Genomic DNA, 115,343 nt, shown 5'->3' with positions numbered 1-115,343 from the left:
GATCTTATATCTCTTATTGGGGAGAGGCTGGATGAGATGAAGGTTAGGCTGGGTCAGGATCTTATGTTGGCCGTCAGGAGCAGTGCACAGGAAGAAGACATGGATTTTTCCTTTGCCGGGCAATTCCACACGGTCTTGAACGTGCCTGCAGATCCGTTGGCGGTATTTGACGCATATCGTTCAGTCGCGGCCAGCCTCTTTGGAAGGAGGGCTATTCGTTATAGGCTTCGCGTCTTCCCGGGTGAAGGACACATGTCTATAGCCGCAGGTTGTTACCGCATGGTGGATTCCAAGATAAGCGGCATAGTATATACGGTTGATCCCTCTGAACCTGGCGGGGATACCATGATGATCGTTTCCGTGTGGGGCCAGGGGGAGGCGGTGGTGGAAGGCAGGGCGTCGGCGGATACCTTTTACGTTAAAAAGGGCGCCAATCCCTTGCTCGTCAGGCAGAAGATAGCTGTCAAAGAAACAGGTCTTTACCTCAAGCAGGGCGGTGGCCTTGAGACAAGGCCTGTTCCCGATGCATTGAAAGACGCCCCGAGCCTTACCGTCGAACAGCTTGAGAAGCTTTCTATCCAGGCCATGCAGCTTGAAAATTACTATAGACGGCCGCAGGATATAGAGTGGGCCATTGATGGAAAAGGGGATATCTGCATACTCCAGTCAAGACCGCTTGTTGTGGCTGATACGATGGCCCAACAGGGATCGCTTGCAAAGGCGCTTCAGAAATATGAACTGATCGTGGCGGATACGGGCGCCGTAGCCCAGCAAGGCATAGGAGCTGGTCTAGTCTATATTGTAGAGACCGTTTCAGACCTCGACAGGTTTCCCGAGGGTGCTGTATTGGTGAGCAGGCGTGATTCTTCACAGTTTATCAGGGTGATGCACAAGACAGCTGCCATAGTGACCGAGGTTGGGACCCCTGTGAGTCATATGTCAACGCTATGCCGCGAGCTCCAGATACCTTGCCTTGTCAATGTGAATGGGATACTTTCTCTGGTACAAAATGGGATGGAGGTTACTGTAGACGCCGAAGATAGGCGTATATACAAGGGCCGCGTCCCTGAACTTTTGGCTTTTAAAACCTCAACCAACCTGAATATCGCGGCGGCGAAAGAATTTCGCATCCTTAAGCGCCTGTTGAACACGGTCTCATCCCTCAATCTAGTGGATCCATTGATGGATAATTTTGTGCCTGAGGCCTGTGAGACATATCATGATATATTGCGCTTTGTACATGAAAAGGCGGTAGGCGAGCTGGTCGAGATGGGCAGGGATGAGCGGCGTCTCTTGAAGGATTATTGGGCGCGGCCGCTGGATTTCCCAATCCCGGTGGGTATCCTTGTTATAGATATGGGGGGCGGCGTAAGTGCAGATGTGACCGGCGATAAGGTTCCGTTTTCAGCTATTACGTCTATACCATTTAAGACTATACTTGAAGGTCTTATGTTTCCCGGCGTATGGCATACCAGGGCGGCGAACATAGGATTCGGCGACCTCGTCACAAGTATCGTAAACGTACCTACCGATGCGCTTTGCGGTCAGTATTCCGGGCATAATATAGCCATTATAACGAACGACTATCTAAATCTAAGCCTGAGATTTGGCTATCATTTCAACATAATCGACGTCTATTGCAGCGATAGGGCGCGTGATAATCATATATATTTCCGTTTTCTTGGCGGTGCCACCGATATAACCAAGCGTTCCAGACGTGCCCGCCTGATCGCAATCATACTTGAGGCCTTTGGTTTTAATGTCGAGAGTAAGGGAGATATTGTGATCGCCCGTTCCGGCAATATGCCAAAGGTGGAGATCGTCAGGACGCTTAATATCTTGGGAAGGCTTGTCGGTTTTACCAGACAGTTGGATGTTCAGATGGACAGCGACGAGCAGGTGGACAGATATGCCGAGGCGTTTTTGATGGGAGACTATGAGATCGTCAATAGGAGATAAGAGGTTGAGTTGATGGTGCGGACAGACGATGACAACAAGCGCCTCAGGCTACTCGTGATCGATGACGAGCCCATAGTGGGCAGGCGCCTTCAGCAGGTGTTTACAAAGATGGGGTTTGATGTAGAGACATATACCAATCCTGTTGCCGCAATGGAAACGATGGATAGGCATCCATTCGATATAGTTGTGACAGACCTCAAGATGGAAGGCCTAGATGGAATGGCGGTCCTGGAAAGGGTAAAGAAAAAAAATCCTGACACCAAGGTCGTTATCATTACCGGATACGCACAATTGGATACCGCTTCAGAGGCGTTTAGACGAGGAGTCTTCGATTTTATTGCAAAACCTTTCCGCCTGGATGAGCTCAAGAGGGTTATAATAAGGGCCATGGAGGACGCCAGGCTGTCCAAAGAAGAACGGTCCTGATTTTTAGAGGTAACATACCATTGTCTTTCTTAAGGCCTCCAAAGACCATCAAGGGTAAGCTGATCTTAAGTTTTTTCGTCATCTTTGTCCTGAGTGGCTTTGCTGCCGCCGCTGCGATTTATGCCCTTTACAGGGTGGAAGACAAGATGCGCATCATAGAGTCATTTTATGAGTTGAATCAGAAGATATTTGAGGTTCGTTCGCACGAAAAAAATTTTTTGCTCTATGAAAATACGGCAAATCTCATGTTGGCCCTTGATGAACTTGATGAGGTAAGGTCAGCCCTTGCGTCCATGGAATCTTTCGGCCTCATCCCATATCCGTCTGGCCGGTTTGCAGGCAGCGCATGCCAGGTTGAGATTGAGGCCTATTCAAATCTGATGCGGCAGTTTATTAGTCCCAACCTTGCACAGCATGATGTCGACAATTTGAAGAATAGACTCAGGCAGCACGGCCACGCCTTAATGAAGTGTGTCATGGGTATAGACGGTCTGGCCAAAAAGCGCGTAGAAAGAGACGCCCTGCACTATAAGGCCGTGGCATTGGCGCTATTGGTCACCGCCTTTCCAGTCTGCATTGGGCTCGGTATATTTCTTACCAATTGGATCATGGCACCGCTTCTGCATATAAGGAGCTCCGTGGCCAAGGTGATGAAGGGGGAGATTGCAACCATACCCGCCGAATCGACTGGTGCATGCATTGAATGTACCGAGCTCATTAATGTCCTGAATGGTATGATAAAGGCGCTTTCAGATAAACATCAGCAGCTTATCCAGGCCGAGAAGCTTGCCGCGCTCGGCAAGGTGACAGCCGGTATTGCGCATGAAATAAACAACCCGTTGAACAATATCTCGCTTACCGCCGAGGTGTTGATGGAAGATCTTGCCAACATGGATTGTGACGAGAGGCGCGGTATGATCCGTGATATAATCGTACAGGTGGACCGCGCTCGCGAGATCGTCAGGAATCTCTTGGATTTTTCAAGATCAAGGAGGCCTATGGCATGGATCAAGGTCGATCTAGTCGGTCTTCTCAACAATACGCTTGCTTTGCTTAAGAATCAGGTGAAGTTGAGCGGGATCGAGACCAAGATCGATATGCCCGAGACGTCTGTGCCGATAATGGGGAATCCCGGTCAATTGCAGCAGGTTTTTGTAAATATAATATTAAATGCCCTCCAGGCCATGAAGAACGGCGGCGTCTTGGGTGTCAAAGTCTCTTCGCTTGATAAAAAAGGTAAGGCAGTAGTAGAGATATCGGATACGGGCCCTGGTATACCACAAGATGTGAAAGAGCACATGTTCGAGCCGTTTTTTACCACGAAGGCCGACGGAACCGGCTTGGGTTTGTCTGTAAGTTATGGCATCATAAAAGAACACAAGGGAGAGATAGTGGTAAAGAGTGAACCTGGGCATGGGTCTGTCTTCGAAGTCGAACTCCCGCTCTGGTCGTGAAACGTGTCGCTATGGATGAATATAATAACAGATGTATGGATATCTTTATTATAGACGATGAGCCTATAACTGTGCAGCGCCTGATCCAGGCCCTCAGGAAAGACGGATATCTGGTTGAGGGTTTTGTATCGGCCAAAGATGCTATGGCCTCGATGCCAAAGGCGCTTCCAAAGGTCGTTATTGTTGATGTCAGGCTAAAGGATGCCGATGGGATAGAGCTTATGAGACAGATCAAGGCGATCTGCCCCGAGGCGGCCATCATAATCATTACTGGCTATGCCTCCATTGATCATGCAGTTGAGGCGACAAAGAAAGGGGCATTTCATTACCTTGCCAAGCCATTGCATCTTGAGAACCTACGAGCTGTCGTAAAAGATGCCTTGGAGCATGTCCGCGAGAACATCAGGAGGAGCCAGATCGACAAAGAGCTCAAGAAATGCGGCAGTTACGGCGGCATAATCGGGGTTTCGCCTGCGATGCGTCAGATATTCAGGACCATCGCGCAGGTGGCCGCCGTGGATTGCAACGTGTTTATCCAGGGAGAGAGCGGCACGGGTAAGGAGCTGGTGGCAAGGGCCATTCACGCAAACAGCCTTAGGGCGGGTTTTCCATTTGTCTCTTTCAATTGTGGTGCGTTCACGGAAGACTTGGTGGCCAACGAACTCTTTGGCCACGAAAAAGGGGCGTTTACCGGTGCCGCCACGACAAAATTGGGTCTTCTTGAAACAGCTAACGGCGGTACAGTATTTTTGGATGAGGTTGGGGAGATGCCGCTCTCCATGCAGGTCAAATTTTTGAGGGTGCTGCAAGAAAGGGCATTTCTCAGGGTGGGCGGGGTGCGGCTCATAGACCTCGATGTCCGTTTCATCTCCGCAACCAACAGAGATATTGTAAAGATGATAGATGCGGGCGCATTCAGACAGGATCTATTTTACAGGCTGAAGGTGGTTATGATTGAGATACCTCCCTTAAGGGAACGTCCGGAGGATATCAGGCCTTTGGTGAATCATTTTGTGGACAAGGCCGGGCGTAAGTTTAACAAGACCATAACCAGCGTCTCGTCAGAATTTTTGGCCCCTCTTGAGGTCTATCCATTCCCAGGAAACGTCAGAGAGCTTGAGAATATAGTGGAGAGGGCAGTGGCCCTGAGCCGTGGGAAGATACTTGGGCCGAACGACCTACCCCCTGATATTTTCTGTGTAGCCAAAGATCCGGGTGTATTGAGGGCTGAAGGGTACACATTGAAGCACCTTGAGCAGGATCATATTTTAAGTATATATCAGAGGACGGGCTATAATCAGAGCGAGACGGCGAAGATACTCGGTATTTCGAGGACGACGCTTTGGCGGAGGCTGCGTGAACTCAATCTGCTTGACAAGCCTGATCACAAGGCCTGAGTTTTATGACATCAGAAACCAGGCAGCATGATGATTTGACGCAAAAAAACCCCCAAGATCTGTTTTTATCAAGTGCTTTTTGGCGTTTTAGGCGTATCCTTGAATTAAACAACAAGGCCCTGGAAAAAATAGGGTGGATGGAAGAGACGCTCGGCGGCGGCTATCTCTTCGATCAGGCCTTCCTCTCGGCGTCTATAGCCGAATTGAGTGAAATCATAAGAGAGATCATTCATAACCTGAATTCCATTTCAAACCATATCTACATAGATCTTTATGACAGTTTCGAGTCAATAAGAAACAACCTGGAAGACATTATGGCGGGCGGCTCAGGTCCTTATCGCGATCAGATCGTAATGCCTTACACCTGCCTGGACAGAGATCTCGACCAGATAGTCGGGTCCAAAAACGCCAATTTAGGTGAAATTAGCAATCATTTGGGGCTGAAAACGCCTAAGGGTTTTGCCCTTACAATCGCTGCATACAGGTTGTTTATGGACGAAAACGACCTCTTTCGACGGATTGAGAGGGTTATAGAAGATGAGAGGCGTTCGGAAAGGGCCTGGGAAGTGATCAGGGGGCTTTTTAAAAAGGCCGTTGTGCCAAAAGCCATTAAATTAGCTGTTGAAGAGGGGCTTGAAAGACTCTATGCGGGTCTTGATCGCAAGGCGCTTCTTGCTGTAAGGAGCAGCGCCATAGGAGAAGACAGGGAGAGGACCTTCGCCGGCCAGTTCAAGACCGTCTTGAACGTTCATCCCGACGATGTTTTTAACGCCTGCAAAGATGTCATGGCTGCTCGTTTTTCGCCGCAAGTATTAGAATATCTGGGCGATGAGGCCCTTGATGAAGAAAAGGCCCCTGTGGCCGTCGGCATACAGGTGATGGTGGCGGCTCGGATTTCCGGGATCGTATACACCAGGGATCCGTCTCGGCCTTTTATTGATGCCATGCCCGTATCAGCGGTCAATGGACTTGGTGAGCGACTTGTAAGTGGTGAGGTTGACCCTGATTGGCACCTGATCTCACGAACCCATCCGTTTCAACCGTTGGAAAGCAGGATCATGGGTGGCCCTGTTTTCGATGTGCACCCTGACGGATATTTGCCGCTTTCAGTCATGCCTTCCGGTTTAAGGCGCGGTTCTTCAGTGGCTTCAGGTGGGCTTCTAAAGATGATTGCAGAGGCTGCGCTGACACTTGAAAAGGCCTTTGGAGCACCTCAGGATATTGAATGGGCCGTGGACGATTCGAATTCGTTAGTGATACTCCAGAGCAGGCCGTTACATTTGAAGGCGGTGTCATCGGTACAGCCAGCCGATGTCATGGCGAGGCTCAGGAGGTTGCCTGTGCTTATGGAGGGCAAGGGACAGGTGGCCCAGATCGGGATAGCCGCTGGTCGGGTGGTGCATGTAAGTCCGGATGATGACCCTGCAAGTTTCCCTGCAGGAGCCATAGCCGTATGTAAAAGCGCCAGCCCTAGGCTCAGCCCGATCATACGCAAGGCCTCGGCAATCGTCACAGATGTGGGCAGCCCTACTGGGCATCTTGCAACCATAGCCAGAGAGTACAGGACCCCGGCGCTCTTAGGCACTGGAGACGCGACCATTGTCTTGAAAGAAGGCATGGATGTCACTGTGGATGTTGAAGACAGGCGCATATATGCCGGTATGGTCCAAGGCATTGTAGACGTGCGGGCTGCAACAGAGGAGGTCTTTCTGGAGTCTGGAGAGGCGTGTACGCTCAGGAGGCTTCTTAGATGGATCGCCCCCCTGAACCTGGTCGATCCCCTCTCGCCTGATTTTACGCCTGAAAATTGCAAGACCTATCATGACATCCTTCGTTTTGCTCATGAAAAGGCGGTGGATTCCTTGATCCATCTTCAATCTTCCACGTCGTTCATTGCAAAGTCGCCAGCCTTTCCGCTTTTGGTATCCATACCTATCACGATCAATGTCATAGATCTGGGTGGCGGGATTGAGCCCAAGGCCGGTGACAAGGGCATAGAACTCTCGATGATACGGAGCAGACCGTTCAGGGCCATACTTGATGGACTGCTTGCTGAAGGGGCATGGGATAGGACGCCTGTGCCGTTGGGCATAAAAGATATCCTTTCAAGCTTTTCCAGACCGATCTCAGCCCTTGCCAACCTGCCTGAATACAGCGGCCAGAATCTTGCGATCATAGCGGATAGTTATTGCAATCTAAGCCTCAGGCTCGGCTATCACTTTAATGTTATAGATTCCTATATCTCACCGGACCTTGAGAATAATTATATATACTTTCGGTTTGTGGGCGGTTTTGCAGAGGCGGAGAGGCGCAGGAGGAGGGCGGTCCTCATAGAGTCTGTTCTTCAGGCCTTGTTTTTCAGGGTCGAGCGCCGCGGCGATCTTGTAGTGGGCAAGGCTAAGGTGCTTGAAGCGGACCAGATGGAGTACATATTGGCCCGTCTTGGTGAGCTTGTCGCATTCACAAGGCAGCTTGATGTACGTATGGCTACAGATGAATCCATTGATCGCTTTTTTGACAAGTTCCTGGAACAAACGATGTTGCATATGCTATGAGGTATGATGTTTCGCTGGTTCCAAAATCAGATTGATAGATGGCGCGAGGCCAGAAAGAAGGACGCAGAGGAGAGGCTTCGTTCCTTAAAGATCAGATACCACATATTTAGAGCTATACTTGAGGCAAATGGTCGGGCCGTGGGGCTGATCACCGAACTGGACATGGGACTGAGGAGGGATTTGGTTTCGCAAGAAGGGCTTTTGAAAAAAATCGATGAACTATTGTCCGTAACCTATGAGTTGGTGGAAAAATTAAATAAACTTGATTATGCCAGACATAAAGTCTTGTTCACAAAACACAGGAAGATAGCCAAGGAGATCAAAGATGCCATTGCGTTGATCCCAAGAGAGGACGGCATACCCCTTTGCATGCCCCTTGAGCAGGTATACCGCGGATCAATGGACAGGCTAGTTGGAAATAAGGCGTCTGTGCTCGCGGGGCTTGCTGCGTCAGGTCTTTTTCATGTGCCCCAAGGGTTTGTGATCCCTGTTCATGCCTGCCGCCTCTTTCTCGAAAAGAGCGCCCTGACATTTAAGATCATCAGGTCTCTGGGCAGATATTTGGATGTCAGACAGGGAGAGGTCTTGAAGCTCCCAGAACAGGTGGTAGACGATGTAAAAAGCGAGATCATTTCAACACCGCTTCCTAGCGTCTTAGAGGATGCCGTGGTATCGCAGGCCCTTCCATTTTTAGCTACCCCCCCAGGTCTTGCCGTAAGAAGCAGCGCAATAGGAGAAGATGGGCTTAAGTATTCTTTCGCTGGGCAGTTTACTACGGTTTTAAACGTAACAAATCAGGCGGATTTGATCCTGGCGGTCAAGGAGGTGATTGCAAGCAATTTCAATGCAAGGAGCCTTATTTACCGTTTGAATGCAGGGATGAGCCCTCTTGATTTCAATATGGCGGTTTTGTGCCTCAAGATGATAGATGCAGTTTCTGCAGGGATACTTTTTACACAGGACCCAAACAATACCAATTCAGGGCGTATGATCATAAGCGCCGTCTTCGGCCTCGGCGAGCTTGCTGTGGCCGGGGAGTCAAGTGCAGATATCTATAGGCCGTCCCGTACGGATGCATATGATACCCTGCCCTTGATAGCCAAAAAGGACAAAAGGTTGATTTTAAACAAGAACGGCGGCGTCAGACTCGAAGATGTACCTGAGATGGACAGGCAGAGACCGGTGCTTACCCCTGAACTCATCAAGGCGCTTGTCGATCTTGGGCTTAAGATTGAAAGCCTGAGCGGCGGTCCCCAGGATATCGAGTGGGCTGTTGACCAGAGTGGCGTTATATTCATCCTTCAGGCTAGACCCCTGCGCATCTCAGCTATACAGGCCGCAGACCATGGACAAGGCGATAATGTTCTATTTGACAAGGCCGTTGTGGCCTCACGGGGGGTGGCGACCGGCAGGGTCAACATCATAAGACGTAGGCAGGATCTTGAAAGGCCCATGGAAGGGGCTGTGATATTGGTTCTGCATCAGAGCCTGGTTGATGCTGCAAGGGTCGTTAAAGACGTAAATGGGGTACTTGTAGATATAGGGAATCCGGCAGATCATCTGTCTTGTGTGGCCAGGGAACACGCCGTACCCATGCTGACCGGTCTTGCAACCGCTACCAAAGATCTTAAGGACGGCGAATGGATCACCGTTGATGCCGTTTCGGGTCGAGTCACCGCGGCCAGCAGAGGCGAGATAGAGAGTGCCCTAAAGAAAAAAGAGGACGGCGGCAAAAGGGGTGGCGCGCCGATGGATGTCGGTGTGGACCGGGGCGATATTGCCAGATCGTTTCAAGAGACGCTGCATCAACTCATAGTCAAGTTGAATCTGACTGATGCATACGGCCCTACGTTCTCCATCATGGAGTGCAGGTCTATCCATGACATAGTACGGTTTGTGCATGAAAAGGCAGTCATAGCCATGTTCGATATGGGGGACGAGCTCCTTTCGGATGCAAAGGGCCTGGTTTATAAATTGGAGTCAGATATACCCTTTCTTTTGAGCGTGATCGATCTCGGCGGCGGGCTTGTCCCGAAAGAGGACAGGGGTTTGAAGATAACCCCTGAAGAGGTTATTTCCGCACCGTTTAGGGCCCTGTGGAAGGGGATGACGACGCCTGGGCTCCGCTGGTCTGGCCCGCCAGGGCAGGTTGACCTTGGACAGACCTATTCACATTGGATCGCCGACCAACAATCAGAACGGCCTATAGGTTGCCCGAATTATGTAATCTTAAGCAGGGATTACATAAATTTGAATGCAAGGATGGATTTTCACTTTGTAATGATTGACTCCGTATGCGGAATGAATCCGAAGGCCAATTATTTGAGGTTTCGTTTCAAAGGTGGCGGAACCGATCTGGTCAGGCGCAGACGCAGGGCCAGTCTTATCGCCGAGTTGCTTGAGCGGCATAATTTCTTTGTGGATCTTAAAGACGACCTGGTAAATGGCGAATTGAGCGGAGTCATGCAGCAGGTGATTGAGGAGCGGCTCGTTTTTCTTGGACGTCTTTTGGGTTTTACCCGACTCCTTGATATGGCAATGATCAATGAACACACAGCGCATAGGATGGTCGAGGCCTTTATGCAGGGAGATTATCAATTCAAGGGTCTTGAGTCTGTGAGACCAGCGGGTCCTGCCGGGCATCTGGATGCCTAGGCATGATAGAACTTGATATCGGGGAGCTCCACGGCGGTCAACATATTTCCGTAGACAGCCCCTGTATCTATGCCGATCTTGGTCGGTGTGACGAGCGGCATCTCGAACGGCGTATGCCCGAAGACTACGAATTTCCCAAAATTGAAGTCAGAAGATAGAAACATCTCCCTTATCTCATAAATTTCGGGTGGGGTTTGGTCTTTGAGGGGTATATTTGGCATTAGGCCGCCATGGACGAATATAAACCCTGCCTTTTCCCACAAAGGCATGAGCCCGTTTAAGAATTCTTTGTGGTCCTGGGGCATAAAGGCAAGGCCTGCGACCTTGCCCATGTCCTTTGCCCCATAGCTCTCCAGGGTGGCTTCTGCACCTATTTCCCTTAGCGCTGCAAGGAATATATCATCGTTTGTATTGGCAAATTTGAGTAGGTAATATTCGTGGTTGCCCATAAGCGGAACCAGGTTGTGTCCGCTATCTCGAAGGTCTAGGATGAATTCGATGACCTCCTTGGAGCTTGGTCCCCTGTCTATATAGTCACCCAGAAACACTAGCGTGTCTCTGTTTTTTACATAAGGCAGGCGCTCAAATAGCCTTTGAAGGTTGGCGATGCAACCGTGTATGTCACCGATTGCAAATATCTTGCCCTGTTCAAATGCGCCTGCCTTGATCCCTTGGCTCACCTCTGCCATTGTACCTGTATGGTCTTTTCGCCATCTCCGTATTGAAATGTAAGGTCGCCCTGGTATGCACTCGCCAGTGCCTCACCTAGACGTCTTGCGATATGTATCCCGGTGGTTGTTATGACCGCCTGTTCTTTTTCGTCGGTTACGAGCATAATCCTCTCCATCGGGTGTTCGTTTTTCTCGATCTTCTCTTCATTTTTAAAGAGATTTAATATCTCATTCCTGTGGTCTTTATAAAAATCCCCACGGATATACATCACGCCTGCGGGATAGTTGTCTTTGATGCGTTGGCATGCCGGGCAGATCGTCTTGTTTGCATCGGCTGGGGCCTCTTTCCATGTCCATCGTCCACCGATGAAAAGAGCGCCGCACTTGGTGCATACAGTAGGCTCAGGCCATTTTCCCCACTCCTTATAAGTATCGTGGCGCTTTTCTTGAATCAGCCTGTCGCGTCTTCCATATTGGCCCTTGTCCATCCTTACCTCCTGATTTTGTTTTGGAGACTGAATATCTTAGATTTTAAGATAGTTATGGCTTTGCCACAGTCAAGGCGCATGCAGGTCTTCTGTATCTGTAAAGGTTGCAATTTCCGGAATATTGGTTTATGTGAATGTTATCTGGGTTTGGTACGGCCATCAGTCCTTTTTTGTCGCAAGATATATTTTTTTATTTTCGCAGCACTGCTACGCCTTAAATTTAAAGATCGTTTTAATGGAGTCCTTATGAAGATGTTTATAAAAAAATTAGCATCATTATTATTTTACTGTTTTTTAATTTCTGGCTGTGCCGCATCTGTCCAGGAAAAGGCGCCTGATTATGCGACCCCCGCCATAAATCCAGTAAATCCTGGTCCGGCGTTTGAGACCCCCAAGGAGACTGCGGTGGCCATGCAGAAAGGACCTGATTTGACTGAGAAAGGATATTCCAAGATCCAAGGGCGTGCGGTAGAGGATCCCAAGGAACTCCTTGATTCATCCATGCATTTTTTTAGGGAGGCACAAGAAAAATGGAAACAGGGGGGGTCAGAAGAGGCGTTGGACCTGCTCGATAAGGCATATATCGCTGCCGCCAAGGTAGATACAGGCGGAGACAAGGGACTTGAAAAGAAAAAGGAAGACATGAGGCTTATGATCTCGAAAAAGATACAGGAGATAAACGCCTCGAAATGCAAAACCATAAACGGCTCGAATTGCGCCATCCCTATCACAATGAATGAAGATGTGCAGCGTGAGATAAATTTGTTGCTCGGTCCTCAGAGGAAATGGTTTATAAGGGCCTATAAGCGCTCAGGAAAGTTTCGTGAAGAGATCGTCAAGGCCTGCAAGGAAGCCGGTCTCCCTGAGGAGTTATCGTGGTTACCTTTGATAGAGAGCGGGTTCAATGCGAGGGCGGTTTCAAGGGCCCATGCCGCTGGTTTGTGGCAGCTCATCCCTTCAACCGGCACTAAATTCGGTCTCAAGAGGGATGAATGGATAGATGAACGCATGGATCCCGAAAAATCCACACAGGCGGCCATAACCTATTTGAAGAGCCTGCACGACATGTTCGGTGATTGGACAACCGCCCTTGCGGCCTATAATTGCGGCGAAGGAACGGTTGCAAAGACCATTAGAGAGCAAAAGATCAGTTATCTCGATAACTTCTGGGACTTGTACAAGCGTTTGCCAAAGGAGAGTGCAAGTTTTGTCCCGAGGTTTCTTGCAGTTTTAGAGCTGGTAAAACATCCTGAAAAATACAATCTCGATCTAAACGAACCGGATGAACCGCTGCCAACCGAGGAGGTCTTACTCGACAAGCAGGTGCATCTAAAGTCGCTTGCAGAGAAGTTAGGGGTGTACTACAAGGAACTTGTAGAACTAAATCCGGAATTGAGACGGGATGTTACTCCAGATACCACATTTAAGCTTAAGGTGCCGTATGGCAAGGCGGATGAGCTCTTGGCCGAGATCAGCGATATACAGAGGTGGTCGCCGCCCCCTGACCCTCCAAGACCGTCTCATGCAAAGAAGACCAAGGGGAGGCGCCTTGAACGCGGCAGAAAGGGCGAGAAGAAGGCCGGCGCGGGATTGAAGGTGTATTATGCCTCTTCTAAATATAAGAAAAACAAGGCTGCCGCAGTTAAGCATGAAAGGAGGCGTGAAGCGGCGGTCGTCCGGAAGCACATGCAGAGAAGGGGCCATAAAGCCGGCACAGCCGTCGTTGAGAGGGTCCATCATGAAGGCGTAAAATCCTTAAAAGAGGCCAAAGTCGTAAAAAGGGAAAAAATATCGGCGCGCGGCAATAGACAGGATAAAGGACATGCCCAAGGATATAGACATGTATATAAAAATCCGAGGGGCGATCGAAATGAAAAAAAATCTTCCCATGCCCTGGATAACAAGGGGCGCCATGCAACAAAAAAAGACTCTTAACGCCTATCCTCTGCGGAAAAAATCCAGCCATCCAATATCTCTTTCGGTCTTTGCCCTCGTGTTCTTGCTGAATTCATGTACGCCCCAGCCTGTCTTCAATTCCTTTGGGACAACAAGATCCCTTGCGCCGCATATCGAGGTATATCTAAAGCCGGCCGGGCATATCTGCATGGCAACTAAACGGATACTCATGGCCAAGATTAAGCCGCCATCAAATCAAGGCGAGGCCTCTTATCTTGCAATGACCAGGCTTTTAGAGGACGTTTTTTTGAAATCGCGCCTGTTTGCAGAGATGGAGCTGGCCGACGATCCCAATCTGCCGATTGAAAGGCTGATAGACCTTGGCGCTGCTAAGAGATTTGATTATATAATGCTTGCCAACGCCTCTGTCTTTTATCCATCAGGCGACTCGAGGGGCAAGGTCGGTCTGGACGTTAAATTTATAGATACCAGCACCAGTTTTGTCGTTTGGCACCTCTATGGAGAGGTCGATCTCCTGCCAAGGCCGGCTGATCAGGGCATATTTTCCATTTTTTATCAGCGGCCATTCAAAAAGGCCCAGGATCCTGCCCAAGGGCTTGTGGTGATAGCAAAGGCCATGACAGATGAGATGATGAAGATGGAGCCGTCTGCCCAGGCGGTTGTCAATTTCAAGCCTTGATTTCCACGCATTGTCGAATTCCTAATATACATCCAACAGCCGCTGCTTGCATGGTGCAGCTGGCTCTATACCAATAGGCCGGTATAGGAATACAGGCCAATCAGCCCTCGCCTTCAGTTCTAATATGGCACGTCGCAGCCTCCTGGGATCATGCCTCTCACCGATGAGTGGAGAGACATAGACGGTCCCCTTTGGGGCCTTTCGGTGTGCATTCCTGAGATGTCGAGACATTTTTTCATAGTGTCCTGGAGGTAGATTATCTCCAAATATAAAATTGAGGTCTATCTCTATCTTTCTCGATGTTCGGTTTATGTAGGCAGCCGTTTCGATTGCCGCCATGGCATCTTTTGTGTCGATTGGTTTTCCGATCATATCCAAGGTCTCCTGATCAATTGATTCAATACCAACATTGATATGTATATGAGAATATGGTAGGGAGTCTATCTGTCTCCAAAAGACATTGGTTGCGTTCAAAAAGGCCTTTACGTCTCCAAAGAGAAAGATATGTGTGGCGTCATGGTATGTGCCTGCTAGATTGAGTTCTTTGTAAACGATTTCCGCTGCGTCGATAACCAAGTCTCCGGCCAGGAGGGCGTCGTTTTGGCCTAGGAATACCGAGCTGTAATTGATGATGTCCCTGTTGTAAAAGTCTCTCAACCGTTTTGCCTGAACCTTTATATCCTCAATCTTTCTGATCTTGTATGTTTTGGCGGTCTTGAAGCGGCAAAAGGCGCATCTATACAGGCAGCCGTCTGATATCAGGATCGGGATTACATCATAATCTACAAGCATTGTTTCGGGGGGTAGTACAGGCACTGTCCCACCGAGTATCTCAAAGAAGGTCTTTGACCTTTCGCGAAGCGCATCCATGCCATTCCGTGCGACTGCACCCAGCAGATCTCTTGCCCCATCATCGGCATGCCTGATACATTTTGAAGCATATTCTGTAAGTTCATCCCAGGCGGTTATTGCCATCGAGATCCATGGAAAATTGAATGGATCTTCCATGGTAAATGGTGTTGATGGGTCAGTGGATGAGATTGGAAGATAGTAGCGCCCCGTCAGTGCATAGATGTCATCATATGTGGATGGATGATAAAAGATCCAGTTGTTGCACTCCAGCCTTTTGATGCGTGCAAAAGGTTCCGGCCATAGCCTATGGTCTTCTGAATAGATGTACCTTACGCGTCCGTTTAGGTCACAGTCGAATCGATATCCCTTGAAGATCAGTCTTGAAGAGACGCCATAGCGGACCGGATAGGATAAGGCTGCATAGTCCTTTCTGCCTCGTTCTTCAAGAAAGATGGAGATTTCTTTGAATGCGAAATCATCCCTCATGACATTTCATAATGATGCCTGATGCCAGCCTGCCACATGATTCTTTGAACCGATTCGGATCAAAACACCATCTGCCATACCAAGGCCTAGATCGTCATCCAGCGGAGATTTAGAACCGCCGTTTCATGAAGTCTTCTATACGGTCATATGCCTTATGGAGTATCTCCTCTTGCGGCAGGAATACCAGCCGAAAATGAGGCGATTTCGGCAGGGGGCCAAAGCCGCTTCCATGAACCACGACTACGCCTGTCTCACGGATTAGATCTTTTACAAATTCGGCGTCGTTTACATCTACTTCAAGCCTTGGAAAGGCATAAAAGGCGCCGTTCGGTCTCTGACAGGAGATGCCGGGTATGGAATTTAATCTTTCTATAGTGATATCGCGGCGTCTTTTCAATTTTTCTATGGTGGAGTCGATATGGAAAAGTGTTCCATTCAAGGCCACAGGTATTGCAAACTGCTTTGGATGGGAGGCGCAGAGCCTGGCCCTCGCCAGTTTTTTCATGCCCTCCGTGTAATCGCGGATCAGATCCGGGACGCCGCTTATGATCGCCCAGCCTACTCGAAAGCCAGGGGCGAGATATGATTTTGAGAGCCCGTTGAAGGTTACAATCGGTACCTCGTGATCAAGGGCGGCCATGTTTACATGGGACTGACCGTTCAAGATGAGTTTGTCATAGATCTCATCGTTCAATATCACGAGATTGTGACGCCTGGCGATCTCTATAATGGCCTGCAATATCTCTTTGCTGTAAACTGCTCCTGTCGGGTTGTTGGGGTTTATGACCACTATGGCCTTTGTCTTTTTGTCTATCTGGCTTTCGATGTGATCGATGTCAGGTTCCCAGCCGTTTTTTTCGTCAAGGCTGTAGGCCCTAGGTTCTCCCATTAGTCTGGCGAGCAGGGCATTATAGAGCGGATAGCCAGGGGACGGGACAAGGACGTTTTCACCTCTGTTTACAAGGGCCGACAGTGCAAAGTCTATGGCCTCACTAGCCCCTGTCGTTATCAATATTTCATACGGCTTGATGCCTTTTTTTATGGTGTCTTCCCTTATGGCCTCTATCGCTTCCGGCACACCCTCCGATGCCGAATATCCAGTGTAACCATCCTTCATGGCCTTGTAGGCCGCTTCTATTAGATGGTCAGGGGTTTTAAAGTCAAAGAGTACCGGATCTCCTATGTTTAAATATATCAAGTCGCCGCCGGCCCTTTTTCTCTCTTCAGCTGTACACAATATGTCCCTTATGGCATATGCGATCTTTTTTGTGCGCCTTGATGGGGCGATCTTTTTTAGGTTGTACATATATTGTCGTTCCTTAAAAATATTTAGCTGAACCCTCTGGATAATAGATGGTTCAATTTGATGAATTCACCTTTTGGATCCTGTTGTCAATGGGGATGAGCTGTGTGTTTGTTATTTATGAGGTCCCGGCACGGCCATGATGATCCTTATTTAGATAAAAATTGAGCCATGACGAGGTTTTATGCAAAGACCAGTCCCTTGGGGGCAATATCCAGTCGTTGCGCCCCTTCGGTGTCTTTGCCTTTTGACCAAGGCCGCTTGTCAGTCGCTCATGGATTCTTACGTAAAGGCAGCGTTTCTTGCCCGGCCAGACCTCACACCATCCGTTCCGACTGCCGCCGCACGGACCATTCGTCAGAAATTTGGCGCATTGGGACTGTGGACATATAAATGCCATTTCGTCAAGGGTGCAGTCGCCGCATTCCTGGCACTCGTATACCGCGGATTTTATGGTATACTCTAGGTGGCTAAGCAGCTCTTTGAGCCCTGCGTTTTTATCTATATGCCCCATCAGCCTTTTAATTGGTTCAAAGAGAGCACCATGTGGGTCAAAGGCCAACTTGTGGACGATGCCACTGAACCAGAAGGATATGGCATCTTTTAAGGTGATCCTTTGGCCTTCAGCATATTCGTTTGGTTCAAGGGAGTTGAGGCCAGTTTCTCGGTCTTCTTTAAAATACCACCACTCCCATTCCTCAGGGAAGAGGAATTCGGCTACAAACTCGGTCCATCGGTTGGAGATTTCCTCCGCCCTTTTTATCAACCAGGCTATGTGTTCATATCTTAGCTGCGGTCCGCTTAAATGGACCCCATCGTAGCCGATCCCCTTCAGCACGGCTGTAAGTCTCGCCCCGCGTTCGAGTCTGGCCTGAAGGCCGTGGTCATGGGCCTCTGCCTCAACCTCGATCCTGTCGAGGAGGCGTTTAGGCATGGTGCAGCCTGGCACGTCACCGTTATAAAAGATGCGCGAAAGCCTCACCGTCGGGATGAAGACGGTGCCTAAAAGGAGTGGCGGCCTTTCAGGTCTTATTTTTTGCACAGCCATATCCATGAATTTTTTCAATTCGTCGTATTTTCTTGCGTCGAAACCCATCTGACTTACGACGAAGTCGGGGCCGAGCGAGAGTTTTTTTACAAGTTTTTGATACTGCGGTATGATCTCCGCGTTCAGGCGTTTGAAGGGCGATACAACGCAGCCTGTCTTAAAACCCGTCGGCGGCAGCCTTATCCCGCCACCTGGCACCCGCTGGTCAAGGAACATCCCCGAATTCATCTCGTTTATCATCATGAGCGTCTGGACGGAGTCCATATCAAAGACTGGCTTGGCGTTTCCATCGAAACCGAATCTCGGATAGTCACCCGTCACGACCAATAGATTCCTGAGCCCGAGCCGGTCGAGCTCAAAGAGTTCGCTCTCCATGAGGTTTCTATTCTTATCCTTGCACGAGAAGTGTATGATGGGTTCGATCCCGAGGGCCTTGACCTCCTGTCCCAGGACCTTGGGAGACAGGGCCGGGTGCCCGCCTGCGTTGTCTGTGATGGATAAGGCCGAGATCCTGCCGTCCGCCGCCGCCTCTTTTGCAAAAAGGAGTATATCGTCCACAGCCTTTCCGCTGGATGCCCTGGCCGGGACGAGCTCGAATGTGATCTTGAAATCCCGCTTCATCTCCTTAATTTCCGTTTGTCTCCAACCCTAATTGTGATCTTCTGATTATCCAGGTATTCAAGGAGCGGGATAATGAATTTTCTGGAGAGCCCATGTGTCATGTCACGGAAGTCGCCAACAGCCATCTCGCCGTTTTTTTTCAGAAAGGACGTGACCAGATCTACCACCTTATTAAGCGCATCCCTGTGATAATAAAGGTCTTCCTTGATGCGTACCAGCACGCCTTCTGCTACGAGGAGGTCGAAGATGTTCGATGCGGTTTTTTTGTCAGGCGAGACTATCGTTACCGCATCTTCCCTTGACGGTGGTTCAAGGCCTGATTTTCTAAACAATTCTTCGAGGTTTCGTCTAGTCGATATCTCCTCTTCGCCGAGTGACACCTTGTGTGTTGAAAGCCGCAGCAGATCTTTTTCTTGTATGAGATCGCCGGAATTTACAAGATCGGTGAGTAGTTTTTGAAACAGCCGCCCACCGCTGGGACTATGCAGGAAGATGCGAGACCTCACCTCTTCTTTGGCTATCCCCTTGCTCAGTGGATTTTCTTTGTGATACTCGGTTGCAAAGTCTAAGATCTTTTTCTTTAATGTCCTGTATATATTGCCATCTATCGCCCTTTTTTCATCAGTGTCGATGCGCACAGCCTTGCCCTTGGAAAAGAGGCTGTCGAGCGTCTGCTCAAGTATTTCCCCATATACGCCGCTCCTCATGGCCAGTTCGGCCTGCGTAAGCCCCCTCTGGCCTGCTTGTTCGAGGTGATAAATGATCAGGTCGTTCGGGTCCAGCCTGCTCAATATTTCAAGCCCTTTCCACAGTTCAGGTCGTGATCTCTTTCTTCTCCTCGGCATTGGGTTTAAGATTATACCGCCTCCTATGGTCCTGATAGGTGAATAGCTCCTTATCACATAACGGTCTCCAGGCAGTACGGCCGCGGGTTTGTCTAACTTGATCTGGATGAAGGTCTCGCGACCGGGTTCTATCTCGTCTTCCTGCATGATCACCCTGCCTGTAATCTCTACAGTCCCTGTATGGAATCTTACAGGGCTTCGATATTTAAGCGGGCGTCCAGCGCTTGACAGATACAGAAATTTCAGGTCCAGAAGATAGCTTGGATGGAGACTCCCTGCGGTTGCAACGACGTCACCCCGTTCGACCGCCTCCCTCTCTATTCCCTGCAGATTCAAGGCGGTTCTCATCCCTGCCGCGGCCTCGTCGCAAGGCGCATTGTGGATCTGGATACCCCTTATCTTCGTCTTAAGACCTTGGGGATAGATCACGGCCTCGTCCCCAACCCTTATCTTGCCTGAGATGGATGTCCCTGTCACCACTGTTCCAAAGCCTTTTATACTGAATACCCTGTCCACGGGCAGTCTGTACGGGCCCGACGGCGTCCTAGGCGGTATATCTGCTACGAGATCGCTGATGACAGTTATTAGTTCATGAATACCGTTATCCTTGGCATCGGATATAGATGAGACAGAAACTATGGGGGCTCCTTCAAGGAACGTTCCGACCAGAAACTCCCTTATATCTTCTTTTACAAGCTCAAGCCACTCCGGGTCCACCATGTCCTTCTTTGTGAGTACAACTAGACCCTTTTTGACCTCCAGAAGCTGACATATCTCCAGATGCTCCCTTGTCTGGGGCATTACACCCTCGTCGGCGGCAATGACCAGGGCTACGAGATCCATACCCATGGCCCCAGCCACCATGTTTTTTACGAAGCGTTCGTGCCCTGGGACATCAACCACACCAATCCTTTGGCCATTCGGCAGGTCAAGATAGGCAAAGCCGAGCTCTATGGTGATGCCTCGCCTCTTTTCTTCCTTGAGTCTGTCCGTGTCAATACCAGTCAGGGCCTTTACGAGCGTGGTCTTACCGTGGTCTATGTGCCCGGCGGTACCTAGTATTAAGGTCTTTTGCTGCATCCTGATCAGCTGATCTTCGCCCCCGGCGTAATAGATTGATCCGCTGGCGCGGTCAGATGGAGGCCTGCATCGTCTTTGGCCACAAGAAGCATGCCTTCTGACGTGATACCTTTAAGTTTTACTGGTTTGAGATTTGCAACTATAATAACCTTGCGCCCAATAAGCTCTTCAGGTTTGAAATGTCCTGCTATGCCGGCTACTATCGTTCGTTCTTCAGGGCAACGTACGACCAGCTTCAAGAGTTTGTCAGCCCCTGGAACTGCCTCTGCACCTGTTATCTCGGCGATCCTCAGATCGATCTTTTTGAAGAGATCGATCTCGATCAACTCGTCTCCTTCTTTTTTATTTGTCCAATCTGGTCCAGAAGACACGATCTTTCTCCTTTTATGCTCTTTTTCTTCTTCCAAATTTTTCTTTTTTGTCTCAAGCCTCGGGAACAGGGGGGCTATGTGTGATACTGCACGGCCCGGCGTCAGAACCCCCCATTTCTTTGCGTCTTCAAACCTGAGACCCGCCTTTGGATCCAGGCCGAGGCCTTTATGTATCTTTGCTGCCGATGACGGCATGACAGGGTATATCAGGATAGAAATTATGCGGATTGATTCGAGCAGTGCATATAGTATACCCTCGAGTTCTGTATGTCTGGAATGGTCCTTGGCAAGCTCCCATGGCGCGGCTGAGTCGATAGCCTTGTTTGCTGCGTTGACCATCCCCCAGGTCTTTTGAAGGGCCTTGTGCATCTCGAAGGCCTCCATTGCGGCTTCAAATTCCTGGACAAGACGCAACATAGCCTCTTTAAGTAGTGCGGCCTGACCGCCCACAAAAGATGGACAAGGGACCAGGCCATCTGTATATTTCAAGACCATGGCGAGGCTGCGGCTGACGAGATTGCCAAGATCGTTTGCAAGGTCTGCGTTTATCCTCGTTCTGATAGAATCTTCATTGAATGAGGCATCGAGCCCGAAGTTCATTTCCCTGATGAGCGTATAGCGCGTGGCGTCAGTTCCGAAATTTTTGACCATATCCCTTGGATTTATTACGTTTCCAAGGCTCTTGGACATCTTTCGATCCTTTATCTGCCAGTAGCCATGTACATGGAGGTGTTTATAGGGGGGAAGCCCTATCGCCTTCAATATGATGGGCCAGTAGATGGCGTGGGGTTTTAATATATCTTTTGCGATTATATGTTCGGCTGCTGGCCAGAATTTTAAAAAATTTTCATCGTCAGGGTATCCAAGCCCGGAAAGATAGTTAGCCAAGGCGTCAAACCAGACATAGGTGACGAAATTTTCATCAAACGGGAGCGGGATGCCCCATGTAAGACGGCTGGTCGGTCTGGAGATGCAGAGGTCTTCAAGCGGTTCATTAAGAAACGACAGGACCTCATTTCTGTAGCGTTCAGGCGTTATAAAATCTGGATGTCGCTTTATATAGTCTAACAGCCAATCCTGGTAGTGGCTCATCAGAAAGAAATAGTTTTTTTCTTTTGTTTTTATGGGAACGACACCGTGGTCTGGGCATCTTCCGTCTATAAGTTCCCTTTCCATATAAAAGCGTTCACAACCTACACAGTAAAGCCCTTCATATTCTTTGAAGACTATCTCGCCTTTTTCAAAGATCTTTTTAAGTATGTCCTGGACGGTTGCGATGTGCGACCGATCTGTTGTTCGGATGAATTTGTCATATTCTATGCCGAGAAGTGGCCATAAGGCTTGGAATTCGGCGCTTATCTTATCTGCATATTCCTTTGGTTCCATACCGTTTTTTTTTGCCGCTTGTACAATCTTATCACCGTGCTCGTCGGTGCCGGTAAGAAAAAATGTCTCATCTCCCTTAAGCCTGTGAAAGCGATTTTGCACGTCGGCGACGAGAGTGGAATAAGCGTGCCCGATATGGGGATGGGCATTTACGTAATATATAGGCGTAGTTATAAAGAAACGATCTTTCATTTCACTTGTCCTTTGACCTTTGCCTTTTTCTTTTGGTCGGCATATCTCCTTTATGCAGTTTTTTGTGATTGCCGTTCCTGTCGACATTTTGCCCTTGCAATGCCGCCACGCCATTGTCTTCATTGGGCGGCCAGTCTCGGGCTCCTTCTTCATCATCCATGTCGCTTGCCAGGTCAGACATATCGTCTTCGTCTTCTACGGTAATATTTTTTTCTATGTCATGTTCTATATCATGGCCGTCTATGCCCATCTCCATCGCCTGATTTTCTTGCCTGATGCCAAGATAAGTCTCATATTCATAAGTCAGACAACATAGGAGCCTTCCACATAGCCCTGATATCTTGCTCGGATTAAGGGGCATACGTTGCACTTTGGCCATCTTTATAGAGATCGGGTCAAAATTTTTAAGAAAGGTAGCGCAGCAGAGTTCGCGTCCGCAGCCCCCTATGCCGCCGAGTATCTTTGACTCGTACCTTATACCTATTTGGCGCATCTCTATACGTGTTTTAAGGACCTTGACTAGCTCCTTTACCAGTTCACGGAAATCGACCCTACCTTCGGAGGAATAATAGAATATGATCTTGTTCCCCTCAAAGAAGCGTTCAACTCGTATGAGTTTCATCTTGAGATCCAGGCCTTTGATGAAACCGAGACAAATCTCCCGCGCCTCCTTTTCCTTCTCAAGATTTTGATAGTAGAGTTCTATCTCATGGGTGCTTGCAAGGCCTTCAAGTCTTGGCAGGTCCATCTTGTTTTGGAGTGTTATCTTTAAAGGCGCCCCTGACACCTGTCCGACTTCCTTGCCATGTTCAGTGGGCGCCACAACCCATTCTCCGTCTTTTACAGGGACATCGCCTGCATCAAAATGGATCGTCGGCTGGTCCTGTCTCAGCCTAACCCCTACGATGGTCATATTAAATGGGCCCTTATTCTGGTCGTATGCGTCTTGTATGTCAGCTGTAAATGATTTCTGCACGTGCTGCACCGAGGTAGAACCAGCTGGTTTGTGTTTATTGTCATTTTCCATACCAAATGGACTCTAACAAATTTTGTCTCATCATAAAAGGGTCAATAACCTCTTCTTATCCAGAAGACCAGCAATGCCTCAATGATAAGTTCCCTGTTTATATTCCGTTCGATCATTGCTTCGGCACTATCCAGGAGGTTTTTATATTGACAGAGCCTTTCCCGGTCGATTTTATCTCTTATTATCTGGAGGGCCTGAAACCTGTCCGGGTTAATCAGATGGCGATGCAGGATGTCTTTGGTCAAGGGTTTAGACCAAGCACCCCCTCGGCCTGGGCGGCTTGTCTCAAAAATCAAGACCAAATCCCTGACTATCGATCTCATTATCTGTATGGTTAGGAGCGCAGAGTCAATATCCTGCGAAAGCTTCTTGGAGAGGTTAAAAAATGCAGGGACAGCCTCCGGCCTGTCTTTGTCGATGAAGCTAAATATCTCATTTCTGATCTCCAGTACCCTGCGTTCAAGCAGGTAAGCAGCCCTCATGATGCTGCCTTGCGACATGTTGGATATGAATACTGCCGCCTCTTCTGGGCATGAAGGATGGATTTCTTTTATAATCCTTTCGATCTCATTGCGGCGCAGGGCATCGCATCTCAAGACTTGACAGCGCGAGACCACTGTCGGAACAAGCCTTTCGAGGGATGTTGCTGTAAGAAAGAGATGATTTTTATTGGGTGGCTCTTCAAGGGTCTTGAGAAGTGCATTTGCGGCCTCATTGTTCATTTTGTGTGCGTTGACGAGGATTGAGACCCTTCGTTTCGCTTCAAGAGGCGCAAGAGAGATCATCTGCTGCAGACTTCTTATCTGATCAACCTTTATTGTCGCCCCGTCTGGTTTTAGGATGGACAGATCAGGGTGGACGCCCCGGCCTGTCTTTTTGCAATTCCGGCATGCGCCGCATGGCATGGGGTGGTCTCCTAGATCCGGTATATCGCAGAGAATCAACCTCGCCAAGTCGATTGCAGCAGCCTCCTTGCCGATTCCATCTGGACCTATCAGGATGTAGGCATGGGCCAGGCGTCCACGGTCTAATATGCGCCCCATGATCTTGATAACGCGGGCCTGGCTTGATGATGCGGAAAAGAGGTCTTTTTTCACCACACCTGGTCTTCGGTGGAAAGCAAATCCATTTGTCGCACAAATGACATATTGCTGTCTTTTTTATCACCTTTATCGTTCAGCCCCTCTTGCTTTGCGATCCCTTCCGATCCGGCGGCCTCCACAGCCCTTGACCCCTTGAGATAAAAATATCTCTCGAGCAGTCTTTGATATTCTGTCCAGCCGTAGTCATCGCCATCAATTTCGTTCTTTAGACTTTTTAAATAATTGAGCTTGGCATCCAGGTCGTCAATCAGATGCAGCGCCACGGCCTCTTCGGTCATCGGCAGGATAGGGGTGCCGAATTCCTTTTGCCCGTGATGGCTCAGGATAAGGTGTTTCAAGAGCACAAGATCGCTGGCCTCTTTATTGAGGCCGGCACCGGTTGCGATTTCATCTATCATCCCGGCGCCGAGCACAAGGTGTCCGACAAGCCTCCCTTCATTGGAATAATCTATGGGCGGTCGCTTAAACGATAATTCTTTTATCTTGCCGATGTCGTGGAGTATGGCTGCCGCAATCAGCAGATCACTGTCGAGTTGCGGATAAAGTCTTGATATGGCGTCGGCAAGCCTTGCCACAGAGACGCTGTGTTCAAGAAGGCCGCCCAGATAGGCATGGTGCATACGTTTTGCGGCAGGTGCCTTCAAAAATTCATCCTTGATTTTTTTATCATTGAATGTCTCTTGAAGAAGCCTTTTGAAATTTTGATTTTTTATCTTTTTTATATAGAGCTGCAGTTCCTCCCAGAGTTCTTTTGTACCGATCGGGCACAATGGCATAAAAAGCCCGGCGTCCACATCGCAGTCATCTAGCCTTTTAATGTCTGAGATCTTGATCTGGGTCGCCCCCTGCCACGAGACAGCGTCGCCCTTGACGAAGACAAAATCCCTCTGTCCGAATGTATTGTCCACTGCCTGGGCATTTTCCCAGATACGCCCTTCAATCTCTCCGGTCCTGTCCGTTATGGTCAGAGCAATATATGGCACTCCGTTTTTGCTGGAGTAGAGGTGTTTGGATTTTACCAAAAACACACCTTCAACCCGGTCGTTTTCCATGATGTCTGCTATAAATTTACCTTTTTCCATAAAAAGCTGCCTGGCTTTGATAGCCATATAATTTTTAGTGATTGAAATATCGCGGTTACTTGTATTGTATATAAAATAGATTTAAAAATATAATCCAGAAAGGTTGTCGTGGCAAATAGACACAAACAGACAGGGATTGTCTCGAACGTAGATTATGCTTTCACTCTTCCCTGGTAAATTTCAAGACCGCCTTGTCGCGGTTACCTTTAACCGCTGGGGAGGCGTAAGCAGTGCCCCGTATCATGAATTGAACGTTGGATTTCGTGTGGGCGATGACCCACAGGCGGTTACGGAAAACAGAGGGAAGATCGCGGGCGCCATAGGATGTTTATCGTTGGTGAGTTCGGTCCAGGTGCATGGGGATCGGATAGATCTCATCACAGATCATATGGGTGGGTCGATCAGCAGGGATGCAATAAAAGGGGCCGACGGCCTTTTAACTAAAAAACGTGGGGTTGCCTTGATGATCCAGCACGCAGATTGTCAGTCGGTTGTGCTCTTTGATCCTGTCAGGGGCGCGATAGGCAATATCCATTGTGGCTGGCGCGGGAGTGTTTTAAATATCATTGGGAAGGCGGTGGCTGCGATGGCAAGACATTTCGGTTCAAGACCTGGGGATATCTGGGCCGGTATAAGCCCTTCGATTGGGCCTTGTTGTGCGGAGTTTAAGGGCTGGCGGGGTGTCTTGCCGGATGAATTCTTGTCATTTAAGACCGTTGGTGATCGTTTTGATTTTTGGGCCATAACAAAGGCGCAGTTGATGGCCGCTGGGGTGCATGCTGAAAAGATCTTTATGTCAAAAATTTGTAATTTTTGTAAAAATGATTATTATTCTTATAGACGAGAAAAGAAAACAGGCAGGTGTGCAACGGTCGCCGTGCTCGTTTGATGCCCGTTTGATTTGAAGATTGATAATCATGATGCGCAGATCGGCAGATCGGCGGAGCTAAACTAAAAGAAAGGAAAAATTATTAGATGCTCGAGATAAAAGATCTCTATTTTTCTGTTGAAGAGCAGGATGAGTACTCAGGTCCGCATCAGCGGATGATCGTTAAGGGTGTAAGTTATAGATTTGAAAAAGGTAAATTTTATGCGATAACCGGCCCCAACGGAAGCGGTAAAACAACGATCGCAAAGTTGATAATGGGTATAAATCCTCTCACGTCAGGTCAGATATTCCTGGAGGGCAGGGATATCACCTCCCTGGGGGTCACAGAAAGGGCAAGGGCAGGGATCGCTTACAGCTTTCAGAATCCTGCCCGTTTCAAGGGGCTTACCTTTGGAGATCTGCTTTCCATCGCAGCCGGCACCACCGACGAGGCTGAACTTGTAAAGATACTCATAAGGGTCGGCATATGTTCGACTGACTTTCTCGACAAAGAGGTTGGAAATGCACTTTCCGGCGGCGAGATCAAGAAGATAGAACTCGCGACGACCATTGCAAGAAACCCCAAGATCGCCATATATGACGAGCCAGATACCGGGATAGATCTCTGGACGATCGGACCGATGATCGATCTTTTAAAGAGGGAACGAGATAAATACGGCACTACAACGATCGTTGTCAGTCATAATGAAAAATTTCTTCAAGCAGCCGATGAGATACTGCTGGTAAAAGACGGACAGATCGTCCATACCGGAGATCTTGATACCACATTGCCGCTCCTTAAAGACCTTGATTTCTGCAACTGGAAGACGATTTGTGAAGGAGAAAACTATGCTAGATGTCATAGATAGAGAACTGTTAAAGGGGGTGGCGGATCTGGAGGACATCCCAAAAGGGGCTTATAATATAAGAAAAAACGGAAAGCTTCTCGGCCGCCAGGTATCCGCCAATATCATGATCGAGACCAATGAAGACAATACAGGTATAAATATCATAGTAAAGCCAGGGACTGTAAACGAATCCGTTCACATCCCTGTGATATTGAGTCAGGCCGATCTCTTTGACGTCGTGAAGAACAATTTTATAATAGGAGACGGCTGTGACGTGACGATTATAGCGGGTTGCGGCATACATTGCGGATCGGACAGGCCGGAAGGGCATGCAGGCATCCATGAGTTCAGGATAGGCAAGGGCTCCAAAGTAAAATATGTGGAAAAGCACCTTGGGATTGGGTCAGGCACCGGTAAGCGAACGCTTAATCCGGTTACAAGGGTCTTCTTAGAAGAAGGTGCCCATGCCGAGTTAGAGCTCACCCAAATCGGCGGCGTGGACGAGGCCCAACGTGCGAACGAGGCCGAGCTTGGGCCAAGGAGTTCGATCCTCGTAACAGAACGCGTCATGACAGAAGGGCGGCAGAGGGCGGTTTCAAAAAATACTATAATCCTGAAGGGCGAAGACAGCAGGGCGGAGTTGATATCCAGGTCCGTCATAAAAGGGGATTCGAAGCAGGATTTTTACGCGGTGCTTGAGGCAAGGGCACGTTCTTACGGCCACCTCGAGTGTGACGCCATAGTAATGGACAACGGCACAAATGAGACGATACCCTCCTTAAGAAGTCTTCATCCAGACGCCGAGCTCACCCATGAGGCGGCTATCGGCAAGATCGCAAATAGTCAGCTTATGAAGCTTATGAGTCTTGGGCTTACATATGACGAGGCCGTCAATAGGATTATACGTGGGTTCTTAAGATAATCCATTTTTTTGTTGGATTCTCTTGACACTAGAGCAGAAGACCTATAATCTTGCACCCATTGCTGAAAATGCGGTCCCATCGTCTAGTGGCCTAGGACGTTGGCCTCTCACGCCGAAAACAGGGGTTCGAGTCCCCTTGGGACCGCCAAATAAAATCAAGTAGTTAGCCTATCTATTAAGTTTAAGGATCCTTTTCAAAAAGGATAAAATGATCCCCTCAAGCCGGCATCTTGAACAGCCAGTCAGTGGGCATAAATCTATATTGACAGTTTATATCTTTGTTTTATTTTGTATTTAACATATATAAACATATAATCTTGTATTTTTGTACTTGCTTGTTTACCAGCCCCTGAATAGAGGAAGTTATGGTCAATACAGATTATAGTTACCTCAGCAATTATCTATACATTAATTATCTGAACAACAATCAAGGCACGGGGGCAAACAGCCCTGACGCCTTATTGGGTTTGGTAGAAAATGCGGCCGCCCAAGCCTTCTCCCTAGGTCAGACGTATCAGCAGCAGTTTAGTTTATTGAGTCAGGCCTTAAATAAGCTGAGTACGTATGCAGGGCAACTATATCAAGCTTCTTATCCCCTTGTACCTGACAGCTACCCAGGGGCTAATACAAGTGTCTTTGATAAGGTTGTTGCTAACTCCTCAAACCCCAACCAGGTGTCTGCGTCTGCACAACCTGGGGCCACTATCACGACCTACAATATATATGTCAATCAGTTGGCATCCGCCCAAGTTAATCAGGGCGCCCTCCTTGTCAGCAGCAATACAACTACGGCCTCTGCAGGTATAAATACTTTTAATTTAACGATAAATGGTATCACAACACCTATTTCGGTAAACGTCAATGCTACAGATACCAACCAGACTTTTTTAAATAATATGGCCCAAGCCATCAACAATGCAAACGTCGGTGTTACAGCAAGCGTCATAACAGATACTCAAAATAATACGAGTCAGTTACAAATAATTGCAAATAATACAGGAACCATTGGTGCTTTTAATCTAAGCGATGTAACAGGCAATGCTGTTATAACAAGTGGAGCTAATAAAATTATTAGCTATGCAAATAATGCAAGCTATACGATTAATAACCAAGCTTATACATCGACAAGTAATAATATAAGCATTGATAATAATAATTTACAGATAAATCTTCTAAATCCAACAAATGGCATGGTGACAATTACAGTTACAGCTGATAGTAATGCCATAAGCAATGCTATTAACAATTTTCAATAATATGGTTAATTTTCTACAACAGAATAGCGCTTATATCGATCAAAATGTACTTAATGAAATAATAAATCCTGTTAATGCTCAGGCTGCAAATTTACAATCAATAGGAATAACTATAAATAATGATAATACACTATCAGTCAATCAAGGGCAATTAATCGGTATATTAAATAATAATCAAAATCAAGCACAAGGCATCATAAGTGGATTAGCGACAAATATAATCTCAGTAGTACAGCAAATACAGTCATCATCAGCAACAAATTATATAAATACTCAAACAAATAGTTTTCTTAACAATTTAAACAGTAATATAAAACAATATAGTTATGGTTTATATAATTATCTTGCACTCATAGAGAATAATATTTTGATATCCAATCTTCTCCCAAGCGGAAGCCTAGTGAATACAATATTGTAAGCCGTGATCATTTATACCTTTATACCTTTCACTCTCTCATGTAGAGCTGTCTAATGATTTCATTGGCTATTTCTTTTATTTCATAGCTATTCTAAATTTAGAAAGGAAGATATTTTTGTTCTTAAGTCATTTATTGGAGATTGTATGAAAAATGCAGATGTTTGGGCGGATTCAGCCTATTGTTCAGAAGAAACTTTTTTTAAAAGACAATACTTATAATGAATACATTTAGAAAAGGTTATAGGAACAATCATTTATTATATATAGAAAAAGGAAATAACAAATTAAAATCGAAAAATAGGGCAAGGCTAGAGCATATTTTTGGAGTTCAACTTAAGAAAGCAGATAATCTTTTGTTACGCACTATAGGCGCAGCTCGCGCCTATGCAAAGATAGGTCTTAGAAATCTTGCATATAATATGGATAGATATAGAATATTAGAAACTATAGCATCTTAAGAGATAATAATCATATATAAAGCATAAAAACAAATAAATTGCGCATATAAATACCATATATAAATAATATTGTTGATGCATCTTTAAAAATACAGACGATGTATGAGAAAACTGGTATAGAAAGTGAATTTTTGGGGGTTTCCCTATGGTTATTAAGATGCATGTTTCCAAAAAGTTTTTTCTCATCCTGATAATAGTCATGATGTTGGCCTTTATGGGGACTGCGGGGGCCGAGGAAGTAGTCCGGGCGGAACTGGAAAACGGCCTCCGGGTGGTGATGATCAGGGATCCTCTGGCCCCTGTCGTAACCACTGTGGTCAACTACTTGGTGGGTTCTGATGAGGCCCCTGAAGGGTTCCCAGGCATGGCCCATGCCCAGGAACATATGATGTTCCGTGGAAGCCCTGGGCTTACCGCTGCCCAACTTGCACGTATAGCTGCGGAAATGGGTGGAGATTTCGGCGCCGACACGCAGCAGAACGTGACCCAGTACTTTTTTACTGTGCCTGCGGAAGACCTGGATGTGGCCCTGCATATAGAGGCGTTACGGATGGAAGACGTCCTGGACAGTGAGAGACTCTGGTCCGAAGAGCGCGGGGCGATAGAGCAGGAGGTGGCGCAGGACCTCTCAAATCCCGAATACATCTTTTACACCCGGCTCCTAAAGGATTTTTTTGCCGGGACCCCATATGAACATGATGCGCTGGGAACCCGCGCCTCTTTTGACAAGACTACAGGGGCCATGCTCAAGCAATTCTATGACAAGTGGTATGCCCCTAACAACGCCATCCTTGTTATATGCGGCGACATAGATCCGTCTGAGACACTACAAAAGGTGAAAAAACTATTTGGCGGGATTCAGACCAAAAGGCTTCCGGCCCGCAAGGAGGTGAGTCTCCAACCGGTCAAGCCAGCTGTGCTCAACATGACGACAGACCGGCCTTATGGCATGGTGTCTTTTGCGTTCAGGATGCCTGGGTATGACAGTCCGGACTATGCGGCGTCTGTGATCCTTGCCGACATCCTGAACAGCCAGCGCTCAGAGCTCTATTCTTTGGTTTCAAACGGCAAGGCGCTTTTCACAGGGTTTGAACTGGATCCTCTGCCCAGGTCAGGGCTCGGTTACGTTGTGGCGGCCTTTCCGTCAGGAGCTGACAGCAGGGCCCTTATGGCCGATGTGAGAGACATTCTGCTTGCCGTAATAAAAAACGGTGTCCCTGCGGATCTGGTGGCCGCCGCTAAATTGCATGAGGTAACTGAGGCCGAGTTTGAAAAAAATTCGATATCGGGTCTTGCCATGAGCTGGTCTCAGGCGCTAGCCGTGGAGGGCAGGAATTCCCCGGACGATGACATAGAGGCCATACAGAAGGTCACCGCGGAGGACGTGAACCGCGTAGCCGCAAAATATCTTGATGTGGATCATTCTATCCAGGCCGTTCTTACCCCAGAGGTCTCAGGTAAGCCCGTTTCATCGAAAGGGTTTGGCGGCAGTGAGAAGCTGATCACAGGGCATTCGGCAAGGGTTGAACTTCCAGAATGGGCCAAGGAGGCCTTGAGCCGTCCTGCTACGCTACACCCTGTTGTACATCCAGTGGTAAGCACCTTGAAAAACGGGCTTGTCCTTATCGTGCAACCCATATCCATAAGCAACACTGTGAGCGTTTTTGGTCATATAAAGAATAATCCTGACATGCAGGTACCCAAAGGACAGGAGGGGGTCGATGCCATCTTATCCCAATTGTTTTCTTACGGGAGTTTGTCCCTTGATAGGGTTGCCTTTCAGAAGGCCCTTGATGACATAGGGGCGAGCGAGTCCGCTGGCACTGACTTCTTTATAAGGGTGACACCCGATCATTTTGATCGGGGCGTTCAACTGCTTGCAGAAAATGAACTCCATCCGGCCCTGCCCAAAAATGCCTTTGACATCGTTCAGAAACAGGCCGCGGCTTCTGCGGCTGGGGAGCTCAAGAGCCCGGGTTATCTGGCCGAACATGCCGTCAAGGCCAGCCTTTTCCCCAAGAATGACCCCAGTCTGCGCCATCCCACCCCGCAGACAATCTCCGCCCTTACCTTAGATGACGTAAAAAGGTATTATTCAAGTGTATTTAGACCGGACATGACCACTATTGTGGTCATAGGAAAGGTTACTCCAGAAGAGGTATTTGGGGTGATTAACAAGTATTTTGGTTCTTGGACGGCAAAAGGCCCTAGGCCGATCATTGATTTCCCTGCGGTTCCAAATAACAAGCCGTTTTTTGTGAGCGTGCCGGATTCGAGCCGCGTACAGGATGTGGTCACTATGGCCCAGACCCTTGGTTTAAGGCGCACAGACCCTGACTTCTATGCCTTGGAATTGGGAAATAACGTACTAGGCGGGGGTTTCTATGCTACAAAACTCTATCAGGACCTGCGTGAGACTACAGGTCTTGTATACTTTGTGGACTCGCAGCTTGATGCAGGCAAGACCAGGTCAGTCTATTCGGTAGTTTTTGCATGTGACCCTGACAAGGTTTCCAAAGCGGCTGGAATTGTCCGCCGTGACCTTGTCGATATGCAGAAGGTAGCGGTTTCAGATGATCAATTGAATCAGGCCAAGGCGCTCATGTTGCGTAAAATTTCTTTGTCTGAATCGAGCGTGGATCAAATAGCAAAGGATTTTATCTATTGCACGGCCAATGATCTGCCACTCGACGAACCTGTAAGGGCTGCAAAAAAATATATGGGACTTACGGCCACTGATATTAGAAAGGCATTTTCAAAATGGATACGCCCTAACGACATGGTTCAGGTCGTCAGGGGTCCTGTCCCACAATAAGGTTTCGCTAGGAGTCGAATCCATATTTGGAACCCGCCAGACCGGCTGAGAAATTCCAGACCCGACACCCGCTGTGGGCGGTCCTCTATAAATATTCCCTGTTCGAGGCCGCTGACTCCGCATGGTCGATGATAGTGGTCTCCACCTATTTTGGCGTCTTCCTGCAAAAGGTCATCGGCAGATCTGGGGCCGATTTCGGATGGGCGGTGACTGTCGGGGCGCTGATCGTAGCCATCATATCGCCTCTCTTGGGTGCCAGCGCGGACAACAGCAGACGGCGTCAACCATATCTTCGTGTCTTTGTCTTCGGCCTGGTTATCTGTACAGCCTCTCTAGGATGGGCCAGGTCAGAGCCGGTGGCCATATCGCTATTCATCCTGGCATATATATGCGCCAATGCGGCATTTACATTTTTTATAGCCATGATTCCGGCGGTAGCCGACAAAAAAAATGTGACCGCAGTGATAAGCATGACGGTGGGCATCGGCTATGCCGGAAGTCTCATCTGCTTGGTTGGCTTGAGCAGACTGGTACCAACCGACGAACTGGCAGGCCGGGTCTTTTTGCCCATGTCCTTGATATATCTGATTCTTGCGTATCCGGCTATGTACCTTGCCCCTGATTTTAAAGCTGGTTCGCACAGCCGGGTGGACATATATGCCGCCTACGGGCGTATTCGAGATACATTCAGACATGCAAGGAGATACAGATATTTTTTTATCTTTCTTGTCGGGGATTTTCTGTATGAAAACGCGGTTGCATCCGTAATCACCCTGATGGGCCTCTATTCCCGCAATGTAATGGGTTTCAATGCCAGCGAACTGGCCTCACTTTTTGGGCCGGCCATTATCGTAGCTATGCTTTCCGCCTGGATTATCTTCGGGCCCCTTGTCAAGGCCGTCGGCCCCAAAAAGGCCGTGCTCATTGATCTCATGATCTGGTTTCTTCTCTTCGTCATGATCTTGATCATCAGGCCTGGGATGGCGCTCAATCTAGGGCCGTTTCATATGGACGCCAAGCTGTTGTTCAGGTTTACGGTAGCCCCGTTGGCAGGGATGGGGCTTGCCGGGGTATGGTCATCAAGCCGCGTACTTCTGACAGCCCTGACCCCGGCAGACAAATCCGGCGAGTTCTGGGGGCTTTACACCCTCTCCGGCCGCACAGCTAGCGTGCTGGGTGACGCCACATGGTCCCTGATTCTGACGATCTTTGGTGAACAGATATTTGGCTACAAATTAGCTGCTGCGGCGCTGATGGCATATGTGATCCTTGGCGCCTTTTTGATCAGCCTCATCCCTGGCATACGCCCTTCATCCGGCAACTTCCTTGAGAAAGGCCGCATTCAGGCCGCTTAGCAGATTATAATCCTCTGTTGCGCTGAACAGGCACACGAATGAGTTACTACTCCAATTTGACAAAGCAAAGATGTTTCACTTATATGTTGGCACAGAGGAATTGTGCAATGAGAAGGGCATCAATGGCTTGATTTGTGTGGGGAGAAGAGATGAAAGCAACAATAAAGTCCAAACAGCGCGTGAGAGATCACGGTGAAGTTTTGACTCCTCAACACATTGTCAATGCCATGCTTGATCTGGTGAAGCAGGAGACGGAGCGGATTGACTCGCGTTTTCTTGAGCCTGCTTGTGGGACGGGGAATTTTCTCATCAAGATACTGGAGCGAAAACTGCGAGTCGTGGAGGCACGCTATGCCAAAAATCAGTTGGAATATGAGCGCTATGCGATCCTTGCCGTCTCATGTATTTACGGGATTGACATTCTGGCAGATAACACAGAAGAATGCCGTAAACGGCTGTTTGATGCGTTTGATGCGTCTTATACCCGCTTCTTTAAGGAAAAGGCAAAAGAGCAGTGCAGGGAAGCGGCGCGCTATATTCTCAAGCGCAATGTCGTGCACGGCGATGCCCTTTCCCTGAAAACCGTGGGGGATAATCCGCAGCCGATTATTTTTTCCGAATGGTCGCTGATCAACGGCAGTCTGCTCAAACGGCGCGATTTTGCCTTCCATGAATTGGTGAGCCACGGTTCCATGCGGGAGCTGCCGCTCTTTTCGGACCAAGGCGAGGAGGTGTTCATCCCTGAGCCGGTGAAGGAATACCCGCCGGTGCATTTCCTGGAGGTGGCCCATGCCTACGATGATTAGCTACAACCCCGATGTGCTCTCTTGCCTGGCCAACCTCTCCAGCGACGAGGTCTTTACCCCGCCGCAACTGGCAAACCGGATGCTTGACCTTTTGCCGCAGAAACTATGGAGCGATCCCGAGGCCCGCTTTCTCGACCCGGCCTGCAAATCCGGTGTGTTCCTGCGCGAGATTGCCAAACGGCTGGACAGGGGGTTGGAGAACAAAATCCACGACCAGCAGGAGCGCATCAATCACATCATGAAAAACCAGCTCTTCGGCATTGCCATCACGGAACTGACTGGCCTGATTAGCCGGCGTTCGCTCTACTGCACCAAGACCGCCAACGGCAAGTATTCGGTGTGCACCGTCTTTGATGACCGGGATGGCAACATCCGTTTCAAACGAACGGAGCACACATGGGAGAACGGTCGGTGCGTCTTTTGCGGGGCAAACGAAGCCAATTACGCGCGTGGTGAAGAACTCGAAACCCATGCCTATGAATTTATTCACACTGATAACCCACTCTGTCTTTTCGACAAACAGAGTGAGGGTTGTCATTTCGACGAACGAAGTGAGGGTTGTCATTTCGACAAACAGAGTGAGCGTTGTCATTTCGACGAACGAAGTGAGGGTTGTCTTTTCGACAAACAGAGTGAGCGTTGTCATTTCGACGAACGAAGTGAGTGTTGTCATTTCGACGAACGAAGTGAGGAGAAATCTATGAAATTCGATGTCATCATTGGCAATCCGCCATACCAGTTGAGCGATGCAGGATTTGGTAGGAGTGCTTCTCCTATCTATGCAGCTATTCGTCCAACAGGCAAAGAAACTAAATCCTCGATATTTGATAATGATCATTCCTTCACGCTGGTTTGCGGCAGGGAAAGGGTTGGATGATTTTCGGAATGAAATGTTAAAAGACCGTCGGATAAGAAAACTTGTGGACTTTGAGAATAGTGCGGATGTCTTTCCAGGTGTAGATATTGCAGGTGGCGTGTGTTATTTCCTCTGGGAAAGAGATTCAAAAGGGCTATGTGAGGTAACCAATTTCTATAACGGACAACCGGTTGTTTCAATGAGACGGCTTGACGAGTTTCCTGTTTTCATTCGGCATGGTCGTGCTATACCTATCATCAGAAAAGTTCTTGCTAAAAATGAAAATGGTGGAAAAAGACTGAGTGATGTTGTTTCTCCAAGGAAGCCTTTTGGTTTACCGACAAATTACCAGCCCAAAAACGCAGGCATCCCCTGCTGGTTCAAACAAAAAATAGGACTGAAATTTGCAGATCCAGCAGATATTAAGGACGAAAAGGGCATTCTTAGTAAATGGAAACTGCTCATTCCACCCTATCCTATTGCAGGCCAAACAGATTTTTCAAAGCCCATCGCCTTTTACTACGAAGCAAATACTCGTATAGCAAAACCGGGTCAATGTTGCACAGAGTCCTGGCTGGTTGCTGGCGCTTTTGATACAAAAAAAGAAATTCTATCATTCAAATCATATCTTTTCACGAAAATTGTCAGATTCCTTTTGCTTCAAACAGTAATGTCACAACACGTAACAAGAGAATATTTCTATTTCGTTCCTGACTTGGGCAAGTATGAAGGTGTTTACACCGATGAGATGCTAATGAAGCGATGGGCTATTACAAAAGAAGAGTTTAAGTTCATCGAATCAAGAATACGCGATATAGGTGAAGAAAATGGGGTAGGAAATGAAGAGACGGAGTCCCCCGATGAGTAATGACCTCTTCCTCTTACAGTTAAGAGGCTCCTTTGTCATTTCGAGGGAGCGCCAGCGACCGAGAAATCTTGGAGTGGGGAAGATTTCTCGCTGCGCTCGAAATGACAGCGCTGCGCTCGAAATGACAGCGCTGCGCTCGAAATGACAGTGACAATGGATGCGCGCAATGACAGTGCTGGGCTCGAAATGACAATGAATGCTCAAAATGAGAAGAGGAGTAAAATGACGGTGCAATGTAATAACTGACTGTCAGTTGGACGAGCGCAGTGAGCAGAAATCTTATGAGAAACTACAACTTCTACGTTTACATCCTCACTAACTGGAACAACAAAGTCATGTATATCGGCATGACGAACAACCTTGAACGCAGGATATATGAACACAAAAACAAAATGATAGATGGTTTTACTAAGAAATATAACGTAAACAAACTAGTTTACTACGAGCACACGATAGACGTCCATGCGGCAATTGCCAGGGAAAAGGAAATTAAAAAATGGCGACGGGAGAAGAAGGACAAATTGGTAATGAGTATGAATCCTGAATGGAAAGATTTGAGTTTGGAGTGGGAGAAAGATTTCTCGCCGCCTGCGGCGGCTCGAAATGACAATGGATGCTCGAAATGACAATGGATGCTCGAAATGACAAGACTATACTCGGAATGACAATGGTTGCTCGAAAAGACAGGAATTCGCTGAAATGATAAGATAAAGAGGAAATGAAAACAATGACTAACGATCTTTTTTCCTCGGTTCCCTACCAGCAGCTCAAAGCCCAAATCGGAGAACTGCTTCGTCAGGGACGGGCGCAAGCCGGCCAGGCGGTCAACACCATTTTGGTGCAGACCTACTGGCAGATCGGCCGGCACATCGTGGAGTTCGAGCAAAAGGGGAATATCAAGGCCGAATACGGCAGCGAACTGCTCGACCGGCTTTCCAAGGACCTCGCGGCGGAATTTGGTAAGGGATTCAGCCGTTCCAATCTGGTTTATATGCGCAAGTTTTATCTTGCCTTCCCAAAAAGTGAGACACTGTCTCACAAATTGACCTGGAGCCACTACTTTGAAATCCTAAAAGCTGATAATGATCTAGAAATCAGTTTCTATGTCAAGCAGTGCGAGAAGGAAAACTGGAGCGTACGCGAGCTGAAACGCCAGATGAAAAGCATGCTCTTTCACCGGCTGGCACTGAGCAGGGACAAGGCGGGAGTGCTGGAGATTGCCCAAAAGGGCAGTGAGGTGCAGCAAGCCGAAGACCTGCTAAAAGACCCCTATGTGTTTGAGTTTCTCGGCATTCCGTCTAAACAACAATACCTAGAAGGCGAATTGGAGCAACGGCTCATTCAAAACTTGGAGTTATTCCTAATTAGAATTGGGCAAGGGATTTGCCTTTGTGGGCAGGCAATACAAGATAACGTTGGCCAATCGCCATTTCTATGTAGACCTGGTGTTTTATCACCGCATCTTGAAATGTTTTGTGCTTATAGACCTCAAGCGCGGCGAGATTGATCATACTGACATCGGGCAGATGAATCTGTATCTGAATTATTTTGCCAAAGAAGAAAATGTGGAGGGCGATAATCCGCCCATCGGCATCGTGCTGGGCGCTTACAAAGACCATATTTTGGTGGAATATGCAACGCAGAACATCACCAATCAGTTATTTGTGAGCAAATATCAGTTGTATCTGCCGGATAAAAAGCAGTTGCAAACAGAACTAGAGAGGCTGTTGAGCGATGGCTAATCAAGAATTCTTTCCGCAACGACCCAAAATCGAGCCCAAGATCTACGCATATGAGGACACCAATCCGCAGTATGCTGGTTTGCTCAAGATCGGCTATACCACCAAGAGCGTGCAGGAGCGGGTGGCACAACAGTATCCCACCCTACGGCCTGGCGGCAATCTGCCGTATCGTATCGTGCTCGAAGAGCCGGCCATCCGCAATGATGGAACGGGTTTTACTGACCGCGACGTGCACCGCATGCTGCGCATCAATGGCATCCGCAACGAGGGCGGTGAATGGTACCGCTCTACGGTTAAACAGGTGAAGGCAGCTATCAACGCCGTCCGTGAAGGTCAGCTCTTCGAAGAACAGCGCTCATTGAATTTCAAGTTGCGGCCTGAGCAGGAAGCTGCAGTTCAAAAGACAATAGCCTACTTCAAGAGCTACCGGCGCGAAAACCACAAGCCGCCGCATTTCCTCTGGAACTGCAAGATGCGCTTCGGCAAGACCTTCGCTGCCTATCAACTCGCCAAACGCATGGGGTGGAAAAAGATTTTGGTGCTCACCTTCAAACCGGCGGTGCAGAGCGCCTGGGAGGAGGATTTGCGCTGCCACGTGGATTTTCAGGGCTGGCAGTTCATCAAGCCCGGGGGCCTCACCTACGACGAGGCTGACAAAAATAGGCCCATCGTCTGCTTCGGTTCGTTTCAGGATTACCTAGGACGAAATCCCAGCACGGGGGGCATCAAGACCAAAAACGAATGGGTGCACGCCACAAACTGGGACTGCGTGATCTTCGATGAATACCACTTCGGCGCCTGGCGCGAAAAGGCCAAAGACCTGTTCGAAGCGGAAGACGAACGGGAACGCAAGGCGGCTGAGGGTGAAGCCATTGATTACTTCGATGAGGATATTCTGCCTATCACATCCGACCACTACCTATATCTTTCCGGCACGCCGTTTCGGGCCATTGCCACAGGAGAGTTCATCGAGGAGCAGATCTACAACTGGACCTATTCGGATGAACAAAAGGCAAAGGAGGAATGGAAGGGACCGGACAATCCCTACGCCGCTCTGCCGCGCATGGTGCTGATGACCTATCAGTTGCCGGATGCCATCCGGGAAGTGGCCATGCAGGGAGAATTTGACGAGTTCGATTTGAATGTCTTCTTTTTGGCGGAAGGTATCGGCGACAAGGCGCGGTTCAAATATGAGAATGAGGTGCAGAAGTGGCTCGATCTGATTCGGGGTGCTTTTCTGCCGACCAGCATAGACAACCTCAGGCTGGGCGCGCAGAAGCCGCCGCTGCCTTTTTCCGATGTCAGGCTCTTGAGCGTGTTGACCCATACGCTCTGGTTTCTGCCCAGCGTTGCCGCGTGTTACGCCATGCGGAATCTGCTCGCGAAGAGGCAGAACCGTTTCTATCACGATTACAAAGTCATCGTGGCCGCCGCCAGCGCCGCCGGGATCGGCGTTGCTGCCCTGCCGCCGGTGCTGAGTGCTATGGACGATCCCCTCAAAACGAAAACTATCACTCTGACCTGCGGCAAACTGACCACGGGGGTTACGGTTCGTCCGTGGACGGGCATCTTTATGCTGCGAAATTCCTCCAGCCCGGAGACCTATTTTCAGGCCGCCTTCCGCGTGCAGAATCCGTGGACCATCAAGAATCCCGTTGGGGCCTCACCCAATGAGGAGCTGATCCTCAAAGAGGAATGCTATGTTTTCGACTTCGCCCCTGATCGTGCCCTGCGGCAGATTGCAGACTACAGTTGTCGGCTGAACGTTAACGAGGATGATCCCGAGAAAAAGGTAGAGGAATTCATTCACTTCCTGCCGGTGCTGGCCTATGATGGTAGTTCCATGAAGCAGATCGATGCCACCGGTGTGCTGGACATGGCCATGAGTGGCACTACAGCAACTCTTCTCGCCCGCCGCTGGGAGAGTGCTCTCTTGGTGAACGTAGATAACGACACCCTGCGGCGTCTCATGAAAAACGAACAGGCCATGAATGCCCTGATGAGCATCGAGGGCTTCCGGAACCTCAATCAGGACATCGAAACCATCATCAACAAGTCCGAAGCCGTGAAAAAGGCCAAGAAAGAGGCCAACGACAGGGAGCTTTCTAAGGATGAGAAGAAGCAACTGACGGATGAGGAGAAGGAATACAAGGGCCTCAGAAAGAAAATTCAGGAGAAACTTGTCAAGTTTGCCACGCGGATACCTATCTTCATGTATTTGACGGACTATAGGGAAAGAACGCTCAGGGATGTGATCACTCAACTGGAGCCTGGGTTGTTTAAGAAGGTGACGGGGTTAACGGTGAAAGACTTTGAGTTGCTCGTTAGCCTAGGGGTGTTCAACAGCGCCCTGATGAATGATGCGGTGTATAAGTTCAAACGGTATGAAGACCCCAGTTTGGTTTATATAGGCATCAATCGTCATAGAGGGGAGGACGTCGGGCTTTATGACACTGTTCTGCGGCGGGCGGAGTATGACGTGATTCTTGCTGAACAGAAATGACCCCGCAGGATGACAAGAAAAGGCGGGCAGGTAAAGCGCCTAGGTTATCTTAACATCAATTGCCTTTTGGCGTCTTTCAATAAGCGTCTCGGTAACACGCTCCGATATAAAGACCAAGGACTCTATGTCCAAAAAGTCGAGTGCTCGTGAGTCAAAGAGCACCTTGACCCTGGCCTCGAAACCGTCTTCCCTGTCTGCATCCCAGAAATGTATCTGGATGGGCACCTTGGGAAGGGCCGGGATGACAAGGCACAGGTCGGCATGACACGGCAAGACTGGCTCGGCGCCGAGGTCGTTGGCTGCGGCCTTTAGTCCTGCAATATCCCCTTCAAAGGCTGCGGCCAGTTTTTCTTCGGTATAACGGCGGAGCGTCACCACCTTCGATATGGAATTGGGAAATGACTCGAGTCCAATCCATTTTCCGGACAACATGCCGTTTCCTCCGGAAAAGACATAATTGTAAAGGAGGATGTGATCCCTTGGGTCGAGTTCTTTACCATTTTTGTCGAAAATCCCCTGGGCCGATATCGTTACCTCACCTCCGAGATAGTCGAGCTGGAGGATAGGATCTGTATCTGTTTGTATTACCAAGGCACCGAGACCATCTGCCCTTTTGGCGAGGTTGATCCCTTTGAGTCTGGATTTGAGTTCTTTTACCAGGGCCGTCTCGATATTTTCTTGTCGATGCTTTTTAGCATCCGCATCGCACAGCTTTTTTTCTATATATGGACACCTGTCCTCCTGTGCCCCCATATTTATTACCGCAGCCGCGAATGCCATACATGTCGGAAAGCCGCACCTTCCGCAATTGGTCTTTGGTGTGAGTCGAATTATATCGAAGATCGTTTTCATGCAGTAACTTTTTATACGTAACAGCTTTTGCCGAGGCAAGAGATGAAGAGGTTGCTTTATTGTGATAAATAATCATATCAAAATCGAGGGCAATGTAAATGGTCATCAGCAAGATCAAGATCCGCCTCCTTGAGCCGATTATGCCTGATGGTTCAGAGCGTAGGTTCTGCAGAGGCGTATATGGAGATGGGCAGTCCTGCATAGTCATTTATCCCAATCCCGGGGAAAATGGCATTCGGGAGGCCGCGAGCTATGTGTCCATAGGTAGGCATTTGAAAAAGGTATCCATACCTGTGCCTGAAATATATGATTTTGATGCCGCGGCAGGTATAATAGTAGCTGAAGACCTTGGCGATATCCACCTTCAAGACGAGGTTAAAAGGTTGTCGGATGTGGGCGATTGGCAAGGGGTTGAACGTCTATATGAGAGGGTCTTGTCCATCTTGGCTGCTATGGGTGTCAGGGGGCGGGACGGTTTTGATGCGTCATGGTGTTTCGACGTGCCATCTTATAATGGCGAGTTCGCTTTCAAAAAGGAAGTCCTTTATTTTTTGGACTCTTTTATTACTACAATGATGGGAATCAGGCGGTCGGCTGTGTTGGAGGCCGAGCTCAAGGTCTTTTCAGTGGCCGTTGACGATATGCCCCGGAATTTCCTTATCCACAGGGATTTTCAGTCTAGAAATCTCATGATATGCAGGTCTTCCATCGGGGTTATAGATTTTCAGGGTGCGAGGTTTGGGCCTTTGGGCTATGATGCCGCCTCCCTGCTCTTCGACCCGTATGTCTCCCTGCCGCTTCCCCTTGTATGGGGTCTTTTTGACCGTTATACAAGGACATTGGCAGATTTAGGGGTGTTTTTTAATCCAAGGAAATTGAGGCACGATTTCAAGACGCTTGCTATTTTTAGGCTCATGCAGGCATTGGGGGCCTACGCCTTTTTGGGTGTAACAAAGGGAAAGGGCATTTTTTTGGACTACATCCCAGCTGCCATTTCAAATCTTGATGCGCTCCTTCATGATGAAGAATTTAATGGGCTAAGGGGATTGAAGACCGTCGTCAAGGATATAAGGCGAGGATTTTTATAAACATGGATACCAAGAAGATCGCGTGGATTAGTCTGATTGCCCTGCTGATTATTGTCGCAATTTTATACCTTGCCCCCCCTTTTTTTATGCATGGCAGGGATATCCCCACATTGGCGTCAAGGGAGCTTGCGAATGCGCTCGGCGGACGTGTTGAGATAGGGTCTCTTAAATTGAGGTGGTTTCCCTTGCCGCATATCCAGGCGCAAAGGGTCAGGATTGAAAGTGCGGCTTTGGATTTGACCTTGCCACAATCCGAGATCTATCCCAGATGGGAGCTCATACCACTTGGACGTTTTGAGTTCAGGCGTATTTATCTGATAGATCCTGACATCCGAATAAAATCCGCCGGCAGGGGTGGTGAGGGTCTTTTTCTGCCACCTGGCATGGTGATTGTTAAAAATGGACACCTGATCGTCTCACCGAAGGCCATTTCATGGCTCACGAGGCCGCTTGCATTATCAGGTTTAAATGCGGACCTCTCCGTAAAATCAAATGAAGCGGACGTGTCACACCTTGAGTTCCAGGCGGATTTTATAAAAAGGGCGGCATGTCAAGGCAAGTTCGATCTGAGAAGCGGTCCTTTCGCCTTTAAACTCGATATGAAAGGATTCTCCCCGCACCTTGTCCCGTTGCATTTGGAGCGTCTCGGCGATATGAGGCCGGTCAATGCCGCTGCAGATATCACGCTTGAGGTTGAAGGAAAGGGGTTTGGCGACTTCAATGCCAGGATCAAGGGAGATGCGCCGATTTACAGAATGGTTGTAAACGGTGAGGATCTTGACCTCTCATCTAAGGCCTTTGATGTCTCTTTTGAAAGGCGAGGGGATGGGCTGTCGGTCTCGGTTGACAGGTTCGAGATGGCCAGCCCTGCATTTTCGATGACCGGTTATCTTAAGAAGAGATACGATGTCGGGCAGTCTGAATCCGTATGGGACATGGCCTTCAAGGCCAGTAATGTGGACCTTGTTGGGGTCAGGAAGGCCGTTCTTGCCCTTCTTGGTAGATATAATGTTGCAAAAGACGTCTGTGATATAGTCCGCGGTGGAAAATTGAGCAGGGCCTCATATGCATTCCACGGGAAGACCTCTGATCTCAGGCGGCTTGACGCCATGGAGATCACAGCGGATGTCGTCAAGGTGCCTGTTCATGTGCCAAAGGTCGATCTAGATCTAGACGAGGTGAGCGGGCCGATCAAGATAGTGAAGGGGGCGCTCTCTGGCGAAGGCCTATCTGCCAGGATGGGTGAAAACTACGGCAGCAACGGCATATTTTTCCTCCAGATATCTGGCGAGGACGACAGTTTCAGACTGGGTTTGGATCTTGATGCCGATCTTTCCGCCCTTCCCCCAGTGCTCAACAAATTGGTCGACAATGAGGCCTTTAAAAAGGAGCTTTCCCTTGTAAACGGTGTAAAGGGAAGGGCGAAGGGGCATCTCGATATCAAGGGTAAGCTACATGATCTTGATGTGCACGTTGATGTCTCGGAGATGAATGGGAGCCTCAGGTATAACAGGCTGCCTTGGCCTATAACAATTGAAAGGGGTGGGCTTTCGGTCGGACCTAAAGAAGTCTCATGGAAGGGGGTGGCAGGGGCAGTCGGCCCTCACAGGATACATGCGGCAAGCGGCAGCGTGGATTGGGGAAAAGACGTGTCTTTGAATATCAGTTCACTCACTGCTGACATCGATTCTCAGGCCTTATATAACGGACTTTCTGGATATTCAGTTATCAAAGACGCCTTTTCAGGGGTCTTGGCCGGTATAAAGGGGACGATCGCTGTAAGGAGTGCGTTCTTTTCAGGCCCTCTTCTGAAACCGGACAGATGGAGGTATAAGTTCAATATTTCCAGCAGTAGGCTCGGCGTCGAAAGCCCATTGCTCCCCGGGCCGCTTCATCTCACCAGGCTGGGGCTTGACCTTGATGAACGAAAGGTCACGATCTCGGCCTTGGATGGTACCATATTCGGTCAGCCCGTAGCTCTTACTGGCGATCTTGCACACGATTTTTTGAAGGACTGGCGCGGTTCGGTCGAGATCACAGGTGTTGCAAACGATAAAATCCTGGCCTGGATCAGGGCCAAGGATTGGATACCTTCTGAATTGTTCCCAAAGGCCCCGTGTGTCCTCAAAGGACTCAAAGTGGGCTTTGAACCAGGCAGATTGACGCTGAAGGGAAGGTTAATGCCGGGAGTCGTCCCTGGGAGGCCGTCGACGGCCGTCGTCATGGATATGATCTACACTAGGACCGAGATACTTTTGAAAAGGCTTTTAATCAAAGGTACCGACGGTTCATCTAGCGAGGGGTGCATTATCTCCCTTGATCTGGACAAGGGCCCTGACGGTATCTTTTCTATGGATTGGCAGGGCAGGTTGAGCAAATCCACCCTTGACGCCGTGCTTGAGAAAAATACGCTCCTTTCGGGTGTCATATCAGGTTCCTTCAGGCTTGGTTACAGCCCACGCCTGTCTCAGCCATGGACCTTTGTCGGCGTCATGGATGTCTCTAACTTCAATGTCCCAATAAGTGGAGGGGGCATACTTGAGATACAGGGATTGAAGTTCAGGTCTTTAGGGACAGGTGTTGAGTTGGATCCTTTGGCGATCCGCATCAACGATGAGATTATAACAGGGACCTGCAAGGTTGTGGGTACGCAGAGGGGTCTTGACATAAACGGCGTCCTTAAGTCAAAGACCGTATCGTGGGCGAATATAGACAGGATCATAAAAGAGCTCTTGAAAGATACCGGCCCTTCCAGGCTGGCTATTACTGGCAGAATAGGTTTTGGGATAGGAAGATTGCAATACACAGAAGCGGGGGCTGAAGGCAATAGGATGCCGCACAAAAAAGGGGGGCATATTTACAATTTCCGCTCTGTAAAGGGTGAGGCGATGCTTTTAAAAGACAAGGCCATTGAGGTGTCGGTGGAATCGGCCAATCTTTGCGGCCTGAATGCTTCAGGTAGGTGGGAGGGGCGCATGGGTGCCGGCTTAAGAAGTGTCTTCCGCGTCCTCACCCCTCCCGGAGGGGCGGCGTTTCAAGATGTTTTACCATGTCTCGGTTATGACAGTGATATCATAGAGGGTCCATTTGAGATGAACCTCAGCCTTGAGGGTACGCCTGAGAGGTGGAGCGGGGGTCATGTGGATCTCATGTCCAGGGACGGTAGGATAAGACGGCTCACGCTCCTGGCCAAGGTCTTCAGTATTTTGAACGTAACAGATATATTCTCAGGCGCCCTCCCCGATCTGTTCAAACAAGGCTTTGTCTATTCCAATTTAAATATGGACGGTGACGTGAAGGATGGTGTCCTTGTGCTTAAAAAGACGGTGATAAACGGTCAGGGGCTCAATCTTTTTGCAAGCGGTTCGGTCGACCTTGCAAAATTCGATTCGGACATCACCTTTTTGATCGCACCGTTCAAGACCCTGGACAGGATTATCGCAAAGGTGCCTATCCTTGGAAGGGTGCTCGGCGGCAAGCGTGGGGCGGTGATAACCATAGCAGTGGGGGTCAAGGGTCCGCTCAAAGACCCGGATGTCACCCTTTTGCCTGCTAGGGCGGTAGGCAGAGGGGTTTTAGATCTGCTGACTAATACGCTCAAGATACCATATTACCTGGTGGAGCCAGCTCTCGTTGTACCGTCGCAGAAGGGCAGATGAGATTATGACAAGCTGCCGCTTTTTTGTCGTGAGACAATGTAAGAAAGGGTCTGAGGCATGAACGAAAGAAGCAGAGAAAGGGGTTACGTACATATTTATACAGGAGACGGCAAGGGCAAGACTACAGCCGCATTGGGTCTTACCCTTAGGGCTGTTGGTGCAGGTTGGAGGGTCTTTTGGGGCCAGTTTTTGAAAGAAGGGGAGTTCAGCGAGATCAAGGCCATGAGGTCATTTGGTGGACAAGTGGTCGTACAACAATACGGTGCAGGACGTTTTATCAGAGGAAGGCCGTGTGAGGAAGATATAAAGCTTGCCAGAAAGGGGTTTGACGAGATAAAAGGGATAGTAAGGGGTGGGTTGTATGATATGGTGGTTATGGATGAGATTAATGTGGCCATGCATTATGGACTCATAGGGTTTGATGAGATGAAGGAATTGCTCGAATCAAGACCCTCTGGTGTGGAGATAATACTTACCGGCAGATGGGCGGATGAAACCCTTTTTAAAGATGCCGATGTCGTAACGGAGATGCGTTGTATCAAGCACTATTATGAAAGAGGCATAACGGCCAGGGTGGGGGTGGAAAAATAATACATGAAGACAAAATTCATATTCATTACAGGCGGCGTGCTTTCTTCGCTAGGTAAAGGCCTTGCAGCGGCATCTCTGGGCGCTCTTCTTGAGGCGAGAGGTCTCAAGGTGACTTTTCAGAAACTCGACCCCTATATAAATGTTGACCCTGGTACCATGAATCCGTTTCAGCATGGAGAGGTCTTTGTTACGGATGACGGGACTGAGACCGACCTTGACCTCGGGCACTACGAACGTTTTACCAATGCAAAGCTCGGCAAGCGGCATAATTACACATCAGGACGTATCTATTACAGTGTTATTTCAAAAGAAAGGAGGGGTGATTACCTCGGCGGTACCGTCCAGGTCATTCCGCACATTACAGACGAGATAAAGCAGGCGATACTGCAGCTCGACGGCGAGGCCGATATAGCCTTGGTCGAGATAGGCGGGACGGTGGGAGACATAGAAGGCCTTCCGTTTCTTGAGGCCATAAGGCAGCTCAGGGGCAACCTCGGCAAGGAGCATACCCTTTACATACATGTTACATATGTCCCTTACATCAAGACCGCCGGCGAGCTGAAGACGAAACCGACTCAGCACAGCGTAAAGGAGCTTCGCGCCATAGGCATACAGCCTGACATCCTCTTGTGCCGTTCCGAGATCCCGTTGTCGTCTGCCATAAAGTCCAAGATAGCCCTCTTTTGCGACGTAAAGGAAGACAGGGTTATAACGGCCAAGGACGTCAAATGCATATACGAAGTCCCGCTAAAATTTCATGAGGAAGGCCTCGATGAGCGCGTGGTCGAGGCCTTGAATATGTGGACAAGGGCGCCGGTCTTAACACTGTGGGAGGATTTTATCGCGAGGGCGAGACAGCCCCAGCACAGGGTCCGGATCGCTATGGTGGGCAAGTATGTAGACCTCACTGAGTCATACAAGAGTCTGAACGAGGCTTTGTTTCATGGTGGCGTTGCAAATAGTGCCGAGGTTGAGATTGATTTCATCAACTCTGAGGAGATGTATGGAAAGGAGCTGGAAGATCGACTTTCAATGGCGGATGGGGTTTTGGTGCCAGGGGGCTTTGGCTCCAGAGGCATTGCAGGGAAGCTCGAGGCTATTACCTATGCAAGAAAAAACAATATTCCGTTTTTCGGCATATGTCTCGGCATGCAGCTTGCAGTCATAGAGTTTGCAAGAAATGTGGCCGGCATCCCTATGGCCGATAGCACTGAGTTTGCACCATCTACACCTGATCCGGTGATCTATCTCATGCGGGAGTGGTTTGATTATCAAACGGGAAAGATCGAAAAACGCGATGAGGGTTCCGACCTTGGTGGTACGATGAGACTCGGTGCCTACCCGTGCAGGTTTGTAGCGGGCACCAAGGCCCATGCGGCATATAAAAAAGATGAGATATTCGAAAGACACAGGCACAGATATGAATTCAACAATGATTATAGAGAGCGCTTGGAAGGGGCGGGCTTGATACTTTCCGGGCTTTCTCCGAACGGGGAGTTGGTTGAGATCGTGGAGCTTCCTGGTCATCCGTGGTTCGTGGGTTGTCAGTTTCATCCCGAGTTTAAATCAAGGCCCCTTGACCCGCACCCGCTTTTTGCTGCATTCATACAGGCCGCCCTTGCAAGGAGGTTAGGTTCTTAATGGAGGGTAGTATAGTGGCACAGCAGGGTTCCGAGCGGGTTAATGTGGTGAATATAGGCGGCTTTAAGGTCGGCGGCGATGAGAAGCCGCTTTTGATTGCTGGTCCATGTGTGCTTGAGGATATGGATACCGCCCTTTTGATCGGTGAATATATGGCCAAAACGGCCAGCGCCGCTGGTTTTTCTTATATCTTTAAGGCATCCTTTGACAAGGCCAATAGGACATCCATCAGTTCGTACAGAGGACCTGGGATTGAAAGGGGTCTTGAGATGCTTATGGATATCAAGGCGAGGCTTGGGATTCCAGTGCTGTCCGATATACACACCCCAGATCAGGCCGAAAGGGCGGCACGGGTCCTGGACTGTATCCAGATACCGGCCTTTTTGTGCAGACAGACGGATATCCTGGTTGCGGCGGCAAGGACTGGGCGTCCAGTCAATATCAAAAAAGGCCAATTCATGGCCCCCTGGGACATGAAATATGCAATCAAAAAGGTAAGGGAGTCAGGAAACAATCAGGTGATTGTTACCGAGCGGGGCGTATCCTTTGGATACAATAACTTGGTGGTTGATATGCGCGGGCTTGCTATCATCCGAGGCCTCGGTGCGCCCGTCATCTTCGATGCAACCCACAGCGTGCAGCTTCCAGGCGGCGGCGATGGTTGTTCTTCAGGTCAGCGGGAATTTGTGCCGCTTCTTGCAAGGGCCGCAATGGCCGCAGGGGTGGACGGCGTATTCATGGAGGTTCATCCGAGGCCTGATGAGGCGAGATGTGATGGGCCTAATAGCCTTTCCCTCGATGACGCTGGATCGCTTTTGAAGGTCTTGGCTAGGATCAAGGAGGCCTGCGGTGGCCCATATTGACATGCAGATACTATTGGCCAAGGCAGCTCGTATAAGGCTCTTTATTTCAGATGTCGATGGGGTTTTAACCGATGGCTCGATAGTCTATAATGCCAAGGGCGAACAGATCCACGCCTTCAACGTACAAGATGGGTTTGGACTCAAATTATTGAAAAGGGCGGGGATAGAGGTTGCACTGATCAGCTCCCGTACCTCGATGGCCGTTGAGAAACGGGCTATGGAATTGTCCATAGAAAGGGTTTTTCAGGGTCGGACTGAGAAAATGACCGTTTATAAGACGATCCTTGCCGAATTAGGCATAAAAGACGAAGATGCGGCCTATATTGGCGACGATTGGGCGGATCTGCCTCTTCTAAAGAGGGTCGGGTTGTCGGTGGCCGTTTCAGATGCAGCATATCCATTACACGATCATGTTGACTATGTTACGCAAAGGGGCGGAGGCAAGGGCGCAGTACGGGAGGTGTGTGATCTTATCTTGAAGGCGCAGAACAAGTGGGGTGTATTTTTAAATGAAGACTTGAACCTTGGATCAGACCTGGGTTAAGGCGAGGCGAGACGGATTTTGAGGTTTAATTGGCGATATTTTCTCTGGATTGTAGTGGCTGGATTGACATTGCTTATCCTGTTGGGTCCGTGGCAGAGGGAGAGGTTTGGGCGTAAAGGTCTTGCAGGCGGACCCTTTGGGGCTTATGAGGCGGATATTGTGGTAGATGGATTGAAATATACCCACAATATCGGTGATCAGCCTCAATGGATGCTCAAGGCTGATACTGCAAAGATGTATCAAGGTAGAGGCATTATGTATTTAAAAGGCGTTGAGATAAATTTTTTCCAAAAAGGTGGTAAAAAGATAGTGGCGACCGCGGATTATGGAAATTATAAAGTCAACAGCGTCCTTGTCCTTAACGGCAGGGTCGTCGTAAACCTGCCGAGCGGCCAGGTATTGAAAACCGCCACACTGGATCTTGACCAGAAAAAGGGGCTTATCTGGACGAAAGATAGGGTAGTTATAAGGGGCAATGGCCTTGTTATGAACGGCAATGGTCTTGAATATGACCTTAAGTTGGGGAGGCTAAAGGTGAGATCCCAGACATCCGCAATTTCATCCCAAGGTTCAATGGAGTTTTAATATCATGAAAAAACGTATGGTTGCATCGCAATTCGGCCCGCCTGCCAGGCAGGTATGTATATCTTTTCTTTTTGTCTTTGTGACTGTTTTAGGTCTTGTCTCGCCTGGTTTTTCCCAAACAGGAGCGGCCTCGAACGATCGAGAGCTAGTAAATACCCGGGATAAGGGGGCTATACATATAAAGAGCGACCTTATGGAGGTTATGGATCAGAAGGGCACGGCCGTCTTTACAGGTCATGTTGTAGCTACAAAAGACGATATGGTCATAGATTGCGACAAACTCGAGGTCTTTTATTCTAAGCAGGAGCAGCCGTCAAAGGCCTCGCAGGAAGGCAAGAAGGCCATAGACAAGATAGTCGCGACAGGACATGTGCGCATAACAAAAGGGGGGAAGGTCGCTACCGGCGAAAAGGCGGTTTATGAAAAACAGGCCGAAAAGATTACGCTTTCAGGCTCTGCACAGGTCTGGGAAGGGCCGAACAGGGTAAAGGGGAATGTGATCACCTTATTTCTCAATGAAAACCGTAGTGTAGTCCAGGGCGGAGGTAAAGAGAAGGTCGAGGCCGTGGTCTATCCGTCGGAAAAATAACGTGGTTACACTAGAGGCCTTAAATCTTACAAAGCGCTATGGCAAGAGGCTTGTTGTAAACAACATATGCCTCGAGCTCAGCGATCACAGCATAGTCGGCCTCTTAGGGCCGAATGGTGCTGGCAAAACCACCACTTTTTATATCATAGCGGGTCTTATTCAGCCCAATGAAGGGACGGTTTCTTTGGATGGGCGTGATGTGACCCGGCTTCCTATGCACGAGAGGGCGAAGATGGGGATAACGTATCTTCCACAGGAGCCATCTGTCTTTAGACATCTTACCGTTTCGGACAATCTCCGCCTTGTATTCGAGGAGAGGGGGTTGTCTCGTGACGAGATAGAGGTAAGAGTCGCAAAAATGTTGGGGGATATGGGCCTTGAGGCGCTGGCGGGTCATATGGCACATTCCCTTTCTGGGGGAGAGAGACGTCGCCTGGAGGTGCTGAGGGCCCTTGCTACTGATCCAAGGTTTATGTTGTTAGACGAGCCTTTTGCAGGTATTGATCCGCTTGCCGTTTCAGACCTTCAGGGGATAATCAGGGGGCTTAAAGAGCGCGGTATAGGGGTGCTCATCTCTGACCACAACGTCCGCGAAACCTTGACTGTGTGCGACCGCGCCTATATTGTTAATGACGGGGCCATTGTTGAGGAAGGTCCACCCACACATATAGCCTCAAGCGCTTTTGTGAAGAAGATATATCTGGGGGAATCTTTTAGACTTTAATCGCCATGGTCTTGGAACTCAAACAAAACCTCAAACTTACCCAGCAGTTGGTCATGACGCCACAGCTGCAGCAGGCCATAAAGCTCCTCCAATTGTCAAGGGCCGAGCTGATAGATACGATAAACGAAGAGCTCCGGTCGAATCCGGTTCTTGAAGAAGATGAGGCTGGTGATTCATACAGCAGCACGGATGGGCAAGGGTCAGAAGGCCTTGTCGACACAGATGGATCAATCCAGTGGGAAGAATCGGTCCTTCCGAGTTTGGCGTCCACTGAGCTTGAAAAGACACCATGGGAAGACAAGGCCATTGAAGATGTGGATTGGAAGCAATTTTGGGACGAAGATAGGAAAAATGTCATCCAGGCCTATTCCTTTGAAGAAAAGGAGTCCCCCGATTATGAAAATCTCCTGACTTGCTCAGCAAATCTTGCAGAATATCTTATGTGGCAACTACAGATGTCCCGCATGGATGACGAAGAGCGGGCGATAGGTGGTCTGATAATAGGCAATCTGGATGAAAATGGCTATTTAAAGGCATCTGTCCAGGAATTGGCTGGCGAGATCGGTTGCGCCACACAGAAGGTCGAGGCGGTCTTGAGACAGATACAGATGTTTGATCCTGTTGGTGTCGCGGCCAGAGACCTGAAGGAGTGTCTGCTGATCCAAATCGAGCATCTTGGCGTATCCGATCCCTTAGTCAGGGATTTGATCATCAAGTATTTTAAAGATGTTGAGAGGCATAATTACCAAGTAATAGCAAAGGCGACTGGGAGGAGTATTGATGATGTCTTGAATAGTGTAACTATAATAAGTCATCTAGAGCCATATCCTGGTAGATCTTATAATACAGAAGAAACTCATTATATAGTACCTGATATATATGTTTATAAGATAGAAGATGAATATATAGTAACTTTGAATGAAGAAGATATACCAAGACTTAAAATCAATGCCTTTTATCGTGAAGCATTGACTAAAGAGGTTTCATCAAATGATGTTAAAGATTTCATACATGATAAGTTAAAGTCTGCAATTTGGTTGATCCGTAGCATTGAGCAACGACAAAAGACAATTTTTAAAGTTACTACAAGCATAGTAAAGTTTCAAAGAGAATTTTTAGATAAAGGTATTGATTATTTTAAACCATTAAAATTAAGAGATGTAGCTGAAGACGTCCAAATGCATGAATCGACAATCAGTAGAGTTACAACAAATAAATATGTCCAAACACCTCAAGGGCTATTCGAGCTTAAATTTTTCTTCAGTAGAGGTATTAATAGAGAGAATGGTGAAGATATAGCTACTCATAGCATCAAACAAAAAATAAAACAGTTGGTTCAATCTGAGGATTCATCAAGACCTTATAGTGACAAAAAAATAGTTGAATTGCTGGAAAAAGATAATATCCATATAGCAAGGAGAACTGTAGCCAAGTATAGAGAAATGTTGGGAATATCACCATCCAGTCACAGAAAACGCATCAATACTAAATCGTAAATTTGTAAATTTATAGTTGGACAACAAAACGGCGGAGGATATTTAATGAGAATAAATGTTACATTTAGGCATTGTGATCAATCTGACGAATTGCGTAATTATGTAGAGACCAGATTTCAAAAATTAAAGAAATATGTCGATGGCCCGGTCGAGATGAATGTCGTGCTTTCCGTTGAGAAATTCAGGAATATGGCTGAAGTGGTTGTCAGGGGAGACGGTATAAGGGCGGCCGCCAAGGAAGAACAGAACGACATGCATACCACCATAGATCTCCTGTCCGACAAGATAGAGAGGCAGCTTAAGAGATTTCGTGAGAGGATCCGCGACAAAAAAGGCGCACCGGCCCTGATCCAGGTTGCGGCTGAAGAGGCGGAGGAGGGCGGGGATCACATGATAATAATAGAAAAGATGCCGATAAAGCCAATGCCGGTGGATGAGGCCGTCATTCAACTCCAGACGCTGGGCAGAGATCTGCTTGCCTTTCATAACGCCGAGACTGGCGAGATAAATGTGCTATACTGGCGGAAGGACGGCGTCCTTGGCCTGATCCAGCCATGACGCGTGTCTTTGCCTTAGGCCTTTAAGGTGTATGGTCTTGCCCTTACTTGAGGATTAAGGGGTGGCAATGTGGTCTGACATAGACGGTACCTCAAGTATGAGACTGGTTCAGACGGTAATAATCACCGGCATGTCAGGTTCCGGCAAGAGTACGGCACTCAAGGCCTTTGAAGATATGGGTTATTTTTGTGTCGACAATCTGCCCATAATCCTGCTGCCTGAATTTTTGTCTTTTACTGAAAGCACATCCAAGGGACCAACAAAGGTCGCGCTCGTCATGGATATCAGGGAGGAGACGTTTCTCGAGCAATATCGTTTCATCTTTTCAAAGCTGAAAAGGCAAGGCTTTCATCTTGAGATATTGTTTGTTGATGCAAAAGAAGATGTGCTTTTGCGAAGATATAGCCAGACCCGCAGACACCATCCTTTGGAACAAAGCGGCGAGGTCTTGAAAGGCATCAGGCTCGAAAGAAAAAAGATGAGGGACCTGAGGGAGTCGGCTGACAAACTGCTCGATACCTCTGATCTAAATGTCCATCAGCTCCGCCATAGCATCTTTGATCTGTATGCCCCTAGGATGCGTCTGGACAGGATGGTAGTGCACATTCTATCCTTTGGGTTTAAATACGGCCTTCCTGCTGATGCAAATCTGGTGTTCGACGTACGTTTTCTGCCGAATCCATATTTTGAAGACAGCCTTCGCAAGCTTAGCGGAATGGAAGCTGATGTAAGGAATTTTGTCTTGGGCCAAAAGGACACGATGGAATTCCTATCCCGCTCCGAGGAACTTTTGCAATTTTTGCTGCCAAGATACCGCAATGAAGGGAAGTCATATCTTGTAATCGCAGTGGGCTGTACGGGTGGCCGTCATAGAAGTGTTGTAATTACAGAATATTTAAGGGATAAGTTTGTAAGTTATGGCGAAGAGGTCATTGTCAGCCACAGAGATATCGATAGGGAGGCTTAGAGATGATAGGCGTTGTTGTCGCTGCCCATGGCCAGCTTGCCCGTGAATTGTTAGATACGGCTGTATTTATCGTAGGTAAGGCAGAACAGATACAGGCCGTATCGATCGATCCTGAGCGTGATGTGGATGAGCTGAAATCTGAGATACGTAAGGCGATAAAAGACGTGGATTCCGGCGAGGGTGTGTTGATACTTACTGACATGTTCGGTGGGACGCCGTCCAATATAACCCTTGCATTTCTTGAAGAAAATAAAATCGAGGTGGTAACAGGGGCGAATCTGCCGATGTTGATCAATCTGTGTCAGTCGCGTACTCAAAAAAAGACCTTGACCGAGGTGGCTGATGAGGTTGTAAATTATGGACGTAAAAGCATTAATCAGGCCTCGGCCATACTTAAAAGATGAATCAGGCCTCGAATTGAGGGTGATCGTCAGGCCTGCCAGGGAGGCGGATCTGCCATGGATACTCGCTATTGAAGAGGCGTCGCATCCAAGGCCATGGTCCAGAATGGATTTTGAAAAGGAATTGGGCGGCTGCAGTCCTTTGTCGCATCTTTGGGTCACAGTCCCTGTGGAGGCTGGAATTGTCGCCCGATGTGGGGTGGTGGGCTATGTTTGTTTCAGATGGATCGCGCCCGTACAGGAGGTCTACATAATAAATTTAACGGTGGCGCCTGATTTTAGACGTTGCGGGGTGGCCGCCGGACTAATGGATATCTGCGTCAGATGGGCCAAAAGGCGCAAAGGAATGAGGGTTGTTCTTGATGTAAGGAGGGACAATCTGCCCGCAATAGCATTTTATAAAAAGATGGGTTTTGTGGCGGCCTATGGAGGCACGGATGGCCCTGGCATTTCCATGCGGGATTCCATGGTTATGACCCTTTCAATAGGAGGTTAGAAAGATGGCAATAAGGGTTGGAATCAACGGGTTCGGCCGGATAGGAAGGAATATTTTGAGGGCTGCGAAGACCTATGAGGAGTTCGGCGCTATCGAGGTCGTTGCTGTGAATGACCTTACCGATATAAAAACCATGGCCTATTTGTTGAAATATGACTCTGTAATGGGACGGTTTCCAGGTGATGTCACGATTACGGACAACGGGATGTCTGTCGACGGCAAGGAGATCAGGGTCACGGCGGTAAGGGAGCCGACAGGTCTTGCCTGGGATGAGGTGGGGGTTGAGTATGTGATAGAGGCCACAGGAAAGTTTAGAGATGGCGACCAGGCAAGGGGTCATCTGGAGGCTGGTGCAGACAGAGTCGTAATAACGGCCCCTGCCAAGGGTGAAGACATAACTATTGTCATGGGCGTGAATGAAGACGATTATGACCCGTCAAGGCATCATGTCGTCTCAAATGCCTCGTGCACCACAAACTGTCTTGCGCCTGTTGCAAAGGTCATTTTGGACAAGTTTGGTATTGTAAAAGGGCTTGTGACCACTGTCCATGCGTATACTAACGATCAGAGGCTCTTGGACCTTGCGCATAGCGACCTCAGGAGGGCGAGGGCGGCTGCAGTCAATATAATCCCTACTAAGACAGGTGCTGCATCGGCAGTCGGGAAGGTGATCCCGGGGCTTGCAGGCAAACTGGATGGACTTGCAGTCCGTGTGCCCACGCCTGACGTGTCGGTTGTGGACCTGGTTGTGCAGGTAGAAAAGAAAGCCGGCGTCCAGGAGATAAACGAGGCCATCAAGGCCGCATGTAATCGTTACCTCGGCTATACCGAAGAGCCTCTCGTGTCCTCAGATTTTTTGCATGACAGGCATTCTTCTATTGTTGATGGCCTCTGCACCAAAGTTATGGGCGGCGATCTTATAAAGGTGATGGCTTGGTATGACAACGAATGGGGATATTCCAACAGGGTGCTTGACCTCATTTTGCATATGGAGGCAAGGAAGGCATTTTAATTTATGCTGGAATCAGAGGCGCTTCGTCAAAATTTGAAGGAGACGGCTGTTTCTGCCGTAGAGATAGACCCTAGATATCAGGTCTTGAGAGAGGCGGTGAGGGATTATCAAGGTCTTTTCAAGGCCGCCGATCACCTCATCTATGAGCTCCATCACCCTTTTGTCAATTGGAATGTAGTCATAGGTGAACTCCGTGACTTCGCCATGAAGAATTATGCAACCATAAGCCGCTGCAAGCTTGGCGCGGCCGCGGTCAGCGCACTGATCCAGGCCTTTGAGTTTGCAGCAGTCAGGTCGCCCAAAAAGCCACAGAAGGTCGAGGCCATAGATGGCCTTACCGCCTTTTTTGAAAAGATAGCCCGGACCTCTGACGACAATTCCCTTGCAAGGCTTGCGCCTGTTTTAACGGCAGCCCTTTCTGACATAGACGCCTGGGATGAAGATATGGTCATGGCCGTTTCTCAGAGCTGTCATCCGTTGCCGCGTGCCGTTGCCGTAATTTTCGAGAGACTTAACGGGCTGGATGATTACAGAGGGCTTTGGCAGGAAGCTGTAAGGCTTGTAAGGAAGATACGCAAGATGACTGTTGCCTATTGGCTTGACGTCGAAGATCCCGTGACTTGGTTTGAGGCCACAATCAATCACTATGGCCTTAAGGTCGATGCAGAAGAGATGGCATATATAAAAAAGGTCCTCAAACCGGTATCGCATGCCAGCCTTAGATCCATCTTGAGTGAAATCGAGGCATGTTCCAGCAGAAACGATGCAGCGGACACACTGCGTTGTCTTTTTTCTATGCCGGACCATGTCGACATAGTCAAGAGTTACAGGCTTATCGCCCAGAATCTTGCTGTCGGGTTTGGCGATCGCCCTCTCACTGTAGAAGAGGGTCGGGATGGTACCCACAAGATAGATATACACCTCTTTTTCCTCTTTCGGTTGGTTGAGATGGAAGGGCTTTCCGTCATACACGAGGAGGTGCTGCGACAGATCAACCGCCGGCTTCTTGGCCTGGTAAGGGCTGCGCGGCTCGACCAGCTTCAGGAGGTGCTCCCGAAGAGTTTTTCCCTGCTGAAGGTCCAGACAGGCAATTTCCCTAAGACCGCCATACAGTGTCTTGAGGTACTCGGTGCAGAGGTGTTCAAGCTAGATAACCCTAGGCTTACCGAGCTCTTTTTGGAGCAGGTGGTGGATCTCGGTTTTCAGACGCCAGGCGTTAAGGGTGTCGATGCTGAGTGGCATATACTGTGCAATCCGGCCCACCTTCCGAATGTACGAGCATGGTTGAAATTGATAGGCCAGAAACCAAAGGACTGCGGCACCCTGCTTTCAGCACTCATCATCAACATAAAGCTCGCCGGTACATGTATCAGGGATACAGATTTATTTCAAAAAGACATAAGTCTTTTGCTTAATGCCGATATAGAACCAGTCTACAATTTAATAAAACAGTTTGTAAAGGTCATACCTGTCTATTTTAACGAGATAGGGGCTGAAGGGCTCCTGAGGGATGTCTCGACAGAGATCGATGAGATATCTAAAAGGCAGGATGCGCTTATACATTTTTTGAGAAAACAGAGCCATGTTGAGAGTAACAATCTTATAGTCGATTTTATTGAGGCCATTTTGTGTTTTTGGTACAGTGGGCAGAAAGACGGCCTTGCCCCTTATGTCCCGGCCGATATCTTGGAGCAGGTGCATTCTTCCGGGCCATACGTAGATTATGTCCAGCGTTGTATCCGTCATCTGGCTGTGGCGCTTAATCTTGAGCCATTTGCAGGTCAGATCGACGCACTTTTGAATCTCCCGGATGACGCCCTTTCCAGGATGCTCGATGAGGTTGATGACGTACCGGTTTATGAAAAAAAACGGGTCGAGCTCCTGATAAAGATGTATAGGTTTGAGGTCTTTAAATATAAATTGGGCGTGCAGGAGATCAGATACCATCTTGAGGAGGCCAAGAAATGGGGTTTTGAGGGGCTTGACAAGGTCGCTGAGGCCCTTGAGTTCAATGATCCTCAAAAGAGTCTTGAGGTGATCCTGGGCGAATTGGAGTCGCTCAAGAAGATCATTATGAGTCCGCAGCGTTTTGAGCCGCGGGAGGATGTATACTATAAAAGGCATATCGCTGTGGATATACCGTCCATGTATGGCCGTTATCATGAGCGGAAGTTTGATGCCTTGAGTCTTACTCTCAGGCTCGAAGGCATCGCAAACATGTATTTTGAACAACTCGTGGCCGGTTTCGACGTCCCGTTCATTACAAGGGAGATGTTTATACGGATATCCAAGATCCTTCGACTCTTCGGCAGGGCTGCCCAATTAGACGGTGTATATTCAAGAGTTTTTTATACCTATCTCATGCTTCTTGAACAGTCGCTGGCTATCAGGCGTTTTACCTTTTCTCAGTATATGGATATAGTCAAAGGGCTTTCAGAGGGCATAAAAGATATGATAAATATCTATTATATAAACCCTCACCAAGACCTGTTTTTTCGTATAATCAAGCAACTTGGCCCAGATGGTCTCTTGCCCAAATACAGGGCATTGAAAGAGGCGACAAGCCATGAAGACATGGCTCGCCAGATATCCGAACGGTTTTTTCGTGATCTCATTTCGAATTCGTTCGGGCTCCAGAGTCTCGATAATTTTATTTCCAGGATATATCAGGTCTTGTGCGAACAGAAAGAGGCATTGAGCCAACGGGATCTTGAGCTGCTTTTAAGCTATGAATCCAGGTCGCTGCTCCATTCTATTCGTTCGCCTGCATCCAAGACCAAAAACCTGATACATCTGGGTAACAAGGGGTTTAATCTAGTCCTTTTGGCAGAAGGGGGCGCGCCTGTTCCACCCGGCGCGATCATTACCACCGAGTTTTTTAGATGTTATCCGATCTTTCAGCGTTTTCCAAGGGTATATAAAGACTTCAAAAGGCAGCTTGCATCTTGTATCAAACAGATTGAGGACATGACGGGCAGGAGGTACGGTGACCCATCCAATCCCTTGCTCCTTTCGGTTAGAAGTGGAGCGGCCATATCTATGCCCGGCATGATGTCCACCATCATAAATGTCGGCAGCAACCTCGAGACTATCGAGGGCCTTGCCGCAAAGACCGGCAACGCCTGGTTTGCATGGGATAATTACCGGAGGTTCTTGCAGTCATGGGGTATGACATCAGGTATGGACCGCGAGATCTTTACTAGCCTCATGAAAAGGCATAAAGACCTATATGGCGTACAAAAGAAAAGGGAGTTTTCGGGTGCCCAGATGATGGAGCTGGCGATGGCTTACCGCAATGCCCTTTTGGATCATGGCCTCTTGATAGAGGAGGATCCATTCGAGCAGCTCCTTGCAGCTGTCAGGATGGTCAAGGGTTCCTGGGATTCTGACAAGGCCAGGGCCTACCGCGAGATCATGGGCCTGTCGGATTACTGGGGGACAGCCATCATAGTGCAGGCTATGGCATATGGCAATCTTTCGGAGTCATCCGGTACAGGGGTTGTTTTCACTGCAAATCCCAAAAGGAAGTTGGATAGGGTAAGTCTTTGGGGTGACTTTACGCCAGGCAATCAGGGCGAAGATATCGTAAGCGGGCTTGTCACCACATACCCCATCTCGGTGGAACAGAAAGAGATACTCGGCCTGGATTCCGAGATGACCCTTGAGGAGGCATTTCCTGAGATATACAATGCCCTTTTGGATCTCTCAAATCATCTGATATACAAGAGGAAGTGGAGCCATCAGGAGATAGAATTCACCTTTGAGGGGCCTGAACGCGATAAGCTGTATATACTCCAGACCAGGAATATGAGCACTAAAAAACATGACGCGTTGGCGGTGTTTATCAAAGACCAGGAGCTTGATGCGAGCTATCTCGGCCGCGGCATAGGGGTGAGTGGCGGAGCCCTTTCCGGAAAGGCGGTGTTCAGCATGGCGGAGATAGAGGCCTTTAGGGCGCGCGAGCCAGATACGCCGCTTATATTTATAAGATCTGATACGGTTCCTGACGATATAAAGGAGATCTCGCTTTCCCAGGGCCTCCTGACCGCCAAGGGCGGGCAGACTTCTCATGCAGCTATAGTGGCATTTGGATTGGATAAGGTCTGTGTAGTCGGTTGCAAACAGCTCAAGGTGTTCGAATCGGAAGGCCTTGCAAATATCAATGGCAAGGTTATACATTCAGGAGATTATATAAGTATTGACGGAAGAAAGGGTATGGTCTATCTGGGCAGACATCCTGTCCTTATGAGAAAAGGTTGACCGCAGCTCCCGTGGGTGTTTAAAAAAAATATTGGAGGACAGTCATGATAAGCATTGAGAATGAAAGGCGCCCAATAAAACTTGGTATCAACGGCCTTGGCAGGATAGGCAAACTGAGCCTCTGGAATCAGGTGGCTGAGCGGGCGTTTTCCGAGATCGTGGTGAACATAGGTAGACAGGTTGGACAGGGACTTCAAGACATAGCCGCCTCGATTGAGCGTGACAGTACGTATGGCAGGCTCGGTAATTATATCTATGGATTCAAGGGTGGCAGGCTTATAGAGAATCTCAATGAAGAAAAGGGGACTATGACCATAGACGGCATGCCGGTTACGATCCTGCGGGAGAATCGGAATCCGAAGGATATAAACTGGGCCCAGCACGGCGTGCGTCTTGTGTTGGACTCCACAGGGGTATTCACCGATCCGACTACACCTGCTGAACACCCTAAGGGCGCCTTGAGGGGGCATCTTGAGGCAGGGGCCTCAAAGGTCGTGCTCTCCGCCCCGTTCAAGATAAAAGACAAGGCGTTGCCTATGCCAGAGGACGCCGTAACTACGGTCATGGGTATCAACGAGGACGATTATATACCCAGCAAACACGTGCTCATATCAGCCGCATCGTGTACAACTACATGCCTTTCCTATATGGTGAAGCCCCTTCTGGATCATTTCGGCGCAAGCCGCATATTGTCTGCATCAATGGTAACCGTTCACGCCGCAACAGGCAGCCAGGTGGTGCTTGACAGGCTCCCTACCGCCGGTTCGAAGGATTTGAGAAAGCATAGGAGCATCATGAACAACATCATACTCACCACCACTGGTGCGGCAAAGGCCTTGGCCCTTGTGTTGCCTGAGATGAAGAAGATAGGTTTCATCGCCGAGTCTGTGCGTATACCAACGCCTACCGGCTCTATTGTGATACTGGTCTTGAGCATTCAGGACGAGAGCGTGGAAAACCCCATAAAGCGCGACGTCATAAACAATATCTATAAAGAGGCGGCCGATGGGCCGATGAAGGGAAGACTCATATACACAGAGGAACAGGATGTCTCGTCGGACATAGTAGGCGCCCCGCGTGCCGCAGCCATAATCGAGGGCGCTGAGACGCACACCCGTACCGCTGTGATCGAGGTGGACCCGAGGCTTGCATGTAAGGGAATAGGTGGTGCCGGGATCACTTGCACATCGATCCAGATCCCTGTAACCCAGGCGGTCATTTATGCCTGGTATGACAATGAACTCGGCAGTTATACCTATATGCTCGGGGAGAGGTTGGCGTCTGTGGCTGATTCGATACTGTAATGGGCGGGTCTTGGGAAAGGGTTATGGGTCCTTAAAAGGGGATGTGGTCATGATAAGATATATAGATGAGATGGTGTTGAAGGATAAACGGGTGCTCATGCGGGTGGACTTCAATGTGCCGCTCGACGACTCCGGTGAAATAACCGACGACAGCCGTATAAGGGCAGCGCTGCCAGGTATCCGTTTCGCCCTTGAATCAGGGGCAAGGCTGATACTCTGTTCGCACCTTGGAAGACCTAAGGGCGAGAGGATAGAAAAGTACAGCCTCAGGCCGGTTGCAAAGAGGCTCGGCGGGCTTTTGGATATGGATGTGCCCCTTGCCCCTGACTGCATCGGCCCTGATGTCGAAAAGGCAGTGCAGGGGCTCAAGGACGGGGGTGTCCTGATGCTTGAAAACCTTAGATTCCACCCGGGTGAGACCAAAAATGACCCTGACTTTGCAAAGGCCCTTGCCGCCCTTGCCGATGTCTATATAAACGATGCATTTGCCGTGTCGCACAGGGCGCATGCGTCGGTTGCAGGGGTGACTGAATTTGTAACGTCCTGTGCGGCTGGGTTTTTGCTTAAAAAAGAGCTTGCCTATTTTAAAAAGGCGCTTGAAGAGCCGGTGCGGCCGCTTGTGGCCATCCTTGGCGGTGCCAAGGTGTCGAATAAGCTCGGCGCCATAGAGAATATCATCAAGAAGGTGGACAGGCTCATTATAGGCGGGGCCATGGCAAACACCTTTCTCCTCGCTATGGGTTTCAGGATAGGCTCGTCACTCATTGAGGCGTCCCTGGTTAAGACTGCAGGGGAGATTGTGAAACATGCAAGGGAGAAGGACGTCAAGTTCTATCTGCCCGTGGACTTTGTCATAGCCGAAGAGATGAAGAAAGATGCAGTCACAAAGATAGTCACCGCACAGGAGATACCCCCTGGCTGGATGGCCCTTGACATAGGCCCTGCCACTGTAAGGCTCTTCCGTGAGGCTGTTGATGACGCCAGGACCATCGTATGGAACGGCCCGATGGGCGCATTTGAGTTCGATTCCTTTGCGATGGGCACCATGTCGTTAGCCCGGGCCATAGGGGAGTGCCATGCGCTCAGTATAGTTGGCGGCGGCGATACAGATGCCGCCATCCACAAGGCCAAGGAAGAGGGCAATATCTCCTATATGTCCACCGGTGGTGGGGCCTTTCTGGAGCTGCTGGAGGGTAAGGAACTGCCAGGGATAGTGGCGTTGGAGGGGTGTGCAAGGTAATGGGTCATTTCAAGAGGATCCCAATTTTTGCTGCAAACTGGAAGATGAACAAGACTGCGGCGGAGACAAGGGACTTTTTTAGTGTATTTCTTCCTGCCATAGATGGGATTTTAGGGCGTGAGGTGGTTGTAGCGCCCCCGTTTACCGCCTTGGCCGCTGCATCTCAGATGATGCGGAGTGGCATCTCTGTTTCGCTTGCCTCCCAGAATATGTATTTTGAGAGGGAAGGGGCGTTTACTGGCGAGGTGTCCCCTGTGATGTTAAAGGAATTTGGGGTCAGATGGGTCATACTTGGACACTCGGAACGGAGGCATATCTTCGGCGAAGATGACAGGCTGATAGCTAGGAAGGTGCGGTCTGCCTTGGATGCAGGTCTTAAACCCATGCTTTGCATTGGTGAGAAGCTTGATGAGAGAGAGGCTGGTCTAACATTCGAAGTGCTTGACAGGCAGATCTCTTCGGCCTTGGCAGAGATCGACCAAGGTATGTTAGGCGAGATCGCCCTGGCCTATGAGCCGGTTTGGGCTATAGGTACAGGTAGGGCCGCTGCATTGGATCAGATTCAGGATGTGCATTCACATATCCGTTCATATCTGGGCCAAAATTTCAATTCAACTATTGCAGATGGTATCCGGATAATGTATGGTGGCTCAGTTAATTTGAAAAATGTCGAGGGGGTTGTCGCCATGCCTGATGTTGACGGGGTACTGGTAGGCGGCGCGTCGCTCGATCCCAAAAAATTCGCTGATATGGTTCGCTGTAAAATAGGGTGATGTTTGCATTTATAGTCGTTATACATGTGATTGTCTGTGCCTTGTTGGTGATTACCGTCTTGTTGCAGCAAGGCAAAGGTGCCGAGATGGGCGCTGTCTTTGGTTCAAGCGAGGCGGTTTTTGGCAGTGCAGGGCCAGCCAGTTTTTTGAGCAAGTTTACCACCGCGTTGGCGGTGGCGTTTATGCTTACATCGCTGGGCCTTACCTATATGTCTTCAAGGCGCGGGGCGGAGTCTGTTATGCAGAATGTAAAAATTACGCAGCCAGCTTCCCCTGCCGCACCGGAAACCAGCACCACCAAGACGACAGGGGGCAATAAAACAGCTCCTGCAGGGGTGCCTGGTGCAAAAACAAAAAAATGACCGTAATTTGATCTGATAGGCACGCGAGGCATTAGACGATTATTACAAGATTATAATCGCCGAAGTGGTGGAATTGGTAGACACACCATCTTGAGGGGGTGGCGGGGAGACCCGTGGGGGTTCGAGTCCCCCCTTCGGCACCATATGTGCATCCTGAGTCCAGATCCTACATTTACGCAGCCTCTATTAAGCTGAACTCGGGATGTCAGGAGCTGGAGGTGTCTTTGATATAGACATATAGACACCAAAGGGGAGATTGCTACATTAGCTTTTGACTACACATACCTAGCCCATCAGCGCTTCAGAGGGATGTTTCGCGGCAAGTCGGCTTTTTATCTTCGGTTTAGACGTTAGTCACAAAAATCTGTTATTATTAATAATGGCGATTGTGGGTCGATCTTAAGGCTGGACCCTGTGCTTTTTGAGTTTTCAGATACAAGATTGTCAAAAAGGCCATGGTCAAAATAAGCCGGATTTAACGTTATCAATAAAAAATTTGGAGAGGTGCGGGCTCGCTTTCGAGGTTCCAGACAGGGATTGCTGACCTGACAACGGCTCAGTTTTCGGGAAAAGGCTAAGATTATTTAGAGACAAGATCACTATACATTGCATCCATCTGTTTCAGAAATCCGTCGATCCCGAAGAGAAATGTGGCATCCTTTGATGCCGACGCTACATCAGCCCGCCAGCCCTGGTCTTTGTTCATTACGTCTTCCATGGCACTTAAAAGGGCTAGGTCGTCTTCAGGGGGCACAAGAAACGCATGGCCGTCCGCGCATAGCCTTTGTAGTATCTCTTCTATGCCGCCTATCCGGCTGGCGACGCATGGTAGGCCAGCTGCAAGGGCCTCTATGAGTGCACGGCCAAGCCCTTCCTGTCTGGATGGAAATACGAATCCATCGAGTGTTGCCAAAAAACAGGGGATATCGGCTATATGACCGAGAAAGGTCACATTGTCGGCTATGCCCAGCTTCTCAGCCTCCTGAACGAGCCAAGCGCGCAGCCTTCCGTCGCCTGCGATGGCCAGATGGCAGCCCTTTCTGCCTAGATTGCCTGCCGCAAAGGCCTTGAGCAGTATGTCATGGCCTTTTACCGGGGCAAGCCTCCCGATTGTGCCCCAGATCCACCCATCTTGGGGGAGGCCGAGGCGTGAGCGTGCTGTTTTTTGATCCGGTAGCGACACAAATCTCTCCAGATCGACACTGGTATAGATGGTTCTTATCTTTTTTTGGTCAATAAGATAGTTGTTTTTTTTGATATCATCGCTTACCGCAGCGGATACGCCTATTATTGCATCTACTCGCTGCATCAGTATCAAATTTTGAAGCTTTCTGCTTATCGATCTGCTTCGTCTTGTAGATAAGACATGAGATATAATCTTTATGTCTTTATTTGTAAACGCAGCAAGCACTGCATATACAGTTGGTTTGTGACGATATGCATGAACAATACCTATGTTCTTTTTAGCCAATATCTTTTTTAACTCAAAAATAATTTTTGGATTGAAATACCTGAGCTCTTGTCTTTTATACGGCAATCCAAAGACCTCATATCCCTTTTGGGCTAGCTCGGTATCCTTTGGCACAGGTCCGCGCAGATAACATATGATAGGCCTGAAGCGATCCGTATCAAGTCTCTCGATGAACCGATTAAAATATATGTCTTCACCTGTAAATACGCTTCTGAGATACAAGATGTTCGTCATCTATCTTCCTATGCGACTAAGTTTTGCATATGCAAGGTGCAGGGTCTTTTCTCCTGTTGCATCAAAGAAGACCTTGACCTTTTCATGCCCCATAATCTGTGTCACCCTGCCCGGGCCGAAGATGGGATGTCTAACCCTCTCGCCCGCCTTGAACATCCCTGGCTCGTCCATTGCTGCAGCTTCTGTCTCGACTGCAGCGGACGCTTGCGTATTATCATAGTCTCTTTGATATCCAGGTTGTCGGCACCGGGCACCGCCGCCGTCGGATCTATACGTGGCGTCATCTTTTGATTTTATTATCTCTATAAAGTTTGATGGTATCTCTTTCAGGAATCTCGACGGTTTGGCTGGCATAAGGCCTGAACCTGAGACAGTTATGAAGGCTGGATAGCAGAAATAGAGGTTATCTTTTGCCCGTGTTGATGCCACATAAAAGAGTCTGCGTTCCTCTTCGAGGAGATCTCCATCTCTTGCACCTGTCGTTGGGAATCGCCCTTCAGCCATGGATATGATGATGACCGTTTTCCACTCGAGACCTTTGGCCGAGTGTATGGTCGAGAGGCAGATGCGGTCGCGGTCACTGCTGCCTGCCTCGTCTTCTTCCGGTTGTTCAAGTACGAGGTCCGCAAGCATGGAGACGGCGTCTTCATAGCGGACGGCTATACCCCTCAGGTAATCGAGTTCCTGTAGACGTTTCGGATAGTCCTCTGGATGAATGCGTTCAAGGTGCGGCCTATACCAGTCTGTAAGCCTGGCTATTATATCTTGAAGGCCCAGCTGGGTATTTTGCAGTCCTTTTATCAATGCTCCAAGCCCTCTTACGGTATCCCCCCAGGCGGCTTTGGTCTCATACCCTGTCAGGCGTTCAATGGGATCGTCGCTCTTGACCATATCGGCGAATATTTTTTCCGCTCCCTTTTCACCCAGACGTTCAAACATGAATAAGACCCTATTTAGCGCGAGACGATCCAGCGGATTTATTAGCAGGCGCATGAGGCAGAGCAGGTCTTTTATGTGAGCCGCTTCAGCCATCAGCATCCCGCCTCGTTTTATAAACGGGATGGAGCGGTTTTTGAGCTCAGCCTCTATATGGAAGGAATGAAAACCAGCCCTGAAGAGCACCGCCGTCTCGGACGGCCGATGTCCACTTTTGATCAGCCTCGATATCTCTTCAGCGACAAACCGCGCCTGGTCTTGCTCGTCTCTTGCTATATAGAGTCTGGGCGGCCTGCCACCCGTCCTTTGCGCCAACAGCCGTTTTGCAAAACGTTCCTGCGCATTAGCGATGATAGCGTTTGTACAGTCCAGATTGGGCTGGGTGCTCCTGTAGTTCCTCTCCAGTTTTATTATCTTTGTACCTGGAAAGACCTTTGGGAAATCAAGGATATTTTTGAAGTTCGCCCCCCTGAAGGAGTAGATGGACTGTGCGTCGTCTCCGACCGCCATTACATTGTCGTGACCAGTCGCCATCAGGCGGATGATCTCCGCCTGGATGGTGTTTGTGTCTTGATATTCGTCCACCATGATATATTGGAATCTATCGCCTATAGCCTCTCTTACGCTTAAGTCTGTCTTGAGGACATCCCTCCAGACGATGAGGAGGTCGTCATAGTCCATGAGGGCATGGACCTTTTTATATTCGTTATATACTGATACGAGCCTTTTCATTCCATCAAGTTCAGGCAGAAGATGCGGCATCTCCTTTTCAAACAGGCCGTCTATGCCTAGGTCTCTGTTCGCAGCCTTGCTTACAATGGAGGCAAGGGCGGCCTTGCCAGGAAAGTGTTTGCCTGGGCCTGCAAGTCCAAGTTCTTTTGCCAGGAATTGCAGCAGGTCTTGGGCATCCAATCGGTCAAGAATAGTGAAGGTCTTGGGGTAGCCTGCAACATGGGCATACCTCCTCAGCATACTGTTTGCAAAGCCATGGAATGTGCCGCCGGCTACCTGTTCACACCTTTGTCCTATGAGTTCCGACGCCCTTGACAGCATGGTGGATGCCGCCTTTTTCGTGAAGGTTAGGAGCAATATCCTGAACGGCTCGATCCCGGATCGTACGAGGTTTGCCACCCTGAATACAAGGGTCCGCGTCTTGCCGCTTCCGGCCCCTGCTATAACCAACACCGGACCTTTCAGTGTCATGGCGGCTTCGAGTTGTTCCGGATTGAGATTTTCTGATAACTTTGGAAAAGTCATAAGGTTGACCTACGGCGAGTGACGTTCAGACCGGACAGGCATCCCCTGTTGCCGATTGTTCAGTTTTTTGGTCTTGCGGCGAGTTGCCCTGCAGCGGGAGTATGAAGTAGAAGTTATTGCCCAAGGGAGTTGGTTCATAGCCAACCACACCATCATGCACTTCTATTATTTTTTTTATAAAGTGCAGTCCATGACCTGTTCCTGGTTTGTTCCCGACATTTTTACCCCTCATGCCTTCATTAAATATCCTTCTTGCATCTTCCTGATCAAGATGAGGCCCTGTAGTGAATACGTTGAATTTTATTCCATGTCTGCCTTTCCCAAAGAAGTCTTTTATGATTTCACGTCCATAGGCCATGAATTTTACTGGCTGTCCGAATTCGTTAGGTACCTCTTCGCAATATTTTTCGGCATTGGAAAAAAGATTTGCATAGACCTGAGAGATAAGGCCTATGTCAACAGCCAGGGGTATCTCCTCGTCAGGTATGCCGCCTAGGTGTTCATCTATGCGTATACCTCTGCGTTCAAGCCTTGCCCTGTATCGGTCCAGTTGAGGCTCGATAATCTCTTTTCTGAAGTTGCATGGCTTGCGCCTCAATACAAAAGCACCTTTTTCAAAGTGTTCTCTCCGAAGTAGACTTTCCAAAAAGAGGCTGGTATTTTGATAGTGTTTTTCGATTTCATTGTATTGCTTTATAAGTTCTGCATGGATATTGATTGCATCAAGACGTAGCTTTTCGATCTCTTTGACTTGTTTACAATTTTTACATTCAGGACTTTCGATCTTTTCGCTCCATGTTTTGTATATTTCTTCCATCTCTGAGAGTCTTTTGCGGAAGTTATTAAGAAAGACCTTGTAGAGCATATTTGGTGTAATTACATTGTGCTCAATATCGGCGATCAGGGTATTTATGAATTTTAGGTGTTTTTCATTCTGAATGGTTATCATCTTGTGATGGAGGTTATAGCCTATCCTATTTGCATATTTCTCAAAGAATAGCTTGTCTTTTTCTCCGAAATATGATAGCGGGAAGACCTCAAACATCCCTATCACCTCATCTGCCTTGGCCGGAGGTTTGGCAGCCAGCCATCTGAGATTGCCCTTTATAGGACTTACGAATGAGTCACCGGCTTCATAAGATGAATCGCTTATCCTGATCTCTGGCGGAGGCTCCATGCCGCATACGGACAATCCTGTCAATGAGTCGCAGGCCATTTGGAGACGCTTGGTCTCGGCGTCTACCAAGTAAAGGCAGCAGTCGAAATCAAAAAATTCCTTTGGGACAAAGACACAGATTCTATAGAAGTTGTCCAGAGTCTCATATTCCTGGGCGAGATCGAAAAATGCCATTATAGCCCTGTCCTGGAGTATGCTAAATGCATAGTTTTCGTAGTCGTCGTATTTTTGACGGATTCTGGCCAGGACTGATGAAAACTCAGGTGGATCTGTAGGACAATATATATTCATCTTTGCATTTCTTTCAGATTATTAAAAAAAATTATACCAGAAAGTCTTGGATTATAGAAAGATCGTTTGTCATTTTAAAAATATGATTTTATCACCTTTAGTCAACAATCGAAGTGGTCTTTAGGGGTGCGCGCCCTTTGCTTTTTTAGTTCTGATATCAGGATCGAACGATCCATTTCAGGTCTTATGCCAAAGCGTGTAAGGACAAAATCATATCTTGCCGGATCAGAAGGATTTATCTTTTTAAATTTATTTGTAATTTCAACGGCTGTTTTGAGATCGGCCTGATTTCTGATGGTAAATCCAAGATGTTTGGCGATCTTGAACATATGGGTGTCGACAGGGACTAACAACATCGAAGGCTGGATCCCATGCCAACCGCCTGGATCCACTTGATCGCACCTGACCATCCATCTTAAAAAGAGGAATGGTCTTTTGCACGCGCTTCCCATCGCTGGATCGGGCAACAGATACATGGACTTTACGCCGGATGCGGCGCAGATGCCCCTTATGAATTTGGAAAGGGCAGGGGAGATGGTATCATCCAAGGGATTGATGAAGGACATGAGATATCTTTCCAGAGAGCCGTTGTCCTCGATTACCTTTTTGACGCCGAAGAGGAGTGCGGCAATCTCTTGCCCGCCTGTAAAGCGGTGCCTGAAGCCGTCAAACATGTCAAAGAGTTCGGAGCGGCTGAGTTTTAAAAGGGATTTGTGAAGGTCGCCTAATTTGTTAAGGACTATTGAGACGCTCTTCAATATCTGTCCAACCCTCCCATAGGCAAGTGATGATGCGATCAGCCCTGCGATCTCCCTGTCCATGGGTTCGGGATAGTTATAGAGAAATTCGAGTGGATCGGGGTGAACCAGCTCCCTCCTGTTAAATCTGGTGTAAAGATCCTCAAGCCTTTCCTTTAGGGCGGTTGGGTCCATGGAGACCTTTGAGAAATTAACCTGCAAAATAGGACTCTATAGCCGCAACCAGACAGTCAAGGGTTGAGCGGCTCGGCTCTATCTCCACACTAAATCCCAGATCGCGCGCAGTTTTTGAAGTAATGGGCCCAATACACGCGACAGCTGCTCTTTTAAGCAGGGTGTCTCCCAGCTCGGTTGGCACAATATCAAGGAAGTTTTTGACCGTTGAAGAGCTTGTAAAGACGACGACATCTATATCGCTATCTTTCAATTCTTCAATGACCTTTAGGTCCGCTTCAGGCGCAATGGTTTTGTATAAGACAGCCACATCGACATCGGCGCCGAGGGCCTTAAGGCCTTCTGGCAGCACGTCTCTTGCCTTTTCGGCCCTTGGAATGAGCACCCGCCTGCCTTTTATATCCAGGCCCTTGAATGCCTCCACAAGGCCCTCTGCCTTGAAGTCTTGTTGCGGCATCAGGTCTGTCTTTAGGTGCATAGATGCTAGGTATCCTGTTGTTCCGGGTCCTACGGCCGCGATCTTTATGTCGGACAGCGCCCTTAGATCAAGGCCCAGGGAAAAAAGGCGTTTGAAAAAGAATTGGACCGCATTCTCACTGGAAAATACCACCCAGTCAAAAGATGAAAGGCGGGAGATAGCTTCGTCCAGCACGGCATGGTCGTCATGTTCTATGGTTGCAATAGTTGGGAGTTCTATTGTATAGGCCCCTTTTTCCTCAAGCATGGCGCAGAGTGTGCTTGCCTGTTCCCTTGCGCGTGTTATAAGTATCTTTTTCCCGAGCAGTGGTCTTGATTCAAACCAATTGATCTCGTCTTTGAGTTTTACTACATCCCCGATTACGATTATAGAAGGGGGTTTGATGCCGGCATCTTTTACCTTTCCGACGATATCTTTGAGTGTGCCGATGACGGACCTGTGGAGCGGCGTCGTGCCCCAATTTATGACAGCGGCTGGCGTGTCAGGGGGGCGTCCATATTTGATCAGCTCTTTTACTATTTCAGGAAGATTCGTCATGCCCATCAAGAAGACAAGGGTGCCTACGCCCTTTGCAAGCCCTTCCCAGTCCACATCTGCTTCCTCTGCATCCAGTTTTCTATGGCCTGTTATAAAGGCAACGGATGCGGTGTAGGCCCGGTGGGTAAGCGGGATGCCTGCATATGCAGGGACGGCTATGGCGGATGTCACGCCTGGCACCACCTCAAATGGTATGCCAGCCTGGGCAAGTGCCTGAGCCTCTTCGGCCCCCCGCCCGAAGATGAACGGGTCCCCTCCTTTGAGGCGGCAGACCGTCTTTCCTTCAAACGCCTTATGAACTATAAGCCTGTTTATTTCTTCCTGCGATACGGCATGAAGCCCTATCCTCTTCCCTACATATATGCGTTCCGCATCAGGCGGTGCAAATGACATGAGCCTTGGGCTTGCCAAGCGGTCATAGATGATTACATCGGCGTTTTCGATGATCTTTTTGCCCTTTATAGTCAAAAGACCAGGGTCTCCTGGCCCTGCGCCCACAAGATATACCTTCCCAGGCCTCTTTATTTTCCCTGGTTGCACCGATCTGTCATCTTGCATATGTCTCCCTTAATATCTCCGCCCCACCTGCGGCAAGCATTTCTCCGCCAAGAGTATATCCAAGCCATTCGGCCTCATCTCTGCCGGCCTCTTTTGTCATTTTGATGATTCTTTTCCCAGCCTCGTCACCTATCAGGCCGTGGAGGATAATGCCCGCGCCGCCTATTTCTGCGAATGCACCTATTGGCACCTGGCAGCCGCCCTCAAGCCTTGCCAGAAATGAGCGTTCAGCCTTTATGCATATGGCCGTTTCCTCGTGATGTATGCAGTTTAGGATATCGCGTATCCTTGCATCGTCGCCCCTAAATTCCAGGCCGAGGGCCCCTTGCCCTACGGCAGGAAACATGACCTCGGGATGCATGTAATGGGTTATCTTCTTTTCAAGGCCAAGTCTTTTAAGGCCGGCAGATGCAAGAACAATGGCGTCGAACTCCCCTTCAGCCAGTTTTCTGAGTCTTGTGTCCAGGTTACCCCTCAGGGAGACGATATTCAAATCAGGTCTTATCGCCCTCAGCTGGGCCATACGCCTGAGGCTGCTCGTGCCCACCTTCGCACCTTCCGGAAGCCTGTCGATGGGCAGACCGGTCTTCGAGATAAAGGCGTCACGTATGTCTTCCCTCTTCGGAAAGATGCTGACTTCAAGGCCGTTGGGCAGCTCAGCAGGCACATCTTTGAGGCTGTGCACAGCGAAATCTATCTTTTTTTCAAAAAGGGCCTCTTCTATCTCCTTGACAAACAGCCCCTTGCCTCCCACCCGTGAAAGGGGCACATCTAGTATCTTGTCACCCTTGGTCGTTATCTTAACAAGTTCTATTGTGACATCGGGCCTTAAGGCCTCGATCCTGTTTTTAACCCATGTGCTTTGCGTAAGCGCAAGCACGCTCTTCCTTGTCCCAAGCCTTAATGTCAATCTGTTCAAGGTCAACCCCCGCACGAACCGCAGTTTGAACTGCTGCAACCGCTGCAGCCGCCCTGGGCCTTTTTGCCTGTGCCTGTGAATTTATATCCAGATTTAATCGCACAGACTGACATCTTTTTTTGGATTTTGTCATCCCCGCACTTAGGGCACGCGGTTTTGCCCTTTGAACCTATGACAAGGGCCTCGAACTCATTGCCACAAGCTGAGCAGACAAATTCATAGATGGGCATATCTAAATCTCCTTTCAAATCGGTTAGTTATTTTTCTGACTCGTCAAGGACCGCCAGGCCGCCGGAGACAGTCGCCCAACGGGGCACAATAATTCCATTTCTTTTCCTTTCATCGAAAGACTTAGGCCTCGGAAACCCATGCCTTTAGGTATTAGGCGATTGACTCTTGGTTCATCCATGGCGCTTGCCGCCGAACATTTCCTGTTCGACGATATCGCACAAAAGGTGGCCTATAAATATGTGCACCTCTTGTATCCGCGGGGTATCTGAAGACGAAACCGTGATGACGAGGTCGGCGTGGGCAGGCATCTTCCCACCGCCTTTTCCTGTAAAGGCCACTGTCTTTGCCCCTTTGATCCTGGCTGTATCCATAGCGAAGATGATATTTTGGGAGTTGCCGCTCGTGCTGATGCCGATCACCACATCTTTTGGTGATGCCAGGGCCTCTATCTGTTTGGAAAAGACATAATTGAAGCCATAGTCGTTTGAGATAGATGTAATCACCGACGTGTCAGTGGTGAGGGCGATGGCTGGGAGCGGGTTTCTTTCAAGACGGAAGCGGTTTATGAACTCCGCCGCGATGTGTTGGGAGTCCGCTGCGCTTCCACCGTTTCCGCAGAGCAGAAGTTTTCCGCCGTTTTCAAATGCGGACGAGACCCATCCCCCGAGCTCAATAAGTTTTGGCGAATTCACGATTACCGTCTCGGAAATGGCCTTTATAAGGTCATCCAGCGCCCTGTTAATCAGCAATTGTTGGTCCCTTGAGTCATATCCTGTCATTTGAAACCTATTTATTTAAAGATTAAAGATCTACTTAAATCTAAGTATTATAACAAAATTTCCTATGGGCGGTAGAGATATGGTAGATTTGAGACATCATCACCCCTTGCAACGCATCCGCCGAGTTCCTGCGCCTCATTGAGGGCACTTGGATGTTTGTTTATGGCGCCCTTGGTATCTATGCCGCGGTACAGCAGTGCACCTTCAAAGTCTGCATCTATCGCATCAAAGAAATAGCGAACGGTCCTTGTAACGCCGTCGAAGAGAAGTTTTCCTTTGGTGGCGCCGAGCGATATGAATATACCCTTTCTACGTCTGCCGCCGTATGGCCCACGCTTTAAGAGGTATTTGCCAGCCCAGCAGGCCTGCGATCTCTCGATCAAGGCCTGGGTCCTGGATGTTATGTTGTAGAAAAATATGGGCGATGCCAAGATCACCCAGTCTGCAGTGGCGATCTTTTGATAGATCGGGGTCATGTCGTCCTTGATGATGCATATCCCTGTCTCGTTACAGCCCCCGCATTCAATGCAAGGTGACATCTTGAGCGTGTTAAGATCCACTTTTTCGCAATCCACACCGGCCTCCTTGGCCCCGAAGATTAGCCTGTCGAGGATGGTGTTTGTATTTCCGTCGCGTCTCGGCGACCCCATGACAGCGAGTATCTTTTTCATAATATGTCCTTCTCCTTCGTGTTTCCGGCATCAGTACCCAAAAGACCTTAGGCGGACGACAGTGGCACGGCCGTCTTTACCTGAAACCAGGGGGCGTATGTGAAGATAGATTCTATAACCCGGTCTGCAGGGCGGCAAGGGTTTGGGTGTTTTTTGTTACCTTTCGAATACGGCCATTACCTCTACATGCGATGTATGCGGAAACATGTCCATGACCCTTATGCCTTTGAGATGGTAGCCGCCTGTATGGACGAGCACTGCTGAATCCCTTGCAAGCGTTGCCGGGTTGCACGAGACATATACGATTCTCCATGGTCTTGTTTTGGAGAGGTGCTTTATCGCTTCCGGCGCACCTGATCGCGGAGGATCGATTAGGACCTTGTCAGGTATTTCATTTGCCCAATGGGCGCATGAAGGATCACTTGAGAGATCAGCCGCGTAAAAGACGGCATTTTTTATATTGTTTCGCATTGCGTTCCTGTCGGCCCCCAAGGCCATGGCCAAGTTTCCTTCGACGCCTATAACACGGCCTGCAGTTCGGGCGATCGGGAGGCTGAAGTTTCCGAGGCCGCAAAAGAGATCAAGTACGGTTTCTAGGTGTGTGGGTGCAAGGGCATTGACGGCCTCCGAGACCATAAGTCTGTTCAGCGCCCCATTTATTTGGATGAAGTCGCCGGGTTTGAAAGATATCTCTACGTCAAATTCTGGCAGGCGGTAAGAAAGGGTGTTTTCAGTCTCAGGCCAGAGGGGCGTAACGGTATCGGGACCGCCTGGCTGTAGATGGATGTGGACACAGTGGGTTTTGCCAAAGTTCTTCAATGCCTCGATGTCTTCATCCTCAAGGTCTTCGAGGCAGCGGAATATCAGGGCGGCCGCCTCGTCCCCGGCCGAGACCTCGATCTGTGGTATGGTCTTGAACGCCCTGAGGCCTGATATGAGCGTCTTGAGCCCTGCTATGAGGTCCCCTATCCTGGGATCGAGCACTGCGCAGGAATCTATGTCGGCGATGAGGCCGCTTTGTTTTTCTCTGAAACCCACGAGGACCCTTGTCTTTTTTTTAACGTATCTTACACCCAGACGGGCGGATCGCCTGTAGCCCCATATCGGACCGACGAGAGGAGGAAGGATCTCAGCTGGTTCGGTGCCGCCGAAGTGCCTTAGATTTTCAATGAGGGCCTGTTCTTTTATACGGATTTGCATATCATGCGTTATGTGCTGGAGACTGCACCCGCCACAAAGTCCGAAGTGTGGACACCCCGGCTTGACCCTGTCGGGAGAAGGATTTAAGACCTCAACCACCTGCGCCTCGTCAAGGCCCGCCTTTCTTTTTTTGTATCTGAACCTTACCCGCTCCGAGGGAAGCGCCCCTTCTACAAAAACGATCTTTCCGTCTATATGTGCAATCCCGCGGCCGTCATGAGAGAGTGATTCGATGTCGGCTTCTCCTAAAATTTCCTGGCCTTGCCTGCGTTTTCCCCTTCTTGGCATGGTCTTGCAGAGGTCTCCTATCGAGATTCTATTTTTTCAAGGGGCGATAATATGCTATAAATAGATCCTTGGAAAGGCTAAAAGAGGTTTCCTGTTTCCAGCGCTGTTTACCTGTAGGCCGATAATATGCTATAATTAAATAAAAATTAATTCCTGAGGGTTTGATGAAAGAGATCAAGGACTTCTATTTCAGAAGGGCTAAAAAAGAAGGCTACCAGGCCCGCTCTGTTTATAAACTTAAGGAAGTCCAAGAGAAATACGGTTTTCTTACGTCCGGGCAGATGGTTGTTGACCTTGGCGCAAGCCCAGGTTCCTGGACCAAATATGCCGCGCAAGTAATAGGGGAAAGGGGCCGCATTGTGGCGATTGATCTCGATTCGCCTTTAACTCTCCCTGCTAATGCGATTTTTTTGAAGACAGACGCCTTTGATGTCGAGATATCAGATCTCAGGAAGATTGCACCTGCGTTTGATGTTGTATTAAGCGATATGGCCCCAAGGACTAGCGGGGTCAAGGATATGGATCATTTGAGGTCAATATCTCTTGCCGAAAGGGCGCTTGATTTGGCACTTGGGGTCTTAAATACAGGTGGGGCCTTTTTCTGTAAGGTCTTTCAAGGACGGGATTTTCCTGGTTTTTTTGAGGGATGTAGGCGACATTTCAGATCGGCTAAGGTGATAAAGCCCAGGAGTTCTAGACCTGAAAGCGTAGAGGTCTTTGTGCTCTGTATGGGATTCAGGGCTGATCATGAAGATAGATCAACAGAATCAATATCAGATATACGAATATAACTACGAGCCGAATTCTCGTGGCAATGATCGTTCTGGCAAGGGCGAGATAGGTTTCGATCGCAAGGCCGTTGGTGACCGCGTGCGGCAACAGGATGTCGAGCGGGTGGTTCAGCAGTTGAAAATGACTGAACAGAAGGTGATTGCCCATGAGATGGCACACAAAGTGGTCGGCGGTAACTATGCTGGGGCCGTAAGTTATGAATATCGAGTCGGGCCTGACGGGAGGCTGTATATTGTCGGCGGAGAGGTGCCTATTGATGTCTCAGACGGCATTTCGCCGGAAGATACGGTTAGGAAGATGGAACAGGTAAGGATGGCTGCACTTGCACCGATTGATCCATCGCCGCAGGATTACAGGGTGGCCCAAGAGGCCTTGATGAAAGAGGCGGCTGCAAGACAGGAAATTATAAAGGCCGAGATGGAGAACAAGGCCATGAAATATAAAAAGAATAACGCCGGGACCAATGGAGGGGATTCAAGGGCCGGTTTGTCGCTTTATGTCTGAATTTTTAAAGGAGGAATTAATGCCTGTTTTTGAGACGGATCTTAGGGGTATAAGGCTCATTAGCCGTGGTAAGGTGAGAGACATTTATGAAGTTGGCGGCGATATCCTGATTGTGGCTACAGATCGTTTGTCGGCCTTTGACGTTGTCCTTCCAACCCCTATCCCGGATAAGGGTAAGGTACTTACAAGGATGTCCCTCTTCTGGTTTGATTTTTTAAAGGAAAGGGTGCCGAATCACCTTCTGACCGCAGATGTATCAAGGTATCCAGATGTCTTGAGGCCTTATGAATACCAGCTCAAGGATCGGAGTATGTTTGTAAAGAAGGCCTCACCCCTGCCGGTCGAGTGTATCGTAAGGGGATATCTGTCAGGGTCAGGTTGGAGTGACTACAAGAAGATTGGCGCTGTCTGCGGGATACGACTACCTAGAGGGCTTGTAGAGTCGCAGGCCCTGCCTGAGCCGATTTTTACGCCCTCCACAAAGGCTGCTGTTGGTAGCCATGACGAGAACATCTCCTTTGAGAAAATGATTGAGCTTGTCGGCAAAGACCTTGCACAGACAATCCGGAATACAGCTCTGGATATTTATTCTGCAGCCTCTGTATATGCAAGGGAAAGAGGGGTTATCATAGCTGACACCAAGTTTGAATTCGGCTTGGTTGACGGGGTCTTGATCTTGATCGATGAGGTCCTGACACCTGACTCGTCCCGTTTTTGGCCGGTCGATTCCTATAGACCTGGCGGTCCTCAGCCTAGTTTTGACAAGCAATTTGTGCGGGATTACCTGGAATCCATTGGCTGGGACAAAAAGCCGCCCGGTCCTGCACTTCCATCCGAGATAGTTGAAAAGACAAGGGCTAGATACCTTGAGGCGCTGAAGAGACTTACCGGCCATGGGCTTGAACAGAAGGAATGACAGATCGGTCCGGGTCGTTTTTGGTCTGTTTATTCTTACGCTGGTCTTGTTCTGTTGCGTATTTCAAACGTCGGATTCATTTGCCCAAGGCGTTTATGAAGTCACAGCCAGGGTAAGGTATGTCATCGACGGCGACACGATAGTCCTAGATAATGGCGAACATGTGCGCTATAAAGGTGTGAACGCGCCAGAGATTAGGCATGATGACATGGAGGCCGAGCCGTTCGGATATGAGGCATTGAGGCGCAACAGGGATCTCGTGCAGGGGAAGACAGTTAGGCTTGTCATAGATAGGGCCGAAGAGAGAGACAGGCACCAAAGGCTTATTGCTCAGATCTTTCTTCCCGACGGGAGATGCGTGCAGGATGTATTGGTCTCGGAAGGTCTCGCAACCGTATGCGCTTATGATCATTTGGTCCGTCCGGACCATGGGCTTTTGAATCTCCAGGTGAGGGCCATAGGCGCAAAGAGGGGGATGTGGTCGGTGCCGCCGGCAAGGCCCGAGCATTATTATATCGGAAATAGGGCCTCGATGCGGTTTCATAGGCCGTCCTGCCCATATGGAAGACAGACGTCAAAATTGCATACAATGATATTTTATTCTCGCGAGGAGGCCTTCAAGGCAGGATATTGCCCATGTCGGAGGTGTCTGCCATGAAGGAAATGATCACAAGGGGGCACACTAGATGCACGATACGGATGCAACAATCCTCAAAAAAACCATCGGTGTTGTGCGGGATCAGAGATTTTTGGAACATATACCTGGTCTCGGTCATATAGAGTCACCTGAGCGCCTGAAGGCCGTCTATGAAAGACTTGACAAAGGTGACGCAAAAGGTCTCTATCAGACCATTGCCCCAAGGATGGCCATAAAGGACGAACTGGCCTGGAACCACAATAAGGGATATATCGAGCGCATCGAAGAGACACAGTTTCACAATTTTACACAACTCGATCCAGACACAATAACAAGTAATGGTTCATGGCAGGCGGCATGCCTTGCCGTCGGCGGGGTCTTCAGCCTTCTTGATGCGATTTTCAGCGGCAAGTTCTCTAGCGGCCTTGCCCTGGTGCGTCCACCTGGTCATCATGCGGAGAGGGGTAAGGCCATGGGTTTTTGTCTCTTCAACAATGTAGCCCTCGGTGCCCATTATGCCAGGAAGGTCTTGGGGCTGAAGAGGGTGCTTATAGTCGATTGGGATCTGCATCACGGAAACGGTACGCAAGACAGTTTTTATCACGACCCCAACATACTTTATTTTTCCAGCCATCAGTATCCATGCTATCCTGGAAGCGGTGCAGTGGATCAGATAGGCATGGGAGATGGATTGGGCTTTACGGTAAATTGTCCACTCAGACCCGGGGCAGGTGATATGGAATATGCTGCAGTCTTCAGGAGGCTGTTTCTACCGATAGCTAGGGCCTTTGCACCGGAGCTCGTGCTGGTTTCGGCTGGTTTTGATATCTATAAAGACGACCCGCTCGGCGGCATGGAGGTTACGTTTAAGGGTTTTGCCTATCTCGCCAGACTTCTGATTGCCATTGCCGAAGAGACTGCTGAAGGACGTATACTTTTTTGTCTTGAGGGGGGTTATAATCACTATGGCCTGGCCGAAGGGGTCTATGCGGTGCTAAGGGAATGTACATGCGACAGTATACTCTTGCCAGAGGAGGTATATGCCTTCGATACCTGTGGCCCTGGGCCAAGGGCCATAGACGAGGCAATTGAAAAACTCGAGGCGTTTTGGCCGGTTTTTCCTCATTAGCCTCAGATATTGCCTTTAAATCCCGGTTTGATTCGTGTACCTTCTTTGATATTCATGCCTTTTGGTATCTGCGCATTCGCGCCGATCACGGTAATGGCCTCAGCCCCCCCGATCTTTGAGTCCCTGCTTATGGTCGTATTTATGTCGATGATTGCATGGTCGATTACGGCCCCTTGATCGACATGGGTGTCAAAAAATAGTATTGAATCAGTAATCTGGGCACCTTCTTCAATCTTGACGCCGGGGAAGAGGATCGAATTCCTGACGCACCCATTTATCTTTACCCCATTATAGAATCTAGAATTTTCGCACAATCCATTCGGACCGATGATGGCAGGCCCCCTGTCCCTTATGGCTTCGTGGTCTAGATTCGTCCGCACCTGCCAATTGTCGAGGTCTATTTTGGGCGTATTCCCTAGAAGGGCCATGTTGGTATTCCAGTATTCTTTTATTGTGCGACTGTAGCCCCAGAATCCGCTAAATTTATAGGCATATACCTTGAACCTGCCTATCATCGAAGGTATGATATCCTTTCCAAATTCATGTGATTCCATTCCGGCATTTTCATTCAAAATCCTTTCAAGGACCTTGATCTTGAAGATGTATATAGTGAGGGACGCCCAGTTTGAGATAGGAGAGGACGGTTTTTCCGCATATTCGGTAATATATCCGCCCCTTGGGTCATCGTGTCTGAAACAGGCCAGACCGAATCTCGACGCCTCGACCTTTTCAACGTTTACAAATGCAGCGGTTACGTCGGCATCCATGTCTATATGGAAGTCCAGCATGGCCCGATAGTCCATTTTATAGACGTGGTCGCCTGAGAGGACCATGACAAGATCCGGGTTGTGTGAGCTGATGAAGTCAAGATTTTGGTATACTGCGTCGGCGGTTCCCTTGTACCAGTCGGAGGCATTGAGACCGTGAAAGGGCGGCAGTAGATTTATTCCACGGTTCCTGCCGGTCATGTCCCAGGCTGAGCCTGTACCAATGTGTTCGATAAGGGAGGAGGAGCGGTACTGGCTCAGTATCCCGACCCGCTCTATCCCTGAGTGCATGAGATTGCTCAATGGAAAGTCGATTATCCTATAAAGTCCTCCAAAAGGCAGTGTTGATTTCGGTCTGAAGTAGGTGAGGACATCAAGTTCTCCCACCCTTCCACCAGCAAGTACCATTGCGACGACTTTCGGCGTCATCAATACCTCCATTAGGTGATTATTGGGTTTCAATTAGTTCAAGTGCTTTAGCACCAGTCTTTGCAGTGTAGAGGTCGTAAACTTCATAGCCATGGTTTCCGTCAGATTTTTCAGTGGGATTTCGGCCCTGGCCTTTTCTTTGTGTCCGCCTGCCGAGCCTATAGCGCCGAATACCCTGGCCGCAAGTTTCCCGGCGTCTTTCTTATAGCCGTCACATCTAAATATCACTATCAATTTGTCGCCGTACACCCCTGAGACGATGACCCATCCTATATCATGTACGTGGGTGAGGAAGTCTGCCACAACCACAAGCATATCGGGGTTAGTCACCTTTTCGATATGTGAATAGATACGCTGTTTGCTTACCTTCATATTTTCAAAGGCCAATTTCAGATATTTAAGCTCAGACCGCCTTATGTCGGAGGTCTCTATCTTGTTTAACAGCTGCTGGTTTATTCCTTTGAAGAGGTGTTGAAAGCACAGTATGTCAGACTGTGTGGCCTTTTTGGTGAAATTCTGGGTATCTGATTTGATGCCGTAAAAGAGTGCGGTGGCGAGGGCTACGGATGGTTTTATCTTGGCCGTCTTGAGGTATTCGAATATCATGGTGGAGGTGGCCCCGTATTCTGGCCTTATGTCGATAAACTGGGCGGTCCATCCCTCAGTGAGAGGATGGTGATCTATTACTGCATGGTATGAGATGACGGCTAGGTCAGGGTTGTGTGGCGGCTGCGAGTCAAGTAGGACGAATTTTGTAAAGGCCTCTTTCTTGACGGATCGCAGCCGCTGCATCGGTATCTTCAGCAGATCCTTCATCGCGATGTTGTTCACCCGCATGATCTCGTTCTGATGGGCAATCGAGACCTCTTCGACCCTCCTGGCAAGGAGCCTTTTTATTGCGAATGCACTTGCCATGGCGTCAGGGTCTGCTACGATTATTAACAAGACCTTGTCATCCTTTTTGAAAGACTGGAGTAGGATGCGGAGCCGCTCCTTGTTTGAGAGTCTTTTTATGCAGCGGGTCATTTGGCCCGGGGATTGAGATTCGGGACAGACCTCCTCTTCCTTTCCGCTTGTATTTTGGATGGATAGGTTTTGTTTATTTGTGTTTGACGGCATTATGAATTTATTTAATAATATTTAAATTCAGATTCATGCCGGACAGAGTCTCCGGCCATTACAGCCGCTGATTGTCGGTTGACAACCGTCAAGTGCGGAATATCTTTAGATTTTTAAAATGTTATAGTTAAATGAATTATAAAAGGGATCTTGCCTCTAACTTAGTAAGGAAAAAGAAAAAAATCAAGCTGTACCACTGGTTGTGGTTGGGGCTCGTGTTCAAGGCATGTGTTGATATATTTGGATTTTGGCGCAACAGGCGTTAATTGAAATTAAAAAAGGGGAGGGATGTTATGTCACTAAAGGCCTATATCTTAATAAATACGCAGATAGGAAAGACTGCTGAGGTTGCGAAGCGACTCTCAGAGATGCCTGAGGTTATACGTCTGGATGTAATCATGGGACCTTATGACATCATCGCTGAGCTTGAGACCGAGAATCATGATACCTTGTCATATGTAGTTATGCACAAATTGCAAACGCTTGACGCCATAAGGCATACTATGACATGTCCTGTGGTAAGGCTTAATGAGGCCGTATAATTTATCGCTAGTTTTTTATCGCTAGTTTTTTGGCCTTGGCAAGGGATATTATGATCTCAACTTCTCCTGGGGCAAGGCCGGTGATATCCGCGATCTCGGGTAGTCCTTTACCGATCTTCCAAAGGGCTATCACCTGATTATGCAGGCCGTTTTTATCGATCGGTTTGCCACTTGTAGGCGTATTCCTTGAATCTTTAGGGGTTTCTTTACTATTAAGGACGCAGGCAAGCGAATTTGATAGCGCTTCGTTTTTCTTGAGTGCATCTTCGATGCCCCTTGATAATTCTTCACCTTTTTTCAATATGTTGATGATCCGCTCCACCTTTTGCACATCCAGCATTTTAAGCTTGCGGTACATGAAAAAGATTATGCAAAGGAGCGCTAGATCAAGGAGTATCTGACCAATGGCAAGCATGCCTTTGTAATCTAAAATTATCATCATTTAACTGACAGGTGAACCGGATAGCTTTACGTCTTCGACCTTTAGCGGGGCTAATTCAGTATTTATGCGCTCAACGATCGTCTTTTGGTATGGATCCAGGATGTCTCCACGAAAGCCGTTGGTTATGTCTATCCCTTTGAGCTCTCTGTATATGATGTCCCTTATCCAGACCTCTTTCTGCATAAGCTCGTCCATTGTCTTTTTGTCTTTGACTGATAGTTCGGCCTGTAGATTGAAAAATACCATTTGTCCGTTTTGTTGGGCCGGGATCAGGAACGAGGCAAGGGTTACGGTTAGAGGTTTCATTGGGGATAGCGGTCTCCCTGCCTGTCCGGCTGGGCCGCCTTCAACATTTTCGTGTGACACTGCGCTCCTTTTTGTATTTTCGCCACCCAACGCCGCCGTTGTCGTTCCTTTACTCTGTGAGGTCGGGTGTGCGATAAACGGAGCCTCGGCGTTACCACCTGTCATTTTCCATATTGTCGCTGTGCCGATGGCTATCAGAACCGACGAAAATGCAGCCATGCCCCATAATAGCCACTTATTCTGCGTCCCAATATCGATCTTTTTTATTCCTTCATCATCTGTGGTCTCGCCATCTTTTTTGTCCGGTCCGATTGTTGCAGGCCCTTCAATGCTATGTACAAAGCCCTTGGCTTCGAGCCCGGGTTCAATGACCTCCTCAGTCGGTTCTTCAAGTAAGGTTTTGCCGTCCGCCTCAGGTTCAATGATCTGTTCGGTCTTTTTCTCGTCTTGTTCGATTAGTTCAGAGGCGAATTCCTCAAAGAGCGGGATATTTTCAACTCCGCTTCCGGGATCCCAAAGCTCATCATCAACATTTGATCCTTCCAGCTGGTTGTCAGGAGGTATTTCTTTTTCGTCCGGCGGTTGAGATATGTGAGTCTCTCTTTTTTCTTCGTCCATAATACCTTCTTATTGAAAAATTTTTTCTATTTTTTCGCTGAGCGTCTCGGGTGTGAACGGTTTTACTATATAGTTGCTTACCCTAGCCTTTACGGCCTCTATTATATTTTCTTTTTGGGCCTCTGCAGTGACCATTATAAAGGGCAGGTCTGCAAACCTCTCGTCGGCCCTAATCTTCTTGAGGAGGTCTATTCCGGGCATTTTGGGCATGTTCCAATCCGATATGACCAGGTCTACCTTTTCTTTTTGCAGGATGTCCCAGGCTGTCGATCCATCGTCGGCCTCGATAAAGTTTTTGAAACCGATCTGAATCAGTATGTTTTTGACTATCCGGCGCATTGTGGCGAAGTCATCGACGATCATTACCCTCATGTTATAGTCAATCGGCATGTTGCTTACCTCTATCTTAAATTTTTTTGATTATTCTAACTTGAAATTTCTTTTTTTAAACCATACTTGTGACATTATGACAATGTTTACGCTATGTCGTACAGGGCATGGCCGGCGTTGTCGCTGATATGCGCCTTTATCCGCAAGATAGCCTTTGTGTGTAGCTGCGATATCCTGGATTCCGTGTAGCCCATTATCTCTCCTATCTCCTTCATGGTGAGCTCTTCATAATAATAGAGCGAGAGCACCAGTCTTTCTTTTATGGGCAGAGACTCTATGGCATCGACTACAAGACGTTTGATATCCGTCAATTTGAGCTGCTCGAATGGATCGGCCGAGCCGTCACCTGCTATGAGATCGAAGATATCCTCGTCGTTGCCGTCAGGCAGCCTCCGCCTTATGGCGTCGATGTCCATGAATGTTACACACCTGGTTTCCTCCAGGAGCTTGTAGAACTCTTCCATGTCAAGACCGAGGGCGTTCGCCGCCTCTTCGTCTTCAGCAGGGCGACCCAATTCCTTTTCGAGGCGTTTGTAGGTCTGCTCAAGCTCTGAGCTCTTTCTCCTGATGGACCTGGGTATCCAGTCAAGGTTTCTCAATTCGTCGAGGATGGCCCCTCTAATGCGGAATTCCGCATATGTCTTGAATTGTATGTTTTTGGATGGGTCGAATTTTTCGACGGCGTCCATAAGGCCGATCACGCCGGCGCTCATGAGATCGTCGCATGAGACATGCCCAGGCAGGCGCGCTGACATCTTTTCAACTACATATCTTATAAGCGGTGTGTATCTGATGATGAGCTCCTGGCGTTTTTCCCTTGTCAGCGTCTCCTCGGCGTTGAAAAATATGTCTGTATAGTCCTTCAATACCCCGTTTTCCATGGTCGAGGCCGTCTTATACCCGCAAGAGATGTCTCCAAAAAAACTTGATATTCCCGTCACTCCACCCCTCGCGCCTGGATATCAGTAGATTTTCGGCCAGTTTCATAAAGGCCTTGCTTGCAATGGAGTCTGGATATGCGTTAAGCGCTGCTTTTTGAAGGCAAATCGCATTTGACACGGTGTCGTCTCTAGGAATGAAGCCCAGATAGTCAATGGCCGGCGTCCCCAGAAAGCGGTCGGTCACCAATGTCAGCTGGCGGAAGACCTTGAGTGCGTCGCTCTCGTCTCTGGCCATGTTTATCAATAGAGAAAACGTATTCACCTTGTATTTATTGACCATGACCTTTATAAGTGCATAGGCATCTGTTATTGATGTAGGTTCTGGCGTAGCCACAACCACCCTTTGCTGGGCCGCAAGATTAAAATACATTACATTTTCAGAAATACCAGCCGCATTGTCGATCAGCATGATATCGATATCGTTTCCCAGCCCTTCGATTTCATCAAGGAGGAATAGTTTTTCGCCCTCGCCGAGATTCAAGAGTTCGGTTACGCCTGATCCGGCAGGCAATATAAGGATGCCGCTTGGCCCTTCGATAAGCACGTCCTTGAGCGTGACATATCCGGAAAAGACATTGTCTATAGTATATTTTGGCGTAAGGCCTAGAATTACATCTATATTGGCAAGACCAAGGTCGGCGTCAAGGACCATTACCCTTTGGCCCAGATCCGCCATGGCGATCGCCAGATTCACGACTATATTGGTCTTGCCCACGCCGCCCTTGCCACTGCTGAATGAAATGACGCGGGGAGGGTGCTTTGCGGTCGTTATATCTCTTTCTGCCAGTGGTCTTTTCATATTTCTCTTGTCTTTTTTAGGCAAACAAAGCCCATTGTTTGTTAGTTAAAGACCTGGCCCACGCTGTACCGGTTTCCATCTCGACGCCCGGATCTTTTCTTTCGTTAGCGAACAACAGGTCTAAGAGTATCTCTTTTGTAGCCTCTATTATGTCCTCTGGCACCTTTTGGCCGTTGGTGATATAGGAAATCGGCAGTTGTTCTCGTATGACCACGGCGCATAGCGGGCCATAAGAGGATGTTTCGTCTATCTTTGTTATTACCCAGCCTGCGATTGGGAATGTGGAATAGAGCGCCATCTGCGAGGCGAGGTCATCGGCCTTTGATGTGGCGCATAAAACTGGATATCCCTTGATTGATGGATCTGCATTGAATATGGCCGATAGCTCCTCCCTGTGTCTAGGATCACTTGGACCCCTGCCAGTGGTGTCGATAAGCATGAAATCCATATGTTTGTAGCGTTCGAGCACGCCGCTTAGCCCCTTCGGGTCTCTTAGCGCCTCGAAGGGTATATCCATGAGCCTTGCATATCTTTCCAGCTGTTCAGCTGTACCGAGCCTGTAGGCGTCGACTGAGACAAGGACGCCGTGCATATTTTTCTGGAATTTGAGCAGCGCGGCCAATTTGGCTATAGTAGTCGTCTTTCCTGTACCGGTCGGGCCTATCATCGCTATGCGCGGCCTTGAGGTCGAGGCTTTGGCAGCATCTGCGATTTTTATCCTGCGTGACGCCATGTTTTTAAGCCAATCGTGGACAAGCTCATGTGTGATATCTTTGTCGCTTGAAACTTCATGCAAAAATTGTGCTGCAATTTCTTGCTGCAACTTATGTCCGAGACCCAGACCGGCTAAGGCATCATGGATGACGAGGAGTGGTGAGGGGTGGTTAGGTCCGTATCCGCCATGTATCGCCACCCCATGTAATATTTTTTTCGCTGGCGCTTTCTCAGGCGGTATCCTGACCTGCGCCTCTGTATGAGGAGAAAAGTCGATGGCTGCCGTCACTTCCACGATGTTTTCTATCAGTCCTGTGGCCTCATCGCGTCTTCTGCGGCGATTTGTTTCTATGATTACAGCCTCATCGCCCAGTTCGGCCTTTATCATTGCAAGGGCCTCGGCGATATCTGGCGCCTCAAATCTTCTGATGTTCATGGCCTATGCTTCACCTGATGGCGGCTATCGATTCGAGTTTTACATTCCCTTGTATCTCTGTGTGTGAAAGCACACTGACATTCGGTGCAAATCTGTCGATAAGTTTCTTGAGGTGCCTCCTTATATTCGGGCTAGTAAGTATTACAGCCTGATATCCCTTAGCCGTCGCATCCTCCACCCCTTTTTTGATCGCCTGCGCCAGATGTTGGACTGATGCGGCGTCGAGGGCCAGAAAACTGCCATGCTCAGTCTGTTGGATACCCTTTTTTATCTGTTCTTCTATAGAGATGTCCATAGTGATGACTGGGAGGGTTCCATTGGCCTTCAGGAATGGTTTTATAATGACCTTACCGAGTCGCTGTCTTACATATTCCGCAAGCACCTCAGGGTCCTTTGTAAAAGGTCCATAATCAGCCAGTGCCTCTACTATCGTGAGAAGGTCTCTTATCGGGACCTTCTCCTTTACCAAACTCTGTAGCACTTTTTGTACCACACCTAATGGGCAGGCGTTTGTCGCCTCCTCCACGGCCTTTGGATAGGTCTTTGCCAGCGTATCAAGGAGTCTCTGCACTTCCTGGCGGCCGAGAAGTTCGTCAGCATTTTGACGGATCACTTCCGCTATGTGTGTAGCCACTACAGCCGATAGATCAACTACGGTATAGCCGGCTATCTGCGCCTCATCTCTTTCCGATTCAGGTATCCAGAGGGCGGGGAGGCCGAATGCCGGCTCTGTCGTCGGGATGCCCTTTATCTCTTTTTTGACATCCCCTGGGTTCATTGCCAGCAGGTGTCCCATCATAAGTTCTCCTCGTGCAGCCTCTACACCTTTGATGAGAATGGAGTATTCACTAGGCTTTAGTTGGAGATTGTCTCTCACATGGAGAGGCGGCACTATTACGCCCATCTCTTGGGCGAATTGACGCCTTATGGATTTGATCCGTTCGAGGAGATCTCCGCCCTGTTCTTCATCGACCAGCGGGATGAGCCCATATCCCATTTCAAGTGCAAGGACGTCTATACTGAGAAGGCGCTCTATCTCCTCGAGGCTGCCTGGTTCGGGTGCCTTCGGCGCCTTGGTAGCCGGTGCCTCTTTTGCCTCGGAGACCGCCCGAAGTCTATGTTTTTCTTTGTATGCCAGAAAGGAGAGCGTGCCGAGACCAATAGACAATGCACTGAATGGGATAGCTGGAAGCCCTGGAATCATGCCGAAGAAGAAGATCATTGCAGAGGTGATTGCCAGGGCCTCGGGTTGGGCTGCAAACTGCCTTATGAATTCCCTGCCTATTCCTGCATCGGAGGCTGCACGGCTTACCAGTATGCCTGCCGCGGTTGAAATTATGAGGGCTGGGATCTGAGAGATAAGGCCGTCTCCAATTGTGAGGAGCGTATAACTCCTTGCGGCTGCGGCTATAGGCAGTCCTTGTTGAATGACGCCTATCACAAAGCCGCCTATTATATTTATGGCCATGATGATGAGGCCTGCTATGGCCTCGCCGCGAACAAACTTGCTGGCGCCGTCCATGGCCCCGTAAAATTCCGCCTCTTTAGCTATATCCTTGCGCCTGGCCCTTGCCTCTTTTTCATCAATGAGCCCAGCGTTTAGATCTGCATCTATAGCCATCTGTTTCCCTGGCATGGCGTCCAGAGTGAATCTCGCCGCCACCTCTGCAATGCGGCCGGCACCTTTTGTGATGACTACGAAATTTATTATCACCAGTATTGAAAAGACTATGGCCCCTACTACAAAATTTCCACCTACTGCAAACTGGCCGAATCCCATGATGATTCTACCGGCCGCATCTATACCTTCATGCCCGTGGATCAGGATTAGCCTTGTTGTAGCTATATTGAGCGACAGGCGGAACAGGGTTGTAAGGAGCAGCAGCGATGGAAATATCGGAAAGTCCAACGGTTTTATGATGTAAAGGGAAAGCAGCAGGATCAGGAGGGAAATGCTCATATTGAAGGCAAGGAGCATGTCCATGGCCGTAGCCGGGATGGGCATGACCATTATGAGCAGTATGGCCAGCACCCCTGCCGCTGCCATTATATTACTGCTATCTATCTGAATATTGGTCCAGATGTTTTTGACAGTGCTTTCCGCCATTTATCTCCTCAACCCCCTTGAACCCTTGTTTTTCATTCGATAGACATAGGCCAAGACCTCGGCGACCGCCTGATAAAGATTCTCAGGTATGGTCATGCCAACCTCAACCAGCTTGAAAAGCGTCTGGGCCAGCGGCTTGTTTTCGATCGTCGGTACCCCGTTCGCCTTGGCTATCTCCTTGATCTTTTCCGCTATAAACCCTGATCCCTTGGCGGTCACCTGTGGCGCCTCCATCTTGCCCGTTTCATATTTCAATGCAACTGCAAGGTGTGTAGGGTTCGTGATCACCACATCCGCCTCGGGTACCGCCGCCATCATCCTGCGTCTGGCCATTTCCCTTTGGATGCTCCTGATCCTTGCCCTTATCTGGGGGTCTCCCTCTGTCTCTCTATATTCTTCTTTCACCTCCTGTCTTGTCATCCTGAGGCCCTTTTCAAATTCCCATTTCTGAAAGATGAAGTCCAGCACGGCAATGGCAGCTATCGCGATGCATATTTTCCAGAACATGGCGAAGCTCACCCTGCTCATATACAGGAATATCTGGATCGGGGACTGGTCTGTAAGTGGTAGGATGCGATCTATTTCGCCCCTTATCGTTTTAAAGGCTATAATTCCTACTATTACAAGCTTCAGGAGCGATTTCAGCAGTTCTGCGACGGCTTGGGCTGAAAACAATCTTTTTAAGCCTTCTATCGGATTGATCTTTGAAAATTTGGGTTTTATGGCCTCAAAAGAGATCAGCGGGCCGACTTGGAGGTAATTTGCAGCAATTGCAACAAGCGCCAGCACAAAAAGAAGAGGACCTGTTATCATCATAAAGCGCCATATGCCATTTGCGGCGATCGTCTCTATATTGCCAGTCGTTATCCTGATATTGGCCGCATTTCCAAGGTAATATCGCAGCATGACTGCAGATTGTTGATAAAAAAGTCCGCCTGCCCACAAAAATGTAAGTATTCCGGAGAGTAATACCGCTACAGACGACAGCTCCCTGCTCCTTGCGGTCTGTCCTTTTTTTCTGGCCTCTTCCCTGCGCTTGGGTGTGGCCTTTTCCGTTCGTTCCTGAAAAGATTCCTCAGCCATAGCAATCCCCGTTCAAATCCTATTTGCCAGCCATGACAGCCGCTGCGGCAGGTATAAGCCTTATCCCTTCTCTCAGATATCCGGCAAGGACCGGCCAGAAGATCTGGAGTGTGAGGCCGAGAAATATAAGTCCGAGGGCTATATTCAGGCCAAAGCTCAAGATGAGCATATTTATCTGCGGGACTATTTTGGCAAGGATGCCGAGCGCGACTTGTGAAAACAACAGTATGGCCATTACAGGCGCCATTATTTTGACGGAGATGACAAACATCTCATAGGCCATCTTCAATATGATGGTGGAAAGGGGCGCCTTTAGGGTAAGCCCGCCAGGCGGCAGGATCGCAAGGCTTTCGTATATGGCCTCTATTACGAGATGGTGTGCATTTGAAACCAGAAAAAGCGTAAGGGCGGTAAGATAGACGAATTCAGCAACAACCAGCGATTGGGCGCCTGATTGGGGTTCCATTACGCTTGCCACAGAAAGGCCCATCTGAAACCCCACCATCTGGGCTGCTGTCTGGAGTCCAGCGAATATAAGGCGCAGGATGAGGGACAATGTAAGTCCTGTAAAGGCCTCTGTCGTTACAAGCAATAAAAAACCGACCAGTGAATTAGGGAGGCTTTGCGGCGAAAACGGTGCGACGGGTGTTAGCATCAGTGAAGTGACGATCGAAATTGCTGCCTTGACGCCAGCCGGTATTGTCGCGGAGCTGAAGACAGGCATGAAGAAGAGCATTGTGCTCAGGCGTATCAAGACCAGGACGAAGACTTTATAGTGCGTTATAGCTGAGTACAATAGGTCTTGTTCCATGTTCAGCGTATATAACCTGGTATCCCTTCGATAAGATGTCGGGTGAAATCCAGGAGTTTGTTCATCAGCCAAGGAAACGAAAAGAGGGTGACGATAAATGTGGCTATGAGTTTGGGTACGAATGTAAGAGTCGTCTCCTGGATCTGGGTTACGGCCTGGAATATACTGACTACAAGGCCGACTATGAGCCCGACGCCAAGCATAGGTATGCTCAGGATTAAGGTCAGTTCTATGGCCTGTCTTGCTAGCCCTACAACCATTTCCTGTGTCATTGCATCACCACCTAGAAAAAGCTCTTTACAAGGGAACCTACAAGGAGATTCCATCCGTCGACCAATACAAATAGGAGCAGTTTAAACGGCAGTGAGATCAAGATCGGCGGGAGCATCATCATACCCAATGACAAAAGTACGCTTGACACCATCATGTCGATGATTAGGAACGGCAGGAACAATATGAATCCTATCTCGAAGGCCGTCTTGAGTTCACTTATCATAAATGCAGGGATCAGTGTCAGCGTTGGTATGGCGTCCCTGTCCTTCGGGTCTTTGATCTTCGCGAGTTTTACAAACAGGGCCAGATCGGATTCCCTTGTCTGTTTGAACATAAAATCCCTGAATGGCACCTGTATCCTTTTTACAGCCTCGTCAAAGGATATTTCTTCATTTAGATAGGGTCTTACGGCTGTGGAATTGGCTTGAGACCATACCGGCTGCATGATGAAAAAGGTGAGAAACAGGGCGAGTCCTGCAAGCACCTGATTGGGTGGCATCTGCTGCGTACCCAAGGCCTGACGGAGAAAGCCGAAGACTATTATGAGCCTTGTAAAAGATGTGGTCATGAGCAGGATGGACGGCGCGATGGAAAGTACGGTAAGAAGTGCGATGATCTCAAGGGCCGTAGCAACCTTGGCAGGGCTGTCACCCCCTTCAAGGCCTATTTTCAGCGTAGGTATGGTTATGGCCCATGAAGTGCAGGTAAGCGTCAGCAGGAAAGACGCCGTAGCGACAGGGATCAGAAAAGGTCTTGTATAAGACATGAGATAGACCCCCTTTTTAAGTGTGTTCGTTATGAAATTTTTAATGATCTGATAGGGCATCCGATTTGTCCTTGAGCGTCGCTTCAAAATAATTTGGCTCCAATGTCCCTAAAAGGCCCACAGCGTTTTCGGAGGCGCCGATGATGAGGATTTTGTCCGCTACCCTTACGATACACAGATATTTCTTTGGGATTATCATCTTTGTCGAAATGACCTCTATCGGGTCTGCCTTGCCCCCCCTAAGCCTCCTGTCCCATAACTTTATGCCGTACAGGGCCGCCGTCATAAGTCCGAGGACGATGGCCATGGCGCCTATAGTCTTTATAATGAAACCCGCGGTTTCCATTTGGTCGATCCAGCCCTTGATATCTGCAGGGTCAATATTTCTGTGAACCAAGATTTTTTACACGATCGGCAGGGCTTATGATCTCGGTCAGTTTTATGCCGAACTTCTCATTGACCACCACGATATCCCCCTTTGCCATGAGTTTTTGGTTTACATAAATATCCGCCGGCTCGCCCGCAAGCTTGTCCAGACTGACCACAGACCCTTGTCCCAATTGGAGGAGTTCCCGGATCTGAAGCCTTGTTCGGCCGAGCTCAACTGATATGTCTAGCGGGATGTCGAGTATGAAATTGAGATCCGGCTTCCCTGCACCGCCTTCTTCCTGCACCGCCGGTCTTTGAAATTCGTCAAATTTCGGCTTCCCTGCACCTTGATTTTGTTGTTTTGCATCCGCAGGTTTGTCTTGGCTGGTCTCGACCGTCCCTTTTCGGACTGCTTTGGCGGCTGCCTTGTCGCCACCGGCGGCGGCTTCATTGAAGGCTTGGGACCAGTCGATGGTGCCCGATTCTTCCGGCGCCTTAGGTGGCTCTTGTGCCACCTCACCTGTTTTTGCAGGATCGCCTTGTTGCCCGCCGCTGGCCTTTTGGCCTTCTATGCCATCAGACCCTTCGGCCAGTAATTTGTCCAATTCTTCCTGAGTCAACATCTTTTTGCTCTCCACAGAGGTTTTCTTGGTATTTTTATATCGTCATTCATCAATCTTGATCGCCTTTTCGATCCGCACTGCACGTTGGCCCCTGAACAGGCCGGGATGTCCGGCGAATTTGGGCCTATCCTGGACTATGACGTTGAGGAGGTCTTCTATATTTGTATCGAGCTGGATGATGTCCCCCACACCCAGGTCCATAAGCTCGGCCCCTGTTATGTTGGTGTCGCCAAGCGGTACTGTTATGTCCACCTCAACCTCGAAAAGATTCCTGATTAATTGTTTGCGCCAGAGTGGATCTTCAGCCTCTTCGCTTTGAAAAGTGCTCTGCAATTTTGACTTTATGGGCTGGAGTACGCCGAGTGGTATGCAGACGGTAATTGATCCGCTGATCTCCTCCAGGTCTATCTGAAATCTGGATATGATGACCGCGTCGTCGTTCTGGGCTATCTTTGCAAATTGCGGATTTATTTCAGAGCGTATGTATTGGATCGTGACGGGATGTATGTTTCGCCAGGCCCTTTCGAGGTCGTTCAATATAGAGATTATGATCCTCTTTATCAACCGCTGCTCTATGGAGGTGAACTCCCTCCCTTCTATCCTGCTCTGCCCGAGCTTGGTGGACCCTAGGAATATCTCCACTATGGAAAAGACCAGTTTTGGATCCAATACTACCATAGCGGTCCCACGGAACGGCTCCAGTTTTATGATGTGGATATTGCTCGGGACAGGTATCCTGTTCAAAAAATTTTTGAAATTTATTATCTCGATTGGGGCTACACTACTGTCGGCAGCAAGTTTCAGTATGGAAGATAGGGTGGTTCTAAGACCCCTGTTAAACTGATCGTTTACGATGTCAAGACCTGGAAACTTGGTCTTGATCATTAGGGTCGCCTTTTCGAAGTCGAAAGGTACCACCTCTCCTATCGTCGGCGTCGGTTTTGCTTCGGCCTCTTTTGTGACCTCGGTGACCTCGCCTATGCCGCTTAAAAGTGCATCTATTTCCTCTTGGCTTAAAAGCGCATTCATGACCCACTACTGAACTACAAATTGCGAGAAATAGACGTTGTTCAAACGACCCTGGCCGAGTATGTTGGTTAATCTGACCATGAGCTCGTCTCTCAATTTTATCTTGCCTTCCACAGGAATGACGTCATCAAGCGACTTGCTGCTCAGGATCATGATTATCTCGTTTTTGATTTTGGGCATAAGTTTTGTTATCTCCTCTTTGGCCTTTTCATCAGGCACTTCAAGGGTGATTGCGATCTTGAGGAAGTGTCTTGCCTTAGGGTCGTCGAGGTTTACTACAAAGGGCTCCAAGTCCACCATGATGCCGACCTTTCCCTTGTCTGCACCTTTGGTTTCATGCTCGCCGTTTATTTCTCTTTCGAGCGCCTCGTTGCTGGGTTTTTTAAAGAGAAACAAATAGGAACCGAGCCCTGCCAATACGATGACGACAATCAGGCCGATGATTGCTATCAGCAGCATGTTTTTTTTCTTTTTGGGGGTATCGGTCTCTGTTGCATTTACCTTTTCTTCTTGTTCAGCCATGGCATTGTCTCCGTGTCGTTTATGATCCTGCCTTGAGGCCCGTTTGTATTGGATACAGCAATATATATGCCACCGGTCCGCAAGACAGTCTTGTCAGTGTTTTCTTTATTGATCTCATGAAGATATCGCTAGATAGCGATCTGCTGTATCCAATCTTAGTCAATTTTTTGACGGATCTAATATCCGCCTTATGATCTTTGTAGTTGATATATCATATTCAAACGGCACCCTTTCCACCCTGCCCCCATTCTTCTTTACAATGCCAGCCCCTATTATATGATCTTCATCCCAGTCGGCACCCTTTACAAGCACATCAGGCATAAGGGACTCGATTGTCTTAAGGGGATCGGGTTCGTCGAAGACCGTTATATAGTCAACGGCCTGAAGCCCTGCGAGGACCCTGGCCCTGGCCCATTCATTGTTTATAGGGCGCCCTTTCCCTTTTATCCCACTAACAGATCTGTCACTGTTGAGGCCGACGACCAAAAAATCCCCCATACGTCTGGCGGTCTCCAGATATTGGACATGGCCCGCATGAATGATGTCAAAACAGCCGTTTGTAAAGACCATCCTTTGGCCTGCCCTGCGCCGCCGCGATGCTGTTTCTTTTAATGATTTTAGATCACATATCTTGCCTTGAGTAAGTGCGGCCCAGTGCCTTGGGGGGTGAGCGGTAAAAAATTGTCGGCGGATTTCGTCAAGTTCTCCAAGGTCAAGGCCGATGGATATCCAGGCCTCTGAATCTGGGGCGGCGGCAATTAGTTTGCCTGATGGTCCATAGACCCCTGAACCACCTGCAAACCTGGTGTCTTTGAAATCCCCCCATGCGTTTGCTGCGGCTGTAAAACATTGGTTTTCTGTGGCCCTTGCCGAAAGCAGGGTCTTGAACTGGCTCAACCTTTCAGTCGGCCAGAGGGCCGAGACCGCGAGGATGTGGGCGCCTTCAAAGATGAGCTGCCTTGCAAGCTCCGGGAACCTCAGGTCATAGCATGTCATGAGGCCGATGCCTATTTCCAGGCCATTTGTTCGGGTCCACAGCACAGCCGGCGTATGTCCTTCATTGAAGAGCTTGTGTTCCGCCATCGGCTGAAACAGGTTGATCTTCCTATAGGGGTGATGTGGACGGTCAAGGCCGAAGACATGGGTCTCATTGTAGAGGTTATGTCTTGCACCGTCCGTGCAGGGTGTCGGAAGCGTTCCGATGATCAGGACGCCAAGGGATTTGGAGAGGGTCTGGGCCTCTTGCCTTATCTCATCAAGCTCGTTTAAAGGCAACGGCATCCCTGGTTGCAGTGGGCCGGTAGCCCAGAGTTCCGGCAGGAGAATGATGTCGACACCGTTTTCCCTGAGTCTCTGTATGGCCGTGCGCACCCTCTTCCAGTTCAACCATGGGGTGTCAGGGCGCGGATTGAATTGAAATATCCCCAGATTGATAGTAGATCCTCGTCCAACTTTGTTTTTTATACCTTGCTTGATGATATCCATTTGTGTTTATTTAAGGCGATTTGATAAATTGCAAATTTTTTGGAACGTCTATGCAGGTCACATTCTTACCATCAAATACAACAATCGAGACATCAGGGGAAGAGGCAATCCTCAGGATGGCCATGAGGGCTGGCATTCATATCAACGCATCCTGCGGTGGGGCCGGCGTATGCGATAAGTGCAAGGTCTTTCTGGATGACGGGGAGTTAAGGGGTGAAAGGTTTCCTGACGGTGCCTGGAAGGCATGTGCCTCTTATCCTGTAAGTGACGTAAAGATCAGGGTGCCTGTGGAATCGGAGATGGACAGACGGGCCCTTTCGAGGGCTGCGCCCAGAAAGATTGCTTCTTGGCTGGAGGCTCACGGCGGGATGCCATTTGACCTGCGTCCGGTCGTGGAAAAGGTCGCCATCAATGTACCGCGGCCCGATCTCTCGGATAGCGCAAGCGACCTCGACCGTCTCCAGCGCGAATTGATGAATGGTAGATTAAAGGGCACAACAGTTGAGGTCGACACCACCATCCTTTTTGATCTGCCTGCAGCCCTGCGTGAAAAAGAGTGGTTGACGACAGTGAGTATGATGGAGGGCCCAAGGCCGGATGTTAAGAAGCTCATAAGGGTTGAGCCAGGAGATGCGGCTGGTGGTCACCTTGCGCTCGCTTTTGATATAGGTACAACTACTGTTTCGGGCCAGCTCATAGAGCTGACGACAGGGAAGATTTTGGCCGATGTCTCGAATTACAATCCGCAGGTGAGTTTCGGAGAGGATGTGATCTCAAGGATGGAGTTTGCAAGGAAAAAGGATGGGCTCCTGACCTTGCAGCAGAAGATAATCGGTTGCCTGAATGCCTTAATCGCTGAGATCTGTTCATCTTCAAGGTGTCCGAAAGACTCGATAAGTCTCATGACTGCAGCTGGCAATACTGTCATGACGCACCTACTGTTGGGACTTGAGACCGGTTATCTGAGGACACAGCCTTATGTCCCTGTGGCTACACACCTCCCGCCTGTAAGGGCTAAGGACATCGGGATAGCCCTCCCGCCGCATGTGTATCTGTTTCTTGCTCCATGTGTGGCTAGTTACGTAGGGGGGGATATAACCGCGGGCGTGGTGGGTGTAGGGGTGCATCGTAGTCATGAGCTTACGCTCTTTATCGATATCGGCACGAATGGCGAAATCGTCTTAGGGAATCAGGACTGGATGGCTTGTGCGGCATGTTCGGCAGGACCAGCCTTTGAGGGGGGTGGGATCATGCACGGTATGAGGGCGACAACCGGGGCGGTTGAGGCGGTGCACATCCATCCCGAGACCTTTGAGCCGATGATCCTCACCATAGGCGGTAAGAAGGCCAAAGGCATCTGTGGCTCAGGGATAATAAGCCTTATGGCGGGACTTTTTATGGTCGAGGCCATAGATCGGCAGGGCAGATTCAGGCGCAACCTCAAGACCGGCCGTATAAGGCCGGGCAGAGACGGTTGGGAGTATGTCGTTATAGAGAAAGGTGCAACAGCGACGGGCAGGGATATTGTCTTTACCGAGGCGGATATTGAAAATCTCATAAGGGCCAAAGGGGCTATGTTTGCAGGCTATCAGACCCTCTTGGAGTCCGTCGGGATGGACTTCAAAGACCTTGAGCGGGTGGTACTTGCTGGAAATTTCGGGAGCTACCTTGACCTTGAACAGGCCGTCACAATAGGCCTTTTGCCTGATATCCCGAGAGACAGGTTCTTTTTTGTAGGTAACAGCTCCCTCGCTGGGGCAAGGGCTATGGCCATGTCGATCGATGCCATGAAGGAGGTTTCAAGGAGCGCCAGGATGATGACCCACTTTGATCTGAGCGGCAATCCGCATTTTATGGAAAATTACGTCTCGGCCTTGTTCCTCCCTCATACTGATGCAGGGTTGTTTCCAAGCGTGCGTATCGGGTAACATCAGGTAAGCTTTACAGATACCAGTTTCGAGACACCATTCTCTTCCATCGTCACCCCATAGAGCGCCTCGGCCTGCTCCATTACGCGCTGGTTGTGGGTTACAAGGATCATCTGGGTCTTTTGTGCGATTCTTTTTACAAGTCGGCAAAATCTTAGTGTGTTCGCCTCATCAAGCGGGGCGTCTACCTCATCCATGAGACAGAACGGGCTTGGTTTTATGAGAAAGAGTGAAAAGATTAAAGAGATGGCTGCAAGTGCCTTTTCGCCGCCCGAGAGGAGGTTTAGATGGCCTATACGCTTGCCAGGTATGTGTACTGCCAGATCCAGTCCGGCTTCAAGAGGGTTTCCGTCGCCGACCGGTTCAAGCCAGGCCTTTCCGCCATCGAAGAGTAGCGGGAATATCTCTGCGAGGCTGTTGTTCACCGCCTCGATCGTGCCCTTGAGCCTCTCCCTTGAGACCTGATCTATATGTCTTATTGCATGTTCTAGGTCATTTATGGAATTGGTTAGATCATCTTTCTGGGTTGCAAGATAGGAACGCCTCTGTTCGACTTCTTTGTATTGGTCGAGGGCTGTAAGGTTTACAGGCCCTATTGCATCTATTTCGCTTGATATCTTTGCAATTTCTAGTTTTGCCTCGCCTGATGAGAATCGCTCAGGGCGCCAGTTATGGCAGTCATCTTCTATCTCGGCCTGATGGCGTTCGCGTGCAGTCTTTTTTAAAAACTGCATAGCCTGGACCAGCGTATTTATCTCAATCTCCCTTTGATGGAGTTCTTTTTCGAGAAGGGTTGTCTCTTCGAGTTTTTTCTTTACAGCGACATCGAGACTGGCCAGTTCCTGTCTTTTTTCGTCGAAGGCGCATCTGATAGCCTTGCTCTTGGCCCTTTTCGTCTCTATCAATCCTTCCTGTTCGGTCACCTCTTTGAAGGTTTTGGTCACGGACTGTCTTATGGAGTCGAGCACTGAGCCTACCTTGGTTTTTATCTCGCCAGCCGCCTTTATGTCTTCATTTATCCGCGCGAGCTTCTTTTCAAGGACAGTAAGTTCATGCCTTTTTTCCTCAAGCCTTGCGTTCAGGCCGGCGGCGGCGATCCTCATATCTTCGAGGACCTTTTGGCGTCTTTGTAGTACTGCCTCTTGTTGCCTAAGGGCGTCTTCTCTGCCCTTTATCTTGTTTTCAGCCTCGTTTTTGGCCCTTTTTGCCCTGTCAAGTGCGGCATTCGTTTGTTCGAGATCCGCTTCCACCTCTGAAAGTTCATCCTCGATCTGATCCATCTCCAGATCTAACCTTGTCTGTCTCTCTTCATGGGATTCAAGCCTGGTCTTCAAGCGGTCCAATTCGCTTTTTTGTCTCGAGACCTCGTTGTTCAAGCGTTCCTTGTCCTTGACAAGGGATTTCAGCCGATTGACGGCATCCGAGAGCCTCATGCCTTGAGTCTCTTCCTTAGAGGCTATTTCAGCCGATTTTAACCTGAGCCCTTTTTCCTCAACAGCAAGTCGGGCGATCTCGGCCTTTCTGGAAAGTATCCCTTGTCCCTTATTCTTGCCGCCCTTTATTACGATCTCGCCCCAAGGGTAGAGAATATCCCCGCTTGGTGTGATATAGGTATACCAGGCGTTCAGGTCACCGCCTGCCTTGGCCTCTCTAAATGCCTTGATCGCTGAGTCCAGGTCGTCTATCAATCTCCATCCTGAGGAGATGGATCTTATAACCCTGCTTGCCGGCGGCCGAGCGGCTGCAACCCCATCGTCCTCATCTCCTGAATCAGGTCCATCGATCAGCCATGGTGCCAAAACCCGCAGATCTCCCATTCCTTTTTGTTTGACGAAATCGATTATCTCATCTAGCATCGTTTCCTCTTCGGGGATCACAGCCTCTATGGTCTTTTCAAGTGCGGATTCGGCTGCCGATTCAAGCCCCGATTTTACGATCAGGAGGTCTGCAAGCGCCTTTAGGCCCTTAAAATGCCTGAGGGTGGATCTTGCAGCCTCTCCGAGGCCCTGCATTGAATCTTCTATGGCCCTTAAGGCATTCAGTCTTGCTGTGACGGCTGCAAGGCTGGAATCGATCTGGGTCTTTTGATTCCGTAGGTGGGACAGCGCCTGTTCCAGCCCGAAGCTTTCCGCCTCGGCCGTTGAGATGTCATGGATCTTTTTTTTTATTTCCGCCTCAAGCGCCTTTATTTCCGCCTCAAGCGCCCTGGCCCGTGTTTCTTGCCCGGATTTTTCCTCCTTCAGCAACTCTTTTTCTTCGGTAAGGGCCTCAAGACGCCTTTTTAGCCTCTCCGCCTGGGATGCAAGGGCCTTTTGCCGGCTGTCGAACTTTGCGCATACAGAGGCTGCATCGACAAGCTCGACCTTGACCTCCTCCAGCGATCTCTTAACCCTGTTTCTCGCCTCGACAGCTTCATTGATACCGTCTTCCTGGATCCTCAGGTCTGACAAAAGCCCTTTGTTTTGTTCCTCCAGTCCTTCTATATCCCTTTTGATCTCGCCTATACGACGCATAATGCCTTCTCGTCTGGATGAAAGTCCTGAGATGGCGGTTTGGGCTTCTTTGAGCCTATTTTCTTCCGAGATGAGATTTTTCTCCTGGGACGACAGGACCTCTTTCATGCCCTTGAGCCTCTCTTCTTCGGCAAAGATGTCTTCCTCGATTTCCCTGATGGCCTTTTCAAGTTCAAGGAGTTCGGTCTCCTTAGTCTCTTTTTGGGCGGCCAGCCCCGATTCAACGGACTTGAGGACGGCTAATCTTCCAACAAGGTCTTCTCTTGATCTAGAGGCGATATTTAATGCATCTGATTTATCAAGCCATTCATCGGCCAGGAGCGCCTTTTCAAGCATCTCCTGCGACTTTCTCAGGGTCAGGTATCTCTCGGTCTTTTTAGCTTGTCTTTCAAGGGATTTTATCTGTTTTTCCGTCTCTATTATCAGATCTTCAAGCCTTTCGAGATTCTGTTTCGTCTGAGCAAGTTTTGCCTCGGCTTCGAGCCGCCTTGCCTTGTATTTTGCAACCCCTGCCGCCTCTTCGATGAGACAGCGCCTTTCTTCGGCGTCCATATCAACAAAGGTCCCAACCTTGCCCTGATCCACTATGGCATATGCCCTGGCACCGGCCCCTGTATCCATGAATAGATATTGGATGTCCTTGAGCCTTACGCCCTTACCGTTTATACGGTATTCGCTTTCACCCGAACGGCTAAGTCTTCTGGAGATCTCGATATCAGGGGCGCCATTAAGCCATGGCAGACTTATTGCAGTTGCATCTCCAATTATAAGCGTAACTTCAGCGAAATTTGAGATTTTGCCGGCGTGACCGCTGCAGATGAGGTTCTCCATGGACTTGGCCCTTAATATGCTTGGGCTCTGTTCCCCCATGACCCACCTTATTGCATCGACTATATTTGACTTGCCACAGCCGTTCGGACCGACTATCGCACTTATTCCTTTGGAAAATGTGAGCCTTGTCCTTTCCGGAAAGGACTTGAAGCCGTATATAATAAGGGAGTCAAGCCGCATTTCTTGCGTCTTCTAGCCTGAGTTCCAGGCGTTTCCTTTCCTGCCATACGGAGATATAAGGCGTACAGGCAAGCTCAAGCCCTTCCCATTGAAGATCGGTCTTGTCGCCGTGCCCCCATCCGATCAGCTCCATTTTGATGCCGTTTTGAGAATCGGGCGAGGGCTTTGGTTTCAGCGTCAGTTTGAGATGGTTGTTTCCTACAACCTTTGATGAGAGGATCAAGAAATCTCGCAGGGCAATTACAGGGGCCGGGTAGCCTGGACCGAATGGCTCCAGCATCTCAAAGAAGTATTGGAATTCAGGCGAGATGAGCTCTTGCATGGAGACAGGGCAGTCAAGTTTCAGCCTCGGGGTAAGGTCGATATCCGAGATCTTCGCGGCGATTGAGGTCTCAAAGGCCTTTGTGAAGGGCCCAAGGTTGTCTATGTCAAGATGAAGTCCTGCAGCGGCCTTGTGTCCACCGAAGGCGGCAAGGTGCTCGGCGCATTCAGAAAGTATCTCATATAGATTCACTCCATCTGGACTTCGTCCTGACCCATAGGCTGCGCCATCTTCAACGGCCAGGAGGATCACGGGCCTTGAAAGCTGTTCCATCAATTTAGACGCCACTATGCCGACTACACCCTTATTCCAGTTGTTTGAATAAACAACATATCCAGGCCGTTCGCCGAGCCCTTTTATGATGTCTTGCGCCTCCTTGAGTATCGCCGCCTCCTCGGCCTGCCTTTGCTGGTTTATAGAATTCAGCCTTTCGGCCTGTTTCATTGCGAACTGGTCGTCGTCCGTTACAAGGAGTTTGAACGCCTCGTCGGCATGAAACATACGGCCTGCTGCATTTATGCGCGGCGACAGACGGAAAGATATGTCTTTTGTACCGACCGCGTCATATACACCGCTGACCTGTAGGAGGGCCTTTAAGCCTGGTCTTGCCTTTGTATTTATCACCTCTAGGCCGGCCTTTACCATGATCCTGTTATCTCCAAGCAGCGGCGCCATGTCTGCAACCGTGCCTATCGCTACCAGATCTAGGCAGTTTTTGAGATTCGGGACATCCCCGTTTCTCCAACGCCCAAGGCCGTGCAGCCTGCTTCTTAAGGCCCGCACCAGGTTGAATGCGACACCTACGCCCGCAATCTCTTTAAAGGGAAATCGACAGTCACGGCGTTTAGGGTTAAGGATCGCCAATGCAGGCGGCAGGTGAGACGGTGGTTCATGGTGATCGGTTATGATGACGTCTATCCCGAGATCGGCTGCAAACGCTATCTCTTGATGGTTGCTTATGCCGCAGTCAACGGTGACGACAAGACTTATGCCTTTTGATTTGAAAATTTTTATGCTTTCTATGTTTAGACCATAGCCCTCGCGCACCCTGTCTGGTATATGGACCGTGACATTCAGCCCAAGTCCTGAGAGGAACTGAGACATCAATACCGATGCTGTGACACCGTCTGCATCATAGTCGCCGAATACCGCGATCCGCTCGTGTGTCGCAACCGCCTTTACGAGTCTATCCACCGCCTTATCCATGTCGGCCATCCTCCATGGGTCGCTGAGTGAGGCAAGGGCTGGGTTCAGATGTCGTTCGGCGACATCTGGCGAATCAATGCCGCGCCGGCACAAGAGCCTGGCGATGATATGCGGGATGCCGATCTTTCGAACTATGTCATCGACAACGGTCTGGTCAACTGTATCGAACTGCCAGGATTTGCCAAGTATTATGGATTTCATGGCCTGAAACCTAATAAGAGAATCAACAGCTGTCAATTTCCATCCATGATTCAGCGGGTTCGTCTATCTGCTATTTTGACCAAAAATCCCGCTGCCTTTTCTTTTTTGAGGGGCCGAGTAGGGTATTTTGAATAATTTTGATTGTAATATTTGAATATTGTAATTTGATCCATCTAATTGTATATAAATTTGTTTATAATTATAATTTACATCTTTTACAGCATTTTGATTTGGCTATGGCCGAACTATATTTGGGGGATGGGTATGGATGCTGGCTATCTCGAAGGGTTCCGTATCCTTGATTTGGTGGCTTATCCTGCCGCTTTTCTCGGCCTTGACTACAAGGTTATATGGGTCAACCGGGCCTTGCTGGAGGCTGCCAATATCATACCGGAGCATGTCCTGGGCCGGCCGTGTTTTGAGATATGCGGCAAGGGCAAACCGGACGGTGGATGTCCACATAGGAAATTTATCCTTGGGGGACGGGCTGTTGCAGTTGCAAAATCAGACCGATGCCTTTCTCGAAAGGCCAATGTAATCATCTCCTCGTTGCACAACGGAGATGGGCTGCCGCAGGGCGGACTTCATATATATTTTGATTGCTATAGAGGGTGTTTTGATGACTCCAAGACGGATGGTCGCGATCTCCGTGAGATAATGCTTGAAAACGCGGCCGTCGGGATTGTCCTTGTAAAAGATAGGAAGGTCGTGTCCGCAAACAGGTACTTCGGAGACCTTTTTGGTTATAACTTGAGTGAGATATCCGGTAGGGAGACAGAGATTTTTTTTCCATCCAGTGATGACTTCAGACGTTTCGGAGAGGCTGTATATCCGCGGGTCAGGCAGGAAGGTCATGTCAGTATTGAACAATTCATGCGCCACAAGTCGGGTCGACTCTTCTGGTGCCGCCTTGCAGGACAGTCCGTTGGGCCAGATGAGATCGTATGGGCGCTTGAAGACATCTCGGTTCAAAAGGAGATAGAGACTGAACTTGCAAGGAGCGAGGAGAAATTCAGGGCCATAAGTTGCATGGCATCCGACGCCATAGTCCTTATGGACATGGACGGCAAAGTGGCTTATTGGAACAGTACTGCGCAGAAGGTCTTTGGGTACTCATCGGCAGAGGCCGTCGGCAGGGACCTCCATACCATGCTTCTTCCTGATGAACAGATCCCGGCATATATCCAGGCGCATAAGAGATTCAAAGAGACCGGCATAAGCAAGTTCGAAAACAAACTCGTAGAGTTTGCTGCAAAAAAGAAAGACGGTGAGAGGATATTCGTAGAGGTCTCTTTTTCGTCCGTCAAGATAGGCGGCAAGCCATTTTTTCTCGGTATCATCAGGGACATAACCGTTAAAAAGAAAGAGGAGGAGCGGCGAAAGAGGCTTGACGTCAAGCTTAGGCAGGCCCAAAAGATAGAGAGTTTAGGGATATTGGCCGGCGGTGTTGCACATGATTTCAACAATCTCCTTATGGGTGTACTGGGGTATGCCGAGATAGCCCTTTTGAAGCTCACCAAGGAGTCGCCAGCCAGGCCGGCGATCCAGAACATTATAGAAGCGGCGCAGAAGGCGGCGGAGCTCAGCAGCCAGATGCTCTCCTACGCCGGAAGGGGCGTTTTCCAGTTGGAGACGGTGAATCTCGCCAAGCTCATCGAAGAGACCGCCCACCTCTTACAGTCTATGGTTTCAAGGAAGGTTGTCTTGAAATTAGATCTGAATTACGATATACTGCCCGTGAATGTCGATCCGACACAGGTGCGTCAGGTGCTCATGAACCTGCTCATAAATGCATCCGAGGCCATAGGCGAAAGGGGCGGGCTTATCAGCGTCTCCACCGGGGTTATGCACGCGGATAGGGCCTATCTTTCCGAGACCTATCTGGATGACGACTTGAAAGAGGGCTATTATACTTATATAGAAGTCTCTGATACTGGCTGTGGCATGGACAGTGAGACTGTAAAGAAGATATTTGACCCTTTCTTCACCACAAAGTTTCAGGGCAGAGGTCTCGGTCTTGCGGCAAGCCTCGGAATCATTCGAGCCCACAGGGGTGCCATAAAGGTTTACAGCGAACTGGGCAAAGGAAGTACGTTCAAGGCCCTGTTCCCCTGTGCGCAGGGCGCCTTTTATGATAAGAGGGAGATAAAACCGGCCGATTCGCTTGAGGCCGTCGGCAACAATATCATAGTTATGGTGGCGGATGACGAAGAGAGTGTCAGAACCATAGCAAGAATGGTGCTCGAGGAGTTTGGTTTCAAGGTCATTACTGCAAAGGATGGGATGGATGCGGTTGAAAAGTTTAAAAAATACCACGATCGGATCGACGTGGTGATCCTTGATCTTATCATGCCGCATCTTTCCGGCGATGAGGTCTACAGGGAGATGCGGCGTATATCGCCTGATGTCAAGGTGGTCCTCTCCAGTGGATATAGCGAAAGGGACGTGATAAGCAGGTTTGCCGGTAAGAAGGTCATGGGGTTTCTTCAAAAACCTTTTAAGTCTTCAGAACTGCTCTCCAAGATCAAAGAGGCACTCAACACCAAATAATGAATCCGATAAAATCGTTGTCGGGCCTTGGATATGTTGATATCAGCGGTGCGGTTGTATGGATGGATTAAATGAATTCATCTTGCGCATAGAGCCATCGATGGTATATCTTTTGCGTTTCATATTGGAAGGTTACGACAACTCATTCATGGTGAGCACCGTCGATAAGGCGGCCGGGGTTGTCCGTATAATTGCAATTGAAGGCGCAAAAGAAGATCTTTTTGAGATATTGATGTCTTTAAGCTGGAGGTTAAGACCGTTTGCTGTCGGTTCCATTCAGCAAAACAGCTATGAAAGCCATGATTGCAAAGACTGATATCCGCCGGAAAAGGCTTTATATAGCCACATTCGGCTGTCAAATGAATGAATATGACTCCATCAAGATGATCCAGGTGCTCGGAAGTGAATATTCCATCACCAAAGACCCGCGCAATGCCGACCTCATATTGGTGAATACCTGCTCCATCCGCGAGAAGGCCGAGCATAAGCTCTACAGTCTCGTTGGGAGATTCAAGGAATTTAAGTTAAAGAACCCAGAGCTTATTATAGGTGTCGGGGGTTGTGTCGCCCAGCAGGAGGGGGAGAGGCTCTTAAAGTCATTGCCGCATATTGATCTTGTGTTCGGACCCCAGGGTCTTTACAGGCTTCCTGAGATGATAGGCGCTGTTAAGGCAGGAGTTGGACCTGTCTGCGCTACAGAATTGAGCGGGGACTTTGCTATTCCGTTTACAGGGGTACCTGTCCTCGGCGAGGGTGCGGTGCGTGCATTTGTAACAATAATGCAGGGTTGTGACAACTTCTGTACCTACTGCATCGTTCCGTATGTGAGGGGGCGGGAGGTAAGCAGGCCTGTCGGCGACATCTTTACCGAGGCAAAGGCCTTGGTGGAACAAGGCGTAAAAGAGATTATACTCCTCGGTCAAAACGTTAATTCCTATGGAAAAAAGAACGGGGGTCTGGGATTTGCCGGGTTGCTCAAGCAGGTCGCTAAGATACCGGGTCTCCTGAGGCTTCGCTTCACCACTAGCCATCCACGTGACCTCGGCGATGATGTGGCCGAGTGTTTTAGAGATATACCTAATCTTTGCAAACACCTGCATCTGCCCGTTCAATCTGGCTCGACAAGGATCTTGAAGCGTATGAACCGACGCTATACGCGCGAAGACTATTTGGACAGGATAAAGACGCTTAGGGATATGTGTCCTTCCATCACCTTTACCACTGATATCATTGCAGGATTTCCCGGAGAAACCGATGAGGACTTTGAAGAGACCATGAGTCTCTTAAAGGAAGTGGGTTATGAGCAGATATTTGCGTTCAAATACTCGCCGAGGCCCTTCACAAAGGCCGCTGAATTCGAAGATCAGGTACCTGAAGATGTAAAGGCCGGGCGCCTGAAAGCGATCCTTGAACTTCAAAACGAGATCAGTCTCGGGCGTCATGAACAGCTATGCGGAAGAGAGGTGGAGGTGCTTGTAGAAGGGCAGAGCAAGACCGATCAGGCCTGGCTTGCAGGCAGGACCACCGGCAATCATGTAGTTAATTTCCCTGGCCCGATGAGCCTTATCGGCCAGCTGGTCAACGTTAGGATAACAAAGGCACTCTGTCACTGCCTCTGCGGCGAACTGGTCTGACCTGCGGCCGTAGGCAAACTTTTGTTGAATCTTAACGCCCTAGCATCTCTAGTACGGTCTATTCATATCACTTTGGAAGATGAAGCTCCGTTGTATGGAAAAGCTTGCAAAAAATAGGGTCGTCTCTGCCAGTATCTTAGCCGCATATGGGTTTATACCGCCGAATACCACGAGGGATTTAATCAGCCCGTATGAGATGAGCATAAGCGCAACGACCAGCGATATGTATTTGACCGTCTCAAGCAGGATATTCCCTCTCGATTGGAATACCATCACCTTCACTGACAAAAAATTGAACGTCCCGCTTACGATCCGTCCGACGACCATGCTGAGAAATATTTGGCCGGTCAGGAACAGGGATATGGAAAACACAGTGGTATCTATGAAAAACGAGGCGAGCGAGGCCGAAACAAATCTTATGAAGACAAAATATATCTTCATGGAGTCGAGGATCGGATTGAAATGGGAAGTTGGGTTATGCTTCTCATATATGGTCCTTATGCTAATCTCGCGTATATTCATCCCGATCCTTGATGCCAGAATGAGCATTTCGAGCTCGAATTCATAGCCGGTCGCCTGGACGCGAAGCAGTTTTTTTAAAAATCTGGCCGGTATTCCTCGGAGTCCGGTCTGTGTGTCGGCAAGCGGCTGCCCGACAAAGAAGCGGAATACCTGTCTTGTGACGGCGTTTCCTATGCGGCTTCGGAGTGGCACGCCGCCTTCGAATTCTCTTGTCCCAAGACACAGGGATTCCGGGGTCTCGGCCAGCGCTTCGGCCACACGCAGTACGTCTTTTGGAAGGTGTTGGCCGTCTGCATCGACCGTTACTACCCCTATAGTTGAAGGTGCGTTCAGGAGCACGTAATTAAAGGCCGTTTTGAGCGCCTGACCCTTGCCGAGATTAACTGCATGGCTCAGTACAACCACTCGTTCCATCCTGGAGACGGCGTCAAATATCCAACTCCTGTCAATGGATGAGCCGTCGTTTACAATCACTATAAGAGGGTAGGGTTCATGAAGCAGTTCGGCCACTATCCCGATCAGGTTACCTGGCGGCTGATATGCCGGGATAACGACTACAGGCAGTCTTGTGGGGGCGATATCCCTTTCTGCAGTTTCTGTGGCGCGGCTAATTACCATCATGTTTTTCCTTTTTCATGAAGACCAAGGGCACCAGTTTGACAAGCGTCCCGTTTTTGTTGGTCACTTTGTAGAGTAAGGCGCCGTGTTTGCAAAATAGCCTGCCATATCTTTTCCATAATTCCTGATCTGAGTCCGCTACAAGCACATAGTCCCATCTTTTTAAGACGTCGGACCATTGCTCGACCGTCTCGTCACAGTTGCAGACATCCCATTTGTGTTTCGGGCCGCCCAGCCTCCAGCACCAAGTCTGTGTTATCTGTGGGGAGAGTTCGTATTTCAGTATGCGGAATTTAAAGCCCTCATCATTTTGTATCACGAGATATACCTTGTCTCTGCCCTTAATGACGCTCTTTGCCGCATTTACGATAGCACATAGTTCCTTTCTTTCACGGGCGACCTGTTGGTAGTCCGGGGCGGGTCTCTGCATGAATGACCAATAGCAAAGACCGGCAAGGGCTGCGAGACCTAGGAAACAGCCCCAAAACCACTTATGACCCAGGTCACCCCAGTCGATCATCAGGAAAAATCCGAACCCGCTCAGACAGAATGCTGCATAGAAGATATCCATGTATCTGTCGTAGGAGCTAAGCGTGGCAGCGAGATCGGGCGTAAAGCTGAAGAGATACATGCATAAAAGTCCAAATGTATAGACGCCGAGAAACAGTAAGAGCATTAGATAGACAAGGAGCATCCTTTTTGTGAGGCCTGTCAGCCCTTTGCTGTGTGACCAAAAGATTGTCGAGATGAAAAAGATGTGCCCGAAGAGGAGATTTGTCGGGTCAATGAGGGATGTGATGGTTTTAGCCTTAAAGTTGGCTATCACTTTTTTGGTGAATGGAGGTGCCGCATTTGTAAAGGCTGAAACAATGTCTTTGATGTTAGACGGAATTGAAAAGGTCTCAGGCAGGTGGAGGGAGTTGATCCTTGTATTCCACGTATATTCAAATAGCCATGGGATCATGGCAAGAATTGCGATAATTGAAAGGCCATTGACGCCTCTGGCGATCCTGCGCCGCAGCACGCAGCCTTTTTTTTCGCAGTCGGGCCGCCAAGCATTCAATGCCTGATCAGCAAAGAATATAGCTATAGCAAACCATGATAGGAGATAGCCCGTCTTCTTGATCATGGGGAGCAAGAACAGCATGGGTGAAAGGAACAGGATACGCCTCTTGGGGCCGTCTGCTAGGTGTGCATAACCTATTATGAGGGCTGCAAAATACACACTCAGGAGTTGATCCGAATAGATCGACCTGAACCCGTTTCCAAGAGTTATGATGATGCATGGGACAATTAGGATGACAAGGAGTATTTTTTGCCAATCGCGCCATCCGGTGCGGTATAAAAGAATGACAAGAGGGGCGAGGAGCAGGATGAGATGGGCCACATAGGTGCCAGCTTCTCTTTCCATCGCGTTGTTTAAGAGAAAGAAGTAGTGAAAGAGATTGATGCCTGGGGGATAGTCGAGAAACTGGACAGCTCCGGCGGTGGTTGCAAGGGAGTTGGTAATGAGCATCTCTTTTGTTGCAAGGCCCCAGTGTGAAAATTCGTCCCAATTCCTGTAATGAGCGCCTTTGAGCAGCAGATAACCCGACAAAAAGGCGAGTATGAATATGGTGATGCCAGGGGAAGAGGCCAGATGTTTTATTCTGTCTTTAAAGATGAGTAACGCAGAAAAGGCGATGAAAAATGCGATACCTATCAGGAAAATGGCCTCTGCACCTCGATACAGACAGCCGTTCAGTCCAAAGAGGTAGAGAACGGATATGATTCCTGATATAATAAAAGCTGGCAGGAACTCCGGATTGTCCTGGAAAACTGTATAAAAAATTAGTATATAACCCAGGATGCTAATGAAGGAGGCCATAAGGTCCGGCAATTTTTATTTAGGTGTCTTTCAAGGATGACTATCTCTCTTAATCCAGGTTTGAAATCGGTGCGGACGATTATGAATTTTTGCGCTATAATAAATTAAAAAATAAAAAAAACAAGGAAATATCAGCTTATGGCAAATATACAGATGTATGTGCATGCAATCACTATAGATCCTGATACAAATACGCCCATTGTGATACTGAAAGAAGTCGACGGCGACAGGACGCTTCCCATATGGATAGGTCTTTTGGAGGCTACGGCTATCGCGACAGAGATGGAGAAGATAGAATTTTCAAGACCGATGACCCATGATCTTATTATAAATCTACTTAATGCAATCGGGGCAGAGGTCTTGAAAATCGAGGTGTCCGATCTAAAAGACAACACATATTTTGCCCTTATCACCCTTAAGTATGGAGAAAAAGAGGCAAAGGTGGATGCGAGACCGAGTGATGCGGTGGCTATCGCACTCAGGGCAGGTGCTCAGATATTTGTAAACGAATCGGTTATAAGACAAGTCAGGTCATTTGATGGGCAAGGATCACTGAAGAGATCTGCCGGCCAAAAGAGCTGGGATGAGATATTAAATGAGCTTGATCCAAAAGATTTTAAGTACAAGATGTAGCGGCGGTTTAATTTTGTAAGGCTCGTTCTCCTCGACCGCCTCGTGCATCGCGCCCGCGATTTTACGCATGACAGGGGTCATATAGGCCACCCTGTCAATGGTCCGGTTCAGTTGCTTTAGTTGGCTTCCGTCTATCTTGATTTCAATCATTACCTATTGACAACCTCCTGCGATAATGTCTCAATATAAATTATAAAGGCTTTGGAAACACGGTGAATCTCCCGGCCATAGGACGCTCTATCAAGAGCGGTTCGCGTGTGGGGGTGTGGGAGTCCCACCCAGAGCCTTTATGATTTTATAATCCATCTTTTAAGACCTTCCCCTTCTTTTTTATCATTTCAACATCGCTTTTTCTTGCAGGCCGCAGTGATGTGAGAAGATTTGTTTCGCCTGTCCCTGTCGTGTTTTTATTGCCTCATAATAAAGTTTTTTTATCTATCTTTAAGAAGACGAATGTATTTTCCACATCCTGGACGATCAGTTGCACCCTTGCAATGATATCAAGGGAGATGCTGATAGACACCCATCTCCATGTCTGGATGTTTAACCCTGTTTTTGCCAGCGTTTCGTCAGACATATAGACCGTCTGACTCTTGGCCCCTAGTGCCTGCATATATTCCTTATCCAGCACGGCCACTGGAAAGTTGCCCTTGATCTTACCGCCGAAAAATGCCATGAAATCAGGTCTCGTGAGCCCCCTTCGACCCATTTGTTCGCTACGGAATAGTCGTACTTGTCAAGGTTCGGAAACCACGCCCCCCTGCCTGGATTATAACTCCAGCCGACGTCCGATTGGCGAGCAACTTTCTTAAATTAGGTCAATTGGAACGAAAATGGTGTCTGTTTCTGTGGAAAATAACAGAACACTTCCTGTTAAGGTAAGGCTATGACCGCTATCCCACCATATCCTTGGTTGTAGTACGGCGCTATGCAAACCAATATGTAGAGGTCGTCATAAAGCGTAGTGTATACAGAATTTTCTTTCAAGCCATATAGTGCTTGCCTATAAGTTGCTCCCATAACCTCACACCACAATCCAGTCTTGTCAGATCAAATGATTAGCTTTTCCCCTGCCATGGCATAATAGTATGTTGCAAGCCAAGTAGATGAAGAAAGTTGACCGTATGCGCCGCTCTTGACTACACTCCAATCCACGGCCTGTGCGTTAACTGCAACAAGCAACAACATCGCCAATACAACTACGATTCTTTTCATAGTGTAACCTCCTCCCTCTTTTTCTTCTTCCTGAATCAGGTCAAGTGTAGCACTAAAAGTTTAGATTTGTATCCTTTGCAATATTGCAAACGTCTTAATCCCTTCTTAAATCAGGTCAATTGGTACAACTGTAGAACCGGGCCCCCTCCGGCGACTGGCACCTGGTCGTAATCCCTTCTTAAATCAGGTCAATTGGTACAGCGGAATATCTATATTATGCTGGCCGTGACTGGGTCGTAATCCCTTCTTAAATCAGGTCAATTGGTACTGGCAAAAACAGGAGAAGCGGAATACCTGTATCTGTCGTAATCCCTTCTTAAATCAGGTCAATTGGTACAAAATAAGAAAGGAAATAATAAGCAAGGAAATAAAGTCGTAATCCCTTCTTAAATCAGGTCAATTGGTACGAAGAAATCCCCGAAGAAGGTCGGGGGATGATCGTAAAGTCGTAATCCCTTCTTAAATCAGGTCAAAGGGTTGGCTTACAGGCCTGAAGTCGCCTCCTTTATATAAGATGAAGTCGCCTTGTTTGACCATATCGAGACTGAATCTCCCTGCATTCCGGGTGGAGGCGCCCCTTCCTATACCGTTTTTGCCCATTTCTTTTACCGCATAGATGATGTATGGCAGATAATCGTTGCCGCGGCCGAACAGAAGCAATGAAAAGGACATATCATCTCCCGGTTTAAAGGAGCGCTGGGTTGAATCAGGCGGTCTCAGTACATATGGAAGTGGGCGGTGGGGGGCATGATGGGTTGGCGGGCTTGATCCATGGCGGGCCTTGGCTTCAAAGATAAAGGCGTATGCGCAATTTTTAGACAACAGACATTCTGCGCAGCTTTTGAGTCGAAGGGCGCATGCAATGGCCTTCAAGGTATGGCCAAGGCCCCCGCGAATAGCCGAGCCTTTAAACTCAGGAAGTACTGCCTGGGACTCGAATAAGCAATGGAATTTATATACGCCGACGTGCATGGCAGGTCAGATCCCCCTCTCTCGAACTATCTGTTCAACTTATCAAACCATAATATTATTATAACAAAAATCGATTTTTAAAGACACCAAGGAAAGATTTGCGGATATCTTAAAGAAGGCTTGTGACCCGGATCCATTGTCCTTTTTCATATCTTTTATTTAGATCACAAAGAGCTTGAGATTTGCAATGTCATTAATTATGATGGGCAAAATTTAAGATCTGCGTCTGGTCAGAGGTCTAATTTATCCATACTTGTCCGTCGTTCAGCCGAGGCTGATTTATTTCTGGCCGAAGGGGTCTAATTTTGTTTTTTATCATTCGATCA

98 protein-coding genes, 2 tRNA genes, 1 pseudogene and 1 CRISPR repeat array (1 of these 102 running past the window's edge) are annotated in these 115,343 nt (G+C 48.8%); of the genes and pseudogenes, 54 read left to right on the top strand and 47 right to left on the bottom strand.

Translation table 11 applies throughout. From position 1 onward, the window contains the following. From LGS26_RS08765 to LGS26_RS08740, 6 genes are all read left to right on the top strand, one after another. A protein-coding gene (locus LGS26_RS08765) for a PEP/pyruvate-binding domain-containing protein (RefSeq protein WP_237888495.1) crosses the window boundary here: on the top strand, positions 1 to 1,959 show its 3' portion. Its footprint begins 633 nt before the window's first position; the window shows 1,959 of its 2,592 coding nt (coding positions 634-2,592); the start codon falls outside the window, past its left edge; it ends in the stop codon at positions 1,957 to 1,959. Positions 1,960 to 1,971: 12 nt separating this feature from the next. Then, positions 1,972 to 2,385 carry a response regulator gene (locus tag LGS26_RS08760; protein ID WP_237888494.1) on the top strand — a complete coding sequence of 138 codons (414 nt, stop codon included), beginning with the start codon at positions 1,972 to 1,974 and terminating at the stop codon, positions 2,383 to 2,385. A 20-nt stretch (positions 2,386 to 2,405) separates the two neighbouring features. After that, positions 2,406 to 3,839: a sensor histidine kinase gene (locus tag LGS26_RS08755; RefSeq protein ID WP_237888493.1), complete on the top strand. Its 1,434-nt coding sequence runs from the start codon at positions 2,406 to 2,408 to the stop codon at positions 3,837 to 3,839. 11 nt (positions 3,840 to 3,850) lie between these two features. After that, positions 3,851 to 5,236, top strand: a complete 1,386-nt coding sequence (locus LGS26_RS08750) for a sigma-54-dependent transcriptional regulator (RefSeq protein ID WP_237888492.1) — start codon at positions 3,851 to 3,853, stop codon at positions 5,234 to 5,236. 137 nt (positions 5,237 to 5,373) lie between these two features. Next, a complete protein-coding gene (locus LGS26_RS08745) occupies positions 5,374 to 7,791 on the top strand; it encodes a PEP/pyruvate-binding domain-containing protein (RefSeq protein WP_237888491.1) in 2,418 nt (805 codons plus the stop codon). Positions 7,792 to 7,797: 6 nt separating this feature from the next. Further along, positions 7,798 to 10,446 carry a PEP/pyruvate-binding domain-containing protein gene (locus LGS26_RS08740; RefSeq protein WP_237888490.1) on the top strand — a complete coding sequence of 883 codons (2,649 nt, stop codon included), beginning with the start codon at positions 7,798 to 7,800 and terminating at the stop codon, positions 10,444 to 10,446. On the opposite strand, the gene LGS26_RS08735 is transcribed toward LGS26_RS08740, so the two are convergent. Then, the gene (locus tag LGS26_RS08735; RefSeq protein WP_237888489.1) at positions 10,443 to 11,135 is read right to left on the bottom strand and encodes a metallophosphoesterase family protein; all 693 of its coding nucleotides are present in this window, start codon (positions 11,133 to 11,135) and stop codon (positions 10,443 to 10,445) included. The genes LGS26_RS08740 and LGS26_RS08735 overlap by 4 nt on opposite strands. Beyond that, the gene (locus LGS26_RS08730) at positions 11,123 to 11,605 is read right to left on the bottom strand and encodes a BCAM0308 family protein (protein ID WP_237888488.1); all 483 of its coding nucleotides are present in this window, start codon (positions 11,603 to 11,605) and stop codon (positions 11,123 to 11,125) included. Before LGS26_RS08730 ends, LGS26_RS08735 begins: the two co-directional genes overlap by 13 nt. A 246-nt stretch (positions 11,606 to 11,851) precedes the next feature. On the opposite strand from LGS26_RS08730, the gene LGS26_RS08725 reads away from it, so the two are divergent. Further along, the gene (locus LGS26_RS08725) at positions 11,852 to 13,540 is read left to right on the top strand and encodes a lytic transglycosylase domain-containing protein (RefSeq protein WP_237888487.1); all 1,689 of its coding nucleotides are present in this window, start codon (positions 11,852 to 11,854) and stop codon (positions 13,538 to 13,540) included. Between the two features lie 3 nt (positions 13,541 to 13,543). Here LGS26_RS08725 and LGS26_RS08720 read toward each other — a convergent pair whose 3' ends face one another. Beyond that, positions 13,544 to 13,732, bottom strand: a complete 189-nt coding sequence (locus LGS26_RS08720; RefSeq protein WP_237888486.1) for a hypothetical protein — start codon at positions 13,730 to 13,732, stop codon at positions 13,544 to 13,546. Between LGS26_RS08720 and LGS26_RS08715 the strand changes: the two genes are divergently transcribed. Beyond that, complete coding sequence (locus tag LGS26_RS08715; RefSeq protein WP_237888485.1) at positions 13,731 to 14,201, top strand: hypothetical protein; 471 nt, start codon at positions 13,731 to 13,733, stop codon at positions 14,199 to 14,201. The two genes, LGS26_RS08720 and LGS26_RS08715, sit on opposite strands and share 2 nt — an antisense overlap. A 21-nt stretch (positions 14,202 to 14,222) precedes the next feature. Here the strand turns inward: LGS26_RS08715 and LGS26_RS08710 are convergent, their stop codons facing one another. The 8 genes from LGS26_RS08710 to LGS26_RS08675 all read right to left on the bottom strand — a co-directional run bounded on the left by LGS26_RS08710 (position 14,223) and on the right by LGS26_RS08675 (position 25,597). After that, positions 14,223 to 15,539 carry a radical SAM protein gene (locus LGS26_RS08710; protein ID WP_237888484.1) on the bottom strand — a complete coding sequence of 439 codons (1,317 nt, stop codon included), beginning with the start codon at positions 15,537 to 15,539 and terminating at the stop codon, positions 14,223 to 14,225. A 109-nt stretch (positions 15,540 to 15,648) separates the two neighbouring features. Continuing rightward, complete coding sequence (locus LGS26_RS08705; protein ID WP_237888483.1) at positions 15,649 to 16,845, bottom strand: aminotransferase class I/II-fold pyridoxal phosphate-dependent enzyme; 1,197 nt, start codon at positions 16,843 to 16,845, stop codon at positions 15,649 to 15,651. A 115-nt stretch (positions 16,846 to 16,960) separates the two neighbouring features. After that, complete coding sequence (locus tag LGS26_RS08700) at positions 16,961 to 18,511, bottom strand: methylenetetrahydrofolate reductase C-terminal domain-containing protein (protein ID WP_237888482.1); 1,551 nt, start codon at positions 18,509 to 18,511, stop codon at positions 16,961 to 16,963. Next, a complete protein-coding gene (gene selB / locus LGS26_RS08695) occupies positions 18,508 to 20,436 on the bottom strand; it encodes a selenocysteine-specific translation elongation factor (protein ID WP_237888481.1) in 1,929 nt (642 codons plus the stop codon). The genes LGS26_RS08700 and selB overlap by 4 nt, the downstream gene beginning before the upstream one ends. Positions 20,437 to 20,441: 5 nt before the next feature. Then, on the bottom strand, positions 20,442 to 22,385 hold the full coding sequence (gene metG, locus LGS26_RS08690) for a methionine--tRNA ligase (protein WP_237888480.1): 1,944 nt from the start codon (positions 22,383 to 22,385) through the stop codon (positions 20,442 to 20,444). 1 nt (position 22,386) lies between these two features. After that, a complete protein-coding gene (locus LGS26_RS08685; protein ID WP_330873286.1) occupies positions 22,387 to 23,412 on the bottom strand; it encodes a PSP1 domain-containing protein in 1,026 nt (341 codons plus the stop codon). A 41-nt stretch (positions 23,413 to 23,453) separates the two neighbouring features. Next, a complete protein-coding gene (holB, locus tag LGS26_RS08680) occupies positions 23,454 to 24,512 on the bottom strand; it encodes a DNA polymerase III subunit delta' (protein ID WP_237888479.1) in 1,059 nt (352 codons plus the stop codon). Next, complete coding sequence (locus tag LGS26_RS08675; RefSeq protein ID WP_237888478.1) at positions 24,506 to 25,597, bottom strand: 3'-5' exoribonuclease YhaM family protein; 1,092 nt, start codon at positions 25,595 to 25,597, stop codon at positions 24,506 to 24,508. Before LGS26_RS08675 ends, holB begins: the two co-directional genes overlap by 7 nt. A gap of 154 nt (positions 25,598 to 25,751) precedes the next feature. Here LGS26_RS08675 and pgeF point away from each other — a divergent pair, with 154 nt between their 5' ends. The 14 genes and pseudogenes from pgeF to LGS26_RS08600 all read left to right on the top strand — a co-directional run bounded on the left by pgeF (position 25,752) and on the right by LGS26_RS08600 (position 41,312). Next, on the top strand, positions 25,752 to 26,486 hold the full coding sequence (gene pgeF / locus LGS26_RS08670) for a peptidoglycan editing factor PgeF (protein ID WP_237888477.1): 735 nt from the start codon (positions 25,752 to 25,754) through the stop codon (positions 26,484 to 26,486). Positions 26,487 to 26,572: 86 nt separating this feature from the next. Beyond that, positions 26,573 to 27,334 (top strand): ABC transporter ATP-binding protein, encoded by a 762-nt coding sequence (locus LGS26_RS08665; RefSeq protein WP_237888476.1) that lies wholly within the window; start codon positions 26,573 to 26,575, stop codon positions 27,332 to 27,334. Next, positions 27,315 to 28,235 (top strand): SufB/SufD family protein, encoded by a 921-nt coding sequence (locus LGS26_RS08660; RefSeq protein WP_237888475.1) that lies wholly within the window; start codon positions 27,315 to 27,317, stop codon positions 28,233 to 28,235. The genes LGS26_RS08665 and LGS26_RS08660 overlap by 20 nt, the downstream gene beginning before the upstream one ends. Before the next feature lie 72 nt (positions 28,236 to 28,307). Further along, positions 28,308 to 28,383 (top strand) — tRNA-Glu (locus LGS26_RS08655). 217 nt (positions 28,384 to 28,600) lie between these two features. Next, positions 28,601 to 29,491, top strand: coding sequence for a flagellar cap protein FliD N-terminal domain-containing protein (locus LGS26_RS08650; protein ID WP_237888474.1), 891 nt, complete (start codon positions 28,601 to 28,603; stop codon positions 29,489 to 29,491). 636 nt (positions 29,492 to 30,127) lie between these two features. Next, the gene (locus tag LGS26_RS08645) at positions 30,128 to 30,367 is read left to right on the top strand and encodes a hypothetical protein (protein ID WP_407932012.1); all 240 of its coding nucleotides are present in this window, start codon (positions 30,128 to 30,130) and stop codon (positions 30,365 to 30,367) included. A gap of 145 nt (positions 30,368 to 30,512) precedes the next feature. Then, entirely contained in the window at positions 30,513 to 33,182 is a 2,670-nt protein-coding gene (locus LGS26_RS08640) for a M16 family metallopeptidase (RefSeq protein WP_237888473.1), read from the top strand. A 26-nt stretch (positions 33,183 to 33,208) separates the two neighbouring features. Further along, a complete protein-coding gene (locus tag LGS26_RS08635) occupies positions 33,209 to 34,537 on the top strand; it encodes an MFS transporter (protein ID WP_237888472.1) in 1,329 nt (442 codons plus the stop codon). Between the two features lie 149 nt (positions 34,538 to 34,686). Continuing rightward, positions 34,687 to 35,343: an N-6 DNA methylase gene (locus LGS26_RS08630; protein ID WP_237888471.1), complete on the top strand. Its 657-nt coding sequence runs from the start codon at positions 34,687 to 34,689 to the stop codon at positions 35,341 to 35,343. Beyond that, positions 35,327 to 36,220: an Eco57I restriction-modification methylase domain-containing protein gene (locus tag LGS26_RS09815; protein ID WP_407932011.1), complete on the top strand. Its 894-nt coding sequence runs from the start codon at positions 35,327 to 35,329 to the stop codon at positions 36,218 to 36,220. Before LGS26_RS08630 ends, LGS26_RS09815 begins: the two co-directional genes overlap by 17 nt. Beyond that, positions 36,123 to 37,067 carry an Eco57I restriction-modification methylase domain-containing protein gene (locus tag LGS26_RS08615; RefSeq protein ID WP_237888470.1) on the top strand — a complete coding sequence of 315 codons (945 nt, stop codon included), beginning with the start codon at positions 36,123 to 36,125 and terminating at the stop codon, positions 37,065 to 37,067. Before LGS26_RS09815 ends, LGS26_RS08615 begins: the two co-directional genes overlap by 98 nt. 281 nt (positions 37,068 to 37,348) lie before the next feature. After that, positions 37,349 to 37,693: a GIY-YIG nuclease family protein gene (locus LGS26_RS08610; RefSeq protein WP_237888469.1), complete on the top strand. Its 345-nt coding sequence runs from the start codon at positions 37,349 to 37,351 to the stop codon at positions 37,691 to 37,693. Positions 37,694 to 37,794: 101 nt separating this feature from the next. Then, a pseudogene (locus LGS26_RS08605) lies at positions 37,795 to 38,809 on the top strand (PDDEXK nuclease domain-containing protein). Then, positions 38,802 to 41,312, top strand: coding sequence for a DEAD/DEAH box helicase (locus LGS26_RS08600; RefSeq protein ID WP_237888468.1), 2,511 nt, complete (start codon positions 38,802 to 38,804; stop codon positions 41,310 to 41,312). The pseudogene LGS26_RS08605 and the gene LGS26_RS08600 overlap by 8 nt, the downstream one beginning before the upstream one ends. Before the next feature lie 39 nt (positions 41,313 to 41,351). On the opposite strand, the gene LGS26_RS08595 is transcribed toward LGS26_RS08600, so the two are convergent. After that, positions 41,352 to 42,164, bottom strand: coding sequence for a DUF3786 domain-containing protein (locus tag LGS26_RS08595; protein WP_237888467.1), 813 nt, complete (start codon positions 42,162 to 42,164; stop codon positions 41,352 to 41,354). Positions 42,165 to 42,262: 98 nt separating this feature from the next. On the opposite strand from LGS26_RS08595, the gene LGS26_RS08590 reads away from it, so the two are divergent. The 21 genes from LGS26_RS08590 (at position 42,263) to LGS26_RS08490 (ending at position 65,460) form a co-directional block, all read left to right on the top strand. Further along, the gene (locus LGS26_RS08590; RefSeq protein ID WP_237888466.1) at positions 42,263 to 43,252 is read left to right on the top strand and encodes an aminoglycoside phosphotransferase family protein; all 990 of its coding nucleotides are present in this window, start codon (positions 42,263 to 42,265) and stop codon (positions 43,250 to 43,252) included. Positions 43,253 to 43,254: 2 nt separating this feature from the next. Further along, positions 43,255 to 46,911 (top strand): AsmA-like C-terminal domain-containing protein, encoded by a 3,657-nt coding sequence (locus LGS26_RS08585; protein WP_237888465.1) that lies wholly within the window; start codon positions 43,255 to 43,257, stop codon positions 46,909 to 46,911. Positions 46,912 to 46,968: 57 nt separating this feature from the next. Next, positions 46,969 to 47,502, top strand: a complete 534-nt coding sequence (locus LGS26_RS08580; RefSeq protein ID WP_237888464.1) for a cob(I)yrinic acid a,c-diamide adenosyltransferase — start codon at positions 46,969 to 46,971, stop codon at positions 47,500 to 47,502. A gap of 3 nt (positions 47,503 to 47,505) precedes the next feature. Beyond that, positions 47,506 to 49,143 (top strand): CTP synthase, encoded by a 1,638-nt coding sequence (locus tag LGS26_RS08575; RefSeq protein ID WP_237888463.1) that lies wholly within the window; start codon positions 47,506 to 47,508, stop codon positions 49,141 to 49,143. Beyond that, complete coding sequence (gene kdsA, locus LGS26_RS08570) at positions 49,143 to 50,006, top strand: 3-deoxy-8-phosphooctulonate synthase (protein ID WP_237888462.1); 864 nt, start codon at positions 49,143 to 49,145, stop codon at positions 50,004 to 50,006. Before LGS26_RS08575 ends, kdsA begins: the two co-directional genes overlap by 1 nt. Next, on the top strand, positions 49,993 to 50,550 hold the full coding sequence (locus LGS26_RS08565) for a KdsC family phosphatase (protein ID WP_237888461.1): 558 nt from the start codon (positions 49,993 to 49,995) through the stop codon (positions 50,548 to 50,550). Before kdsA ends, LGS26_RS08565 begins: the two co-directional genes overlap by 14 nt. A gap of 18 nt (positions 50,551 to 50,568) precedes the next feature. Continuing rightward, positions 50,569 to 51,135, top strand: a complete 567-nt coding sequence (lptC, locus tag LGS26_RS08560) for an LPS export ABC transporter periplasmic protein LptC (protein WP_237888460.1) — start codon at positions 50,569 to 50,571, stop codon at positions 51,133 to 51,135. A gap of 4 nt (positions 51,136 to 51,139) precedes the next feature. Further along, positions 51,140 to 51,724: a lipopolysaccharide transport periplasmic protein LptA gene (lptA, locus tag LGS26_RS08555; protein ID WP_237888459.1), complete on the top strand. Its 585-nt coding sequence runs from the start codon at positions 51,140 to 51,142 to the stop codon at positions 51,722 to 51,724. Between the two features lies 1 nt (position 51,725). Next, complete coding sequence (gene lptB, locus LGS26_RS08550) at positions 51,726 to 52,448, top strand: LPS export ABC transporter ATP-binding protein (RefSeq protein WP_237888458.1); 723 nt, start codon at positions 51,726 to 51,728, stop codon at positions 52,446 to 52,448. A gap of 5 nt (positions 52,449 to 52,453) precedes the next feature. Continuing rightward, complete coding sequence (rpoN, locus tag LGS26_RS08545) at positions 52,454 to 53,944, top strand: RNA polymerase factor sigma-54 (protein WP_237888457.1); 1,491 nt, start codon at positions 52,454 to 52,456, stop codon at positions 53,942 to 53,944. A gap of 45 nt (positions 53,945 to 53,989) precedes the next feature. Beyond that, positions 53,990 to 54,502: a ribosome hibernation-promoting factor, HPF/YfiA family gene (gene hpf / locus LGS26_RS08540; protein ID WP_237888456.1), complete on the top strand. Its 513-nt coding sequence runs from the start codon at positions 53,990 to 53,992 to the stop codon at positions 54,500 to 54,502. 67 nt (positions 54,503 to 54,569) lie between these two features. Continuing rightward, positions 54,570 to 55,469, top strand: coding sequence for an RNase adapter RapZ (gene rapZ / locus LGS26_RS08535; RefSeq protein WP_237888455.1), 900 nt, complete (start codon positions 54,570 to 54,572; stop codon positions 55,467 to 55,469). Between the two features lie 2 nt (positions 55,470 to 55,471). Further along, complete coding sequence (locus LGS26_RS08530) at positions 55,472 to 55,873, top strand: PTS sugar transporter subunit IIA (protein ID WP_237888454.1); 402 nt, start codon at positions 55,472 to 55,474, stop codon at positions 55,871 to 55,873. Further along, positions 55,827 to 56,366, top strand: a complete 540-nt coding sequence (locus tag LGS26_RS08525) for a GNAT family N-acetyltransferase (protein WP_237888453.1) — start codon at positions 55,827 to 55,829, stop codon at positions 56,364 to 56,366. Before LGS26_RS08530 ends, LGS26_RS08525 begins: the two co-directional genes overlap by 47 nt. 4 nt (positions 56,367 to 56,370) lie before the next feature. Then, positions 56,371 to 57,378, top strand: a complete 1,008-nt coding sequence (gap, locus tag LGS26_RS08520) for a type I glyceraldehyde-3-phosphate dehydrogenase (RefSeq protein ID WP_237888452.1) — start codon at positions 56,371 to 56,373, stop codon at positions 57,376 to 57,378. A gap of 3 nt (positions 57,379 to 57,381) precedes the next feature. Further along, positions 57,382 to 61,638, top strand: a complete 4,257-nt coding sequence (locus LGS26_RS08515; RefSeq protein ID WP_237888451.1) for a PEP/pyruvate-binding domain-containing protein — start codon at positions 57,382 to 57,384, stop codon at positions 61,636 to 61,638. Between the two features lie 74 nt (positions 61,639 to 61,712). Then, positions 61,713 to 62,942 carry a type I glyceraldehyde-3-phosphate dehydrogenase gene (locus tag LGS26_RS08510; RefSeq protein WP_237889824.1) on the top strand — a complete coding sequence of 410 codons (1,230 nt, stop codon included), beginning with the start codon at positions 61,713 to 61,715 and terminating at the stop codon, positions 62,940 to 62,942. A 49-nt stretch (positions 62,943 to 62,991) separates the two neighbouring features. Further along, positions 62,992 to 64,182, top strand: a complete 1,191-nt coding sequence (locus LGS26_RS08505) for a phosphoglycerate kinase (protein ID WP_237888450.1) — start codon at positions 62,992 to 62,994, stop codon at positions 64,180 to 64,182. After that, positions 64,182 to 64,955, top strand: coding sequence for a triose-phosphate isomerase (tpiA, locus tag LGS26_RS08500; RefSeq protein ID WP_237888449.1), 774 nt, complete (start codon positions 64,182 to 64,184; stop codon positions 64,953 to 64,955). Before LGS26_RS08505 ends, tpiA begins: the two co-directional genes overlap by 1 nt. Continuing rightward, complete coding sequence (gene secG, locus LGS26_RS08495; protein ID WP_237888448.1) at positions 64,955 to 65,317, top strand: preprotein translocase subunit SecG; 363 nt, start codon at positions 64,955 to 64,957, stop codon at positions 65,315 to 65,317. Before tpiA ends, secG begins: the two co-directional genes overlap by 1 nt. A 58-nt stretch (positions 65,318 to 65,375) precedes the next feature. Then, a tRNA-Leu gene (locus tag LGS26_RS08490) sits at positions 65,376 to 65,460 on the top strand. 437 nt (positions 65,461 to 65,897) lie between these two features. Here the strand turns inward: LGS26_RS08490 and LGS26_RS08485 are convergent. The 10 genes from LGS26_RS08485 to rlmD form a co-directional block, all read right to left on the bottom strand. Further along, positions 65,898 to 67,022, bottom strand: a complete 1,125-nt coding sequence (locus tag LGS26_RS08485; protein WP_237888447.1) for a glycosyltransferase — start codon at positions 67,020 to 67,022, stop codon at positions 65,898 to 65,900. Then, entirely contained in the window at positions 67,023 to 69,215 is a 2,193-nt protein-coding gene (locus LGS26_RS08480; protein WP_237888446.1) for an ATP-dependent helicase, read from the bottom strand. A gap of 25 nt (positions 69,216 to 69,240) precedes the next feature. Further along, positions 69,241 to 70,683, bottom strand: a complete 1,443-nt coding sequence (locus LGS26_RS08475) for a sensor histidine kinase (RefSeq protein WP_237888445.1) — start codon at positions 70,681 to 70,683, stop codon at positions 69,241 to 69,243. Between the two features lie 101 nt (positions 70,684 to 70,784). After that, positions 70,785 to 71,615, bottom strand: a complete 831-nt coding sequence (locus tag LGS26_RS08470) for a TIGR02757 family protein (protein WP_237888444.1) — start codon at positions 71,613 to 71,615, stop codon at positions 70,785 to 70,787. Between the two features lie 16 nt (positions 71,616 to 71,631). Continuing rightward, on the bottom strand, positions 71,632 to 73,188 hold the full coding sequence (gene cobA, locus LGS26_RS08465; RefSeq protein ID WP_237888443.1) for a uroporphyrinogen-III C-methyltransferase: 1,557 nt from the start codon (positions 73,186 to 73,188) through the stop codon (positions 71,632 to 71,634). Next, on the bottom strand, positions 73,178 to 74,113 hold the full coding sequence (gene hemC, locus LGS26_RS08460; RefSeq protein WP_237889923.1) for a hydroxymethylbilane synthase: 936 nt from the start codon (positions 74,111 to 74,113) through the stop codon (positions 73,178 to 73,180). Before hemC ends, cobA begins: the two co-directional genes overlap by 11 nt. Further along, positions 74,110 to 74,337, bottom strand: coding sequence for an FmdB family zinc ribbon protein (locus LGS26_RS08455; RefSeq protein ID WP_237888442.1), 228 nt, complete (start codon positions 74,335 to 74,337; stop codon positions 74,110 to 74,112). The genes hemC and LGS26_RS08455 overlap by 4 nt, the downstream gene beginning before the upstream one ends. 171 nt (positions 74,338 to 74,508) lie before the next feature. Then, positions 74,509 to 75,117 (bottom strand): D-sedoheptulose-7-phosphate isomerase, encoded by a 609-nt coding sequence (locus LGS26_RS08450; RefSeq protein WP_237888441.1) that lies wholly within the window; start codon positions 75,115 to 75,117, stop codon positions 74,509 to 74,511. 62 nt (positions 75,118 to 75,179) lie between these two features. Beyond that, positions 75,180 to 75,788: a flavodoxin family protein gene (locus LGS26_RS08445; RefSeq protein ID WP_237888440.1), complete on the bottom strand. Its 609-nt coding sequence runs from the start codon at positions 75,786 to 75,788 to the stop codon at positions 75,180 to 75,182. 156 nt (positions 75,789 to 75,944) lie between these two features. After that, positions 75,945 to 77,276 (bottom strand): 23S rRNA (uracil(1939)-C(5))-methyltransferase RlmD, encoded by a 1,332-nt coding sequence (rlmD, locus tag LGS26_RS08440; RefSeq protein WP_237888439.1) that lies wholly within the window; start codon positions 77,274 to 77,276, stop codon positions 75,945 to 75,947. 164 nt (positions 77,277 to 77,440) lie between these two features. Here rlmD and LGS26_RS08435 point away from each other — a divergent pair, with 164 nt between their 5' ends. The 5 genes from LGS26_RS08435 to LGS26_RS08415 are packed head-to-tail and all read left to right on the top strand — an operon-like array spanning position 77,441 to position 81,254. After that, positions 77,441 to 78,067, top strand: coding sequence for an RlmE family RNA methyltransferase (locus tag LGS26_RS08435; RefSeq protein ID WP_237888438.1), 627 nt, complete (start codon positions 77,441 to 77,443; stop codon positions 78,065 to 78,067). After that, positions 78,024 to 78,572: a putative metalloprotease CJM1_0395 family protein gene (locus tag LGS26_RS08430; RefSeq protein ID WP_237888437.1), complete on the top strand. Its 549-nt coding sequence runs from the start codon at positions 78,024 to 78,026 to the stop codon at positions 78,570 to 78,572. The genes LGS26_RS08435 and LGS26_RS08430 overlap by 44 nt, the downstream gene beginning before the upstream one ends. 19 nt (positions 78,573 to 78,591) lie before the next feature. Next, a complete protein-coding gene (locus tag LGS26_RS08425) occupies positions 78,592 to 79,488 on the top strand; it encodes a phosphoribosylaminoimidazolesuccinocarboxamide synthase (protein WP_237888436.1) in 897 nt (298 codons plus the stop codon). Continuing rightward, a complete protein-coding gene (locus LGS26_RS08420; protein ID WP_237888435.1) occupies positions 79,466 to 80,146 on the top strand; it encodes a thermonuclease family protein in 681 nt (226 codons plus the stop codon). The genes LGS26_RS08425 and LGS26_RS08420 overlap by 23 nt, the downstream gene beginning before the upstream one ends. Before the next feature lie 28 nt (positions 80,147 to 80,174). Continuing rightward, positions 80,175 to 81,254 carry a histone deacetylase family protein gene (locus tag LGS26_RS08415; protein WP_237888434.1) on the top strand — a complete coding sequence of 360 codons (1,080 nt, stop codon included), beginning with the start codon at positions 80,175 to 80,177 and terminating at the stop codon, positions 81,252 to 81,254. Between the two features lie 2 nt (positions 81,255 to 81,256). Here LGS26_RS08415 and LGS26_RS08410 read toward each other — a convergent pair whose 3' ends face one another. Both LGS26_RS08410 and LGS26_RS08405 read right to left on the bottom strand, forming a co-directional pair. Further along, positions 81,257 to 82,450 (bottom strand): glucose-1-phosphate adenylyltransferase family protein, encoded by a 1,194-nt coding sequence (locus LGS26_RS08410; RefSeq protein WP_237888433.1) that lies wholly within the window; start codon positions 82,448 to 82,450, stop codon positions 81,257 to 81,259. Between the two features lie 33 nt (positions 82,451 to 82,483). Next, entirely contained in the window at positions 82,484 to 83,569 is a 1,086-nt protein-coding gene (locus tag LGS26_RS08405) for a DHH family phosphoesterase (RefSeq protein WP_237888432.1), read from the bottom strand. Positions 83,570 to 83,862: 293 nt separating this feature from the next. On the opposite strand from LGS26_RS08405, the gene LGS26_RS08400 reads away from it, so the two are divergent. Beyond that, positions 83,863 to 84,111: an Lrp/AsnC ligand binding domain-containing protein gene (locus LGS26_RS08400; protein ID WP_237888431.1), complete on the top strand. Its 249-nt coding sequence runs from the start codon at positions 83,863 to 83,865 to the stop codon at positions 84,109 to 84,111. Between the two features lie 7 nt (positions 84,112 to 84,118). Here the strand turns inward: LGS26_RS08400 and LGS26_RS08395 are convergent, their stop codons facing one another. From LGS26_RS08395 to rfaE2, 16 genes are all read right to left on the bottom strand, one after another. Next, entirely contained in the window at positions 84,119 to 84,553 is a 435-nt protein-coding gene (locus LGS26_RS08395; protein WP_237888430.1) for a hypothetical protein, read from the bottom strand. Beyond that, a complete protein-coding gene (locus LGS26_RS08390) occupies positions 84,554 to 85,477 on the bottom strand; it encodes a flagellar basal body-associated FliL family protein (protein WP_237888429.1) in 924 nt (307 codons plus the stop codon). Positions 85,478 to 85,486: 9 nt separating this feature from the next. After that, the gene (locus tag LGS26_RS08385; protein WP_237888428.1) at positions 85,487 to 85,867 is read right to left on the bottom strand and encodes a chemotaxis response regulator CheY; all 381 of its coding nucleotides are present in this window, start codon (positions 85,865 to 85,867) and stop codon (positions 85,487 to 85,489) included. 86 nt (positions 85,868 to 85,953) lie between these two features. Then, positions 85,954 to 86,748 (bottom strand): sigma-70 family RNA polymerase sigma factor, encoded by a 795-nt coding sequence (locus LGS26_RS08380; protein ID WP_237888427.1) that lies wholly within the window; start codon positions 86,746 to 86,748, stop codon positions 85,954 to 85,956. A 13-nt stretch (positions 86,749 to 86,761) separates the two neighbouring features. Further along, positions 86,762 to 87,607, bottom strand: coding sequence for a MinD/ParA family protein (locus LGS26_RS08375; protein ID WP_237888426.1), 846 nt, complete (start codon positions 87,605 to 87,607; stop codon positions 86,762 to 86,764). 16 nt (positions 87,608 to 87,623) lie between these two features. After that, positions 87,624 to 88,757 (bottom strand): flagellar biosynthesis protein FlhF, encoded by a 1,134-nt coding sequence (locus tag LGS26_RS08370; RefSeq protein ID WP_237888425.1) that lies wholly within the window; start codon positions 88,755 to 88,757, stop codon positions 87,624 to 87,626. A gap of 10 nt (positions 88,758 to 88,767) precedes the next feature. Continuing rightward, complete coding sequence (gene flhA / locus LGS26_RS08365) at positions 88,768 to 90,864, bottom strand: flagellar biosynthesis protein FlhA (protein WP_237888424.1); 2,097 nt, start codon at positions 90,862 to 90,864, stop codon at positions 88,768 to 88,770. Then, on the bottom strand, positions 90,865 to 91,947 hold the full coding sequence (gene flhB / locus LGS26_RS08360; protein ID WP_237888423.1) for a flagellar biosynthesis protein FlhB: 1,083 nt from the start codon (positions 91,945 to 91,947) through the stop codon (positions 90,865 to 90,867). 19 nt (positions 91,948 to 91,966) lie between these two features. Beyond that, on the bottom strand, positions 91,967 to 92,758 hold the full coding sequence (fliR, locus tag LGS26_RS08355) for a flagellar biosynthetic protein FliR (protein ID WP_237888422.1): 792 nt from the start codon (positions 92,756 to 92,758) through the stop codon (positions 91,967 to 91,969). Positions 92,759 to 92,760: 2 nt separating this feature from the next. After that, on the bottom strand, positions 92,761 to 93,030 hold the full coding sequence (fliQ, locus tag LGS26_RS08350) for a flagellar biosynthesis protein FliQ (RefSeq protein WP_237888421.1): 270 nt from the start codon (positions 93,028 to 93,030) through the stop codon (positions 92,761 to 92,763). Positions 93,031 to 93,041: 11 nt separating this feature from the next. Beyond that, positions 93,042 to 93,797 (bottom strand): flagellar type III secretion system pore protein FliP, encoded by a 756-nt coding sequence (fliP, locus tag LGS26_RS08345; protein WP_237888420.1) that lies wholly within the window; start codon positions 93,795 to 93,797, stop codon positions 93,042 to 93,044. A 40-nt stretch (positions 93,798 to 93,837) separates the two neighbouring features. Next, positions 93,838 to 94,143 (bottom strand): FliO/MopB family protein, encoded by a 306-nt coding sequence (locus tag LGS26_RS08340; RefSeq protein WP_237888419.1) that lies wholly within the window; start codon positions 94,141 to 94,143, stop codon positions 93,838 to 93,840. A gap of 31 nt (positions 94,144 to 94,174) precedes the next feature. Then, the gene (gene fliN, locus LGS26_RS08335; protein ID WP_407932053.1) at positions 94,175 to 94,786 is read right to left on the bottom strand and encodes a flagellar motor switch protein FliN; all 612 of its coding nucleotides are present in this window, start codon (positions 94,784 to 94,786) and stop codon (positions 94,175 to 94,177) included. 45 nt (positions 94,787 to 94,831) lie between these two features. After that, complete coding sequence (fliM, locus tag LGS26_RS08330; protein WP_237888417.1) at positions 94,832 to 95,818, bottom strand: flagellar motor switch protein FliM; 987 nt, start codon at positions 95,816 to 95,818, stop codon at positions 94,832 to 94,834. Positions 95,819 to 95,824: 6 nt separating this feature from the next. Beyond that, positions 95,825 to 96,340, bottom strand: a complete 516-nt coding sequence (locus LGS26_RS08325) for a flagellar basal body-associated FliL family protein (protein ID WP_237888416.1) — start codon at positions 96,338 to 96,340, stop codon at positions 95,825 to 95,827. 159 nt (positions 96,341 to 96,499) lie between these two features. Continuing rightward, positions 96,500 to 97,825 carry a D-glycero-beta-D-manno-heptose 1-phosphate adenylyltransferase gene (gene rfaE2 / locus LGS26_RS09755; RefSeq protein ID WP_330873285.1) on the bottom strand — a complete coding sequence of 442 codons (1,326 nt, stop codon included), beginning with the start codon at positions 97,823 to 97,825 and terminating at the stop codon, positions 96,500 to 96,502. A gap of 50 nt (positions 97,826 to 97,875) precedes the next feature. Between rfaE2 and LGS26_RS08310 the strand changes: the two genes are divergently transcribed. Then, positions 97,876 to 99,753 carry an ASKHA domain-containing protein gene (locus LGS26_RS08310; RefSeq protein WP_237888415.1) on the top strand — a complete coding sequence of 626 codons (1,878 nt, stop codon included), beginning with the start codon at positions 97,876 to 97,878 and terminating at the stop codon, positions 99,751 to 99,753. A gap of 2 nt (positions 99,754 to 99,755) precedes the next feature. Here LGS26_RS08310 and smc read toward each other — a convergent pair whose 3' ends face one another. Continuing rightward, complete coding sequence (gene smc, locus LGS26_RS08305) at positions 99,756 to 103,277, bottom strand: chromosome segregation protein SMC (protein WP_237888414.1); 3,522 nt, start codon at positions 103,275 to 103,277, stop codon at positions 99,756 to 99,758. Then, complete coding sequence (recJ, locus tag LGS26_RS08300; protein WP_237888413.1) at positions 103,267 to 105,006, bottom strand: single-stranded-DNA-specific exonuclease RecJ; 1,740 nt, start codon at positions 105,004 to 105,006, stop codon at positions 103,267 to 103,269. The genes smc and recJ overlap by 11 nt, the downstream gene beginning before the upstream one ends. A 264-nt stretch (positions 105,007 to 105,270) precedes the next feature. Here recJ and LGS26_RS08295 point away from each other — a divergent pair, with 264 nt between their 5' ends. From LGS26_RS08295 to miaB, 3 genes are read left to right on the top strand one after another with little or no spacing between them, the layout of a single operon-like run. Further along, complete coding sequence (locus tag LGS26_RS08295) at positions 105,271 to 107,556, top strand: hybrid sensor histidine kinase/response regulator (protein ID WP_237888412.1); 2,286 nt, start codon at positions 105,271 to 105,273, stop codon at positions 107,554 to 107,556. Between the two features lie 58 nt (positions 107,557 to 107,614). Further along, positions 107,615 to 107,872 (top strand): DUF4911 domain-containing protein, encoded by a 258-nt coding sequence (locus LGS26_RS08290; RefSeq protein ID WP_237888411.1) that lies wholly within the window; start codon positions 107,615 to 107,617, stop codon positions 107,870 to 107,872. After that, the gene (gene miaB / locus LGS26_RS08285; RefSeq protein ID WP_237888410.1) at positions 107,847 to 109,190 is read left to right on the top strand and encodes a tRNA (N6-isopentenyl adenosine(37)-C2)-methylthiotransferase MiaB; all 1,344 of its coding nucleotides are present in this window, start codon (positions 107,847 to 107,849) and stop codon (positions 109,188 to 109,190) included. The genes LGS26_RS08290 and miaB overlap by 26 nt, the downstream gene beginning before the upstream one ends. A 48-nt stretch (positions 109,191 to 109,238) precedes the next feature. Here the strand turns inward: miaB and LGS26_RS08280 are convergent, their stop codons facing one another. After that, the gene (locus tag LGS26_RS08280; protein ID WP_237888409.1) at positions 109,239 to 110,333 is read right to left on the bottom strand and encodes a bifunctional glycosyltransferase family 2/GtrA family protein; all 1,095 of its coding nucleotides are present in this window, start codon (positions 110,331 to 110,333) and stop codon (positions 109,239 to 109,241) included. After that, entirely contained in the window at positions 110,320 to 112,197 is a 1,878-nt protein-coding gene (locus LGS26_RS08275; RefSeq protein ID WP_237888408.1) for a hypothetical protein, read from the bottom strand. Before LGS26_RS08275 ends, LGS26_RS08280 begins: the two co-directional genes overlap by 14 nt. Positions 112,198 to 112,335: 138 nt before the next feature. On the opposite strand from LGS26_RS08275, the gene LGS26_RS08270 reads away from it, so the two are divergent. Beyond that, positions 112,336 to 112,830: a bifunctional nuclease family protein gene (locus LGS26_RS08270; RefSeq protein ID WP_237888407.1), complete on the top strand. Its 495-nt coding sequence runs from the start codon at positions 112,336 to 112,338 to the stop codon at positions 112,828 to 112,830. On the opposite strand, the gene LGS26_RS08265 is transcribed toward LGS26_RS08270, so the two are convergent. From LGS26_RS08265 to LGS26_RS08255, 3 genes are all read right to left on the bottom strand, one after another. Further along, complete coding sequence (locus LGS26_RS08265; RefSeq protein WP_237888406.1) at positions 112,789 to 112,980, bottom strand: hypothetical protein; 192 nt, start codon at positions 112,978 to 112,980, stop codon at positions 112,789 to 112,791. The two genes, LGS26_RS08270 and LGS26_RS08265, sit on opposite strands and share 42 nt — an antisense overlap. Before the next feature lie 265 nt (positions 112,981 to 113,245). Then, on the bottom strand, positions 113,246 to 113,539 hold the full coding sequence (locus LGS26_RS08260) for a hypothetical protein (protein ID WP_237888405.1): 294 nt from the start codon (positions 113,537 to 113,539) through the stop codon (positions 113,246 to 113,248). 341 nt (positions 113,540 to 113,880) lie between these two features. Continuing rightward, positions 113,881 to 114,045: a hypothetical protein gene (locus tag LGS26_RS08255; protein WP_237888404.1), complete on the bottom strand. Its 165-nt coding sequence runs from the start codon at positions 114,043 to 114,045 to the stop codon at positions 113,881 to 113,883. A 91-nt stretch (positions 114,046 to 114,136) separates the two neighbouring features. Next, positions 114,137 to 114,525: a CRISPR direct-repeat array (repeat unit 35 nt; unit sequence GTCGTAATCCCTTCTTAAATCAGGTCAATTGGTAC). Positions 114,526 to 115,343: the final 818 nt, after the last annotated feature.

Origin of the sequence: Dissulfurimicrobium hydrothermale (assembly GCF_022026155.1) — a bacterium.
GTDB classification, from domain to species: domain Bacteria; phylum Desulfobacterota; class Dissulfuribacteria; order Dissulfuribacterales; family Sh68; genus Dissulfurimicrobium; species Dissulfurimicrobium hydrothermale.
The sequence above is the reverse complement of the archived record's forward strand: the minus strand, read 5'-3'. Positions and strand labels throughout refer to the sequence as shown.

What these genes read in the sequence shown, in the direction of transcription:
- LGS26_RS08760 (WP_237888494.1), top strand. Translation starts at nt 1,972, where the DNA reads ATGGTGCGGACAGACGATGACAACAAGCGCCTCAGGCTACTCGTGATC.
- LGS26_RS08750 (WP_237888492.1), top strand. Translation starts at nt 3,851, where the DNA reads ATGGATGAATATAATAACAGATGTATGGATATCTTTATTATAGACGAT.
- LGS26_RS08745 (WP_237888491.1), top strand. Translation starts at nt 5,374, where the DNA reads ATGGAAGAGACGCTCGGCGGCGGCTATCTCTTCGATCAGGCCTTCCTC.
- LGS26_RS08740 (WP_237888490.1), top strand. Translation starts at nt 7,798, where the DNA reads ATGTTTCGCTGGTTCCAAAATCAGATTGATAGATGGCGCGAGGCCAGA.
- LGS26_RS08735 (WP_237888489.1), bottom strand. Translation starts at nt 11,135, where the DNA reads ATGGCAGAGGTGAGCCAAGGGATCAAGGCAGGCGCATTTGAACAGGGC.
- LGS26_RS08730 (WP_237888488.1), bottom strand. Translation starts at nt 11,605, where the DNA reads ATGGACAAGGGCCAATATGGAAGACGCGACAGGCTGATTCAAGAAAAG.
- LGS26_RS08725 (WP_237888487.1), top strand. Translation starts at nt 11,852, where the DNA reads ATGAAGATGTTTATAAAAAAATTAGCATCATTATTATTTTACTGTTTT.
- LGS26_RS08715 (WP_237888485.1), top strand. Translation starts at nt 13,731, where the DNA reads ATGGCCAAGATTAAGCCGCCATCAAATCAAGGCGAGGCCTCTTATCTT.
- LGS26_RS08720 (WP_237888486.1), bottom strand. Translation starts at nt 13,732, where the DNA reads ATGAGTATCCGTTTAGTTGCCATGCAGATATGCCCGGCCGGCTTTAGA.
- LGS26_RS08710 (WP_237888484.1), bottom strand. Translation starts at nt 15,539, where the DNA reads ATGAGGGATGATTTCGCATTCAAAGAAATCTCCATCTTTCTTGAAGAA.
- LGS26_RS08705 (WP_237888483.1), bottom strand. Translation starts at nt 16,845, where the DNA reads ATGTACAACCTAAAAAAGATCGCCCCATCAAGGCGCACAAAAAAGATC.
- LGS26_RS08700 (WP_237888482.1), bottom strand. Translation starts at nt 18,511, where the DNA reads ATGAAGCGGGATTTCAAGATCACATTCGAGCTCGTCCCGGCCAGGGCA.
- selB (WP_237888481.1), bottom strand. Translation starts at nt 20,436, where the DNA reads ATGCAGCAAAAGACCTTAATACTAGGTACCGCCGGGCACATAGACCAC.
- metG (WP_237888480.1), bottom strand. Translation starts at nt 22,385, where the DNA reads ATGAAAGATCGTTTCTTTATAACTACGCCTATATATTACGTAAATGCC.
- LGS26_RS08685 (WP_330873286.1), bottom strand. Translation starts at nt 23,412, where the DNA reads ATGGAAAATGACAATAAACACAAACCAGCTGGTTCTACCTCGGTGCAG.
- LGS26_RS08675 (WP_237888478.1), bottom strand. Translation starts at nt 25,597, where the DNA reads ATGGAAAAAGGTAAATTTATAGCAGACATCATGGAAAACGACCGGGTT.
- pgeF (WP_237888477.1), top strand. Translation starts at nt 25,752, where the DNA reads ATGCTTTCACTCTTCCCTGGTAAATTTCAAGACCGCCTTGTCGCGGTT.
- LGS26_RS08665 (WP_237888476.1), top strand. Translation starts at nt 26,573, where the DNA reads ATGCTCGAGATAAAAGATCTCTATTTTTCTGTTGAAGAGCAGGATGAG.
- LGS26_RS08660 (WP_237888475.1), top strand. Translation starts at nt 27,315, where the DNA reads ATGCTAGATGTCATAGATAGAGAACTGTTAAAGGGGGTGGCGGATCTG.
- LGS26_RS08650 (WP_237888474.1), top strand. Translation starts at nt 28,601, where the DNA reads ATGGTCAATACAGATTATAGTTACCTCAGCAATTATCTATACATTAAT.
- LGS26_RS08645 (WP_407932012.1), top strand. Translation starts at nt 30,128, where the DNA reads ATGAATACATTTAGAAAAGGTTATAGGAACAATCATTTATTATATATA.
- LGS26_RS08640 (WP_237888473.1), top strand. Translation starts at nt 30,513, where the DNA reads ATGGTTATTAAGATGCATGTTTCCAAAAAGTTTTTTCTCATCCTGATA.
- LGS26_RS08630 (WP_237888471.1), top strand. Translation starts at nt 34,687, where the DNA reads ATGAAAGCAACAATAAAGTCCAAACAGCGCGTGAGAGATCACGGTGAA.
- LGS26_RS09815 (WP_407932011.1), top strand. Translation starts at nt 35,327, where the DNA reads ATGCCTACGATGATTAGCTACAACCCCGATGTGCTCTCTTGCCTGGCC.
- LGS26_RS08615 (WP_237888470.1), top strand. Translation starts at nt 36,123, where the DNA reads ATGCAGCTATTCGTCCAACAGGCAAAGAAACTAAATCCTCGATATTTG.
- LGS26_RS08610 (WP_237888469.1), top strand. Translation starts at nt 37,349, where the DNA reads ATGAGAAACTACAACTTCTACGTTTACATCCTCACTAACTGGAACAAC.
- LGS26_RS08600 (WP_237888468.1), top strand. Translation starts at nt 38,802, where the DNA reads ATGGCTAATCAAGAATTCTTTCCGCAACGACCCAAAATCGAGCCCAAG.
- LGS26_RS08595 (WP_237888467.1), bottom strand. Translation starts at nt 42,164, where the DNA reads ATGAAAACGATCTTCGATATAATTCGACTCACACCAAAGACCAATTGC.
- LGS26_RS08590 (WP_237888466.1), top strand. Translation starts at nt 42,263, where the DNA reads ATGGTCATCAGCAAGATCAAGATCCGCCTCCTTGAGCCGATTATGCCT.
- LGS26_RS08585 (WP_237888465.1), top strand. Translation starts at nt 43,255, where the DNA reads ATGGATACCAAGAAGATCGCGTGGATTAGTCTGATTGCCCTGCTGATT.
- LGS26_RS08580 (WP_237888464.1), top strand. Translation starts at nt 46,969, where the DNA reads ATGAACGAAAGAAGCAGAGAAAGGGGTTACGTACATATTTATACAGGA.
- LGS26_RS08575 (WP_237888463.1), top strand. Translation starts at nt 47,506, where the DNA reads ATGAAGACAAAATTCATATTCATTACAGGCGGCGTGCTTTCTTCGCTA.
- kdsA (WP_237888462.1), top strand. Translation starts at nt 49,143, where the DNA reads ATGGAGGGTAGTATAGTGGCACAGCAGGGTTCCGAGCGGGTTAATGTG.
- lptA (WP_237888459.1), top strand. Translation starts at nt 51,140, where the DNA reads ATGAAAAAACGTATGGTTGCATCGCAATTCGGCCCGCCTGCCAGGCAG.
- rpoN (WP_237888457.1), top strand. Translation starts at nt 52,454, where the DNA reads ATGGTCTTGGAACTCAAACAAAACCTCAAACTTACCCAGCAGTTGGTC.
- hpf (WP_237888456.1), top strand. Translation starts at nt 53,990, where the DNA reads ATGAGAATAAATGTTACATTTAGGCATTGTGATCAATCTGACGAATTG.
- rapZ (WP_237888455.1), top strand. Translation starts at nt 54,570, where the DNA reads ATGTGGTCTGACATAGACGGTACCTCAAGTATGAGACTGGTTCAGACG.
- LGS26_RS08530 (WP_237888454.1), top strand. Translation starts at nt 55,472, where the DNA reads ATGATAGGCGTTGTTGTCGCTGCCCATGGCCAGCTTGCCCGTGAATTG.
- LGS26_RS08525 (WP_237888453.1), top strand. Translation starts at nt 55,827, where the DNA reads ATGGACGTAAAAGCATTAATCAGGCCTCGGCCATACTTAAAAGATGAA.
- gap (WP_237888452.1), top strand. Translation starts at nt 56,371, where the DNA reads ATGGCAATAAGGGTTGGAATCAACGGGTTCGGCCGGATAGGAAGGAAT.
- LGS26_RS08515 (WP_237888451.1), top strand. Translation starts at nt 57,382, where the DNA reads ATGCTGGAATCAGAGGCGCTTCGTCAAAATTTGAAGGAGACGGCTGTT.
- LGS26_RS08505 (WP_237888450.1), top strand. Translation starts at nt 62,992, where the DNA reads ATGATAAGATATATAGATGAGATGGTGTTGAAGGATAAACGGGTGCTC.
- tpiA (WP_237888449.1), top strand. Translation starts at nt 64,182, where the DNA reads ATGGGTCATTTCAAGAGGATCCCAATTTTTGCTGCAAACTGGAAGATG.
- secG (WP_237888448.1), top strand. Translation starts at nt 64,955, where the DNA reads ATGTTTGCATTTATAGTCGTTATACATGTGATTGTCTGTGCCTTGTTG.
- LGS26_RS08485 (WP_237888447.1), bottom strand. Translation starts at nt 67,022, where the DNA reads ATGACGAACATCTTGTATCTCAGAAGCGTATTTACAGGTGAAGACATA.
- LGS26_RS08480 (WP_237888446.1), bottom strand. Translation starts at nt 69,215, where the DNA reads ATGACTTTTCCAAAGTTATCAGAAAATCTCAATCCGGAACAACTCGAA.
- LGS26_RS08475 (WP_237888445.1), bottom strand. Translation starts at nt 70,683, where the DNA reads ATGAATATATATTGTCCTACAGATCCACCTGAGTTTTCATCAGTCCTG.
- LGS26_RS08470 (WP_237888444.1), bottom strand. Translation starts at nt 71,615, where the DNA reads ATGGACCCAACCGCCCTAAAGGAAAGGCTTGAGGATCTTTACACCAGA.
- cobA (WP_237888443.1), bottom strand. Translation starts at nt 73,188, where the DNA reads ATGCAAGATGACAGATCGGTGCAACCAGGGAAAATAAAGAGGCCTGGG.
- LGS26_RS08455 (WP_237888442.1), bottom strand. Translation starts at nt 74,337, where the DNA reads ATGCCCATCTATGAATTTGTCTGCTCAGCTTGTGGCAATGAGTTCGAG.
- LGS26_RS08450 (WP_237888441.1), bottom strand. Translation starts at nt 75,117, where the DNA reads ATGACAGGATATGACTCAAGGGACCAACAATTGCTGATTAACAGGGCG.
- LGS26_RS08445 (WP_237888440.1), bottom strand. Translation starts at nt 75,788, where the DNA reads ATGAAAAAGATACTCGCTGTCATGGGGTCGCCGAGACGCGACGGAAAT.
- rlmD (WP_237888439.1), bottom strand. Translation starts at nt 77,276, where the DNA reads ATGCCAAGAAGGGGAAAACGCAGGCAAGGCCAGGAAATTTTAGGAGAA.
- LGS26_RS08435 (WP_237888438.1), top strand. Translation starts at nt 77,441, where the DNA reads ATGAAAGAGATCAAGGACTTCTATTTCAGAAGGGCTAAAAAAGAAGGC.
- LGS26_RS08430 (WP_237888437.1), top strand. Translation starts at nt 78,024, where the DNA reads ATGAAGATAGATCAACAGAATCAATATCAGATATACGAATATAACTAC.
- LGS26_RS08425 (WP_237888436.1), top strand. Translation starts at nt 78,592, where the DNA reads ATGCCTGTTTTTGAGACGGATCTTAGGGGTATAAGGCTCATTAGCCGT.
- LGS26_RS08420 (WP_237888435.1), top strand. Translation starts at nt 79,466, where the DNA reads ATGGGCTTGAACAGAAGGAATGACAGATCGGTCCGGGTCGTTTTTGGT.
- LGS26_RS08415 (WP_237888434.1), top strand. Translation starts at nt 80,175, where the DNA reads ATGCACGATACGGATGCAACAATCCTCAAAAAAACCATCGGTGTTGTG.
- LGS26_RS08410 (WP_237888433.1), bottom strand. Translation starts at nt 82,450, where the DNA reads ATGACGCCGAAAGTCGTCGCAATGGTACTTGCTGGTGGAAGGGTGGGA.
- LGS26_RS08405 (WP_237888432.1), bottom strand. Translation starts at nt 83,569, where the DNA reads ATGCCGTCAAACACAAATAAACAAAACCTATCCATCCAAAATACAAGC.
- LGS26_RS08400 (WP_237888431.1), top strand. Translation starts at nt 83,863, where the DNA reads ATGTCACTAAAGGCCTATATCTTAATAAATACGCAGATAGGAAAGACT.
- LGS26_RS08395 (WP_237888430.1), bottom strand. Translation starts at nt 84,553, where the DNA reads ATGATGATAATTTTAGATTACAAAGGCATGCTTGCCATTGGTCAGATA.
- LGS26_RS08390 (WP_237888429.1), bottom strand. Translation starts at nt 85,477, where the DNA reads ATGGACGAAGAAAAAAGAGAGACTCACATATCTCAACCGCCGGACGAA.
- LGS26_RS08385 (WP_237888428.1), bottom strand. Translation starts at nt 85,867, where the DNA reads ATGCCGATTGACTATAACATGAGGGTAATGATCGTCGATGACTTCGCC.
- LGS26_RS08380 (WP_237888427.1), bottom strand. Translation starts at nt 86,748, where the DNA reads ATGGAAAACGGGGTATTGAAGGACTATACAGACATATTTTTCAACGCC.
- LGS26_RS08375 (WP_237888426.1), bottom strand. Translation starts at nt 87,607, where the DNA reads ATGAAAAGACCACTGGCAGAAAGAGATATAACGACCGCAAAGCACCCT.
- LGS26_RS08370 (WP_237888425.1), bottom strand. Translation starts at nt 88,757, where the DNA reads ATGAACATCAGAAGATTTGAGGCGCCAGATATCGCCGAGGCCCTTGCA.
- flhA (WP_237888424.1), bottom strand. Translation starts at nt 90,864, where the DNA reads ATGGCGGAAAGCACTGTCAAAAACATCTGGACCAATATTCAGATAGAT.
- flhB (WP_237888423.1), bottom strand. Translation starts at nt 91,947, where the DNA reads ATGGCTGAGGAATCTTTTCAGGAACGAACGGAAAAGGCCACACCCAAG.
- fliR (WP_237888422.1), bottom strand. Translation starts at nt 92,758, where the DNA reads ATGGAACAAGACCTATTGTACTCAGCTATAACGCACTATAAAGTCTTC.
- fliQ (WP_237888421.1), bottom strand. Translation starts at nt 93,030, where the DNA reads ATGACACAGGAAATGGTTGTAGGGCTAGCAAGACAGGCCATAGAACTG.
- fliP (WP_237888420.1), bottom strand. Translation starts at nt 93,797, where the DNA reads ATGTCTTATACAAGACCTTTTCTGATCCCTGTCGCTACGGCGTCTTTC.
- LGS26_RS08340 (WP_237888419.1), bottom strand. Translation starts at nt 94,143, where the DNA reads ATGGAAACCGCGGGTTTCATTATAAAGACTATAGGCGCCATGGCCATC.
- fliM (WP_237888417.1), bottom strand. Translation starts at nt 95,818, where the DNA reads ATGAATGCGCTTTTAAGCCAAGAGGAAATAGATGCACTTTTAAGCGGC.
- LGS26_RS08325 (WP_237888416.1), bottom strand. Translation starts at nt 96,340, where the DNA reads ATGGCTGAACAAGAAGAAAAGGTAAATGCAACAGAGACCGATACCCCC.
- rfaE2 (WP_330873285.1), bottom strand. Translation starts at nt 97,825, where the DNA reads ATGGATATCATCAAGCAAGGTATAAAAAACAAAGTTGGACGAGGATCT.
- LGS26_RS08310 (WP_237888415.1), top strand. Translation starts at nt 97,876, where the DNA reads ATGCAGGTCACATTCTTACCATCAAATACAACAATCGAGACATCAGGG.
- smc (WP_237888414.1), bottom strand. Translation starts at nt 103,277, where the DNA reads ATGCGGCTTGACTCCCTTATTATATACGGCTTCAAGTCCTTTCCGGAA.
- recJ (WP_237888413.1), bottom strand. Translation starts at nt 105,006, where the DNA reads ATGAAATCCATAATACTTGGCAAATCCTGGCAGTTCGATACAGTTGAC.
- LGS26_RS08295 (WP_237888412.1), top strand. Translation starts at nt 105,271, where the DNA reads ATGGATGCTGGCTATCTCGAAGGGTTCCGTATCCTTGATTTGGTGGCT.
- LGS26_RS08290 (WP_237888411.1), top strand. Translation starts at nt 107,615, where the DNA reads ATGGATGGATTAAATGAATTCATCTTGCGCATAGAGCCATCGATGGTA.
- miaB (WP_237888410.1), top strand. Translation starts at nt 107,847, where the DNA reads ATGAAAGCCATGATTGCAAAGACTGATATCCGCCGGAAAAGGCTTTAT.
- LGS26_RS08280 (WP_237888409.1), bottom strand. Translation starts at nt 110,333, where the DNA reads ATGATGGTAATTAGCCGCGCCACAGAAACTGCAGAAAGGGATATCGCC.
- LGS26_RS08275 (WP_237888408.1), bottom strand. Translation starts at nt 112,197, where the DNA reads ATGGCCTCCTTCATTAGCATCCTGGGTTATATACTAATTTTTTATACA.
- LGS26_RS08270 (WP_237888407.1), top strand. Translation starts at nt 112,336, where the DNA reads ATGGCAAATATACAGATGTATGTGCATGCAATCACTATAGATCCTGAT.
- LGS26_RS08265 (WP_237888406.1), bottom strand. Translation starts at nt 112,980, where the DNA reads ATGATTGAAATCAAGATAGACGGAAGCCAACTAAAGCAACTGAACCGG.
- LGS26_RS08260 (WP_237888405.1), bottom strand. Translation starts at nt 113,539, where the DNA reads ATGGGTCGAAGGGGGCTCACGAGACCTGATTTCATGGCATTTTTCGGC.
- LGS26_RS08255 (WP_237888404.1), bottom strand. Translation starts at nt 114,045, where the DNA reads ATGAAAAGAATCGTAGTTGTATTGGCGATGTTGTTGCTTGTTGCAGTT.